The organism is Psychrobacter nivimaris, assembly GCF_904846365.1.
In the GTDB taxonomy this organism is placed as follows: Bacteria; Pseudomonadota; Gammaproteobacteria; order Pseudomonadales; family Moraxellaceae; genus Psychrobacter; species Psychrobacter nivimaris_B.
The window spans coordinates 115,343-222,814 of the sequence record NZ_CAJHAL010000002.1 but is presented as its reverse complement, the minus strand read 5'-3'; the positions used below and the strand labels follow the sequence as shown (position 1 = coordinate 222,814).

Below are 107,472 nucleotides of genomic sequence, written 5' to 3'. Positions count from 1 at the left end.
TTAATACTCAAGTACGTATTTAATAAACTTAATTAGGTAGTCCGTTATGAGCATACAAATAGACTGGCAAGCATTTACGCCGACCTCCTTAGTTGGGGGTCTAATGCTAGGCGTAGCGACGGTTATCTTACTGCTAGGTATCGGTCGTATAGCAGGTATCAGTGGTATTTTTTCAAGCCTACTAAAACCCAAGCGTGTAGAGATGTGGCAGGTGCTGTTTATACTGGGTTTGGTCATCTCACCACTGCTATATCAGTTGGCAAGACCACTACCTGAGGTAGCTATCAGTACTTCCGTGCCATTATTGATTGGTGCAGGGTTATTGGTCGGCTTCGGCACGCGTTTAGGTTCAGGATGCACCAGTGGGCATGGTATCTGCGGTAATGCACGGCTGTCTCCACGGTCATTGGCAGCGACCGTTACCTTTATGCTGTTTGGAATTGTGACCGTCTATATCGGTCGTCACGTACTAGGCCTGCTATAGCGAACTCATGGCAGATTGCCAGATGAAGGTTGATAGCTGGGCTAACGCGCGAACGATATATGATGGTTAATAAAAGATAATAATAGCGAGATATGACGATGCTAAAAAATATAATCGGATTGTTAGCAGGACTGCTGTTTGGACTCGGACTACTGGTTTCAGGTATGACCGATCCTGTAAAGGTACAAGGGTTTTTGGACGTATTTGGTGCATGGGATATATCCCTTGCACTGGTGATGGGCGGTGGCTTGATCGTCGCTTTCTTCGGTGTGCGATTAGCAAAGCGTCAACAGAGCAGCTGGATTGGCACACCAATTGATATGCCAAGCAAAACTATCATTAATAAAAAATTGCTTATCGGTGCGATGTTGTTCGGTATCGGCTGGGGGCTAGTTGGTATTTGCCCAGGACCAGGAATTGTGTTGCTCGGTACTGGTCAATGGCAAGCCTATGTTTTTATTCCTGCGATGATTATAGGGATGTTGGCTTATCAATGGCTTGAGCCTAAGCTTGGGTAATATCGTTAATTTTCCATAAATATGGTCAGAGAACTACTAAGCGGCTACGGCGTTATCCTCCCTAGACGTACTATTTGTACAATCTGCAGTCGGCTGCCCTTGTATCCGTTTTAGCCTTCTTTGACTATAGGCGAGCGCTCAAAAAAGGTCAGTTATATGTAGCTGACCTTTTTGATGGATGTTAATTGATGATATGACTTAATAGATTGCCGTTTTATTTCGCACTGGCAGTTACTTTTGGCGTTTCGTGTGCCAATGATTTTGCCGCTTGGCGTAGCTCAAATTTTTGTACTTTACCGGTACTGGTCTTCGGTATTTCTGCAAAGACTATGTATTTTGGCACTTTAAAACCTGCTAGGTGCTGACTACAATGCTCCATCACCGTATCACGTTGCAGCGTGCTACCGGCGTGAATCTCGATAAAGGCGACAGGTACTTCGCCCCATTTATCATGTGGCGCGGCGACGACAGCACAGCTTTCAATAGCAGGTAGTTTATACAAGACGTTTTCTATCTCGATACTAGAGATATTCTCACCGCCTGAGATGATGATATCTTTCAGTCTGTCCATGATTTTGATATAGCCATCAGGGTATTTAACACCCAGATCACCCGTGCGGAACCAGCCATCAGTGAATGCTTCTTCGGTAGCCTTGCGGCTTTTTAGATAGCCTTTCATCACCATATTGCCACGTAGCGCCAGCTCGCCCATCTCTTCGCCATCAGCGGCGACTGGCTCGGTAGTACCTTGCTTAAATACTTCAAACCCTGCCATCAAGTGAGAAGTCATACCTTGGCGTGATTTTTTTTGGGCACGGGTGGCCACATCAAGCTCATTCCATTCTTCCTGCTCCGCACAAACCGTCACTGGCCCATATACTTCAGTGAGACCGTAGACGTGCGAGATATGAAAGCCCATTGCTTCCATCGCGGCCAGCATGGTTTCAGACGGCGGTGCACCAGCGACCCAGCCTTTGACCGTATGGGTGATAGCGTCTTTATACTCAGGTTTGCCGCCAGCAATCATATTGTGCACGACTGGCGCAGAGCAGTAGTGGCTAACTTGATACTTGGCAATCAGCTTCAATATCAAATCAGCATCAATTTTTCGCAAGCATACATTGACCCCAGCACGCTCGGCGATGGTCCACGGAAAGCACCAACCGTTGCAGTGAAACAGCGGCAGCGTCCACAGATACATCGGGTGTTTGGGCATGTCCCAATCTAAAATATTAGAGATAGCATTGAGAGTTGCGCCGCGATGATGATAAACCACGCCTTTGGGCTTGCCTGTCGTCCCAGAGGTATAGTTCAGCGCAATGGCATCCCATTCATCTTTCGGCATCTCCCAATTATCCAAGCTGTCTGAACTGGCTACTAATGCTTCATAGCTCATGTGCCCAAAGCGCTCGACATCGACAGCCTTGTCCGTTGAGTGAATGACGATTAAGTCTGGAAAAGTCTCATCGATAATCTCAGCATGCTCAGCAAATTCGCTATCTAAAATTAAAACCTTCGCTTCGGAATGCTGCAAACAAAAGGTAAGCGCATTGATATCGAGTCGGGTGTTCAAAGTACAGAGGACACCGCCTGACATCGGGACACCAAAGGCGCATTCGACCATCGCAGGCGTGTTCGGCAGCATTACGGCTACGGTGTCGTTTTTATCGATACCTAATTTGCGCAGGCCGTCAGCCAGTTGACGACAGCGAGTATAGGTCTGTTGCCACGTCTGAGTAAGGTTGTTGTGTTCTAGGTCGTCATAAATGATGGCAGTCTTATTAGGATAAACTTGAGCGCTGCGAATGATAAAATCAATAGGGGTAAGTGGTTGATGGTTGGCGGCATTTTTGCCAAGGCCTGTATGGAAATCTGTCATGATGATAGTCCTTTATCGTATTTCTATAATGCGTCAGTACATTAACGTCAGTATATTATTTAGTACAGTAATCTAGCATAGAAACTATAGGTATAAGTCGATATTTATCGATTTATATCTTAGTCTAATCTCTCAATGATATTAAGCTAACGGTATATAATCTACCTCAAAAGTTGGCTGGGTTTTGTGGTGTTTGCTTAACCATATGCCACAGTACCGCCTGATACACCGTCCCGCTCGTTATAGCAATTAATATAGTGCTCACTCATCAGTCGCTTGTCTGCATAGCTGACAATAATAGCGGTGTGTTACGATATCGATGATGCTAAACCCCTTAGCTCCACTAATTCTAAAAAGCCGTTTTTAAAAAGTAGCCTCATAAACTATTCATAAGGAAAATGATATGTCTGCCAGCCATAGTGCCAATACGATCCAAACCGCTAGCACCAATGAACACTATCCGCATTTATTTGAGCCGCTAGATTTGGGCTTTACTACGCTAAAAAACCGTATGGTTATGGGCTCAATGCATACTGGGCTTGAAGACCGTTTTTATAATTATGGCAAGCTGGCGGCGTATTTTGCAGAACGTGCCAAGGGCGGCGTGGCAATGATGATCACTGGCGGTATCTCGCCCAATCGCGAAGGCTGGTTGTTGCCTGCTGGCGGAACGATGAATACCAAAGCTGACGTTATCAATCACCAGCGCGTAACCCGTGCTGTGCATAAGCACGACAGCAAAATCATCATGCAAATATTGCACAGTGGCCGCTATGGCTATCATCCTTTTGCCGTATCCTCTAGCCCCATCAAGTCACCAATTTCACCATTTAAACCGCGTAAGATGAGCATCAAAAACATCGAGCAAACGGTAAAAGACTATGCTCGTTCAGCCAAACTTGCCAAGCAAGCAGGCTATGATGGTGTCGAAATCATGGGTTCTGAGGGTTATCTGCTCAACCAGTTTTTATCAAGCCATGTGAATAAGCGTAAAGACATTTATGGTGGTGATATTCATGATCGTATGAAGTTCGCTGTCGACGTGGTCAAAGCGGTACGTGAGGCGACTGGCGAAGACTTTATTATTCTATTCCGTTTATCGGTGATTGACTTGGTCAAAGACGGTAACGTCATGGATGAAGTCATTACCGTGGCCAAAGCGCTAGAAGAAGCGGGCGTGACCATCATGAACACGGGTATCGGCTGGCATGAAGCGCGTGTCCCGACTATCGTCACTAGCGTACCACGAGCCGCTTTCGTTGATTTCACTGCTGAAATCAAAAAGCACATTAGCATCCCGATGATGGCGGCCAACCGTATCAATATGCCAGACACAGCAGAAGAAATCATCGCTGCGGGTCAGGCCGATATGATTCAAATGGCACGCCCATTCTTAGCGGATGCACACTGGGTCAATAAAGCCAAAAACGGTCAGACAGATCGCATCAATACCTGTATCGCCTGTAACCAAGCGTGCCTCGACCATACCTTTGAAAATAAACGCTCGACTTGTCTCGTCAATCCGCAGGCGTGCTATGAGACTGAACTGGTCTATAAGAAAACCAAAAAACCGAAAAAAGTCGCCGTCATCGGTGGCGGTGTTGCTGGTATGTCAGCCGCTCATGTGGCAGCCTTACGTGGTCATGACGTAACTCTGTTTGAAGCAAAAGACGTGCTTGGCGGACAGTTTAACTACGCCAAAGTCATCCCTGGTAAAGAAGAGTTCTTTGAGACTATTCGCTACTATATTAATGAGCTTGAGCACCTGGGTGTTGAGATTAAACTGAACACCAAAGTCGATAAAGACATGCTTGAAAAAGCCAAGTTCCATCATGTCATCGTGGCAACGGGTGTCGTACCGAGAAGTCTAGAAGGTAAGCTCGAAGGTGCTGAGTTGCCACAAGTCATGAGCTATGCTGAGCTGCTGTCTGGCGAAAAAGCAGTGGGCAATACCGTAGCGGTCATCGGTGCTGGTGGTATTGGCTTTGATGTAAGTGAATATCTGACAGCCAATCATGGTAAGTCACTGGATGAGATCGGCCCTGAGGGACTAAAAGATCCAAGCTATCGTCCTGAACCGCAGTCTATCAGCGAATGGCGCGAAGAGTGGGGTGTGACCAATGATACCGACTATCAAAGTGATGGTGGTCTGGTCAGACCACATGCGATCAAACCGATTCGCCAAGTGTATTTGATGCAGCGTAGCAAAGGCCGTCTGGGTAGTGGTCTGAACAAAACCTCAGGCTGGGTACATCGTGCGCATATCAAGTCTCACGGCGTGATCCAAGTCGCTGGTGTGCAATATGACAAAATCACCAACGAAGGTATCTGGGTGACTAACCCACAAGGTCAAAGCCAGCTACTCCGTGTCGATAGTGTCGTTGTCTGTGCCGGTCAAGAATCAGTCGTTGAGCTGATGCCAAACGTGGGTGATGCACCAGACGCACAATATCACCTAATTGGCGGTGCTAAGCTAGCAGCTGAACTAGATGCTAAACGTGCGATTCGTGATGGGGCTGAAGTCGCCGCTCAGATCTAAACTCTTTAGCATGAATGTTAAATAATGGACGGCGAGGGATATCTCTTGCCGTCTTTTTTTATTTAGAATGAAAGTTTGACTTATTAAATTGGATATTCAGTTCAGCTTATGTTTATTTTGAGAGAATAGAGTGATTTTGTTCACTTATTCACGCTCTAATATAATACCGTCAAAATATCCTCGCATACCACAATGCAGTCTTCTATATTGATCATCCATATCTCTTAATAATAATTGAGTTTGGCCTTTATAAGTTGCTGGATATAAACGCAGCTCAACAGTTTTATTTGGCTGATCATCGTTGATGACCCAATGATTCTGTGACCATACGGCCTTACTCTCTCCTAAATCACAAGTATGAGCATTGGTAAAAATCAAAACGCCCTCGATAATAGAAAGGTAAGGTTTATTAGCGACACTATGAATCGATACCGTGTTTTTCGCCTCTCCTGTATCCTCCCAGCGTTGAGTACCTGAATTGTATATTGAGATTTGAGAGGTTTGAGAAAACTTACCAAAGGCACTTTTTCTCGGTAAATCAGAAGGACTTAACTCATCTGAAAAATTCCAAGCCACACCGTAACTGCTTTGCTCTTCGATATATTCTTTATATTCACGTATCAGACATTCTTCACTTTTACAGGTATTACGCTGAAACGTAAGCCATGTGCGTTGATTAGCAATGAACCTATCTTTAAAAGCTTTGCTGTCTTCATAGTCAGGAGCAGCGCCAAGATTGATTTTATATTTCTTCGCCATTGCGTCATCAAGCTTAGAAAGCTCAGGACTATCACAGACGGTTTTTTCTACCCAGCTAGCAGCTTTGTTGCAGTCAAAACTTGCTGCATTTGCATAAATGGAGAGTAGGCAAGTGCCTAAAATACCGATTGTAGTGATGCATAACTTTTTCATATTACCCTCATTTTTTAGAGCTTGATTGTATTTTAAGAAAGCTACCACTGTGATATATGTGTCATCATCACTTTCTACAAAAAACGAATCAGTCCATCCATCCTAGCCCAACTAGCCAGCCTCATTCATCTACCAACTGCCAATATTCTCCATCGAAATCCAAGGCTCAATAGGCTCTAGGTCTTCGCCACTTTGTAGCAGCTCAATTGAGATATTATTAGGGTCTTTAATAAAAGCCATATGGCCATCTCTAGGCGGTCTTAATATCTTGACCCCTGCCTGTATAAAGGTGTCGCACTGTGCGTATATGTTGTCGACTCTAAAGGCAAAGTGCCCAAAATTATCGCCATTGGTATACTCTTTTTCATCCCAGTTGTGTGTCACCTCAATCTCTGGCGCACCCTCATGCGTTGCTAAAAAATATAAGCTGAATCTGCCTGATTCAGAGTCTCTCTTTCTTAGCAGTTGTAAGCCCATAAGGTCACAATAGAAAAATAACGTTTCTTCTAGTTTGTTGGTTCTAATCATTGCATGTAAGTACTTCATGAAAATACCTTAATATTGATTATTCATAAAAAATGGAGTAATGGCAGGGTGCTTTTTATGCATCATTAATATACAAAATCTAAGATGGCGTACGTGTGATATCAATACCATTAACTATATACAGCGCATTTGTGTCAGTAATTTTTTATCAAGCAGTGTAAGCGGCGCACTCTGCAATACTTGTTATATTAAATCTGACGTCGCAAAATCTAACCTTCCATCTCGCCAACTAACCACTGCTCAAAATCATCCATCTGTGCTGCCAATTCAGGTTGCGCTTTTGCTAGGTCATCGAGTTTATTTTTAATCTCAGGCTTATTATATTTAACGCCAGTCAATGTATTCTTAAGCAGGTCGATAAGCTCAACATTTAGCGCATCAGAGAAGATGACAACTTCGGTAATCATTGCCTGCTTCACATCCATATGCACATCCATCATACCCCAATCAAAGCGTGTCTCGATATGATGAGTAAACTCAGGCGTTTTACCAAAGCGCCAATCCCAGTCTGCCATCTGCTGATAGTAAGCGTTTAGCGTGGGCTGCTTAGCAAGGCTGGCCTCATCTAATTGCTCAACCTGTGCAGTCTCTCCATGATATTCACAGAACGCTTCGATAATCGCATCAGACAAGGTTTCGTGATTGATAGTCTCATTAAAATCTACCAAGTTTGCCACGCGAGCACGCACAGATTTGATGCCTTTTGCTTTCAGCTTTAGCGGATGCGGGTTCAGATAGTCGCCAAGCTTTTGCATATTGGCATTGACCAGCAATGTGCCATGATGAAAGCTGCGATCTGCGGCATGTCTAAATGCGCTGCCCGATATTTTGCGGTCGCCGACCTGCATATCGTTGCGACCAGACAGCGTGGCATCTATACCGAGTTTCTGAAGCGCATTGATGATGACGGTGAAGTTTGCTTCTTGATCGTAAGCATCACTGGGCGATAAAAAAGTAAAATTGGTATTACCCAAATCGTGAAACACGGCGCCGCCGCCGCTCTGACGCCGTGCTAAAAATACATCGTCTGCTTCCATCTTATCGGTTTTGCACTCTACCCATGGATTTTGTGAACGTCCAATAACCACGGTCTCAGAGTTGCGCCATAAGAAAAGCGTGTGCGAGTCGGGATTGAGCGTATTAAATATCCAATCCTCGGTGGCAAGATTAAACCACGGATTGGTCACCGCAGACTTTAAGATGCGCAGTTTCATGTATTTGACTCTTTAATAAACGGGGTTATTGAGCAGGTTTTATAAATAGGTAGCATCATTCTTACCGATGCAGGGTTGTAATTCAATGGCTGTCTAACAGGGAGGTTGATTTTATCAGTGGCTTTGACAGTGGTGAAGACGTTGAGTATATAGAAAAACGGTGAAAAAATTTCATAGAAGAGAGTGCTAAGGTTGATGCTTCAGTTTTAGCGGGCGGTAATAAAAGCCAAGCAAAACGCTCAGCTTTATTACAGTTTAAAACAATAAATTTTGAGAATACTTTGTTCTATTTAGCACAAATCTCCCACTGCGATTTTGTACTAAGATAACATTGCATAACTGCTTTACCAGACTGCGCATAGGCATCACTGACGATACGCTGATTGGTTGGCAGACGATATCTGATGATCGCGGGCTCGTCATTGACGGTCGTCGTCCATCCAGTCACTTCATTACGGTCATTATAGTTTGCACTGGTAGAGGTTGCCATTTTGCCAAATCCTGGCAGGTTGTAGGAGACCTGTCTAAAACTATAACTCATCGCTGCACCCTCAGCGCCCTCATACTGACAGTTTAACTTCTTTTGCAGTTTATCTTGTTTATAAATATAGCAAGTGGTCTCATCTGAGAACTGACCAACCCCGCAAAAACCTGCCGTTGCAACTGACATCATACCGATAAATAACGCTATCCTTTTCATAATCATTCCTCAATAACTTATAAGTCCTACTAATGACGTTTGTCCTCTATTTTTTGTATTGCCAAATACTAACCAATACCTTGTAGATAGTAGGAAATTAGTAAACAAATATCAACTAAAATATTTTAAGTAAAACTTGAATTGATTTATCAGAGCTACTTTTATCATTAGTATTATTAAGAGTAGCTGTTATAGGGTAGTGCTATAAGAAGGGTTTACTATGACCGTGAATCTGTTTTTATAGATATTGAACTGATCGTTTATTTAAGGATGACTTTGGAGTTCTTTAGTATATGAATAGAAAGGCGCTGGGATAGGCTAAAGTATAAAAAATATAGGATCAGCGCTGCTTGCTATATGCTGCTTAATGAAAAGGATTTGTCCAGATTTATAAATTATCAAAAGGTGAAAACCTTAAAACTGTGCTAGGAAAATTAATAAGTGGATAAAAACTCACTATAAATTTTATAAAAAATTACCCATCAAACAATTAAAAAGTTATCATCATGAGTTTTTAATCACATGATAATTTTTACAACGCATCAGATGCTTATGACCGACACGAGTTGGCAAACGCAGTCTAAGCGCTTAATAGGATTACCCAATGACCAACCGTGACCTCATCATCTTTGTGACGCTCTCTTTTATGTGGTCACTATCTTTCGTCTTTTATCGTATTGGTGTCCCTGAGTTTGGCTCATTGGCATTCGCCAGTTTGCGTGTGATATTCGCCGGATTGGTCATGTTGGTCTTTGTATTGCTCAACAAGAAAAACAGAGTAGGCATCAAGGAGCATTGGAAAATGCTGGCGCTCGTTGGCTTGTTTTCGGCAGCGCTACCTTTTGTGTTGTTCTCATTTTCCGCGCAGTCAGTGAACGCAGGCGTGCTAGCCGTGCTAAATGCTTCTGTACCGATGATGAGTGGTTTTATCGCTAGAGTCTTCTTTAAGGATAGGCTATCGAAAAAACAAGCACTTGGTTTGGTGATCGGGGTGATTGGGGTAATCATACTGATGAGCGAAAGCTTATTTGGTGGCGGTGAGCCAGGCAAAGGATTGGTCGAAGGTCTATTGCCGATGGGCTACGCGCTATTAGCTTGTGTAGGTTATGCGCTTGGGGCCAACATCACTAAAAACTATCTGTACGAAGTATCGCCAGTCGCTATCACCGCAGGCTCGCTCATTATCGGTAGTATCATTATGCTGCCTGTAGCCTTTAATGAGTTCCCTTATGGTAAAGATATCAGCATAAAGGCATGGGTTTCGGTGATCTGTATTGGTGTGTTTTCAACCGCCATTGCCCTTATTTTTATGAATCAGTTGATTAAAAATATTGGGCCAACGCGTGCCACGAGTATCACGTTAGTCATTCCAATTTTTGCGATTATTTTGGGCTATCTATTGCTTGGCGAGGCGCTAAATATACAAGCCATCATTGGTTCGATTGTGATATTGATCGGCACGTATTTGTCACTAGAGCTGTCAATTAAGAAAATGCTAAAGCCGAAAGACAAGACTCAGACGAACAGTATTTAAGGCTTAGTAAACAGTCTTCGTAGTAAACGAGTACGAAGATTTGTATAGGTGAATATTGTTGTATCTGTTTGTAAATATTGCTTGGAATAATGAAATCTGTTCCCTATAAAGGTAGGCGCTAAACGTAGATTTACTAATGATATTATAAGTTTTTCTAAACAGCATGCGATAATAATTAGTATGATTGATGGTTGCTATAACTAAAGATCATAGATAGCAACAATAACCAATAGGACAGATTATGGCACACGATATTTTATTTGAGCCTGTAAAAATGGGTACACAAACGCTAAAAAACCGCATTATGATGGCCCCACTGACACGTCTGCGTGCCGTTGAGCCAGGCGATGTCCCTATCACATGGGCAGCAGAGTACTACTCGCAGCGTGCAGGGGCGGGCCTTGTCATCACTGAAGCGACGCAAGTATCGTTTCAAGCAAAAGGCTATGCAGGCGCACCAGGGCTACATACTCAAGATCAAGTCACTGCATGGAAAGCCATCGTTGACAATGTCCACGCCAAAGGTGGCAAGATCGTCGTCCAGCTATGGCACACAGGACTTGTCTCACATGAAAGCGTACAACCTGAACGCCGTGCGCCAATTTCAGCCTCAGATGTCGATGTAGGTATCCGTACCTCATTGCGTGATAGTGACAACCAAGCCATTCGCGCGGATGCCACGCCGCCGCGCCCAGCCAGTCTTGATGAGATTCAGCAAGTGGTTACTGACTTTGCGCATGCAACCAAGTGCGCGCAGGAAGCGGGGTTTGATGGTATTGAGATTCATGGCGCGCATGGTTATTTGCTGCATCAGTTTTGGGCCGAGCATACCAATCAGCGTGACGATGAATACGGTGGCAGCCGCGAAAACCGCGCGCGTCTGACCTTGGACGTGATTGATGCATGTGTGGATGCTTGGGATGCAGATCATATTGGTATTCGTATCTCGCCACTGGGCACATTCAACAATGTTGAGGGAGGCTACGAAGAAGACGATAACATTTGGCTGATTGAGCAAATCAATAAGCGTGGTCTAATGTATTTGCATCTGTCAGAGCCAGACTGGGCAGGTGGTACGCCGTATAGCGATGAGTTCCGTCAGCGTGTCCGTGATGCGTTCGATCAGACCATCATCGCGGCGGGTGGCTACGATGCGGACAAAGCTGAGAAGAACATCAAAGCAGGCTATATCGATGCGGTAGCATTCGGTCGTGATTATATTGCCAACCCTGATCTCGCTGAACGTATTCAAGAGGGCGCACCGCTCAACGAGCAGCATCCAGAGAGCTTCTATGGTGGCAGCACGGTTGGCTACACTGATTATCCGTTTATGAATGAAGTGTAAGCAATTATCCATCCGTCAGTATCACTGAATAGGCAGACAAACGCGTTATAAAAAAGCCCTTTGACTATCGATAGTTAGAGGGCTTTTTTTTACGCATTTATTTTGATTAATATCCAAAATTGCCTGTTTGATAATCACGGAAGGTTTGACGCAGTTCTTCTTGGGTGTTCATGACAAAAGGACCATGACCTGCGATAGGTTCACCGATTGGCTCACCGCTTAGCAGTAGCAATTTGATAGGTGTGTCTTCATCGGTAGTTGCAGGGTAGGTCAATTCGATAGTATCAGTAGCAGGTAATGATGAATGTTCAGATTGAGTGCCTACATGATTTCGAATAGGCGCTGAAAATTCAATTAGGCTGCCTGCGCTGACGGCTGTACCGTTGACCAATATTTGACCTTCTTGTACCAGGAGTAGGGTATTGTGCGTTTTCGGTACTTGTAGCGAGGTTGTACCTGCTGTATGTAGCTCAATATCCCAGAGATTGATCTGGGTAAATGTCGTTGCTGCTCCCGCTATCCCATGCCAGTCACCGGCAATAATGGCAGCTTGGCCAATGACAGTTTGCTCGTCGCCATTGTCTATCAGATCAACGATAGGCATATCAGCACGTTTGATAGATTGGTATTTTGGGTCGGTCAGTTTATGGGCGCTTGGCAAGTTGACCCATAACTGCACCATACTAAATATACCACCACGCTGACCGAATGCTTCAGAGTGGAACTCTTCGTGCAGAATGCCGCGACCAGCAGTCATCCACTGTACATCACCTTCTAAAATATCACCGCGCCCACCTGTTGAGTCTGCATGGCTAATCTCACCTGAATAAGCGATGGTTACGGTCTCAAAACCTTTGTGTGGGTGCAGTCCAACACCATGTGGTTGCAGCTTATAATCAGGATTGGGTGAAAAAGTCGTAGGCTTACCGTAGTCAAATAATAAAAAAGGATCAGTATGGCTATAATTAAGGTCTGGATTATCATCTAGATGACTGATCAGAGTTTTTACAAAAAAGCCGTCACCTACCCAGTGCGACTCTTTTTCACCGTGAATGTGTTTAATTGAACGCATGGGTCACCTCATTAGTCTAATTAGAATTACTATCAATAGAAAAGATATTGTTAAGTAATACTACTATGAATATAAGAGTAGATTGTATGAGTTTTTATTACTATTTCATTCCTATTGCTGTCGGCAGCGATTAAGCAAACGTTAAAAACTTATAAGTGTCCATGATTAGACGATCTCACCACTCACAAAACCACTGGCCCATGCCCACTGAAAATTATAACCACCAAGCCAGCCGGTCACATCAAGCACTTCACCGATAAAGTACAAGCCATTTTGCAAGTTGCTTTGCATCGTTTTGGAGGATACTTCATCGGTTGTGACGCCGCCGCGTGTGACCTCAGCGGTACGATAGCCTTCTGTACCAGAGGGCTTGAGCTGCCAGCCATTGAGCGTAGCCCCAAGTTCTGTAAGGCGTTCGTCTTTGATATTGGCAAGTTCTGTATCTTTGATGTCTTCCCACAGATGCGTCTGTAACGCCGCCAATAACTTCTTGGGTAGCGCATTGTCCGTGTTTTCTGCCAATACGGTACGAATAAGCTGGCGCGGGTGTGATTTTTTGCGAGCAAGTAAAAGCTCAGTGACGTCTATTTCAGGCAACAAATTGATACTGATGGTTTCCCCAGTCTGCCAATAGTTGGAGAGCTGTAACATGGCAGGGCCCGAAAGACCGCGATGGGTAAATAGGACGGGCAATTTAAAAGAGATACGCTCATTACTGGCAATAACTGGCAAACTGATACCAGCCAAAGCACGGATAAGCTCGCCTGTTTTGTCAGTGAAGGTAAAGGGTACAAGGCTAGCGTCAGTTGGCACAAGAGTATGCCCGAACTGCTGCGCCAACTCATAGCCGATACCACTTGCTCCCATGGTCGGGATAGATAGTCCACCAGTGGCGATGACTAAAGACTCACAGCTATAGCCTGTTTGCGAAGATTGAGTGCCGTTCGCAATGTCTTTTTTACCAAGCTTTTTACTCGTCGTTAGATAAAAGCGCTCACCGTTATCATGAGCAGCAGTTTTAACGTGATCAATCTGAGCATTAAGCTTTACTTGTACGCCTACAGCCGTGCATTCATCTAGGAGCATAGACAAGATATCTTGTGCCGAGTCGTCACAGAACAGCTGACCGTGTTCGCGTTCATGGTAGGCAATCTTATGCGACTCTACCATGCCGATAAACTCCCAACTTGGGTAACGACTTAGCGCTGATTTGCAGAAGTGGGGATTGGCACCAATAAAGTGCTCAGGCTCTACAAAGTAATTGGTGAAGTTGCAGCGACCACCACCTGACATCAAAATCTTTTTACCAGCTTTATTGGCATGATCCAAAACCAATACGCGGCGACCGCGCCGTCCGGCAGTCAGTGCACAGTACAACCCTGAAGCGCCAGCACCAATAATAACGACATCATAGTGAGTATGGTTTTGTGCATTGCGTTGATTAGTCATTGCGGTCTCGTAAAACGATGGGGTGAAAAAAGTATAACCAGGCCAAGCATTGTTTTTATTAAAAACGCGGCTGACATTTTGTTAAATGAAGCAGTATGTTTAGTGTAGCTATTGTCCATATTTCACTAAAGGTTACAAGGATTAAATGCCCTAAGCCATACGCTGTTACCGTGTGATCACAACCAGCTGTCATTTTAGTACTATCGTTATGATAGCTGCCCCTATAAATAGCATTATACGTACCAGTATAAGTACTAATATAATTATCTAAACATACAGATGTACAGTGAAATTGTTATGTTTGGCTTTTGATGTCTTGCAACCGTCACGCTTATTTGTCAAACTAACGATGAGTGTCACACATTATGGAAGATGACTCTTATCGCTTACATGGGGCGCGTCATAGACGTTTATCCGTGTAGGTCATAATAATTAAAAGGGACCCAACACTATGACTCAGAAATCATTTCCTATCTCAGCCGAGTTTATGGCTGCTGCTAATACCACACCTGATAAGTACCTTACAGATTACCAGCAATCTATCGAATCAGCCGAAGCAATTGATGCTTTTTGGGCGAAGCGTGCTGAGCTAATCGACTGGATAAAAAAACCGACTAAGGTCAGTAACGTCAATTATGACTTAGATGATTTTCACATCAAATGGTTTGAAGATGGTGAGCTAAATATCTCAGTCAACTGTCTCGATCGTCACCTCGAAGAAAACCCATATAAGCCCGCTATTATCTGGGAAGGTGATCACCCTTCATTGCACAAAATTATTTCTTTTAAAGAATTGCACGAAGCTGTCTGCCGCTTAGGTAATTCATTGCGCAAGCTTGGCGTTGTAAAAGGTGACCGCGTAACGCTATATATGCCGATGATACCGGAAGCCATGGTAGCGATGCTGGCATGTACGCGTATCGGTGCGGTACATTCAGTGGTGTTTGGTGGTTTTTCTGCCGAGAGTTTGGGTAATCGCTTGATAGACAGTCGCTCAAAAGTTGTTATTACCGCTGACGAAGGTTTACGCGGCGGTAAGCACACACCGCTTAAAGCCAATGTCGATCACGCACTCGACATGGATGGCACTGAGAGTGTCGAAAAAGTCATCGTCGTTCATCGTACGGGTAACTCTATACCGATGAGTGGCCGCCGTGATGTGTGGTATCACAACTTGGTCGATGGTCAATCAGAGATCTGCGAGCCTGAAGTCATGAACGCCGAAGACCCGCTGTTCTTATTATATACCTCTGGTTCGACAGGTAAGCCAAAAGGTGTAGTGCACACTACAGGTGGCTATATCACCTATGCTATCTCAACGTTCCGTGATGTGTTTGATATTAAAGAAGATGACGTCTACTGGTGTACAGCAGATGTGGGCTGGATTACTGGCCACACGTATTCAACCTATGCACCACTGGCCAATGGCACGACGACGGTAATGTTCGAAGGTGTGCCAGAGCATCCAACATGGGCACGTATCGGTCATATTATCGATAAGCATGACGTGACTATTTTATATACTGCACCGACAGCCATTCGCGCGATGATGAAAGAGGGCGATGCCTTTGTTCGAGAGTCGGATCGTTCTAGTTTGCGTCTGCTAGGGTCAGTCGGTGAGCCGATCAACCCAGAAGCATGGGACTGGTACTACAATGTCGTCGGTGATGGTAAATGTCCTATCGTCGATACATGGTGGCAGACCGAGACTGGTGGTATCTTAATGGCGCCAATACCAGGCACGGTCGATCTCAAACCGGGCGCGGCCATGACACCGCTATATGGGGTAAAACCAGAAGTCGTCGATAGTGATGGTGCGATTTTAGAAGGCCCTGCAGAAGGCAATTTGGTGATTAGTAGCGGCTGGCCAGGGCAGATGCGTACTATCTACAATGACCATCCACGTTTCTTAAAGACCTACTTTAGCGATTATCCGGGTCATTATTTCACGGGTGATGGCGCTCAACGTGATGAAGATGGGCATTACTGGATTACTGGTCGTGTCGACGATGTACTCAACGTGGCAGGGCATCGCTTGGGCACAGCAGAGATTGAAAGCGCTGTGGTTGCGCACCCTGCAACTGCTGAAGCTGCGATTGTCGGTATGCCGCATGAGATACGCGGTACAGGTATTTGTGCATTTATCATTCTAAAGTCAGGTGAAGAAAAAACCGACGATCTAAAAGCAGAATTAAAACGCCATGTGCGTGCCGAGATTGGACCAATTGCGACGTTAGATGCCATCTATATGGTTGATGCACTACCAAAAACGCGCTCAGGAAAAATCATGCGCCGTATCTTGCGTAACCTTGCAGCAGGGCAATATGTGGGACTGGGCGATCTATCTACGCTTGCCGATAGCTCGGTAATTAATGACTTGGTTGAAGAAGTAAAAGCGGGTCGTGGAGAGTAAGTCAGTCTGCTAACGACCCTGTATTGTTAAGGATAGTTATTCAGTACTAGCCATTAATATTCATATATCGAAGTTAAATAAAAGCCATGTTATCGAGAATAGCATGGCTTTTTTACGTAGACGATATTGATATTGGCTCATTTTGAAGGTTCAATAATGCTAACAAGACAACATCGTTACCATTTTAATTGAGGATTAATTGACGAGCCACTCGGTACTTACTAGGCTAGCTAATTAATATAGTAGCGACTCATAAATACTTTATAAGGTCTACTGTCATCATGACTGATCATGCTTCGTGCTCAACTATCCTATCTGCCCCAAAAATCGCCATCATCGGTGGTGGCCTAACGGGTTTGCTCACAGCAACACTATTAGAGCGCGCGTCAAACCAATCAAGCTCGTCATCTAACACCCCGCAAATCACTATCTTTGAAAAATCACGTAGTGTGGGCCGTTTGGCGACTCGCTATCGTAGCGACAGTGAAGCTGGTAAGAACTGGCAATGGTCGTTTGGTGCACAGTTCTTCACCGCCAAAACTGCTGACTTTCAACAGTTTATCGCGCCTTGGTTGGATACTGGATTGCTACAGCCATGGTGTGCCGAAGTGGTCGAGTTAACGCCAGCCAATGATCGTGCCAAGCTGACCGATATCCACAGCAAAGAGCAATGGGATGCGGTGCATGCACGCTATATCAGTACACCGAAAATGACCGGTTGGGGCCGTGAATTAGCCGCCGCGCTTAAGTACACGACCATAGTATTTAAGACCCGTGTCGCACCGCTCGCTCAGTATTTACAGTATCAAAATCAGCAGCAGTCTCAGAACCAAACTTTTAATCAAAACAGCAAGCAAACTGAGCTATTCGACGAAACTGGAGCCAGTCTCGGTTGGTTTGATTGGGTGATCTGCACAGCGCCAAATGGTCAGGCGGTAGAGCTGATGGCAGATAGCGGCTTTAGTCAACACGACAAAATTACTAAACCGCAAATGCAAGCCTGCTATACGCTGATGCTTGGTTGGGATGATGTACAAAAGTTACCTGAAACATTAAAGGGTCAGCTAACACCGCAATGGGATGTCGCTTATTTAAATAGCGCTATTCTCGATAGGGTATTTATTGAACATCAAAAACCGGCTCATGATGAGCTACTACCAAGTGTCACCATTCATGCACGTAATGACTGGTCAGAAGCCCACGTCGATGATGGTATGGAGTCAGTCGAAAAACAATTATTACAGGCGGCAAAACAAGCGTTAAATTGGAATGAAGACAGCGCACCTAGCCAAACAGATTGTCATCGTTGGCGCTATGCCGCTACTATTGTAAATAAGGATGCTGAAGAGCTAGGCATATTAATCGATGCAACCAAGCAATGGATCGTCAGTGGTGACTGGTGTGCAAAAGGTAATATTGAGAGCTGCTATCGAATAGCGCAGCAAACTGTTAAGGCCATCGTGCAAACACAGTAAGGGTAATATCCATGCTCATTATTTTGCATCGTTTAACGATATCTGGATTTAGAAAAACGTAAGCAAAAAAAGGCCCACAGAGGAGGTACTGTGGGCTGAGGAAAACGGGTCATGTATTAGCTACACAGGCCGTGGTCAAGAGTTGTTGTAATTATTGGTGCTCTCTACTGTTATTTATAAGAGTAATAATTATCAATACAATAGGTGGAGATATTTACTTAGCTATTTACATCTACTGATTTAAGTGTACAAGTGTTCTGGTACAGTCGCTATGATAGCGCAATTGAGTGCTGTCTGGCGGTTTTGGTTACAGTATATTACGTTGTAAAAATCCAAAAGACGCAAAGACTGGTATGAAGCACTGATATTTAGAGCAAGTAGCGGAGCTTTATGGTGAAATCATTCATAAAGGCTTCCAATAATTTCAATACCTTATGTCGATAGAAGGTCATCTAGTCAGCCTTGATACCTTTCTTGATATCTTTGATAACTTAATCGCTGCAGAGATGGCATGACGCCTTGTCCGAAAAATGCTAAGCTATCTGCCATTATTATGTTCATATTAAACTGGGTTTGCCATGACTGACAGCACGCATTTGCATACGCAGGAAGAACCGCCAAGTTCGCAAAATACCAAGAGTATTTTTAACTTGCCTAACAACCTTACGATTGCGCGTATCTTGATGATTCCGCTATTCGTCGCGATTGCCTATTGGCCGCCAGCCATGGGTATTGGTATGCCTGCGATTTCAGACAATGTTATTGCGCGCGTTGGTATGAGCGAGTTTAGCGATAGTTTGTTGCGCCATTTATTATTGACTGGCGTCTTTATTATTGCCGCGATTACCGATTGGCTCGATGGCTATTTTGCTCGTAAACTAAATGTCATGTCAGCCTTTGGTCGCTTTTTGGACCCTGTCGCTGATAAATTAATGGTAGCTGTAGCGCTCATCGTCCTTGTACAGTGGCATCCCAATATCATTATGGCGATAGCGGCTATCGTCATTATTTCGCGCGAGATCGCTGTATCAGCGTTACGTGAATGGATGGCGGAACTAGGTAAAAGCACTAGCGTCGCGGTATCTTATGTTGGCAAATTAAAGACCACGTTTCAGATGGTAGCGATTACCGTACTACTGCTTAACTGGCAGTCGCTTGAAACCATCGGTTATGTATTGATGGTCGCCGCTGTAATACTTACCCTATGGTCGATGATGATTTATCTAAAAGCTGCTTGGCCTTATTTAAAGCAAAGCGGATAATTCCATAAAACGAAAATAATCAGCTCAAAACTTAGACAATAAAAAACGCCAGTCGCATTAGCCACTGGCGTTTTTTTTCTACTATTTATGGATTAGATAACTTATAACGTCACAGAGTTATTTTCACCTAAATTGGTTGCTTTCTTGCCGTCCATTACTGCAGCAGTAGTCATCTTAAACATATTAATTACTGAGCTACCGCTTAACCAGTACTCGGTACCATGTGGGACGACTTTGATTAATTGCACATTTGGATCTTCTTTACCTTGCTCATAAAACGCATTGTAAATTGGCGACCATAGTTCATCTAACTTTTCTTGGTCTTCTACCAATTCTGCTTTACCGTTAATTGAGACATAATCTTTTGAGTCTTGACTGACATAGGCCAAGTTTACTTGTGGGTCTTTTTCGATATCTTTGATGGTTTCGGTAGTCTTATCGCCAATGAACCAAATTTCTTTTGCGCCAATGCTTGTCTCGCTAGTCGTCATTGGGCAGGCATGTAAATGGCCTTCGTGAGTACGAGTGGTCATCATGGCAAATTTCACTTCTTTTACCAGCTCTTGTACTTTATCGATATGGTCTTGTCTACTCATAATAAATTTCCTTTTTTATAGTGTTTTAATTGAGCTTATATAGCATTGTTTTAATTAGCCGAATTGAACAGTTGATTATTTATAGTAATTTTTCTTTAGGCTAGATATGTCTAACCATTAAATAAATCTAAAAGTTAAACGTCATCGTCGCCTTAACAACTGAGACTAGAATACCGAGTTGTCACCCTACATTTATATAGGTTCCCAGTAATGCGATGTGAGTGTTTGTAAGGAATATGAAGGTTAGGTAAAAATTGTGACAGCGTAGGTTTGAGTGTTCTATTTTTCAATAGGTTAGTCAAAAATGGCTAGAAAATTCACTTTTGTAGTTTGTCGATTCGCAAATAACAAGTCGCGATAGAACGCAACTTATCGGCAATTTATCTTGGTTTAGACCTGCTTATTACAGGTCTTCTTGTTATAATACCCAGACCATTTACTTAGCATGGCAGAGATGCCTTGATCTTACGGATTATGCCTTTATGATGACCATCGCCGGACAACCGTTTCTTACCGATTTTCAGACGCAGCAACTCATCAGTCAGTTTCAGCAAAAAACCGAGCTAAATGTCAGTCAAATAAGTACACAGCAAGTGTATGTGCTATCACGAGAGCTATCTGGTGATGAACATAAAAAAGCGCTAGATTTACTAGCGGTTGACCAGTCAGCAACGCTAAATTCGCCGCAAGACAACCAACTACAAGTCATCGTTGGGCCACGTTTTGGTACGATATCGCCATGGGCAAGTAAAGCGACAGATATCTTTAATAACTGTGAAATCGAGATCAACCGCGTTGAGCGTGTCGTTGTTTATACGTTAACCCTCGATGAAAAAATAGACGGTGACGCAGGCGAAAAACTACCAGTAGACGCTGAGCAATTGTTGTTTGACCGTATGACGCAGAGCTTGGTTTATGACTTGAGCGATGTCAGCAAATTGTTTGACGATCAAGCGCCAGCATCATTGAATCATATCGACGTGATCGGACAAGGTCAGGCAGCGCTAGAGTCTGCCAATACAGAGTTCGGCTTTGCGTTATCAAGTGAAGACATTGATTATTTAATGAATGCCTATGTCAATGAGCTAAAGCGTAATCCAACGGACGTTGAGCTGATGATGTTTGCACAGGCCAACTCAGAGCATTGCCGTCATAAGATCTTCAATGCCCAATGGACAGTCGATGGTGAAGTGCAGCCAAAGTCACTGTTCCAAATGATTAAAAACACGTACCAGTCGAACCCACAAGGTATCTTGTCAGCGTATAAAGACAACGCTGCTGTGATGGCAGGGTCTGATGGCATGCGTTTTTATCCTATCCCAACCGACGCGATGGATGCCAACTCAATCCATCCTTACGACTTTCATCAAGAGAACATCGATATCTTAATGAAAGTTGAGACGCATAACCATCCAACGGCAATTGCCCCGTATTCGGGTGCGGCAACAGGTGCTGGCGGTGAGATTCGTGACGAAGGCGCAACTGGTCGCGGCGGCAAGCCAAAAGCGGGTCTAACAGGGTTCCATGTGTCACATTTGCATATCCCAGAGCTTAGCGAAAAGTGGGAGCAGTCAGGTCAATTGAGCACACAGGATTATGGCACGCCAGATCGTATGGCAACCAGCCTTGAGATCATGACCGAAGCGCCACTAGGCAGTGCCAATTTTTCAAACGAATTTGGTCGTCCAAATCTGTGCGGTTACTTCCGTAGTTTTCAGCTAGATACCTCTGTGGCAAAAGACGGTAGCGAGATGCGCGGCTATCACAAGCCAATCATGTTGGCAGGTGGTTACGGCAATATCAAACGCAACCTGATTGAAAAAAATGCAATCAAAAAAGGTGATTTGCTCATCGTCCTTGGTGGCCCTGCGATGCAAATCGGTCTGGGCGGCGGTGCCGCATCGTCGGTCGATAGTGGTGACCTTGATGAAGGTTTGGATTTTGCCTCAGTTCAGCGCGATAACGCTGAGATGGAGCGTCGTTGCCAAGAAGTCCTTGATCGCTGTTGGGCACTAGCGGGTGATGATGTCGATGTAAGCAATAACAGTAAAGACGGCAACCCAATTGTCTCACTACATGATGTTGGGGCAGGTGGTCTGTCTAACGCGATGCCAGAACTGGTCAATGACCATGAAATGGGCGCGCATCTAAACTTGCGTAAGATTCCATCATTAGAAGCTGGCATGTCGCCAATGGCCATCTGGTCAAACGAAGCGCAAGAGCGTTATGTCCTCGCGATTCGCCCAGAGAGCAAAGATCAGTTCGATGCCATCTGTGCCCGTGAGCGCTGCCCGTATGCCATCTTGGGCGAGGCGATGGATATCCGTCAGCTAATCGTTGATGATGAGCTATTAACTGAGCAACCAGTCGATATGCCGATGCAAGTACTGCTCGGCGGTACACCGAAAATGCAACGCAGCTTTGAGCGTACCGAGAGCACGTTACCAGCATTAGAGCTTGGTGATGTGAATCTAGCTGAGTCAATCACCGATGTATTGCGTCACCCAACTGTCGCTAGCAAATCATTCTTGATTAGCATTGGTGATCGTTCTATCACTGGTATGGTCGTGCGTGATCAGTATGTGGGTCGCTATCAAGTGCCTGTATCAGATTGTGCGGTGACCGCTTCTGGCTTGGTGGCGCTAGATGGTCAGCCAATGACTGGCGAAGCCATGAGTGTCGGCGAGCGTACGCCTGTTGCGCTTATCAGTCCAAAAGCTTCTGCGCGTCTAGCAGTCGGTGAAGCAATTACTAACATCGCTGGTGTGAGTATCGCTCAATTGTCTGATATCACCATGTCGGCGAACTGGATGGCTGCGTGTGGTGATGACGTAGAAGATGCTGCATTGTTCGACGCGGTACATGCCGTTGGCGAAGAGCTATGCCCAGCACTCGGTATCGCTATCCCAGTTGGTAAAGACTCGCTATCGATGCGTGCTAACTGGACTGATAACGAGAGTGGTGAAAATCAAGATAAGTCCGTTGTGTCGCCAATGAGCTTGGTCGTGACGGCATTTGCCCCTGTCGTTGACGTCGCAAAAACGCTAACCCCTGAGCTGATCAATGGCGACAGCGCGTTCTACCGTATTGACTTGTCTAAAGGCAAGCTACGTCTAGGCGGTTCAATTCTTGCGCAAACGCTGAGCCAATTGGGTAATGAGTGCCCAGATTTAGCGCAGCCAAGCGATTTGGTCGACTTCTTTAACTTTATCCAAGCAGGCAATGAGCAAGGCGTCATCAGCGCCTATCACGATATCGGTGATGGTGGTCTACTAGCGACCATCGCTGAGATGCAGTTCACCAGCCGTCAAGGTATCAAGCTGTCATTGACCGATGATAACTTACTCGGTCAGCTGTTCAGTGAAGAGCTGGGTGCCGTCATCCAAGTATTACCAGAAAACGTCGCTGCTCTCATGCAATTGGCAGAAGAGTTTAACGTTGCTGATATGCTCAGCCTCGTGGGTCAAAGCTCGGAAGAAGATAGCCTACTTATCCAAACGCCAACGCTCATGGGTGCCGACACTTTACGCTTTAGCCGTACCGAATTACAGCAAGCGTGGACTCAGGTCAGCTATCAAATCGCGCGCCGCCGTGACAATCCAGCGTGCGTACAGCAAGAGTATGACTTGATTGCTGATGCGAGCCATAAAGGTCTGATCGCTGCGCCAAACTTTGATCTCAATCAAAAGGTTGAAGAGCCGTATGTAAACAGTCGCGCTGATTCTGATAACAGCAGACCAAGAGTCGCTATCTTGCGTGAGCAAGGCGTCAATGGTCAGACAGAGATGGCAGCAGGCTTTACCCAAGCTGGCTTTGAAGCTGTCGATGTACACATGAGTGATCTACTCAGTGGCCGTATCAATCTACGTGATTTTGACGGACTGGTCGCTTGTGGTGGCTTTAGTTATGGTGATGTACTGGGCGCAGGCTCTGGCTGGGCGAACTCCATCTTGTTCCATGACGAGCTACGCATGCAGTTTGTCCGCTTCTTCGCCCGTCCAGATACCTTCTCACTAGGTGTTTGTAACGGTTGTCAGATGATGGCTCAGTTAAAAGACCTTATCCCAGGTGCAGAAAACTTCCCACGTTTCGTCGCGAACAAATCAGCTCGATTTGAAGCGCGTACGGTCAACGTAAAAGTCGAGCGTACCAAGTCGATCCTGTTCAAAGGCATGCAAGACAGTATCTTGCCAATCGCTGTGGCGCATGGTGAAGGTTATGCCACGCTAGACAACAACGAAATCGACGGTATGGCAAAACACGGTCAGCTGGCGATGCGTTATGTCGACAGCCAAGGTCATCCAACTGAGACGTATCCGCTCAATCCAAATGGTTCGCTCGGCGGTGTCACGGGTCTATGTAGCACTGATGGTCGCGTCACTATCATGATGCCGCATCCTGAGCGTAACCTAAAAGCTTATAACCACAGCTGGAAACCAGAAGAGTGGGACGAAGACGGCGCGTGGATGCGTATGTTCCGCAACGCTCGTGCTTGGTTGCGCTAGTCGCTACTCAGACCTCTAGTAATTGCTTATAGTTTGAGATAGCTGTTGTTTAAAATAAAAGGTGGGCTTAGGCTCACCTTTTTTGTGTTTAAGATTTGAGTGTTTGGAAATAAAGGCTAGCGTTTATATCGTGTTTTCACGGGTACAAGTAATGACACCCATGCTAAAATTCCAGTCAATAAAGATTAGCATTAAGCAAAATAAGGAAGAATAAAATGTCAGGAATTACAGATATCAATGAGCTATTGAGTTCGATGCAGCCAGCACTGGTTGATGAATTATTCGTGTTTTGTACCGTAAAAGGTCAATTGGCTGAATACGTAAACCTAGCGCCAATAGCGACGTTTATAGAGTCAGAAGGGCTGACTCTGGTGTTAACAAAAGACAAAGCTGACGAAGCAGGTTTACAGTATGAAGGCGTGTTTCAGCAAATCACTCTGACGGTGCATTCAAGCCTAGAAGCGGTAGGTCTAACCGCAGCAATAGCAACCAAACTGACCTCAAAAGGTATCAGTGCCAATGTGATCGCTGCCTATTATCATGACCATATATTTGTGTCGGATGATAAGGCGGAGCAGGCGATATCTGCGTTAAAAGAGCTGAGTAAGATATAACGTTTTTAAAAATGATCAGGTAAATAGTAAAAGAGAAGGTATGAGACAATACATAGCTTTCGTAACTGAAATAGTTAAGAAATCCCTCTAAAAATGAAAGCTAATATGTTTTTACCGAACTATGTATATTTCAAAATTTTTTAGCCTCAGCAATCAACTCATGAATCTTATCACTTTCTAATACCCAAAAAAAACGGCACTGAAATCAGCGCCGTTTTATAAGTCGTGATAATTTAAAGGCTAACCACAACTCCTTAAATGCTGAATCACAAACATCAATCCCAGCTTAAAATTACCTTACCGCATTGCCCGCTTTCCATGATATCAAAGCCTTCTTGAAAATCATCAATATGCATGCGATGGGTAATGATAGGTGACAAATCAATACCGCTGATCAGCATTTGCTCCATCTGATACCACGTCTCCCACATCTCACGCCCATAAATGCCTTTTAGGGTTAACGCCTTAAAGATAATCTTGCTCCAATCCACCGTGGTGGTGTTAGGTAAAATACCCAAGAGCGCAATTTTAGAGCCGTTATACATATTGCTAATCATCGAATCAAAGGCCTGAGGCGAGCCTGACATCTCAAGCCCAATATCAAAGCCGTGCATTTTTAACTCAGCAATGGCACCTTTGATGGTTTCACCTTTGGCTGGGTTGATGGTCATCGTCGCGCCCATTTTTTTGGCAAGCTCTAGGCGATAATCACTGATATCACTGACCACGATATTACGTGCTCCGGCAAATCGGCAAATCGCTGTTGCCATAGAACCAATCAGTCCTGCACCCGTGATTAGCACATCCTCACCAAGCACAGGAAATGAAAGGGCAGTATGAGTGGCGTTGCCAAAGGGATCCATAATGGCGGCCATCTCATCGCTGATACGCTCATCGAGTTTGATGACATTATCGGCAGGTATCACCAAATATTCGGCAAACGCGCCATCGCGATTTACGCCCACGCCTATAGTATTCTCGCACACATGGAGCTTGCCACGGCGGCAGTTGCGACAATGCCCACAAGCGATATGTCCTTCGCCAGTGACTCGGTCGCCCACTTCAAAGTGCTTTACACCATCGCCCATTTCGCTAATGATACCGACGTATTCGTGCCCGATGATCATCGGCGTCTTGATGGTTCTTTCTGACCACTCATCCCACTTATAAATGTGCAAGTCTGTACCACAAATGGCGGTTTTTTTAATTTTTATTTTAACGTCATTGATGCCAACCGTAGGTTCTGGCATGTCTTGCATCCAAATGCCTTTTTTGGCATGGGTTTTAACCAGTGCTTTCATACTTTTCTCTTATTTAACGGTGTTGTACTTAATGGTTGAATCTAGCGAGTGAATACCGAACAAATACCGAATGACGCTTAATCAATCACTTTCATTTGCTTGGCGACTTTGATAAAGGCGGCGATACACTGGTCGAGCTGCTCGCGAGTATGGGCGGCAGAGAGCTGGACACGAATGCGAGCCTCGTCTTTGGGTACGACAGGGTAAAAGAAGCCAATCACATAAATGCCCTCGCTAAGCAGTTCATCTGCCATTTGCTGGGAGACATTGGCGTCATAGAGCATCACAGCACAAATGGCCGATTCGGTAGGTTTGATATCGAAGCCTGCATCTTGCATTTGCTTCACAAAATAGGCGGTATTTTCATGCAATTTATCTTGTAGAGTATTATCTTGCGAGAGCATTTCAAACGCTTTTACCCCAGCGGCAGCCACCATAGGAGGAATAGAATTTGAAAACAGATATGGGCGTGAGCGTTGACGCAGCATCTCAACGATTTCTTTTTTACCTGTGGTAAAGCCGCCAATAGCACCACCAAATGCCTTGCCCAAAGTGCCAGTGATCAGCTCAATATCACCACGCAGATTAAACAATTCAGTCACGCCGCCACCAGTGCGACCGACCACGCCTGCTGAATGCGACTCGTCAATCATGACCATGGCATCGTATTTTTGTGCCAACGCATAAATCTCATCCATTGGCGCCACGTTACCATCCATCGAAAACACACCATCGGTGACAATCAAACGAAAACGTTGTGCTTGCGCCGCTTGCAATTGCGTCTCTAAATCTTGCATATCTGCATTGGCATAGCGATAACGTGCGGCTTTACACAGGCGTACACCATCGATGATTGAAGCATGATTTAACGAATCAGAAATAATGGCATCCTCAGCAGTTAGCAGTGGTTCAAAGGCACCGCCATTGGCATCGAAACAGGCCGCATAAAGAATCGTATCTTCGGTATTAAAAAACTTAGAGATCGCTGCTTCTAATTGCTTATGCAGATCTTGCGTACCACAGATAAAACGCACCGATGACATGCCATAACCTGAGTTTTCAATGGCCCCAATAGCCGCCTTTTTAATCTCAGGATGGTCAGACAGTCCAAGGTAATTATTGGCACAGAAGTTAAGCATCTCACGGCCATCGGCGATCTTGATGAGCGCATCTTGCGGAGAGGTAATAACGCGCTCGTTTTTATACAGCCCTGCCTCGCGTATATCGCTGACTTCTTGCTGTAGGTGTTTTTGAAAGACTTGATACATAAATATTCCTTTTTTAGTATTATTGGTGTTTGTTTGATAATAAAGATATTGGTAATAGAGCTAGGATATCGAATCTGCGCAGCATCTTAGCCATCATTAAAATCAACGATAAAACCAAAGATGCGGGAAGCCAATGAGATGGTGCGAGCAGTGATACTATCTATAACCTTGTGAGCGGTGATTTTATCATTAGCCTATCGCAATAAATAGCCTAAATAGTCGGTAGATAGGCCTTCTTTTATAAAGTGATATAGTGCTGTTTAGTTGTAGTGTTGATCTCATAGCGGCTTAGCTATGTCTCAAAACATAAGACATCAACTTGCGCATTTTTATAATATTGATCTTTAACTATCGTCTATCCAGTTAGTCATCTTTGGGACGCTTCTGAGCCTCAGCGATCAACTCATGAATCTTGGCACTTTCCTTTAGCACACAAGCATCATAGGCAGAGAGCGGCTCAGGTTCTTGTTCCTCTTTCTTTTCCTGCTCTTGCTTGGCTTTTTCTTCTAGATACTGTTGCAGATCGTCTTGCTCATCTTTTTGAGAATTATTCATGACTTATGTCTCCTGATAGTCTGTATTCTTCAATAAAAATCATCCCGACCAGCATACTTTTTATTTAGTGCCTGCAATATCGCATAGGTCTCGCTATCCATATTCCCCGTTGGTTGCTGCGCTCTAAAGTGCAGCTGAAACGCATAGACGACATCGCGACTGGCCTTGTCCCACGTATCGGTATCGTTGATTTGATAGCCATATTTGCGAAACGCTTGCTTGATCTCAGGTATCGTGGCCGATGCAAATCCATCTTGGTTCATAAAGAACTGCTTATCAAACTCATCATACCAAGCGCCGATACCGTAATCGAAATATAGCCGCTCCCACGGGAACTTTGCACCGGGGTCTATCTTGCGCGAGGGTGCCATATCGGAGTGACCGATGATATTCTTTGGTGAGATGTCATAGCGCGTGGCGATATCCTGCACCAGTTGTGCGACTTTTTTAATCTGCAATTCATCAAATGCCACATAATGCTCATAAGGATGATAATCAAGCGTGCCATTTTTTAGTGCGTCTCGATATTCAGGCTTGATGCCACTATTGACGATCTCGATACCGATAGAGGTATCGTTTAATATCGTCCGTCCTGCAAAGCCGCCATCACCTGCATGCCATGCGCGCTCGCTCTCTGGCACTAAGTTATAGATTTTATTGTCGTCGTTGTCTAATACTAGATAGTGCGCGCTCACATTGCCCGTGGTCAATGTCTTTATCGAGCGCTCATTATCAGAGACCGTATAGTGCAGGACGATGGTTTTAATGCGCTCGCTTTTGCCAGTCGCTTGGTAGCTATCGCTGTCGATGACATAACGCGGCGCTGACGTTGTTACGCAGCCAACGAGCAATAGCATGGAGCATGATACTAGTACTGATGCCAATGCCATCGAGGAAATATTTTTTGCCATGAAATGCTCTATATAGGAAGAGTTGCGGTTATAGCTTCGTTTGCGTTTGATGTTTATTGTGCACAACTAGCAAATGCTATTTATGTTCAATTAACATTAGGATTGACTGCGATTTTTTTATAACCAATTGCCCCAAGCAGAATAAAGAATCCCAGCAAGACATAAGCATTGAATGACAGCGCCGCTGGTGAAAATGGTAGTAGCAATAGCGATATAAAGACCACACTGATTAATACAGAGAGATAATTTAGCAAGCCTGCCTGTTTCTTTTTTCGCTCATTGATGAGGTCGGCGGTCGTGACATAAGCAAAGCCAACGGTGATGCCCAAGGACGCCATTGTCACGATATCGAGTAGATAATTTCTACCTAGCCAAGGAGAGAGTAGGCACACCAAACATATCAATATAACGGTCTTTTGCTTACTAAATTGGTTGTGTTTATCCGTAAATACACTGGGCAATAATGACGTATCGCCCATAGACTCTAAGAGCTTAACCGATGACAATATAAAGCCATTGATACCGCTCATTATCGAGCCAATCATAGCGATCGATAGCAGCCAAATGCCGATGCTACCAATCCGATTGTCTATGCCTTCACCTGTCGCCCAATGGCTGTCTTTAATCGCTTGATAGTCAAAGCTCATGTTTAGCGCGGTAAAGTAGTTGATTAAAAAGTAAAACAACACACCAGCGATGAGTGAAACTAGGATAATACTTTTGGTCTTGGTTTTTGAATCACTAATCGCTTTTGAAATCTGCGGTGTGGTCTCAAAACCAACATACGCCCACGGCATAACGGCCAAGATAGGTAACCATGCCAGACTGGTAATAGAGCCGCTAGACATATCAGTTGGCAAAAATGCTTGGTTCGTTGGTGTCATCCAAAGTGAGGCAAAAAACAGCGCGGTGACTGATAGAATCATAAAGAGGGCGATATAGAGTTGGATTTTTGCGCCGACTCGTACACCTTTTAGATTGATATAACTGAATAAAATAATAGCCGCGCTGCATAAGAACACTTCACTGGCGTAGACTTCCCAACCAGCAATCGTATACAGATAGCCTAATTGTAAGCCGCTAGGTAACAGATAGCGCAGTAGCAAAGCGACGGCTGATATATTGAGCGCGATAATAGAGATATAGCCTATCGTGACGCCCCAACCATAGATATAGGCATGCTTGCGATTGATGTATTTTTCAATCCAATAGATACCGCCTGACTCGTTTTCTGGCGTTTGAGTCAGCAAATTAATATAGGCACGCGCAACCATATAGATGGCTAAAGTACCGATAATAATAGCAACAGAAGAGCCTAATAGCTGTGACTGTGGCAAAAACAAATCGCCTGGCATGACATAAGCGCCCCAGCCGATGATCGCACCAACGCTAATCGCTATCGCTTGTAGGTAGCTGATACTTCCTGTCTGTTCACTCATGGAGTGCTCCTTCACGATCAAAGATGTAGAAGGAGAGAGTGTTTATTATGGAACTGACATAGAACATGAAAAACCTTGTGACGCCATTACGCAGGGTAGTGGCTATCTTTTATAAATAGAAAAGTCATATTAAAGGTTTTTGTTGAGTGTTACCTTTTCAATCCTGTTGGATTTTTTTAGCCAGAACCTTTTTCCAACTGTCCTCTAAACAGTCAATCGCGAGCCACGGTTCAATAGTATCTGCATCATATTTCTCTTTAGAATTGGCCAATTGCCATAACGTCTTTAATGTCGCAAACGGATAAGGGCGCTCAATCAAATATACGGGTAAATCAGCTTCTATAATGCCATCACGGACGACTTGGAAATACCAGCCAGAGATACCTTGCTTGCTGACCCATGCCGCGATATTTGGTACTTTGGTAAATTGGCCAATTTGGTCGTTGATTTTGTAGCAGGGGCGTCGCGGTTGGACGATACGTAACTGAACGCTAGCATCATCATTACTAATGTCTTGACCGTTTCCAGAATGCCCACCATATTGAAAAACATCGCCAATACAAACCATAGATTCGGTCATTTCAGGCAGACCATTGATAGCTTCAGTCGTAAGGTTTTCTCCTAGCGTACCGACGCGAACCTTTAAACTGAATTCTGCATTGATTCTTTCATATGTTGCAGGCGCTAGCTGATGCACGGCTTTGAGTGGGCCACCATGATGCTTGCGGTCAGCCTGTTCATCAGTGGTTAAGCCCATAAAGTTGACGGCGACAGGAGATTTGATAGGTGCTTTATCAATGGCGCTCATTTCTTCACGGGCGAATGGCATAGATTTGCCAGCGCGGACACAAGTGAGGGTAGCGATATGTAGGGGCAAGTCTTGGTTAAAGTCTGTTGAAGTTTGCCCAGGTGATAACGTGTTCGATTCTGCGCTCATAAAGTTTCCTAATAAGTAGAATGAATAGGCGAAGGCGGCTTAATTTTAGTGGTCAATAAATACTAATATGAAATGAGCTTATCTGTACTCAATGATGTATCTGATTATACTGGTTCATCACCATAAAATTTACATAAAAAAAGACCAGAATAAGTATTCTGGTCTTTTTGATGGAGCGTTTCTTAATCTTGAACGAATATCGTCACTGACAAGCTTATTTGTTTTTGTTACGACGACCCGCAGTTTTCTTTTCGCGAGGGGTAGCAACTAGCTCAGCCAACTGCTCAGGTGATGACCATAGGCCTTCTAAGTCATAAAACTCACGTGCTTGCGGCGTCATCATGTGGACGACAACTGCGCCCAAATCAATCAACGTCCAGTCAGAGTCGATGCCACCTTCACGGCCAAGTGGCATAAAACCAGCTTGCTTAGCTTCAGCGCCGACGCTATCAGCCATCGCACGTACATGACGCTTTGAGGTACCATCAGCGATGATGATGCGCTCTGTTACGTCAGTCAACTCTTCTACATTCATTACAGTGATGTTCTTTGCTTTCATATCATCTAGAGCGCTTTGTACTAGGGTCAAGCATTCTGTTAGGCGTTCTGCAGTCATGGTGTTGGTCATAAATTTTAATCTCTTGAATCGTAAATATGTAAAATAAAGGGGTAAAACGTCAATTTGTCTTATCCGACTGATCATATGTTGTCAGTCACGCATAGAGACAGGATAGGCAAAATGACATAGATAAGGCGATTTTAACGGAATTGAGCAGCAGAATATAGCTGATGGGCGATAATATATTGATAAACAGCAGGATTTAGCCATTTAGCTAATGGATTAGATTCAGTATTGCTAATGATATCATTTATTGATGCTATAGATGCGATTTGCCGTTGAGCGACTGGCATTTTATTTGTTAGATCGTCTAGTTTCTGTAGTTGTTCACGTATTTGTGTGCTTGATACCGCAGTAATAGGTCGCGCATCTATATAAATGCGTCCTTGATTCGCGTTTTTCAAGTCAGAGCTGTTTAAGTCAGTGCTAGTCGGATCAGTGTTATTTGGATTAGTACTATTTGAGTTTAAGCTATCTGACGAGCGCTGAATGGTTGGAGTTAACAGCTCGATAGGTGAGTCTGTTATATGAGGTTGCAACGACAACGGCAATTGCGATTGTAGAGTAGCAATATCTTCCGTAGTCGCTGTATTATTTTTAGAAGAGATAGTGCGGTCAGTAAATTTTTCGCTAATACCATCACTCACATCGGTACTGCTCTGACGATTAAACACCCATAAATTGACATGGTCAGTGAGACGCAAGCCATCTTTCCATTTATCTAAACTATGGGCGCTGTCCATACCCATGATAAATATCAAACTGTCATTAGGATATTGTTGTCTTAATGTGCGTACACTGTCGATCGTATAGACAGGCGGCGCTTGCCACAGCTCCAGCTCATTAATCTGTATCGGTGTATTCTCTGTCGCCAGCTTTAACATCGCCAAGCGATGATTAGGGTCTGTACTTTGGGTCTTAAATGGCGAGCGCGCATTGGGTAATAAAGACACATGCAGCGTGCGCTGTAGCTGCGTTGCAATTGGTAGTAGGTGTTGATAGACCGACATCGCTACTTCTAGATGTCCATTATGTACGGGATCGAACGAGCCACCAAGGTAGGCACGAATGGCAGGTGGAGGTGTTTTTTCTTGTGGGCTGTTGCTCGTATTTGGCATAAATAAATGTGTAAAAGTAGATAGGGCGCACGTAAACTTTCATGCACCTTGCTCTTTTACTGTCTGGCCTTTTTAGGTTAAATGATTTGATGATAGCGCTATTGTAGAGGGCAGACGAGCATCTGTCACCATTGTCTGTCACCAAAGCACCAATAAAAAGCCGACCATCATAATGATAGTCGGCTTTGTATAGAACTTTAATTAGCGAGCCTTACAGCGATTAAATCAAATCGCTATACGCTTGGATAGCAGTTAACGCGATGGTATAGACGATATCGTCGACCAAGGCACCGCGTGATAAATCATTCACGGGTTTATTCAAGCCCTGTAGCATAGGGCCAACACTGACGACGTTGGCACTACGCTGTACCGCTTTATACGTCGTGTTACCAGTATTGAGGTCAGGGAAGATAAAGACGTTGGCTTGTCCAGCGACGGGTGAGTCAGGCGCTTTTTGCTTACCGACGCTCATGACAGACGCCGCATCATACTGTAGTGGGCCGTCGACCTTGAGGTCTGGTGCGCGCTCGCGAACGATTTGTGTGGCACGGGCGACTTTTTCGACATCTGCGCCTGCGCCTGATGAGCCAGTAGAATAGCTGATCATTGCAACTTTTGGATCGATACCAAAGGCAGCAGCAGACTGTGCTGATTGAATGGCAATCTCTGCAAGCTCTTCAGCGTTAGGATCTGGGTTGATCGCACAGTCACCATAGACGACCACTTGCTCAGGTAGCAGCATAAAGAATACTGACGACACGAGTGAGTACTGCGGCGCGGTCTTGATCAACTGGAATGCTGGGCGTACCGTATTGGCAGTGGTATGAATCGCACCTGAGACCAGACCATCTACTTCGTCTAGTTGGAGCATAATAGTACCTAAATAGACCGTATCTTTTAGGTATTCAGCAGCGACTTCTGCAGTGGTTTTGCCTTTACGGCGCTCTACGACAGCGGCGATATATTTGCTCATATCGAGGTTATCAGGATCGATAATTTCCAACCCTTCAGGTAGTGTTAGATCACGGTTTTTGGCCACTTGCTCAACGTCACTACGCTTAGCAAGTAGTACGCAGTTGGCGATACCGCGACTCTGACAGATACAGGCCGCTTCGACCGTACGTGGTTCTGCGCCTTCTGGCAATACAATACGTTTCTTAGCGTGTTGTGATTTTTTGACCAATTGATGGCGAAATGCTGATGGCGACAGACGCGGTTCATGATTGCGGCTGAAGTATTCTTTAATCCAGCTCAGATCCAAATGCGCCGCCACATAACGAGCCACTTCATCAGCACGTTCTGTATCATCACTTGGAATCTCAGAACTCATATGCATGAGACTCTGTACCGTCTCGTAGCTGTCGCTTTCGACACTCATGACTGGTATGCCAGTTTTGAGTGCTGATTGCCAAAGCTCAGCAACTGTATCGCTTGGGGTGATGCCACCTGTTAACACTAGACCTGCCAATGGAATCCCATTGATACAGGCCAATCCAGCAGCCAACAGCAAGTCATCACGGTCGCCGGGCACGACCATTAACGTACCACGCTTAAAGACTTCGTTGACGCGCGCCACTGAACGAGCAGTTAGACTAATACGATTGATACGACGTGTCTTTGCTTCGCCAACATTTAGCCAAGTCGCATCAAGCTCCGTTGCGATATCCCACGTGCGTGGCACAGATAGGGAATCACTAAAAGGCACTACCCCGATAAGACGGAATACTTCGGTATTAAACGAAGGCGATAGACGCTGAACCTCTTGCAGGAAGTTCGGATCTAAGCTGACAACGGCCTCACCCGGCGCGACAGGTTGATTATCAAAGGTGTTCGGTACGTCTTGTACTCGCATCAATATCACGCCTAGCGTCCGTGAATCAATGACCCCGCCAAACTCACGGGCATGGACATCCAGTTTGTCTGCTAAATAGGCAGGCTTACTGATATCAGCGGTACTGACAAATATAATCTTGGCGTCTAGCGCGTGAGCAAGTGCACGGTTAATTTGTGAAGCATAAGAGGTCTCAGTAGTTGGCACCAGACCTTCACAGATAATCACGTCATGACCATCATCGATCGTATGGAAATTGGCAATCACTTCTTCCATCAAGTCATCGAGATTGTCATCGCCTAGCATACGCTCAACGTGTTGACGGCTGATAGAGTCAGGCGGATTTAGGCCAAATGCGTGCATGGTCAATGCGCTTGAGCTGTCTAAACTGTGTTGTTTGTCTAGCGTATCATCTTGCAAAAACGGCTTCATAAAGCCCGCTTTGATACCGTTGTAATCAAAGGCACGGATTAGCCCTAGCGCGGCTGATGTCACACCGATACCGCGACTAATGGGAACAAGTAAAATGGTTTGCATAATGTGTCCTACAATTTATTTTATTTTAGACGTCGAGTCATTTTGAGCAGCATGAGAAACGCAGTATAAAAATGCCAAGCGCTTTATCTTGTTCGTTCTCAGCTTTTTATAAGCGTCTCGCAAGATAAGCGCTAGGCATTATAATCAATCGTCTTATACTAATTTCAATGCTTGACGAGTCTCTTGAGCGATACGGTATTCTTCATCTGTAGGAATGACCCACAGCTCGACACTGCTACCTTCTGCTTGGAAGCTGCCTTCTTGGCCACCATACAATCCAGCGTTCTTTTCAGCGTCCATTTTGATACCGAAATGACGCATGACGGCTAAAATGCTTGCGCGCGTGGTGACAGAGTTTTCGCCGATACCACCTGTGAATACAATACCGGTGAATTCAGGCAGTGCACAGCTTAAGCTGGCGAGGTATTTACCAGCACGGTAGCAGAACATCTCGATGGCGAGCTGCGCATCTTTATGACCTTCGCTCGCAGCTTGCTCAATAGTACGCAAATCATTTGATAGACCAGAGATACCAAGCAGACCACTTTCACTATTTAGCATCTTATCCGTCTCTTCTAGACTAATACCGAGCTGACGTTTCAGATGCATATGTAAGCTTGGATCGACATCGCCGCTACGTGTGCCCATCATCAGTCCCTCAAGCGGGGTCAGACCCATGCTGGTATCGAGACTTTTTCCATCATATACGGCAGTTGCTGAGCAACCATTGCCTAGATGCGCGGTAATCCAACCATGAGGACCTTTCGCTTCAGTGATTTTGCTAGAACGTTCTGAGACATAAGCATGAGACGTACCATGGAAGCCATAACGACGGATTTTGTGCTCTTCGTATAGATATTTTGGCAACGCATAGCGAAAGGCAACGGGTGGCATGGTTTGGTGAAAGGCGGTATCAAATACCACAACTTGTGGAATGTCAGGGTAAATAGCTTGAACCGCTTCAATACCCAAAGCATTGGCAGGGTTATGTAGTGGAGCCAATATCTTTAGACGTTTCACTTCCTCTAACGCATGCTGATCAACGCGAACGGCTTGAGAGTATTCACGGCCGCCATGTACCACACGGTGCCCGACTGCGATGAAATGATATTGCTCTAATAGCTCTAGGATTTTTTGCAGGGCAAGTTTGTGACTACCACCAGGGATAGAAATCTCTAACTTATCGCCATTTAGCGTGGTGTGTTTGATACGGGCTGTATCGAGACCTAAGTTTTCAGCAAGACCGGTGATACGAGTAGAATTGTCATCGCTAATCAACGCGTATTTGATAGAAGACGAACCGCAGTTGAGGACTAAAGTGGGGCTGGTTAGGGTTGATGTTTCACTGTTCTTATCATCAAAAGTGGTACTTAGGTTGGCGCTCATACTCTATCCTTAGATTGGTTTTTATAAAGGGCAAATTAATTATATCGTTCGTTCGATACAAAAAAGACGTCTATTGCCACGTCCTGTTTTATTATCATCAAATGCTACATCGCTGATATCTCAGTGCTGTAGTAAAGGTCACTGAGATGTGATGTCATTATTATATGGAATTGATGAAGTCGATAACCGCCGAGTAAATAAAAATCAGCCATATCTATGCTGATAATATCAAGCAAATATATTGGCGATTTTGTTTATACTTGGGCTACTGTTTCTGACAGTGCTATGCATCCATGCTCATGAGGTAATGCGTATGCATCTCAGGCTAGCATCCTATTGCCGCCGCAAACTGGGAATATAATGTAACACATTTTTGTTTCTACACCACGACAGGGGCAAGGTTTAAAATGTGTGATTAATAAATGGCTAAATGTAAAATAAATCAATTATATTCAATGAGTTGTAGAATTATAAATGGATAACTTGTATGGGCGGCATAACAGGGCTATTGCTCACGAAATTGTAAGAAATATTGTCGAGATACCTATATGTCATACATTCATATCTAAGCTCGCAGACGATATTACTATAAAAATTCGACTAATGTTTTAGAAAATATCCAACATCACGCAAATTTATTCACCAATCATATTCAGTATCCGTACAGCTTTATGTAATAATGTTATGATGAAAATGGTCATAACGGCAGTGCTTTCGCTGTCGGTTTGGTTGTCCATTTAGTTTTTATTTATCACGATTTACTATCGCCCTTATGCCGTCGTAAGCTCACAGGTTATCTATTATATGTCTACTATACACAGCCCCTCAGCAGTCAAGCATGCTAGCTCGTTCGCTCGTACCAGTCGTCAGGCTGTCGCCACTTTATTTATTGGCAGTGCGGTTATGCTAGGATTGTCAGGCTGCGGGCAAAAAGGCGATCTATATCTGGCAGACTCTAGTAGTCAAACGATAGAGGGCAGTGTGTCTGTACTGGATAGTACTAGCCATCCACAAGATGCAGCCTTTGCAGGCATCGACGATGATAACTATCAAAAAAACCGCTACCTAGAAGAGCAAATGGTGCTACCTGAGCCTAGTACTGATCCCAACGACTATTAATTGCTAAGCTATTAATTACTAGGCTAATAATCGTTAAGCTGAGCCAATGGATAGCGGTTAGGTGCTTGTTAATTAACAGTTTCACTAACTGTCGATTCTTTACTGCCTGATTGACTAAATAGCTTTGCTACCTAAATTTAATTTTCACCCTTGATAATCTGATTATATTAGAGATGTTTATATGAGTCATTCTGAACTACCTGCTGACTTGACCGATTCTGCTACTGGCGAATCCGTTACTATCCAAACTGAGCAAGGGTTGTATGTTGACCCGAAAGCGTTGAGTGCTCACTTGCCAGCGCTAAGCTATCGCGGCGATGCATTGAATATGGAGCAGGTCAGTATTGATGAGCTAGCAAAACAATATGGCACACCATGCTACGTGTATTCACAGCAAGCAATATTGGACGTTTATCAAGCTTATACCGATAGCTTTGCCAGTCTGAATCATCAAGTATGCTATGCCGTAAAAGCAAACTCTAACCTTGCCGTGCTTGGTGTCTTGGCACAGGCAGGTGCTGGGTTTGATATTGTCTCTCGCGGTGAGCTAATGCGCGTGTTGGCGGCAGATGGCGCAGCATCACGTGTAGTATTCTCAGGCGTTGGCAAAACGTATAGTGATATCGAATATGCGCTGACTCAAGGTATTGGCTGCTTCAATGTCGAGTCTATCAGCGAGCTGACTTTAATCAATGAAGTGGCAAAGTCACTCGATAAGCCTGCGCCAATCTCGTTACGCGTTAACCCTAACGTCGATGCCAAAACCCATCCATATATCTCAACAGGTCTCAAAGACAACAAGTTCGGTATCACTCACGAAGACGCATTAGCGGTTTATCAGCAAGCGGCTGATTTATCACATATAGACATCGTTGGTATTGATTGTCATATCGGCTCGCAGTTGACTGAGGTAGAGCCATTTGTTGCAGCATTAGATAAAGTGATTGAGCTGATACATAGCCTGCGTGACGCTGGTATTGAGTTACAGCATATCGATTTGGGCGGTGGTTTGGGTGTGCGCTATATTGATGAGACGCCTGTGTCTATCGATGAGTTTGCCCAAGCATTATTGCCAAAACTTAGCGAGCTTGGTTTGACCGTGTTCTTTGAGCCAGGTCGTAGTATCGTTGCCAATGCTGGCGTGCTATTGACTCAAGTTGACGTACTCAAGCCGACTGAGCATAAGAACTTTGCTATTGTTGATGCCGCTATGAATGACTTGATTCGTCCTGCTTTATATCAAGCTGAGATGGCGGTGATTCCAAGTGTATTGCCTAGCGATGGTATCGATACGGATGGCACGCAGCCATGGGACATCGTTGGCGCTATTTGTGAAACGGGTGACTTCTTGGCAAAAGACCGCCTACTGTCATTGGCCACAGGCGATGTATTGGCCATCACGGGTGCAGGTGCTTACGGCTTTACCATGAGTAGTAATTACAACTCACGCCCACGTGCTAGCGAAGTGATGGTGTCTGGTGATAGTCATCAGCTAATCCGCAAGCGCGAAACGATTGAATCATTATATGAAAATGAAACATTGTGGCAGGCGCAGTAAGGTTATTAAAGACGAGCCAAAACTATCGCCGTATTTGATGATTGAAGAGAACCCATTGTGATAATGACAATGGGTTTTTTTATGACTGGATTTTGAGGGAAGTGCTTTTTAATTAAAGCTGATTCTTAATTGAAGGCATGCCTTTAGTTGAAGGCAACACCATTCACAAAAATTAGAGTAGCAAGGAAAACGAGTGCAAGTACTACTCACTGTAGACTAAACAAGTTTGACACCGCTAATCGTATTTTTGGGGATTGGTATTATTATGATTGTATCTGACAGCGTGCTAATATAAGGCATACATAAAAATAGGATAGGACATCAAAGATATGCTAATAGAGTTTACTAAAATGCATGGGTTGGGTAATGATTTCATGGTCATTGATTTAGTGACCCAGCGCTTAGATTTGACCAAGGGTTTGGTGCAGTTATTGGGCGACCGTCACCTAGGCATTGGTTTTGATCAGCTGCTCGTAGTCGAGCCACCGATGCGTCCTGATGTCGATTTCAGTTATCGTATTTTTAATACTGATGGTACCGAAGTCGAACAGTGCGGCAATGGCGCGCGTTGTTTTGCGCGTTTTGTGCAGGCACGTAAACTGTCATTTAAGCAGCGTCTACGCGTTGAGACGGCTAGCGGTATTATTTCTCTGACCACTGATCGCTACGGTTGGGTAGATGTCGATATGGGCAAGCCTAAATTTGAGCCAGATGAGATTCCGTTTAGCCCAAGAGCGACGACCAAAATCCAAAACACCTATCATCTTGATGTAAATGGTACACCGGTACAGCTGTACGTTGCCAATATGGGTAACCCGCACGCTGTGATAAAAGTCGATGACGTACTTGATGCTGAGGTTGAGACTTTAGGCAAAGCAATTGAATCGCATCCTGCCTTCCCAGACCGCGTCAATGTGGGCTTTATGCAAGTGATGAATCAGCGACACATTCGTCTACGTGTGTACGAGCGCGGTGTGGGTGAGACCCAAGCTTGTGGTACCGGCGCGTGTGCAGCAGTAGCCGTTGGTATACGTGAAGGCTGGCTTGATGAGGGTGAGGAAGTTCGCGCACAGCTATATGGTGGCAGTATGATTATCAAGTGGCAGCCAGGCTATTCAGTTACGATGACGGGTCCGACCGCTTTTGTCTATGAAGGCGTATTTAGTCCAGATGGCCTGATGGCACAAGCAGGTCTTAAACCCAATGCTGAAGGCTGATAACTGTTGTTAGGCCAATCGTATAAATGCCAAGGATGGTTCTAATATGTTTATGTCTACCAATAAAAACATTCAGGCAGCGAGCTCAGCACCTTGGCTATCTACTGAGCTGGCTGCCACTATAGAGTCGGACGCTGCATTACGAGAGTTGCTCGCACCTGTGCATCGTTGGCTCAATACATTGTCTGTGCGCAACCATTCGCCGCATACTCTGACCGCTTATTTCGCTGGTTTGAATCAACTGGCGTTATTTTTGCGTGGTAAGCGTCTAACGTGGACACGCTGTGATAAACGGCAACTTGCCCAGCACATCAGTCAACGTCTTGATGAAGATAAGTTGGCGCTTGCCAGTGTCCAGCAAGAGTTGTCTGCGATTCGGCATTTTTATGGTTGGATGATTGAAGAAAAGCTAGCACGTATCAACCCAACCACTGGCTATCAGCTGAAGCGTAGCCCTAGACCGCTGCCTTCTATCGCTGATGTCGATTTGCTGACTCAGCTACTCGATCAAGAGATCCCTGATACACCAGAGCAAGCGCGCTTATGGTTACGTGATAAAGCTATGTTCGAATTGCTCTATAGTAGTGGCTTGCGAGTTGGCGAGTTGGTTGCACTCGATATGGCAGATGTAGATTTGTCTGACTTACGGGTACGAGTCACAGGTAAAGGAAATAAAACACGGCTAGTACCATTAGGGATAAAGGCCGCAGAAGCGATTAGTCGCTACCTACCGCATCGTAACCTTTGGGTAGAGCAGATGGATTGCGCATTGTTCATCAGTGAAAAACTCGGCACCAGATTATCAACACGGGCAGTGCAACAGCGCTTAAAAGTCGCTGCTACCCGCGCAGGTATCGCCCAAAACATGTATCCTCATCTACTGCGTCATTGTTTTGCATCACATATGCTGTCAGGCAGTGGTGACTTGCGCGCTGTACAAGAGATGCTCGGGCATAGTGATATTAGCACCACGCAAATTTATACCCACGTCGATTTTGCAAAATTAACGCAGGTTTATGATCGCGCCCATCCACGAGCAACTCATGCTCAAAATGAAGAATTGTCCTAGCAATTAGGCACGAAATCCACTGTATTTCACAATCTACGCCAAACGATGGCAATCAAAGATAGGCAGTTTTTGGCGGCCTTGCTCTTGCGCTTGCTTGTCTAATGACGCCATGACGATGGCATATTGTTTATCCAACTTGCTATCGTCATAGCTTGCGATAACAGTACTATCAAACGCTGTAATGGCTGCATGTCCCCATGTCTGACGGGTACTACCATCTTTATAGAGATGATCGCCACCTTGTGCTGCGCCAATGACCATACATTGACTGTCTAGAGCACGAGCACGTAACAACAACGACCAGTGCGCTTGCCCAGTCAAGTACGTAAAGGCAGAAGGTGCACTCAACAGTTCAGCACCGGCTTGTCGTAGACGCTGCGCCAATGCTGGGAAGCGCAAATCAAAACATACCATCATGCCGAGTTGATAGACTGTATTGCCTACTGCTAATGGTGCAATTACGGTCTGCGTACCCGGCTCAAAGGTCGCCGCTTCGTTATAGCTGCCATGCTTATCGGCCACAGTTGCGGTAAACAGATGAATCTTGTCGTAACGTGCGACGCGAGTGCCATCTGGTGCAAACAGCTGGCTCACTTGGCGCAATCTACCATCAGGAACGACAGTACCATCAGGACGATAATGGCAGGGTAACGAGCCTGCTAGTACATGGATACCAGCAATGCGGGCGTAATCTGCTATCGTCGCTGATAAGTCATCAAAACGCTCGGCAGTAGCAGATTGCTGTCCCATACTACAACAGTTCTCAGGCAATACAACAAGCTCAACACCTTGAGCTTGTGCATCTGTGATGGCTGCTTTGATATCTGCTAAATTATCCTCAACATTCTGCTGACTGTTCATTTGAATAGCAGCGACGTTAAGTTGATGGTTACTTGAATTCATGACAATATTCCTATTGGGTGTGAGCTGTATTGGTCATTCACCGTAATTTATTATAATATTTTCGCGGTAATGAGCAGACTGCTCGTATTTATGGGTTGCTCATCCTTGCCAAGATGTTAGTTTACTAGCGATAGCAAACCAAACGTATCCGGACAAAACATAAATTATCATAGCAAAATTGTGGCAAAAAATGCTATCGTCATGTCCTGATAAGATTTATGTCGTTACCTTTACTGACAGAATAAACACAATATCACTAAGATCGGAGTGCAATAAGCCGCCCATGAGTATGTCGTTCGGATTGGCGACCACGCTGAGCAACTCACAAAAGCTAACCCCGCAAATGCAGCAAGCCATAAAATTGCTGCAGCTCTCTAGTCTTGAGCTCGCACAAGAGGTTCAGGCAAAGCTAGATAGTAATCCATTACTTGAACGTATCGAAAACGATGACGAATACGACAGTGGTGACGATGAAATAGAGGAGTGGAGCGAGCCGTTGACGCTTGATAGCTGGAATCAAAGTAGCAGTGACTCATTTGACTCAGTACCTACTACCAGTACAGAGTACAGTGGCGATAGCTTCAGTGATAGTTTGGATAAATTACAACAGCCTAATATCGATGATAGTGCAATAGATGTAGATAGCTACGGCAGTTCTGATGCCGATAGCTTTGATATAAGTAGCTTTGAAACGGATAACTATGCCTCCACCGCCACGGGCTCTGGCAATAGTAGGGGTGATGAAGATTTCGATAGTTACCAAGGCGGTACATCGTCTACCATTCAAGATCATGTGCGCTGGCAGCTGAACTTTAAGCGTTTATCAGAGGCCGATACGCTGATTGCAGAATATTTAATAGACTCCATGGATGATATGGGCTTTATTCGAATTGATATAGATGAGCTACTGCAGAGCTTTGATACGATGGCAAGTTTCTATCAATGGGATGAGCGCGTTGAAAAAGAAGAAGTCTTAACTGTATTACGTATTATCCAGTCCTGTGATCCAGTTGGTGTGGGGGCGCGTCATTTAAGCGAGTGCTTATCGATTCAGCTATCTAAGTTAGATGCCCGCACCGAATACCTACAAGAAGCCCAAGCGCTGCTATCAGCGAGCGAGCATTTAGTCAGTAATAATATTAAAGCACTGACTGAACGCACAGGGCTTGCACCAGAATACATCACACCTGCACTTACGCTACTACGTACCTTGAACGCTTCGCCAGGGCTGCTGTTTCAGTCTAGCCAGCCTGACTATGCCCAGTCGCCTGAGAGCTACGATATTCCAGATGTGTTGGTCACACCTGTTAGGAATAATAAGGCGACAAGTAACTCTGAAGCTGAAGAGGATGGTTGGTATGTACGCCTCAATCCAGACACCTTACCAAAACTACGCGTAAACCAAGAATATGCCAATTTGGTCAAGCGTGGCGATGACAGCCCTGACAATCAATATCTGCGCGAAAACCTCACCGATGCTCGATTGTTTATTCGTAGTATCGAAGAGCGCAATCAAAACCTACTCAAAGTAGCGACTAGCATTGTACGCTATCAACAAGAGTTCCTGCAGCATGGTGCAACCGCCATGCAACCCCTAATATTAAAGGCAATTGCTGAAGAAGTTGACTTGCATGAGTCGACAGTCTCACGCCTTACCACCAGTAAAACCATCTTGACGCCGCAAGGATTGTTTTCTTTGAAACACTTCTTCTCATCTCACGTAAGTAGTGCTGATGGAGATATCTCATCGACCGCTATCAGTGCCATGATTAAAAAGCTCATCGCTGACGAAGATCCCAAAAAACCATTGTCAGATAGTCGTATCAAAGATGAGCTGTTAGCAGATGGTATCGATATAGCCAGAAGAACCGTCGCTAAATATCGTGAAGCAATGAATATTGGCTCGTCTACTCAGCGCAAACAGAAATACTAATTGTCTAAGCTCATCTTTCTATAAGGTTAATGGCTACCTGTCTGTATAGTATAAAACAGATATAAAAAATAAAATTTTTTGATTATATAGAAACCAAGTAGAAATAATAGGTATTGTTACACTTAATTACAATTTAATGGCTTGCTACTGGGCGATTTTCATGACAAATTAGAGTCATACCAACAACGAAAACCAAGTGCCGATTTATAGTATTTATTTACAACTAATAAAGGAGACGATAAAAGGATACGTCGACACATTACTAGAGGCATTGGGATAGTTAGTGGTAAGGCAGGATGATAAGAGCAAGAATGCTACCTCATCTGTTGATTGTAAGTTACAAATAAAAGGACAACAATATGAATGTTTCTATCAGTGGTCATCATATCAGCGTTACCGAAGCTATGGACACGGCAGTACGCGAGAAGCTTGAAAAAGTAGAGCGTCACTTCGATCAGATACAAAGTATTCAAGTGATTTTATCGTTAGACAATAGCGGTGCTAGCGCTGGCGGTAAAAAGAGCCATAAAGCTGAAGCAATTATGCGTGTCTCGGGTCAAGAAATGTTTGTCCAAGCGTATGAAGATGATATGTATAAAGCCATTAACGAGATGGCAGACAAGCTAGATAGACAAGTACGTAAGTACAAAACCCGTCAAGAGCGCAAAAAGACTCAGGGTGCAGGACGCGATGGTCGCTATCAGGATCTAACCCCTGCAGAAGCAGTACCAGCAGCATAGTTCGGGTTTAAAACTTTGAACACTATCGTTATAAGCTAGTGAAAGTAGACTAAGAGAATAAAAAATTTATAAGTAGCTACTGCATTAGTTTGTAATTGACGTAAAAAAAGACCTCTAACATGTAATACGTTGAGGTCTTTTTTAGCATTAGTAAACTTAGAATGAAAATGAACTAGCTATCAGCTCAAGCTTATCTATCTAAACATTATTAACCACCGCCGACGGCTTGTACTACTTCGATATTCATACCTTCTACGATACGCAGTTGAGCAAGCTCGCTCTTTGGCGTCAGCTCGCCGTCGACTTCCACAGCGTAACGACCCTGACTAAGGCCAAGCTCATTGATAACCAGTTGCACAGTCTGATGAGTGGTTTGCAAGCTTTTACCATTGACACTAATGGTGCTCATATTAAATACTCCCTACTAAATTAAAATTCCTGTGTATCCGCTATTCACTACGTATCTTTTGTTTTGTTACTGATAATTCATTGCGGCTAATGTAAAGAGCTAAAAATCACAATTACTATCGAGTAGCTCAGCTAACTGAGTCTTTCAATCGAAAGGCGGAAACGGCCAGCCATAGCCAACCTACAATCATAAGAACACCGCCAATAGGCGTAATCGCACCGAACCAACGCGGTGCACCAAGCGTCATTGCATACAAACTACAAGCAAAAATGATAATGCCAATTTGTAGTAACCAAGCGGTCGTCTGAGTAATATATTTCAAACGAATCAGTAAGCCCACAAGCAATAATCCAAGCGCATGTACAAAAAGATATAGCGTTGCCGTATGCCACCACTCGAGTTGTTGAGTGCTGACACGACCTTCTAGACCATGAGCACCAAACGCGCCCAGAGCAACAGCAATTGCCATATTAATTGCTGCAATACCGATCCAATTTAACATTGAACAACTCGTATCATCTTAAGGCTACTGAATATCATCTGGCAAAATCACACTATCAATGGTCATCGCATCACGAATCTTGTCCATGGCATTTTTCTCAATCTGACGGACTCGCTCAGCTGAGATAGAGTAAACCGCAGCTAACTCATGCAAAGTGGATTTTTGCTCAGATAACCAACGCTGTTCGACAATATCACGCGAACGATCATCTAAGGTACCCATAGCAGCGATAAGTGCTGACGAGTTGTTTTCTTCCCAATCTGCTTCCTCTAACTGCTCAGCTGGGTCGATACCGTCTTCCAAAAATAGCTGAGGGGCATAGCGACCATCATCATCGTCGCTTGACTGCGCCTCGAACGAAGCGTCATAAGAAGTTAGACGTGATTCCATCTCTAACACTTGCTTGCGTGTGACATTCAAGTCATTAGCGATAGCGTCCGCTTCTTCTAGTGTCAGCTGATTATTGGTCTTCTTAAGGCTACGGAGGTTAAAGAACAGTTTACGATGAGCCTTGGTAGTCGCAACTTTCACAATACGCCAGTTGCGAATCACAAACTCATGAATTTCAGCTTTAATCCAATGTACGGCAAAGGATACCAAACGTACGCCTTTATTCGGGTCAAAACGTTTAACTGCTTTCATTAATCCTAAGTTACCTTCTTGGATTAAATCTGCTTGCGGCAATCCATAGCCCGAGTAACTACGCGCGATATGAATCACAAAACGTAGATGCGACATCACCAGTAGACGAGCGGCTTCGACATCACCTTCATCATAATAGCGATGCGCCAGCTCTTGCTCTTGTACTGGTGTCAAAATAGGGATCTGATGGACAGTATTGATATACGCACCCAAATTTACCCCTGGCGCTGACAGGTGAGTTGGCATAGCTGGTACTAAGTCGCGCGTACTGGTATTGCCCAATGTACTCGCATCATAAGGTGGTCGCTGAGCCGCGGCCTTTAATGCAGCATCGCGTGCATCATTTTTTATAGGAGCTGAGCCATCTTTTTTATTTGTATTTACAGCATCAGTAGAAGTATTAGCCATATTCTTGACCTTGGTTAAATAGTTAAGCAAATAGTCAGATAAAAATCTTTATGATTTAATTGTAAAGGATAGCAGCGCTTAGTTGCTATCAGTTTTGGTAATGATGAAGTGATATATTGTAGCGAAACGCTGTAATGATGTGCCATCAACTGACGAGTGGTCAGTAACTTCATTGACCACTAGCTTTAAATAATCTGCCGACTGTGATTGCTGACTTTGTCTACAAAACGCTGTGATATCAGCTTGCGAGTTAGGGTCGGTTGCAACCACATACAGTGATTCGCCAACTGTTACGTCACGTAATGCGACCTTAGTTTTTAACAATGGCATCGGGCATGCAAGACCGCGTCCATCAACGAAACCTTTTATATTTAGTTCAGATTGCGCTGTAGCTACATTATCTGAGTTATGACTTTCAATCGGTAGCAGCTCTAGTAAACCCGCAATATCGTTCTGCTGTGCAGCAGTTAAATTCGCTGATAACTGTATAGAATGCGATACACGTTCGATGACTAATTCACTAGCAGCGGGCATAACTTAAACCTTGTAGATATCTATATTTTAATTTGTTCTATTAGCAATAGGCTTTGATATTGAGTACGAACATAATCCATCAATCATAGATTATGAGGTCGGCATCACAGTCATCTAAACCTACTATCATTGTTGCTTATTATACCAAATAGACAATGTATAGTTGCAGTTGAATATAATCAACGCTGCGTTCGGTTCACTAGAATCATATAACCAAGAGTTGCCCGATTAGCAAATGCCCGATTAATAGTTATACGCTTGAGATTTACTGCACAAATAATAGCCCAATGAATAATTACACAGCCATGTTGCGCAATCGTGACGGGTGGCTAAGTTATTGGTAGTTAAGTGCATTGTAGAATTGACCTTGGATAAACAAGCTCGTATAGTCGAAAAGACGTCGTCAATTATGTTATAGGATATGCACTTGTACCATGCTAATAGAACGAAGCGACCTGACAGCAATAACTCTTTAGTAGCCACAAATTCTGCAGGCTTGCCACTTATATTGTCTAAGCAAAAAGGTAAACGTCATTTTATGAGTGTAGCTTTGCCAAATAGTATCAAGGTAGGGTTGTCAATGATGCTACTAGCCATGGCTAGTGGTGCGCATAGTCGTGAGAGTCAAACGCTGCCATTGGCTGATAGCTCGTGGCAAGTCACAGATCCGCAAACACTAGAGCTACCAAATCTGCGCGGGCAAGGCTTGAGCTTTGCTGAGCAATATCAGAATAAAATGCTTGGCGAGTGGTCATTACAGAATATCAATGGCCGTGTCAGAATGGAACATGATCCTTGGGTACAAGAAACGATAAAAGACATGACGTGGCGTCTCAATGCCCAAGCTCGTCAGCAAGCACCACTTGGCGTCGTTATCATTGATAACCCCAGTATCAATGCCTTTGCAGCGCCTGGCGGCGTAATCGGTATCAATACTGGAACGATACTGTCAGCTAGTAGCATGGATGAGCTGGCGAGCGTCGTCGCGCATGAAGTCGCACATATCAGTCAACGGCACTACGAAAGCGGCGCTGACGAACGTAAAAAAGCCTTGCTGATGCAGCTAGGCGGTATGCTAGCTGCGATTGCTGCCTCAGCTGTCGATGGTGATGCAGCTGCGGCTGTGATGATGGGCAGTCAGACAGCTTCTATGAATAGCAGTATGGCCTTTAGCCGTAGTAATGAACGCGAGGCTGACCGAGTTGGGATGCAGATTATGACCCAAGCGGGTTATGATCCTCGGGCGATGCCACGGTTCTTTGCCACGATGAATCAACAGAGTCAGTTGAACCAAGTTGAGAATCAATTTTTACCGAGCTTTGTACGCTCACATCCTCTGAGTAACGAGCGGTTGAGCGAGTCACAAAGTCGCGCTCAGCAGTATCCATCGCTCTCATTGAGCCAGCAGCAGCGCCATCAAGCATTGTTTGATTTACTGTATTGGCGTGTGCAAGTGACTGGTAAACATGCATCCGAAGTCACACTGACAACGGCCGCTAAGAACAGTCTTGGAGCCAAACTTGCGCTAATGCATTGGTATGGAGAGCAGCAGCGTTTTACAGATGCTAATAAGGTATTGGCTGAGATAAATGCGTTATCAAATACGCAGCGTCAAAATTTAGAGCCTCTATTGTCGATTACCCACAGTCAGCTACTAAGTGAACAAGGTAAGTGGCAACAAACCGTAGATGTCTTAGAGAGCCAACAGCGCCTATATCCTGAGCGCCGCGATTTACGTCTTTATCTAGCCGAAGCGCTGACTAATAGTAATCAACCGATAAAAGCCCAAGCGCTGTTGAAGCCACTAACAGAACAGCAGCCAAGCGACCGTTATGCATGGCAAAGCTTGCAACTCGCCAATGAAAAACTTGCTAAGACCACCACCTCATCACAGTTAGCCAATATCGCGACGATTAATGCGTTGCGCTATCGCAGTTATGATCAGCTATGGAATGGGCGTTATGAGAGTGCGCTGACCTCTTTGACGCAAGCCAAACAGTTGACGGAAAACCTGCAAACCACGGAACAAGCCAATAGTGCGCGTCCGTTATTGGCCAATATTAATGCAGAACTCAAAGCAATAAAAACCGCCAAAGACTTTAAGCCTTAGGCGGTTATTTGTACAGAGTAGCCTGCCAATCAATAGCAAGTGCTAGCCTTGTAGCGCGTCTTTGACCATTTTAGAAATCAAAGCAGGATCAGCACGGCCAGCTGTTTTATTCTTCAAAACACCCATGACGCTACCCATATCACGCATAGACGTCGCACCTTGCTCAGCGATTTCAGCATTTACCAATGCCATGATCTCGTCTTGATTCATTTGCTGCGGCATAAACTCGTTGATGATATCAATCTCAAACTGCTCTTTGGTGGCCAAGTCATCACGGCCATTTTCTGTAAAGATAGTTAGTGACTCTTGACGCTGTTTTAGCTGTTTTTGCAAAACTTCTAATACTTGGGCATCATCAAGTTCTGTCTGACGGTCAATCTCGATTTGTTTCACTACTGACTGTACGTTGCGCAGTACTTTGACGCGCTCAAGTTCACGAGCTTTCATTGAAACTTTGATATTGTCTGATAACGTCTGTTTAAGTTGGCTCACTGCTATTATCCTTATCGATCTGTTAAATGCTATTCGCTAGATGTCGTTTGTTAAATTTTAGAACAAAACCTGCTGATAGTGGTTTTAATAAAAAATTATGTCAGCAGTAATAACAAAAATTGTAGCATAAAAAACGCCACTGATATCGATTGATAACAGTGGCGTTAGTGTAGCGCTTGTACTTAGCTAATCAGATTACTGATTAGTACATACGAGTGGTACGAATAGTTTCGCGTTGTAACTTCTTCTTATAACGCTTTACGGCAGCAGCTTTTTTACGCTTACGTACTTGCGTTGGCTTTTCATAAAACTCACGCTTACGTACGTCTGATAATACACCAGCTTTTTCACAAGCACGTTTGAAACGACGGATAGCGATATCAACTGGTTCGTTTTCTTTAACCTTAACTGCAGGCATGAAGACTCCTCGATTAGGATGAGATATAAGGGCATTAGTTTGGCTGTGTATTAGTATTTAGCCGTAATATCTCAAGATTACAGGCATCAGCTCAAACTAGGACAATTCTCACGCATTAGCGTAAGGGCAGGTATTTTAATAAAAAATACCAACAAAGTCAATGATTTTAAGCATTTATTGCTGATAAGGTATTCAATTAGATAGCTATTTGAATTTGGCTCTCAAACTATGAATTCGACATATATACAACGCTTTATCAATAAAAAACCCCTACCGTCTATAACGGTTTGATTGGAGTTTATGCTATGATAATTCCCATATTATAGGGTCTATTGAACATTCAAATATTAGGGCTGCTGATGGCTAAAGTTACACCAAACTAGGCGAAAACCGACGATAATGTCGAGACCTTAGCTAGGTTTTCAACAACGGTTGGGGTAATTTTAGCATCAGCCTTTCAGGGCAGTACTCTTTTTTGTCAATATATGGCGAAATAATTTAACCTAGAATGACTAGGCTTCAACAATTTCACTGCATATTGTCTAAAAAATAGTGACTGCCAGCACCACATTTGAAAGTTCAATAGACCCTAGTAAGCCTATGAACCGTTTTGTGTGTATTTTATTGAGGATGTTGGAATGAAAAAGACAGTATTTAACACGGCATTAAGCACCGCACTTATCGTAACTTTAGGTGTGAGCGTGAGCGCTTGTAGTGGCGGCGAAGAGCATGAAGAAGTAATGGCAATCGATCGCGTTGACGAAGCTGCTGAACTTGCCATCAAAAATGCGCCACCAGCTGAAGAAATGGAATTCCCAGAGACAGCACCAATGCCAGCGGCTGATGCTGCGGGTACAGAAGCTGATGGTACAGCTACTGCCGAAGCAGGAACGGCTGACGCTGATACTGCAGAAGCAACAGCTACCGATAGTGCGGATACAGCCGCTGCTCCTACTGACAGTGCTGATATGGCGGCTACTGAAGATACAGCTGAAGCCACTGCCGAGTAAACTAGAATCTAGTGCTGAATTGACTATTAGCTCAATGGGCTATTAAACAGTCGTTGGTCGTATACGTAAGTAATTTAAGCTGATATAACGCATCTCTAATTGATTGCAGACTGACTAAGTAAGGGTAAAACCATGATTGATATACAACCGTATATGAACAAGCTGAAATTGTCTGTGATCGGCATGAGCGTGGCATTTGCTGTGAGTGCTTGTAGCGGTGATAACACAGCTACGGAAGAGTCTGCAGTAGCCGATGAACCTGCTACCGCTATAGAAGAAACAGCTGTAGCCGAGGGTACGACGCCTGAGTCTGTGGTTGAGCCAGATACAGAACCAAAAGCAGCAACAGAGTCTGCCGACATAGTAGATGACGCAGTGGTAACACCTGAAACTGATTCTGAGCCTGAAGTGTTGGCAGCAGATGCAGGTGCCAAACTGTATGAATCAAACTGTCAGGTTTGTCATGCTGCAGGTTTGCTCGATGCGCCAAAGTATGGTGATACAGCGGCTTGGACGGCTCGTTTGACCAAAGACAAAGAGACGCTATATATGCACTCGGCTAAAGGCTTTAATAAAATGCCAGCGCAGGCGGTAAACGGTGTCAGCGAAGCACAAGTTAAAGCAGCGGTTGATTATATGCTAGCGTCGGTAAGCTGATACGGTATATATAGAGTATGTAAGCTATTGAAATTTGCTAAACTTGCCGTCATTGTGACTGACAATGACGGTTTTTTTTATGCACGTTTTTTGTCATGCCAGTCTGAGAATATACAGCTGTATCAAGCGAATTCGAGATAGCGTGTGGCTGATTGTATTATAGTCGGTGAACTACTAAACCGCTACGGCGTTACCCTCCTTAGATGTACTACTTGTACAATCTGCAGTCGGCTGCCTTGTACTCATTTTAGAGTTCTTTGACTATAGTTATCCAATTTCTCAAAATGATGTAAGATAAAAGTGCGACAAAAATAGCACGAAAACGAAAGTATAAAGGCAAAAGTATGAAAGTATTGGGCTTAGAGACATCTTGTGATGAGACGGGGCTAGCGATTTTTGATAGTGAGCAAATAAATAGCGACAACCAAGGTTTGGTCGGGCAAGTACTGTACTCTCAGATTGAGCTGCACGCACTTTATGGTGGCGTTGTGCCTGAGCTTGCTAGCCGCGATCATATTCGCAAGCTTGTGCCGTTACTTAATGAGCTGCTAGAACAGTGCGATATGAAAAAAAGCGACATCGATGCGATTGCCTATACTAAAGGGCCTGGTCTTATTGGTGCATTGATGACAGGCGCACTATTTGGTCGTAGCTTGGCATATGGTTTGGATATTCCAGCGATTGGTATTCATCATATGGAAGGCCATCTTTTGGCACCGCTTATGGGTGCAAACCCTCCGGCATTTCCTTTTGTCTCTCTACTAGTATCTGGTGGGCATACGTTACTCATTGCTGCTCACGGTGTTGGGCAGTATGAGATATTGGGTGAGTCGATAGATGATGCGGCGGGTGAGTGTTTTGATAAAGCCGCTAAAATGTTGGGTCTGCCTTATCCTGGCGGCCCTAATATTGCCAAACTAGCAGAAACTGGTAATCCTGACGCTTACGCACTTCCAAGACCGATGCTACATCGGGGTCTAGACTTTTCGTTTAGTGGTATGAAAACAGCCGTGCATAATCTTATTAAAGATACGCCACATTCAGGAGGGTCGGGTAATGGTGCTGACAGCGATCCAAAAATTCGTGCTGATATTGCCGCTAGCTTTCAGCATGCAGTGGTCGATACACTGGTGAAAAAATGCGTCAAAGCACTCAAGCAAGCAGATATGAGCCGCTTAGTAATTGCGGGCGGGGTCAGTGCCAATACTCATCTGCGTGAGATGTTAGAGGCTGAACTGGCTAAGATCAATGCAACGGTTCATTATGCACCGCCTGCGCTATGTACGGATAATGGCGCGATGATTGCTTATGCAGGTTTTGAGCGCTTGCAAGCAGGACAGTCTGATGATTTGGCCGTTAGCTGTATTCCGCGTTGGCCGATGACAGAATTGCCAGCTGTGTAATTGAGCCTTTTGTTCAATACGTTTATATGAATTAAGGACAGTCTATGCAGTGGCTTGCTATTGGTTTGGGCGCAGCATTCGGTGCTTGTTTGCGAGCTTGGCTATCGCGTTTTAATGCTTTGCACGGTTGGGTGCCACTCGGTACCCTGAGCGCCAATATCTTAGGCGGACTGCTGATAGGGCTTGCGCTAGTATGGTTTGAGCGCATGGGAAGCAATTTATCTGATCATGTACGCGTGTTTGTGATTACCGGATTTTTGGGCGGGCTAACGACCTTTAGTACGTTTAGTGCAGAGGTATTTGGCTTTATCCATGACGGGCGGCTGCTGGCAGGATTAGCGCTCATCGGCCTGCACGTTGGACTGACATTATTAGCAACCGCGCTTGGCTTTTATTTCTTTAAGTGCGTACTTTGAGCTTGTATCGATATCACCTGCTTAATGAGTGGTCTGATTTAAGTGGTTACCGAAATACAGTCTGTTTTAAATGGTCTGTTAATGAGTCTAGAGGGCATAATGACTGGTTCCGCTGGGGTATACCCATATAATATCCATTATATTCTTAGCATTTTTCTTTGGTTTAAAAGCTATTAACGATCAAAAATTTTATCTAAACATCAAGAATGATGCAGGTTGTGGTGGCATGGGCATATAATTTGCCATCAGGCCCTACAATTTTGCCTTCAGCAGTCGCTGTTCTCCGACCAGCATGAATGACTTTGCCTTCAGCCCGTACTAAAGGTGTTGCCACTGTCAAAGCTCGCACCATATTTACTTTTATCTCTAAAGTTGTGTAGGTTTTTCCTGCTGGCAAAAGGGTATGGACAGCGCAGCCAACAGCGGAATCTAAAAGCGTGCAGAACCAGCCGCCGTGGACTGTACCCAATGGGTTGTAATGATGACGCTTTGGCCGCCCTTGAAAAACGGCAATACCTTTTTCCATATGGATAGGAGTGTAGTCAAGTGTCAGACCAATAGGAGGATGAGGCAGCTCTCCTGCAAACATAGCATTAAAAATATCCATACCACTGCGAGTGGTTAAGTCTGATAATGGAATAACATCAGCGTTACCTAGCTTTTCTCTAATACGTGCTTCTTCTGCTTCCCATGTTGCTATTGTTTCTTCGACATTCATTTTCAATTCCTTAAAACGATAAATAAGAGGTTAGGCTATTTTTATAAAGGCTAAAGTTTCACCAATTAGTACTCTTAATGCCCACTTTTATTTTTAAAGTACATCGTTACATAGGCGATTAACCAAAAGGCACAAATTGCTTGAAACCAGATAAGACTGTGCATGGTAACAGTCATGATATTATCAGTCTCTATGTTGTAGTGCAGTAACGACAACAACCCCATTAAGGCGTACAAATAAAGCCACCAACGTCCTTTGGTCATCTGGCTTTTGACAGCCACAATCAGGCCATAGATACCAATTGGTGTCATGACGAACCAGAAGGCATCTACAAGCTGAGGAGATAACCAATCAGGCTCAGGATAGTGATCGAAATGAATCACATTATGAACATAGTGTAAAATGCTCGAAAACACATTAAGTAATACAATGAAAATCAGGGTTTTATAGTGTTTGTAACGGTTTATCATGATGTACCTTGTTGATCGTCTCTAAAATATCTTGCCAAATATGAGTGTTTTTACTTCTAAAGTAGCCAAAATGTCCAACTGATTGGTCTGAGCCCCTGCCAATGCTATAGCGTTTAAAAGTGATAGGTCGATCGCTGGTCACATTTTTCCAAAAATTATGCAGGTTGCGTTCAGTACAGATTTCATCATCATCGGCAGTGAAGACGAAAGTTGGCACATTAAAATTTTTGTAAGTACCAAGGGGAATGGTTTTCCCATAGAATTTATCTGAGAAAAACAGCTCTTTTTCTCGGCACCAAGCACCCCATTCCTCTGTAAAACCAGCTGGCAAATCTTCCATGAGTTTGAAGCTTTTAGCCGGCACATAATTAAAGACTTTATTACTAAGCGGTGCTAAAAAACGGAAAAAGAAATTGGCTTTAAGACGATAGCGAAGCGGCATATAGCTAAAATATCCTGCCGATACAGCCACTGCAATTAGAGCATCTAATTGATCGGCGTTATGAGCAAGGCCAACTTGTTGACCTCCAGCGCTATGCCCTACGCAATACAAGGGTAAGTCATTGAACAGGCGCTTAGCTGTATCGATGGCAGCTGGAATGTCGTACCGTCCGATATCAGAATACTGATAATGACACTCCTTTAGATGACTTGTTTTAGAATCGCAAAAACCTCTATAGTTCCAAAGAATGACATGAAAACCATGCTCTCTTAAGTATTTAGCAAACGGCAAATAATAAGAAGTTTTAGTAGCGGTTCCTGGATTTATTAGAACAACGGCCTTAGGGTTATTCGCTTTATAGAGGGTTGCACGCAGCTCGACGTTGTCGTCCGTCAGAATATTTATATCCATAAAAGAACCTACTTGTTGTTAATTAACGCCTACTATAAACTATGGACATTACTCCACAGTCAAGCGTTAATTGAGGGTGCTCGATAATGAATATAAAAGAATTAACTGAAACAGTCGGACTAAGCAGAGATACGATCCGTTTTTACGAAAGGGAAGGATTAATTTCGTCACCATCTAGAAAATCTAATGGTTATAGAGATTACGATAACAGGATTGTGGAACAGCTCAATATGATTATTATGGCGAAGGAGTTAGGTTTCACCTTAAAAGAGATTAGAGAGCTAACAGAGCTATTGTATTCAAACAACCTGACGCAATCACAAATGGGTGAAAAGCTTCTAGAAAAAAACAAACAGCTAGAAATTAAAATTTCAGAACTGTCTAAGATGAAAACGTTAATCGATAATGCATTAAAAGGTATGTGTGAATATAAGGATAAGTTGGCGCTTTGAGACCTTCCTAAATTTTGTGTAAGTATTTAATCTAAACGTCAGTTACACAGAATCTGGGATGGTCTCTTCAAGTCCTCACTAGCGCACCGATCATAGATAGAATATCTATGGTAAGTACATCATGAAGTACACTGTGGCTATCTCAGCAAGTTGAAACCTTAATACCATTAGCTCACAGCCAAAGATTCAAGTCCTCACTAGGGAACCGTATTCTTAGCTTGAGCTAAACATATATTTTTGGGTGTACCGGATTTTTGTCTTACCACCTCACTCTATAAAAAATTCAAATTTCATACTGTATGTCGATCGAATATTAGTTCGATTAGATTAAAAACTTCCTTCTCGTCTAAAATTGATCCATTGTAGAGCATAGGTTTCAATGGTTGTCTTATAGAGCTACCTGCTTTTAGATAGATAGTCAATATCCAGTGATTAGTATGACCGCGAGTTAAAAGGTGTAAATCTAACCTTTCGATACCTCGCCATAATATTAAGTGTTGCTGGTTTGACTTAAACACATGAAAAAAAGAAATTCCAGCTTGTTCAATCGTTACTATTTGCTTTTTACCTAACCAAATATAAGATAAAAGTAAAAGACCAAAGCTACCACCTCCTATGAGCAACCATCCAATACTAATTATAATCCACTCTCCTTCTTGCTTAGCGATCGGAGCAACAAAGCAACCCAGAATAAATATAAATATCGAGCCAATTATATTCATGAAGTGCTGTTTGAGGGTATAAGTCAGTTTGATTGGATAAGGAACTAAATTGTTACTAATTTTTATCCCCTTTTTTGAAATGATTCATAATTTGTTTTAGTATCAACTCTACGTTCAAGTCCCTTTACTAAATCTATCATTAAATCCTTATCTGTCTGCTCAAAAAATCCAACAAATTATCAGCTGTGTATTTCTTTAAATGTATACATGTTCTAAGCCTTTAGTAAAAATCATACTATGAAAGACGTAATATTTAGTTAGAGTATGGACTAGTCTGCAACTCGCAAGTATCTTCAAAAACTAAATATTGTTCTCATAACGAGTGTTATGACAAATAAAGCTTTAAACCGGCTTCACAATCCCTTCTAACAAACTCGCAAAACCCTGCATATAAGCAATGTCTTGACTAGAAGTACGCGTCGCCGCATACAACTGACAATGTACGCCATCACCTAACGGACGGGAGACCACCCAGCCTTTTCTCTCGTATTCAGCAACCACCCAATCAGGCAATGCTGCTACGCCGCGTTCACTAGCAACCAACTGAATTAGCATCGCGGTCAGCTCTGTCGTACGAACACTCTCAAAGCTTACTTGTGCTGGCGTCATAAAGTTAGCAATGATATCGAGGCGTTTGGCTTCTACGGGATAGGCAATCAATGTCTCATTAATCAAATCATCTGGTTCAATAAATTTTTGAGCCGCTAAATCATGCGTTGGTGAAAGTACCAAACGACTCTCATATTCAAACAATGGCTGATAGCTGATACCGTCGAGCGGTAAATCACTGGTAGTGATAAGCAGATCAATATCACCTTCCATGAGTAGATGATGCGGCTCAGGCTCAAACCCTGTGGCAAAGTCTAGCTCGACATCCGACCATTCACGGCGATAGTGGTTCAGTATTGGCATGAGCCAATCAAAGCAGCTGTGGCACTCTGATGCTAGGCGTAATCTACCTGCTTGACCGTGTGCTAAGCGTTTAAGATTTGATTTAGTGCGAGTAACTTGCGGTAGGATATTGTCTGCCAATGCCAATACTGCTTTACCAGCTGGCGTAAAACTAAGCGGGCGCGTCCGACGATTGACTAAGCTGATGTCGTAATAGTTCTCAAGCTCTTTTAATTGATGCGAAACGGCCGAGGCAGTAACGTGTAGCTCATCTGCCGCTGCTGCAAGTGAACCATGCGCTCGTAGCGCGGTTAATGTATTAAGATGACGTAGCTCAAGCATAATATGACCTAACCGCTAAGGTGAGAAAAATTCATTATAGTCAATATAGCGCTGACTTTCACTCATAGTCCATTATTAATGAGTAGTTAATAAGCAATTAGTCAGCAATCAATATCTAGCGCTTGCGTAACAATAACTGTGAGATAACGACCAACACTAGCGAAGCAACCAGCAATAACGTACCAATGGCGTTGACTTCTGGCTTGAGTCCTACGCGCACCATAGAATAAATGCGCAGCGGTAAAATCTCATAACTAGGCCCTGTGACAAAGGTCGATACTACTACATCATCTAGCGATAGGGTAAAAGCCAGCAACCAACCCGCCATAACCGCAGGCAAGATAACGGGAATCAATACGGTGCGCACCATGGTTGATTCGTTAGCACCTAAGTCGCGTGCCGCTTCCATCAAGCGCTCATCTAAACTACTCAACCGCGCAAAGACGGTAATCACAACAAAAGGTAGGCAAAAAGTAATGTGCGCCAATAGCAGCGAGACAAAGCCCAATTGCAAGCCAATTAATAAAAACAGTGCTAGCAATGAAATAGCGAGTACAATCTCAGGCGACATCATCAGGACAAATAGCAGCCCGTTTAGTAAGCCTTTACCGCGAAAGTTATAACGGTGTAATGCCAACGCTGTAAGCGTGCCTATCAAAGTTGAGACGGTGGCTGCCACCAATCCTAATACAATCGAGTGCCAAAACGCATCGAGCATCGCTTGGTTATTAAACAGTGACTCGTACCACTTTAAGCTAAAGCCGCCCCAGTTGTAGCCGATTTTTGACTTGTTAAATGACATCACCACCAAAACAATGATGGGCAGGTACAACAAGGCATAAATCAGTCCGAGATAGCCTTTGGCAGCGATACTGCCAATCTTAAGCGTACGAGCTTTTTTATTCGGTGAGCTATAAGACATTAGGCCACCTCGTTAAAATCAGTTTTGCCAATACGGCGACTACTGGCATGGTAGGCCAGTAACAATACGGCCATTGCCAATGTCAGTAATACGCTAGCTGCCGCGCCAAAGGGCCAATCACGCGCATCTAGAAATTGGTTTTTGATGATATTTCCGACCAATAAGTTACGAGAACCACCCAAGATATCAGCCACATAAAACATGCCCATTGCAGGCAATAGCACGAGTAGCACACCAGAAATAATACCAGGTGTTGTTAATGGCAATACCACATGCCAAAAGGTCTGTGTTTTAGTTGCACCCAAATCCTGCGAAGCCAGTAGCATGTCATTACGCAAGTCGGTAAATACTGCATATAGTGGCAGTACCATAAAAGGGAACAGCAAGTAGGTTAGTCCTGCGATCACTGCGCCTTGTGTATATAAAATATCGATTGGCGTATCGATTACGCCGATGGCTAATAGCGATTTGTTAATCAAACCATTGTTAGCAAAGAGCAGCTTTAATGCATACGTTCGTACCAAAGAATTGGTCCAAAATGGCAGTATCAGTAGTAGTAGCAGTAATGGCTGCCAACGTACTTTTGCTTTGGATATTAGCCATGCAAAAGGGTAGCCCAGCAGCAAGCAGATAACCGTTGTGATACCTGCCATCCATAATGAGTGGACAAATACCTCAAAATACAACGGGTCAATCATCCGTACATAGCTGTCGATGCTAACAGGTAAGCTAATAAAGGCACTGCTATCACGAGTTAAAAAACTGACAGCGATGACTAGGATATTTGGTAATAGTGCAAATATCAGTAGCCAACCCCAGATTAGCCAAAGCGTGGCAGTACGAAATGGACTTTTGCTGCCTAAGTGGTTGCGAGCCATCAGCTACCATCCCTTTGTACAGTCGTGTCTGGCATAGCTTCAGAGTCTTCTGGTAATACCCATTCCCAGCCATCTACCCATGAGACTTTGACGCCCTCGTTTAGTTTGTAATCAAAGCTCGGGTCGTCTTCATCAAAGAACTCAGAGGCCTTAATGATATGACCATTTGCCAGTTCGATAATCGAGTCTAAGGTGCTACCTTTATAGTTACTCTCGATGACACGGCCTAACAGTCCGCTATGCTCGTTGTCTTTTGGATCATATATTCGTAAGTCTTCGGGGCGCAGTAGTAAATTGACGATATCGCCCACTTGTACATCATTGGCAAAATTGGGACGACGTAAGTTGCGTAAGGTGGTCGGCCCTTCTTGCGCCTGTGCTTCACAGACTTCGACCTCGATACGTCCATTGGTCACTTTACCATCGCGATCTGGCTGGTCTGGATGGACACCTTTAACCTCAGCTCTAAACAAATTGGTCTCGCCGATGAATTTGGCAGTAAACAAATTGGCAGGGGTTTCATAAATCTCGATAGGCGTACCGATTTGCTGGAACGTGCCATCTTTCATTACGGCAATACGGTCTGACATCGACAGCGCTTCTTCTTGGTCATGGGTCACGAAGACAAAGGTAATGCCTAGCTCACGTTGCAGACGCTTAAGCTCGGACTGCATTTGCAGGCGCAGTTTATGATCGAGTGCGGATAACGGTTCATCAAGCAATAGCAGTTTAGGGCGGTTAATCACCGCGCGTGCAATGGCAACTCGCTGCTGCTGACCACCAGACAAATCTTGTGGCTTGCGGTTGGCCAAATGCTCTAGCTGTACCATCGCTAGCATCTCGCTAACACGTCTTTGGATTTCATCTTTTGGGACTTTTTTTAGCTTTAGGCCATATGCCACATTTTGGGCGACGCTCATGTGAGGGAACAGCGCATACTGCTGAAATACGGTATTGACCGGACGTTTATCAGCGGACAAGCCTGCCATCTGTACGCCATCCAAATATATCGCTCCAGCGTTCGGCTGCTCAAAGCCTGCAATCAAGCGTAGTAATGTCGTCTTACCACAGCCTGATGGGCCAAGCAGCGTCAAAAACTCACCATGCTTGATATCAAGGTTGATGTCTTTTAGGACTTCGGTTTGATCATAGGTTTTTTTTAGACCAGTCAGTTGCAGCAGCACCTGATCATCATGAGGTAACGCAGAGGTGTTATGCGTATTTTGAGATAAATCGGTCATAATATCTGTTCCTGAGCGTCCAATATCTGTATACAGCTAGCTGTCATTATAGGGATTGGCATGAGCGTAAGCACGATTTGATTACTGTCTAAATGCTGCCTGAGTGCTGCGTATTATAACAAACCCTTGATATAAGTCAGTGCAAGTTCGTTATAAGTTACGCGAGTAATACTGTCGTAGCAGCGATATATACAGCTGTATTTTTAGATGTGACTACATTCACCTAGCGATATTTAGACAAATTTTTTTACCGTTTTTTGGTTTTTATTCCTATACAATCACGTTATGGCTGACAAACATGATTAGCCTGATAGTTTGGCGATAATTAGCCAGTCTGTGCTTGAATACATATATGCAAAACAGCTTATAACTCTAATATTATTGATGATAAAGGATCTCTCATGCCTACCGATATACGTCCAACCACAGGTCAAGAAGCGCTTGAGCTTTTAAAAGCAGGTAATGCACGCTACGTTGATAGCCTCACCAGTACCGATGAATATATGCAGCGCCGTCCAGAGTTGGTCAAGGATCAAAACCCATTGGCTATTATTTTGGGTTGCTCGGATGCACGAGTACCCGTTGAGATTGTCTTTGATCAGGGTTTGGGAGATTTGTTCGTTATACGAGTCGCAGGTAATGTGGTTGCACCATCGCAGATTGGTTCAATCGAGTTTGCAGCCGAAGCCTTTGGTACGCAACTGGTGGTGGTACTTGGACACTCGAAATGCGGTGCTGTTACTGCTTGCGTTGAGACGTTGATTAACCCTGAGCAGAACTATTCACCTAACTTGCAATCTATCGTTGATCGTATTCGCCCAAGCGTTTATAACTTACACGAATTGGCAACTGCCAATGGTCAAGACGTCGATGCAGACGAGCTGGTCGACCGCTCTATCCGCGCTAACGTACGTATGTCAGTCAGTCAGCTAAAGCATGGCTCACGTGCATTAGAGGACTTAACCAATAGTGGTCAGCTATTGGTAGTCGGTGCTGAGTATGATCTTGAGACAGGAAAAGTGCGTTTTTTAGATAGCTAGTTAGTCTTAGATAACTAGCTAGTTAGGGTATACAGACGAACACACCTTGTTCATATTCTTACAAAACCCTATCAGTTATTTCGCCATTTTTTATTATGATAAGAGAACGACGCAAATTACGACAATCGTGATTTGCGTGTTTTTGCCTTTATTTTCTGAATTATATTAGGATAATTATGTCTACTTCATCTAACAACAATAACGACGCAATAGACCAACCTGCTAGCAGCGTCAGTACTGATGGTGTTCAGCCAATCTCATCACAGACGACCGGTTTTACTTTTAACCACACCATGCTGCGTGTCAAAGACCCTGTTAAATCGCTAGCGTTTTACACTGGCGTCTTGGGTATGACCTTGCTTGCCGTTAAGAAGTTCCCTGACATGGGATTCGATTTATATTTCTTGGCTAAGTTGACCGAAAGCGAGCGCGAAAACTTGCCAACTGGCGATGATCTAGAAATTTTTGCTTTCCGCCAGCGTGGCATCTTGGAGTTGACGCACAACTACGGCACCGAAACCAAGGCTGACTTTAGCTATCATGATGGCAATCAAGATCCACAAGGTTTTGGTCATATTTGTTTTAGCGTTCCAAGCTTGGATGAAGCGGTTGCTTGGTTTGATAAAAACAACGTCGAATTCAAAAAACGTCCAGAAGATGGCAGTATGAAAAACATTGCTTTTATCAAAGATGTAGACGGCTATTGGATCGAAATCGTTCAGGCCGATTTGATGGGCTAATTGTCATAACGACAGCACCTATTAAGATAAGTGCGCTGATAAAAATAAATAGAATAAAGGAGTATCACCCAGATGCCTACCTCTGAGGCAGACACGACACTGAGTGCTGAGACAGCTGCGCAGTCTACGACGACAGATGGGTTGACCTATCAAAGCATTCTTGGTTCGGCAAATGAGATATGGGTTGGCTTTGTTGAGCGCATCCCATATTTTGTCGCATCAATTATCGTTATCCTAATTTTTTGGTTTTTATCGATTGTCTTCAAGAAAATCGTTCACAAATTATTAGGTAGCCGTAGTCGGCATCAGAACTTGGTAAAAGTGTTTCAGCGGGTAGGCGGGGCGCTTATTTTCTTTATTGGTTTTATGATAGCGATGGTTATTGCGGTACCGGGGTTCACTCCTGCTAAGTTGATTGGCGCGCTCGGTATTGGTTCCGTTGCTATCGGTTTTGCTTTTAAGGATATCTTCCAAAACTTGCTCTCTGGTATCTTACTGCTGATTTCAGAGCCGTTTCGTATCGGTGATCAAATCGTTTCAGGCGACTATGAAGGAACAGTCGAAGATATCAAAATCCGCGCAACTACCATCAGGACTTATGATGGCCGTCAAGTGGTGATTCCAAATTCAGATCTCTATACCTCAGCATTGACCGTCAATACCGCTTATAAGCAGCGCCGTCTGCAAGTCGCAGTTGGTATCGGTTATGAAGATGATATTGAAGCGGCTAAAGCTGAGATTATAAAAGCATTAGATAAGATAGAGAGCGTCTCAAAGAAAGCAACGCCAAGCGTAATTGCTACTGGCTTCGGCGGTTCGTCCATTGATCTCATGGTACGCTGGTTTATCGAAGATGGTACGCAAGCCAATAAGGTTGCCTCGATTCATCAAGTAATTGTAGGTATCAAAAACTCGTTGGATGCAGCGGGCGTAAATATTCCATTCCCAATACGTACAATCGATTTGAGTGATCCTTCAGTAAGTGCAATCGTTAATAAAATGAACGAGCAGCAAGACGTTGTGGACGTGAATAAAACAGTGGCCGAGTAGTGCGCTCGGTGAAATATTTAATTAGTGTTAAAACTTTAATTTCCACAATATTTAGAAAATCGAAAAACCGCCACATCAATTGATATGGCGGTTTTTTTTACGTGTCGACTTGCTATAAATATAAAGGCTTATTCGTCTTTTGCTCTAAAGTCGGTATGGCATGATTTACAGCTTGCACCAACTTGTCCAAAGGCAGGTTTAACATCGTCCATGCTAGTGGCGTTTTGGGCGGCGGCGTTTAGCTCAGCAGTGACTTTTTGAAAGTTTTCAGCTTCAGCACTGAAACCATCAGCATTAGACCAAACCGCTTCAGTAGCATTGCCTACCGCTTCTGGGTCTTCAAAATGACTCCAAGGCTTGGCGGCATCTTCTGCTAAGAATGCAGCTTGCTCTTTAAATACATCGGCATCAAATGTATCAGGTGCTTTTGCCATATCACCCATGACGCCCATTGCATCGCCCCAGTTTTTCATGGTGTCTTGACGCGCTTGCACATCAGGATTAGATCCTGTTGAAGTGCTACAGGCCGTTAGACCTAGTGCAGCTGCCATCAAGGTAACGCTAAACAGAGATTTGAAAGATTTGTTGGTATGAACCTGTGCCATATGACTTACTCCTTTAAACTTGGCTAATAGTAAGCGCGATTACAAACGCTCGCTTTGACTTAAAATATAGTTATACAAAATACTGCCTAAAATTCTTTTGAGCACAGTTGCTAATAAAGAACGTCTTCTATTGTAACGGTTATCTGGGCGATGGGAATTATATAGTTGTTATATCCTCGTAATATTTTAAATAAGCATACCTTAACTTGGTTGTTACTGCTTATAGTTGATTGCGATGATTGTATTGGTAAATACACGACATGTTTTTTACAATAATAACGTGAGAGTTGCTCGTTTGAATGGTACCGACAATAAAAAAGGCCAGCAAATAGAGGCTGACCTTTTTAATATTTTCCAAAAATATAAATGCCGTGATATTCACGAAACTTATAGTGCCAACCAATCACGCGGCTTTAGATAATAATCGGTCAACTCAAATTCAGGCGTTCCTTCAGCAGGCTCAAAACGATAATGCCAGCTGGCAAGCGGTGGCATGCTGACTAGGATGGATTCGATACGTCCATTACTCTGTAGCCCAAATAGCGTTCCACGATCGTAGACCAGATTGTATTCGACGTAGCGGCCACGGCGATAGAGCTGAAACTCGCGCTGCGTTTCAGTATAAGGCGTATTTTTACGTTGTTCAAAAATCGGCATGATACCGTCAAGATAACCGTTGCCCACGGCTTTCATAAAGTTAAAGCAGGTCTCAAAATCCCAGCCGCGACTTTCGGTACTGACGTCATCGTAAAACAGACCACCAATACCGCGCTGCTCATCACGATGGCGTAGATGGAAATACTCATCACACCACTGTTTAAAATCAGTGTAAATATTGTCCCCAAAAGGCGCACACAAGTCGTGACAAACTTGATGCCAGTGTACACAATCAGCGAGTACTGGATAGAATGGCGTTAAGTCAAAACCACCGCCAAACCACCAGATAGGAGCTTCGCCTTCGGCTTCTGCTACGAATAAACGCACATTGGCATGGCTCGTAGGCACGTTTGGATTTCTGGGATGGACAACCAGTGACACGCCCATTGCTTGGGCTTTACGCCCAGCGATATCAGGGTGACGCGCGGTCGCAGAGGCGGGGAGGTTATGTACATGAATATGGCTAAACATGACGCCCGCTTTTTCGATGACCTCGCCATCTGCCAATACGCATGACCGCCCGCCGCCACCTTCAGGACGTTCCCAGTCATCAGGAACAAAGGTCGCATACTCGTTGTCGTTAGTGCTGCCATCACGCTCTTGTGCTTCTAGCGATTCACAGATACGTGCCTGTAAATCAACCAAAAATTCACGCACTCGCATGATGTCGTTATTGGTTGGCGTCGTAACGGACGCTACCGTTGATAAGTCTGTTTCGTTATTTGTATTTGTAATACTCATAAGATATCTATTTATTCAGGTGTATGGCGGTATTAAGGTCTGTATCGAGAGAAGCGTCTATATCAAGATTGATATTTTTATCAAACAAGTGGCCCATGCGATCACGTTTGGTTGCTAGATATTCCGCGTTCATATCATTGACACCGACCAACAATGGCACCCGTTCGACAACATCAATACCATGCTCAGTCAGATAAGCGACTTTGTTTGGATTGTTGGTGATAAGCCTTACAGCGTCAACACCGACATGGGCAAGCATCGGACCACACATATCATAGATACGCGCATCGGCAGGCAAGCCTAACATGAGATTAGCATCCAGCGTATCATGCCCTTGATCTTGGAGGGCGTACGCACGAATCTTATTAGTCAAACCAATACCGCGACCTTCTTGACGCAAATACAAAATCGCACCGCAACCTGACTCTTGGATGGCTTGCATGGCAGTATTGAGCTGTGGACCACAGTCACATTTCAATGAGCTAAACGCATCGCCTGTCAGACATTCAGAATGAATGCGAATGAGCGGTACTTGCTTCGCTATCGATTCGTTCTTTTGGTTCAATGCCGTGTCGTTTGAGGGTTGAATAGCCACATCATCTGTCTGTTGATCGACCACAGCTAGACCAACGGTCAGCATGACATGCTCTTGACCTTCGCTATTTTCAAAGATATGAATATCAAACTCGCCGTGACGAGTGGGTAATTTGGCACTAGTGATAAATTGATATGACATTGCTGTCCTACATAAGCCTAAAGTTGTGGCGGTGAAAAGTATGTTATTGCTGTTTGAAACGAGCGCTGTTTGAAACGGTACTGTTCGAGATAACCACTGTTTCCGATATAAATGTTAGTTGAGATGAGCATGTCACCTAAACTTTACTGCTAAAATTAAGATGATACCAGTATAACCTGTTCATAAAGACAGTGTGCTCATTGTATTTTTTATAAAAACACACAAAGTTCACAGACGACGCACGATGATTAAAGCGACAATTAAAAAAAAATGCTATTATGCCATACTATTTTGACGGATACAGTGACAAGTCTTTACCCTTACATTACTATGTCGTCACTAACATCCGCTATTGATGCAAAATAATAGGGCATAATGTCACCCCTCAGTTGTCAATAGTATAAAAGCATCAATAGTTTGATATCAAAACGTTGGTATTGACGCGCAGCCTATTGTGCTAGCGTGTCTACTGTCGTAAGTAGCGCAGCTATACAAATACGAAAGTTGCATGAATAATTATATGGTCGATTACATCAATAATGATGTAGGTATTATTGACGTCTTTTGATTATAGTCACCGCTATATTTTAAAGACACGTCTTGTCAGCAGATTGGTAGGTATCGTACGGTTTATGCAGCAGTCACCTCATTCTCCAAAGTCTCAGTCCCTATCTACATCAGTGCTGGATTCTGCTGCTCAGTTATCGAGCTTACAGCAGACCTATACTGTGATACCACGTGTGCGTCCTCATACGCCATTGCTTGATGCAATTGATACACCCACTGACCTCAGCACACTTTCGGCTGCCAAGCTTATTACGCTGGCTGATGAATTGCGCCTTTTTCTATTGTATTCAGCTGGTCAGAGTGGTGGGCATTTTGGTGCCAATTTGGGCGTGGTTGAGCTGACCATCGTATTGCATTATTTGTTAGAGACGCCGCAAGACCAAATCGTCTGGGACGTGGGTCATCAAGCTTATGCTCATAAAGTACTGACAGGTCGCCGTGAGCAGCTAGGTACTATCAGGTCTAAAGATGGTCTGACAGCATTTCCTGAGCGCGCAGAATCTGTCTACGATACATTTGGCGTTGGGCATTCATCGACCTCTATTTCAGCTGGTCTGGGTATGAGTCTCGCCCTGCGTTATCAAGGCCGCGAGCAAACGGTTGCTTGCATCATTGGTGATGGTGCGATGACAGGTGGTATGGCATTTGAAGCGATGAATGACGCAGTACAGCAAGATGCTGATTTACTGGTCATTCTAAACGATAATGATATGTCGATATCTTGCTCTATTGGCGGGTTTTCACGACATTTAGCGATGCTTTGGGAATCAGGTTATCAAGTTGATATCTCTGAGTCAGGTGAGCCAGTACTCTGCCACCGTCCTGATATGCAAGCGTTCGATCGCCGCAAACGTCATAAAGAGATGCGCGATGTTCCACAGCTAGAAGACAACTTATTCAAAGCGATTGGTTTTACCTATTTTGGTCCATTTGATGGGCATAATATTCCTGAGCTACTGCGCGTATTGTCACTGGCGAAGCAAGTAAAAGGTCCAGTAGTGGTACATATCTATACCACTAAGGGTAAAGGGTTTGCACCAGCAGAATTAGACCCAGTGGGCTATCACGCAATCAGTAAATTGCCAGTCGAAAATCATGAAGCGTCTAAAGCTGACTCTGTAGAGCAGCTAAAAAAACAACCAAGTACAAAGCAAGCGTTAAAATATTCGCAAGTGTTTGGCCAGTTTTTGTGTGACAAAGCAGCCGCAGACGATAAGCTGTTAGCTGTCACCCCTGCCATGGAAGAAGGTTCAGGGATGACGGACTTTGCTCGTCATTTTCCAGAGCGTTTCTTTGATGTGGCCATTGCTGAGCAACATGCTGTCACGCTAGCAGCTGGGATGGCAACTCAAGGCGTCAAACCTATTGTCGCGATTTATTCAACGTTCTTGCAGCGTGGGTATGATCAGCTGATTCATGACGTGGCTCTACAAAATCTCGATGTTATGTTTGCTATTGATCGAGCGGGCCTAGTCGGTGAAGATGGTGCCACGCATGCTGGCGTGTTTGATTTTGCATTTTTACGTTGTGTGCCTAATATGGTGATTGCAGCGCCAAAAGATGAGAACGAATGCTACCACTTGCTCAATACTTGCTATGAGTATCCAGGCTGTACGGCGGTACGTTATCCGCGTGGTACAGGCACAGGTGCTGATATTAAGCAGCCAGCCCAAACTTATAAAGTTGGTGAAGCAGTGGTTGAGTCAGTATTAGGTAAAGCTGATGCGCCTTACAAATTGGCACTATTGGCCTTTGGTACGATGGTCGCGACTGCTCAGCAAGCCGCAGAAAGCCTAACAAATAACGATGCAGCGTTAGATTGCCAGATACAGGTGGTCAATATGCGCTGGGTAAAACCGCTAGACACAGCAATGCTTGAGACGTTATTAGCACAAGGGGTCACTCATATAGCAACCCTAGAAGAGCACATGATTATGGGCGGCGCAGGTAGTGCAGTGAATGAGTATTTACTCAATGAGTCGGCAACCTTTAAGCAAAGTCGTCCAGCTATTGCTAATATCGGTATTCCTGATCGCTTTATTGCTCATGGCTCTCAAGCAGAGCAATTAGCTGATTGTGGTCTAGATGTCGAGGGCGTGGTTAAACAGCTTAAAACGCTCTTATCGTAAGCGTTACAATATTATTTTAAAAAATTAATGCGCTAAAAAGGCATGAATTAAAACCGATATAAGCTCTTTAAACAGAGCAAACGCCTGCTAGCCGTAGGTGCTAACTTTTTTACAACTTGCGCAGTTTAGATGATCGCCAAAGTACTGGCTTGGTCAGCGTAACGGTTTTTTCATTTTTATCGAACAATTTTAGTATAATGCGAGTGTCTTTTATAAGTTTTCGTTTATAAGAGACACGTTTTTAATCGCATAGATGTGGTGTGATGCGGCGGCTGTTTGGCATGTTGTGGGCACAAAGTTAGTCTTATTTTTTTATATTCATTCATCAAGCAAATAGGTTATTTATGGAACCCATGGTCGTCATCGCAGCGCGTACTGCTGAAAAAGTTGGTAAAGAGATTTTATATGCGCATCAAAACCGCCACAAAATCGAGTTAGATATCGAGTCTAAAGGACTTGATGGTTTGGTTACCCGCATTGATCGCTTTAGCGAAGAGCTCACTATCGAGACGCTAAAAGCCAGCTATCCTAATCATTCATTTTTGGGTGAAGAGTTTGGTATGCAAGAAGGTCGCGGCGAAGATGCTGACTGGTGTTGGATTATCGATCCACTAGACGGTACTAAGAACTTTGTCCACGGTGTACCGCAGTTCTGCGTATCTATCGCAGTCCAGCATAAAGGCGTTACCCAACACGGTGTGGTCTATGATCCAGTACGTGATGAGATGTTCTCAGCGAGCCGCGGTAAAGGCGCGCGCTTGAACAATCGCCGCATGCAAGTGAGCGAGCGCAAAACCATTGATGGTGGTTTCTTTACGACTGGTCATCCGCTTGAGCGTAAGCGTAACGGCGAAGTTATCTCTTATGCCAAACAGCACTTTGAGAGCTTACAGAAGATATCTGAGGCAGGTGGTCAGGTACGTCGTATGGGTTCAGCTGCGCTTGACTTGTGCTATGTTGCCGCTGGTCGTTTTGACGGTTATTTTGAGATGTCTATCAAGCCTTGGGACATCGCTGCGGGCGAGCTTATCGTGACTGAAGCACGCGGTGTGGTGGTTGATCATACTGGCGCGCACAACTCTATGACATCAGGCTCTATCTTCGCTTGTAATGTGAAATTGCTGAAGCCATTGATGCAAACAGTTGTACCAATCTGGGGTGACGCAATCTAAACGTTAACCTTAATGGTATTAACGTTTAGCGCTTGCAAGATTTAAATTCAAGTAATATCTAGATTGAGTATGAATGAAAAAAGCTGGTTCCATTATGGAGCCAGCTTTTTTGTTTTATCATTACCCTTATTGCCATTTTTATCTTCGACAGTAATGCCTTTGAATGCTAATTCCTTACTGGTAGTTTCTAGCAACTGCAACTCTTCTTCTATGAGCATCAGCATATCTTGTACGCGAGGTAATGCCTTGCTACAAGCGGTAATGCCAAACTCAATCTTATCTAAATAACTGGCTAAAGTGATATTCATCGCTTGACCATTAAAGACGATAGAAGCGGGATATAACGATTGCAGACGTGCGCCATTCCAGTACAGTGGTTTTTCAGAGCCAGGTACGTTGGAAATAATTAGGTTAAATGCCTGCTTTCTAGGAAACAGTCCTGTCGCTAAATTAATGCCTTGCCACGCGTATGAGACGATACTGTAGTTAATGACCTGCGCTTGGTTCATGCGGCGAAAGCGACGTTTGCCGTTATTCATACTACGATGGATAAGCTCTATCCTGCGCAGTGGATTGTCCAAATGCGTACCCAAGTTTGCCAATACAAATGACAGCTGGTTGCCCGAGATACTATTATCTGTACGCAGTGACATCGGTACAAAAGCAATCAATGGTTTGCTCGGTAGCGCATCCATTGAGATTAGATAACGGCGAATAGCACCTGCACAGACCGCCAGTACCACATCGTTTCTACTAATTTTGAGCCTTTCAGCAATATCGTTAAACCGTTTTATATCATAAGACTGTGCGGCTATACGCCGTGAGGCTGATATACTTTTATTCAAGATACTCATTGGGGCGTCAAAAGTACCGACATACCCTTCATCACCGTAGTTTTTTACATTATCTAGCAGTTCTGTGAATACAGGTTTGATGGTAGATATCTGCTCTTTTATGATGCCTCTGATAGATCGTTCGGCAGGTAATATAGCGTTTACTTGGTTACGATGGCGTGCCATCAACGACCAGACAGGGAGAGTAACTGGCTCGGTTGGCGATTGTGATAAGGATTTTTGAACCAAACGCATCGCCGCGATACCATCAACCAAAGAGTGATGAATCTTAAAATACCATGCAAAACGTTCAGGTCCACCTTCGACTTCTGGCTGGATACCTTCGATGACATGGCATTCCCACAAAGGCATGGCACGATCTAATAAACGCCCATGTTCTCTTGAGACGTACATCAATAGTTCACGTACGCGTCCAGGACTTGGTAGCGCGACATGATGCAAATGATGCTCAACATCAAAGTCTTTGTCTTTTTTCCAAAAGGCTAAATGTTCAAGTACCTGATTAAAAGGAAAGCTAGGCGGTACATCAGACTCTTGCATTTGTTTTACCAATTGATAGACAAAGTCGCTATCCGCATTGTCTGGTAATTCAAATACAAACAGCCCACCAACGTGCATGGGCTGTTTACGCGACTCAAGAAGTAGAAACAACTGGTCGACTGCTGTGAGAAGTCGCATAATAAATCCTTTTATGACGATAAGTGTTATGTGAAAATTATAATAAGTAGATATTCAATCAAATAACATTTTTTATTATTTTATAGAGCGTGTTAAGCACTCAACCATAGCACTGACAGCACTATACGTAAATACTCAACACGCTCTATTATGACATGTCATCTATAATTCAATTTATTGAAAGAAATACCCAGTTTGTGGTGAGCTGGCAGTAGCCATCTTACGCATTGGCATACGACCTGCCAAAAACGCAGCGCGACCTGCCCACATAGCATGTTTCATTGCGTGTGCCATCATTACCGGGTTTTGTGCATTGGCAATGGCTGAGTTCATCAGTACGCCATCACAGCCAAGCTCCATTGCAAGTGCAGCATCAGAGGCAGTGCCGACACCAGCGTCAACCAATACGGGTACTTTAGCGTTTTCGATTATCAAGCTAAGCGTATGTCGATTGAGTAGACCAAGTCCTGAACCAATCAAACTGCCAAGCGGCATAATGGCGACACAGCCCATACTTTCTAATTCTTGTGCGACGATAGGGTCATCTGACGTATAAACCATCACTTCAAAGCCATCATCGATCAATACTTTGGCGGCTTTTAACGTTTCCATAACGTTTGGATATAAGGTTTTTTCGTCCCCCAATACCTCAAGCTTAACCAAATTATGCCCACCCAATAACTCGCGAGCAAGCTTACAAGTGCGAATGGCTGTTTCGGCGTCAAAGCAGCCAGCAGTATTCGGTAATATCGTATATTTATCAGGTGAAATCACATCTAATAAGTTAGGCTCATCACTGTTTTGTCCAATATTGACACGGCGAATGGCGACGGTCACGATTTCGGCTGCTGAAGCGGCAATGGCTTCTCCAGTCTCTGTCATGTCTTTATACTTGCCAGTACCAACCAGCAGACGCGAAGAAAAGGTACGGCTACCGACAGTAAAGGTATCTTGTAAAAGTGGTGTTGGACGAGTAGTGCTAACGTTCTCTGACATAACGGAAAATCCTAATATCGAGCGGGAGAAGGGATAGACAAAATATGATGGGCAATCTAAGTAATCTAAAAGGTGTAATAGACAATGGCAAGCGGTCTGCAAAAAATCGCATGATATGCTAACTCTGATAGTAATGATATGTGCTGGGCGAGAGATATAAAGCGCCAGTCACATAAAATAATACCCGTCTAAAACAAAATGCTATTATAACAAACTCATGCAACCTTACTGGCAGTCTTTTTTGATTCGAACTGTTAAGGACAAGGCATCCATCATGTCTTGGCGTGCATACTTCTTATCCTCTCCTCACTTATTGGGCCGTCTTTATGATGCAGTTGCCATACAGCTTTGCGAAACGCCATCAGATTTTGGCCATACTTGCGATAGATCCGGAATTGCCGCCAACATTGGTACTTACCAAAGCGACTCCGTTGTCAGCGATCAACGAAGCGGTACGGTTTTTACAGCAGCAAGGCATTCGCGGTGTACCCACTTACGAAAGTGTTAGCGCGGATGATTTTGAAAAACGTATGAACGCGGCTTACGCTGGTAATACCGGAGAGTCGCAGCATATCGCTGCTGGGCTTGAGGATCATCCTGATCTTGATAGCTTAGCAGATAGCGTCCCTGAGACTGAAGACTTGATGGATCAGCAAGATGATGCGCCCATTATTCGTCTGATCAATGCGCTGTTGTCAGAAGCCATTCGCCTAAATGCCTCAGACATTCATATCGAAACTTTTGAAAAACGCTTGGTGGTTCGCTTTCGTGTCGATGGTGAGCTTAAAGAAATTATCACACCAAAACGCCAGCTCGCGCCATTATTAGTCTCGCGTATCAAAGTCATGGCCAAGCTAGATATCGCTGAAAAGCGTGTACCGCAAGATGGGCGTATTAGCTTACGACTGGCAGGGCGAGAAGTTGATGTGCGTGTATCGACACTGCCGTCGAGCTTTGGCGAGCGCGTGGTGATGCGTCTACTAGACAAGCAGGCGGGACGTCTTAACATGACGTATTTGGGGCTATCTGATAATGACTATACTGAGCTAAAGCGCTTAATCCATCGTCCGCACGGCATTATTTTGGTGACAGGGCCGACTGGCTCGGGTAAAACCACGACGCTATATTCTGCATTGACCGATTTAAATGATCAAACTCGCAATATCTTGACTGCTGAAGATCCGATTGAGTTTCAGCTTGATGGTATCGGGCAGACGCAGGTCAACAATAAAGTAGATATGACATTTGCTAAAAGTTTGCGTGCAATGCTCCGTCAAGATCCCGATGTGGTGATGGTTGGTGAAATTCGTGATTTAGAGACAGCCGAGATTGCCGTACAGGCGTCTTTGACAGGACATTTGGTCTTATCAACGCTGCATACCAACACCGCGATTGGCGCAGTCACTCGATTGCAAGATATGGGTGTTGAGCCATTTTTATTATCGTCGTCACTGATCGGCGTGGTAGCACAGCGCTTAGTGCGTACTTTATGCTCACATTGTCATGGCTGGCAGGCAGCGGATACCGAACAAGCCAAGCTTTTTACCGAAATTGGGATTGGGACAACACTGAAAAGTGATGCCAAAGATATAGCAAGTGAGTCGATTCGCCTGCCCAAGCCAGTTGGCTGCGATAAATGTAATCAGTCAGGGTTTAAGGGGCGTACTGCTATATATGAAGTCGTGCCAATCGACGATACATTGCGCCGTATGATTCATAGCAATACGGCTGAATATGAGCTGGAAGAGTATGCACGCCAGCAAACACCATCTATTCGTGCAGATGGTTTGCGTAAGGTCATAGAAGGGCGTACGACATTGGAAGAAGTGCTACGAGTGACGAAAGAGAGCGCATTAACGGACGAGACAATACTGGTATAAATTTGCGGACTGGATCTCGCGGACTGGACATTGGGATAGCAAATAAAAAACAACTGGCGTAAATAGCCAGTTGTTTTAATATTTTTCTAATTGTGGAGCTTTAGAGTTTTTAGCCGCTATTATTTTGCAGCCATACACTCAACCTCAACGCTTGCTCCAGCAGCCAGTTCCGATACGCCAAAGGCTGAGCGTACAGGATAAGGCTTTATCATCTCAGCTTTATAGACTTTGTTAAAGTCATCAAAGTCATCCATATCAGTCAGCATGACCATACATTTAACGATATCAGACTTACGGTAGCCATATTTTAATAGCGTGCTATGGATGTTATCGAGCACTTGCTTGGTTTCAGCTTTGATACCGCCTTTGACCAGTTTGCCATCTTTAAAGCCAATTTGTCCCGACATATATAATGTATTGCCCACGCGTACAGCCTCTGAAAAAGGATAAGTACCGCCATCGCCCAAGAAAGTAGGGCTAGATTTAGCAATGCTGACAGCCGTCGTTGTATTGGCATTAGCGCTATGAAAAAAACCCAATGAGCACATAGTGGCTAGCGCTAGCGTAGACAAGCAAGTACTAAGTTTGGACATACTGTTTCCTCATTGGGTTTGTTATCAATTTTTACTAGCTACTTATCAGCACTATTATTTTGAGTAGATGAGGCATCGCTTTCTTCGATTATTGCCTCGGTTTTAGAGTCATCTTCTGAGAATTTTTCAGACGCTTTACCTTGGCGGCGTGCCTCTAGCTCCGCTTTTGGTATCCATGCCCACGTCATCTCAACCACAATTGGATCGCGGTCACTATCAGACTCACGATCTTTGATGACACAAGGAATAATCATCTCACCTTTTGGTGTGTTTAGGATATCCAAACGCTGTTCATCAGACAAGCTTGCCACAGCAGCAATTTGACCTTTTTTGATCGGGCGATGGAAATTTACCGAGTAAGATTTAATCAGTAGGATACGATCAGAGGGCAAGTTTAAACCCAAAATAAAACCCGTAGCCGTCTCAGCCAGTAATGTGATGGCGACTGCATGAATAGAGCCGATATGGTTTTGGACGGCTTTATTGTTATTTAAACTAACAACGACTTGGTTTGGTTCTACCGTCTCATAATAAATGCCAGTTGTGCCGACATAGGGAACGACCTTGCCAAAGGCTTTAGATAAAATACTTGAGCGTGCACCAGCAGGCAGATATTTGGTGACGGATAACAGTTTGGTAAATTGATTGCTAATTGGTTTTAGCGTACTACTAGGTTTCTCAACTGAAGGTTTTGTGCTGTCAGATACTTTGGCTGGCAGTTTATTGGTCAACTTGGCGGGTAGTTTTTTTAATAATCCTGACATACAAAATTCCTTAACGTAAATGAGTTGAATGACATTCTTAGCATGGCTTTTTATGATAGAGACACAAATATAGGTTATAAAAATCGCTATAAACACTATGGTACATCAACCATTGCCTTCCTACTATTATTAGCATGAACTGCTGCGCTTACAAAACAATAGTAGCGTGGCTATGTTGCTAGGTTATGTCATCAATTTAGATCGCCACTTAAAGCAGCCTAGCTATCTTATATATCACTCTTATATATCACTCTTATATATCACTCTTATATATCACTATCATTTGGGCATTGGTATTATTAAGTGATTGGTATAGTCAGTTCAATATAACTTAGACACAAGGAAGCCGAGGGACAGTACTACAAATAGTAGATTAAGTGAGACTGATACCGTATCTAATTTATAGAGGGTTGACTATAGTTACCATGCCAATAGACAGTCACTTTATAATGACAAAATGTTAGCATGTCTATTTCAAACCTGTTTTCAATGCCGCTGGATAACGTTATGCCTGATATGTCTGCTCATGAACCGACTAATATTATTTATACGGGCGTTGCTGGTACAGGTAAAACCTATAGATTGCTGCAAATCGCGAAGCAATACACCGACTATCTACCCAAGACTGAAAATGAAGATTTATTAGCACAGCTGCTGCAAGGTCTAAGCTGGCGCGAAGTATTATGTTTGGTATTTTTAGATTTACGTGCTGAACAACAGGACTTGTTAAAGGTACGAGAAATTATTGATCATCCTTTTTTTATGACCAAAGCTGCTCAGAACTCACGTGATAAAAATCTAGATAGTACAGCTTGGTTAGAGTTACGCAGACATAGTCCTACGAACTCTCAAACAGTCAGTTTTGATAACCGTGCTAGCCAAGCTTATTTTGATAAAGACAATAGTGGATCATGGTATTTATTGCCAGAGAGTATGGTGCTACTAGAAGATTTATCGCAGCAATTAGCAGAGTTTCAGCAAGCACAGCGTGACAACCAAGCCCATCAAAATCAAAACATCGGTCAGCAACGTTTTAGTATGGTGAGCTTCCATCAAGCCTACGGTTATGAAGAGTTTGTAGAAGGTATACGGCCTGTCATGAGTGGTGCTGCACAAGCAAATAGCAACCCTTTTAATCAAACTCAAATGAGTTACGCGGTGCAAGATGGAGCATTCCTGAAGCTATGCCAACGCGCCGCCCGTGACCCTCAGCAGCGTTATGCCATGCTGATTGATGAGATTAACCGTGCTAACGTGTCACGAGTGTTTGGTGAGCTTCTCAGTTTGATAGAGCCTGATAAACGAGCGGGCAAGCCAAATGCGATGACAGTAAGTTTGGCGTATTCTAGGCGTGCTTTTAGTGTGCCTGCCAATGTCGATATTTATGCCACTATGAATACCCAAGATCATTCTTTAGCGCCACTTGATATGGCGTTACGTCGACGTTTTCGTTTTATTGACTGTCCACCGCAGCCTAATTTACTATCGACAATTCGAGCTAGCAATGACACCGACACTGGACTGTCTGAAGACTTAGAAGCAGGTGCGATAGATTTGAGTAAATTACTAACAGGTTTGAATAGACGTATTGTGCAGACACTGGGAGTAGAAGCACAGTTGGGGCATGCGTTTTTATTCGCAATCACTCAGTTAGAGCAATTACAAACGGCGCTCGTTGAACAAATTATTCCTCAATTGGCTCAAGCAGCTGGTGGTCAAATTACGGTGCTGCAGTATATCTTTAGAGATGAGCAGCAACCGACGAGTAAGCAGTTCGTACAGGATAGTCAAGCATTGATGAATGACGACTTGTATAATCCGCTGGGCAACCAAAACAATGCTTTCGCTGAACACCAAATGTTTGCAGGGCAGGGTTCTTTTCTTGGTCAGTCTATGAGTATGAATAGCTATACTATCAATGCCGATCTGATCGCTAGGGATGGTGAGTTTAATCATGCTGCTATCTATCAGCGTTTGTACTAGCAGGGTGACTGTTCAGTGATAACGAATAATCCATATTCCGCCAAGCAACACGCTATTATGGTAAGCAGTCGCCAGACTTGTATCCCTAACAGTAGTGTCGCTACCATGAATGTTATCACCGTGTTTGAGCATCAACGTTTGACCGTGCATGATTTTTTGCACACGTCTGATTTCGATTGGCTAATAGCGCAAGAATTTGCAGCATTTACTATCAGGCGTAAGCGAGGGCAATGGCAGCTTAAGGTTGGGCACTACATTGGGATTATTCTACTGCCCAGTGGCATGACGCTTGAGATATTGCCAAAGCTCAATCAGTCTACTCAGTCTAGCGATACCGTCCAGACTCGTCATTGGGTACAGGGTATGCTATCGGATTTGATACATCTAGATGCGCATAACAATCGTAAGCTACCCAATACGAAAAACTTCGGTCAGTTTAGTTCCCAGTCCACTCCTTTACCGTTAAAAGTATTGCCCATATCAGACTGGCTGATTGAGCAGTTTTTGCAGCGTTTAATTGACTATCAACCAACCAAGCATTATCAGGCTCAGATTGAAAATCAGGCATCCCTGCAAGGTCGACTGCTTATCAAAGAGCAACTGCGTCATAATAGTATGCAACCGCATAAGTTCATCTGTGAAAGTAGCGTATTAAGTCACAACATGTTGGCCAATCGATTGATTAAGAGTGCATTGGTTTACTTGATGCCTTTATTGCCCCAGTTTATTTCTTCAAAACTGTTGCAGCCATGGCAGCAAGTGCCTACGCTAAACAACCGCGAAATGCAGCAGATAGCGGTAATATATGCTCAAGCAAAGCGTCAGCTAGACGTTCAGCCACTCCAAAAGCAAAAATTGCATGCCGCGCAGCAGTTAGTAGACTTGGCATACTGGTTATTGAAACAGACGACAGCTGCGACAGGTAACGGTATTGATCCAAATAGACAAAACTGCTCTCAGCTAAGATTGTGTTTGTTAATTGATATGAATCAAGCTTTTGAGCAATGGGCAAGTCAGCGTATCGCATCGATGTTTCAACAGATTAGTAGTAGTTACCGTCCTTTTTATCAGACCCAAAGTGTCTGGCTAAACGATGCTGAGGGACTAGCATGCTTATCTATACGGCCTGATTTGCTAATATTTAAAACTGCCTCTGATGATTGTCAAAACCAGAACGATATAGCAGCTAATCAAACTAAAGCCAAAAACAAAACCAAAGGTCGCTACAGTCATGTCATCGACATTAAGTGGAAGTACTTACCGCATGCTGCTGCAATTAGTGCGAGCGACGCTTATCAATTGACTAGCTATGCACAAGCTTACTTGGCGGGGCAGGTCTGGTTGGTTTATCCGGTGCTAGGTCGTGATAGGCAGCCAGTAGCGCTCAAGCAGCAAACTCATTATGGTAGTAATGATAGCGTTAGTAGCGATAATATTAAAAACAATGAATCAGCCGATGCCCATTTATGGTTGATGCCGTTTGATGTTTTGACAGGTACACTCAACGGTGAAGTACTGCCACATTTGGACAAAGCTTAATATCATTATCAATGACAGCGTGAATGACTGACTAATTGATAGGTAAATAATAAAAGGGTCTTGCTATCACTATTTTGGTGAAATTGACGTAATTTTAAAAAAATTAGCGATTATTTGAAATTAATCGAAAATAGGTGTTGACACAATCGCCTTTACCCCTTAATATGTGCACCTCGATAGCGAGGAACATTAACAAGTTAGCGGCATTGCCAACAACGAGTTGATTAACAAACTATCGTGATAATAGAGAATTTCGGAGTGTGGCGCAGTTTGGTAGCGCATCTGGTTTGGGACCAGAGGGTCGTAGGTTCGAATCCTATCACTCCGACCATCTATTTTAAGAGCCTTACAGGCTTTTTTTTATGTATAACGGTTTAGTTTCTGATATAGTAAAATATATCGTAAAGTAAGCTTAGTATATAAAAGTCCTCTAAGAGCGCCTGTAGCTCAGCTGGATAGAGCATCTCCCTTCTAAGGAGGTGGCCGCAGGTTCGAATCCTGCCAGGCGCACCATTTAGCCTGCAAATCTTGCCTATTCTTTGGCAATAGTTATGGCGGTTGTAGCTCAGTTGGTAGAGCCCCGGGTTGTGATCTCGGTTGTCGTGGGTTCGAGTCCCATCAGTCGCCCCATATTTTATTCTGTATGTATCTACATACAAATCATATCTTAATCTAAAAATATATCAGTAATAGCACTCGCCCTTGATGGCGATTTTTTTATGCCTATTCGATTTTATCTCTATATTATCTTTATAAGATTAAACAGATAGAGTTTGATAGCATCTTCAATACTAGATAATCCCCCAAATTTTTTATCAACATTGCTTGTAGGTTTTCCTTGAGGCCTAGCGTGAATGTGTCTACTCTATTATTGTTTAGTAATTCTAATAAGTAAATAGACATGACGTTTTAAATGATGCATTATGCTTAAGTGTTATCACATCCATACTATTCAATAAAAATTATTTATTGGAGCAAGCATTGGCATAGAGCAAACCGACAGAAATTGGCATAGAGCAAACCGACAGAAATTGGCATAGAGCAAACCGACAGAAATTGTTATTAAGAATACTATTATTTTTTTAAGATGAATCGTTATTAATCTGCATTATTGAGGAATTGATTGATGGACGCACTGAGTGTATTGCTGCAAAACGTGCATTTATTTGAGACTAAGTATTATCGTCTAAATGGCACTGGCAATTGGTCTTATTCTATTACTAGAAAAGACACCATTTTATTTTACTTGGTAATGTCTGGCGGTTTTTGCATCGATGTTGGTAATGGTCTACGAGAAGCTCGCGCTGGCGACATGATCATGATTCCGAATGCGCACAAGCATGTGAGTTATGCACTTAATCACCATGGCGATGTTGCTGAGTCGCTTGATGAACTATTGAGCAATTGCCCTGAGCGTACACTTGATATCGATGGCGATGGCGACCCCAATTCATCTTTGATACTGATCGAATGTAAGTATGATAAAGAGATGATTAATCCTCTGTTGTCAGTACTGCCACCGATATTACCTGAGCTCAATGATGCTGCTGACGGTCGGTTTGAAGTGATCGATGTAGAGATAAAGCTGCTAACACTAGAAGCGGAGCGTGAGCGTATGGGCAAAACGGCCGTAATCAATCATTGGGCAAGCATCATGATGATTGAGTGTTTGCGCGTCTATATTGAAAGCTTGCCTGAAGCCACAGAAAACTGGCTCAAAGCCATGAAGGATCCATTTTTGACCAAGGCACTAGCCGCGATGCATGGAGCACCGAGTGAAAGCTGGACCATTCATCAGCTTGCCGAAGTAGCAGGGATGTCGCGTTCTAGCTTTGCACAGCGTTTTAAAGACACTGTTGGCATGCCACCACTGACTTATCTGATCGATTACCGCTTACGATTGGCGGCTCGCTATTTACGCTTACAGCAAAACAGTATTAGCCGTATCAGCGAGATGGTGGGTTATGCTTCAGATTCAACTTTTAGTCAAGCATTTAAACGTGTGTATGGTGTCTCGCCAAAAGCGTACCGTCAGCAGTATCGACAGAACAATCTTGCATAGTTAAAATTCTAATTCTAACTCTAGTTTCTGTTTATTTAAATAGAATCTCGACGATAAGCGCTAAGGTCATTTACATGTCCTTGGCGCTTTTTTTAATTTGTGAATATATATTGTTTATAAACGTTGAGTCACTCATATCTATAAGACCTTTGGTAACTTGCTATGGCTATTTTAGTTAAGGGCAGCTGACATTGAGTCTGTGTTCAGGTACTATGGGTTGATGAGTCGTCGAGACAAAAGCGTTGATGTTGTAGCGCGTTATATGTCCTTGTAAGATAGGCATATAAAAGAATCGAGACGATGTTTATTTTCGCTGCTGATGGTATGTTATGACTGAACCGACCGCAAAGCTAAATGCAGGAAGCAATGGCCAACAAGAGACCATTACAACTGCTAAAACAGAAAGTAATGTTGATAAAAACACTGCTATAGAGAACCCGCATGTCAGCAAAAATGCGCCGAAAAATGAGCCGGTAGAGACACCTGATAAGGCGGCATTATTGACGATGTTTACTTTGTCAGATATTGAGGCGGTAGCAACTGAAGCAGTAATATCTGAGTCATCCAATAGTCTTACAGTAGCTGCAAAACCTGTGGCTCAAGAAACTAATATTGCTACGCAGCGTGTTGCGCTTTATCGTGCTCAGCATGAGCGTACTCGACTGTTATATATGGCATCTGCTAATACGCGTCCTACTTACTTAGTACAAACCCTAAAGCCGCAATTCGTAGAATATCAGCAATATTTACTTGCACAGCAGCTTGATAAACGTGGGTTGATGGATACGGATACGCTCGAAAGACTCTGGCAGCAGCTGCATGTAGTCGATGACATTATTGCAGATATCGTACGCCATATGCCTGCACAGCAACCCGCCGGTTGGCAGCTAACGACTCAAGATGGTCGCAATCCATTGTGCTTTGCTACGGTCGGTAAGTTAAAGCACGGCAAGCCAATTCGCGACCAAGGTAGCCTCAACAGTTATGTACTTGGGCACTTTGGCGTGAGTAGCTTTACCTACGATCGAGGCTATTATATCGGTCATGTGGTTGGTTATTTATTCAGCTGTTATTATTGTGCTCACTTGTCGATTACTTATGGCGTCACAGCCCTTGGCCAGCAAGTCGTGGCTGACTATGATTACGCCAGTCTTGAAACCCCGCATATGGTTAGGCTATTACAAGGTCTTGACGGTTATTGCAAAAAACGTATTTATCAGTTGGCTGTCATCTGTGCGCGCTTGAGTGTTTTTGCGAGTGATAAACGTATTGAAAGAATGCTAATCGCTGAGGTCAATGACTTTGATAAAAAGCTACAGCAGCAGCATCTAGATGTCTTATTATTACAAGGTTTAATGCCTGATAGTAATGACTCAACGCCACTGCTCTAAGCGTTGAATGTCAAATTAATAAATTTCTATTAAGTCATAAATTATAACTGTCTACCTGTAAGTCTCTTAGGATATCTGTTGCCATGCCTGCCTATCATTTCAAAGCGCTTGACGACCATGGCGTTGTCCAAAAAGGCTTGCTAGAAGGGGACTCTGCGCGGCAAATTCGCCAGCAGCTGCGTGATAAGCAATGGACACCCGTTGAAGTCAACCCGGTCAATGACAGACAGAGTCAGAGCAAAAACCGCTACAAAAAACCGTCTGCATACGAGTTGGCATTGCTGACACGTCAGCTATCTGTATTATTGGCAGCGGGTATCCCACTTGAGGAAACCTTGGCATCGGTTGCTAAGCAATCCCCAAAGACTCATATCAAATCTCTGATGCTTGCGGTACGCTCACATGTCTTGGAAGGGCTCAGCTTAGCACGTGCCCTGCAACAAGCCGCTAGCTTTCCGCCGTTATATATCGCTACGATTGCCGCAGGCGAAAAATCTGGTCATCTTGATCTTATCCTCAATCAGCTAGCAGACTATACCGAAAATCGTTTTGCCCTCCAAAAGAAAATCCAAGGGGCCATGGTCTATCCGATTGTCCTGATGGTAATGGCAATTGCGGTAATTATGGGACTGATGAGTTTTGTGGTGCCCAAAATTGTCAAAGTCTTTGAACAGTCTGAGCAAGCGCTGCCTCTAATTACTCAAATTGTTCTCACGCTATCGAATATCATTACTCAGTGGTGGTGGCTAATACTACTGGTATTGGCAAGTACCACATTTTTATTCTACCGTTTCGCCCAAACGCAAGCAGGTAAATTAACAATTGATAGCGTGGTGCTTAGATTGCCGATACTAGCTAGATTGTCCAAAGGTCTGAATGCCGCGCGTTTTGCCAGTACCCTTGCTATACTAGTACGATCAGGGGTGCCACTGATTGAGGCATTACATATTGGGGCTGCGGTCACGACCAATTTACATATCCAAAAAACCATTATTACTGCGGCTGATAGGGTCACAGAAGGCTCTAGCTTGTCTAGTCAACTAGAGAAATCTACTTACTTTCCACCGATGATGGTACAGATGATAAAAAGCGGAGAAAACTCAGGCGAGCTTGAAAATATGCTGAGCCGTGCCGCCAATATGCAGGAGGCAGAAGCAACCAATTTTATTAGCACCTTATTATCATTACTTGAACCTCTAATGCTGGTGCTAATGGGCTTAGTAGTCATGATTATTGTGATGGCGGTTATGCTACCTATCGTTAATATGAACGATTTAGCAGGCTAGGTTCAGTCGCTAGCCTATGATTCATTATGCTATTCACATAAAGACAGCTTCTTATCTCCAAAACCTCTATTTAGTTCTCTTTTACTCTATTCATATCACCTAACTTCCTTGCTAAACCTTGGACTAGCTTTCTTAAGGTTTGCTTACTGTTGTATATTATTGAACGAACGCTATTTTTGCTATGGCAAACACCAGCGCCGCGCTATAGTAAGCGCGAATCAATAGTCATACAGTTGGTGTCATTCAATATTTAGCTTCGGCTGAAATAGCAAACTCAAACTAGGCGCAGCGCTGGATAAAAATAAAACCATGGTTTATAGTGACAGTAGTTTCAGAGCTCATTGATATGTTATTAATGAGAGCTATGATAGAACGCCACTTTTACTATTTACATAACTGTGATGACCAAAGCGATGACTATGACTGACAAATTCCAAGTAAATATGACGCCAAAAAGTGCTATTCAGAATACGCAATCCCATCCGAATGTTGTAAATGACCAAAAGACTGTTTCTTCAGCTATGCAGCGCAGTGCGACAAAAAAGTCTGGTCAAGCAGGATTCACTCTTATCGAGATTATGGTCGTTATTGTGATCCTAGCCATTCTTGCTGGATTAGTGGTACCAAAAGTAGTTGGTCAAAGTGATAAGGCCCGTGTGAAAACAACTGAAACGGCGCTTGCCACTGTCTCAAATGCGTTAGATATGTATAAGGTTGATAACTCCCGCTATCCGACGACCGCTCAAGGGTTAGAGGCGCTTACGACACCGCCAGCTGATGCAAAAAACTATCCTGAAGGTGGGTATATTAAAGGTGGCTATCCGACCGATGGCTGGGAAAATGAGATGCAGTATGTTGCACCAGGTAGTGAAGGGCGACCTTACGATTTATTTTCATTAGGTGCTGATGGTCAACAAGGTGGTGAAGGTCAAGATGCGGATCTTTATGCTCAGTTATAAAGCTTAGTAACAGACGTATAGTGAACAAATTCTGATACTGATATAGCTTTGTAGAATGAAACATTCGTTCATCCATGCACTTTCAACAATTTATAAATATCAACCAATATTCTCTTATTGGTTGATATTTTTTATCAGTAGATAAATCGCCTGCTGTTCATTACAAGTTTGATAGCCAGTGCTATAAATATATCTAGGCGCTCAGCAAAATAGTCATCGCAAACTGCAATTAAAGGTAATCATCTATGTCGATTCAACAGTCTAATAAATATTTTTCTAAAAACCTTTATAAATTGGTTCTAACTGTTGCAAGCACTTCATTAGTAACGGTTCTGTCAATGACATCGATCAGTGTACAAGCAGCAGGGTTAAATGACTTATTTAAAAATAGCTCCTCGGCAAAATCAAAGTTCTTACCAGTGGATGAAGCCTTTCAGGTGGTCAGTAATACCAAAGCGACTTCCAAAGGCACCCGGTTGTCGATCAGTTTTGAAATTACGCCAGGGCATTATGTTTATAAGGATAAGCTTACGTTGAGCTTCCCTAAAGGAATAAGTGCCACGCCGTTCACTTTTAATCAATCACCAGTATCAATCAATGATCCGACCTTTGGTCAGGTTCCTGTATTTACGCAAAGAAGTGTCATTGCAACCACGACGCTGACGACGAGTAATGGTAAGGGCGCCAAAAATGCACCTATTATTATTGGTTGGCAAGGGTGTGCAACGGCTGGGCTATGCTATCCACCAGAAAAAGTTAAAACCAAGATAGATATTGCTGCGACACACAGATAAATAGCGAGCAGATTGATTAAAATATCGGTAATAATAGGTAGCCATTCATGTCCATCAAGACATCACCAAAGTCTTCATCATTTAGCGTATCTACCCATTCGAAAAAATCCCATATCTTAGCGCTTGCCATCGCTAGTGGCTCATTGTTGATAGGCTTGTCAACGACATCGACGGTACAAGCGGCAGGGTTAGGCGACCTTTTCGGTAGTAGTGAAAGCTCATCGAAGTCAAAGTTTTTGCCAGTAGATCAAGCGTTTCAGGTAAGTACAGATAGTACCCCTGTCAAAGCCGGTACGCGGTTATCTGTTAATTTTGATATCACTCCTGAACATTACGTCTATAAAAAGCAAATTAAGCTTACGCTACCCGCTGGCGTGACGGCGGCACCTTTTACCTTTAGCCAGACACCATATTCGATAGATGATCCGACTTTTGGCAAAGTACTGGTATTTGACCAAGCAAATATGGTCGCTACCACCACACTGACGAACAATAGTGGCAAGAATATAGATAGTGCCGCTATCGTCGTTGGCTGGCAGGGCTGTGCAAAAGCAGGGCTGTGCTATCCACCTGAAAAGATTAATACGACTGTCGATATTGCAGCTGCATCGACGCAGGTATCAGCAGATAGTGCGAGTAGTGCGAGCTCGACCGATTCAGAGAATAGTGCTACGACGACACCAGAGGAAGCAAGCTCAACAGCTCTTGATAATACTTTGCCTGATGAGGCGCAAGCACTGACAGACGATGGGGCTATTGATTATGATCTCATTGATAACAGCGCTGTAGAGTATGATTCTTTAGATAGTAGTGTAGCGACGAATACGATTTCTGCAGCAAATAGCAGCGTAACAGGCGAGACGGCCAATAGCGAAAACGCATCAAACAATAGTTTTGTTGATAGCGATCCTTTTGGTTTGGCCTCTCACCCTTGGCTGGCATTAGTACTATTATTTTTAGCAGGCTTAGGCTTGGCCTTGACGCCATGTGTGTTACCGATGTTACCTATCGTGGCCAACATTGTAGCTCGCGAACAAAATCCAACGGTCAAACGCGGTATCATCTTGACCACCAGTTACGCGATTGGGGTAGCCACTGCTTATGGTATTTTGGGCGCTGTTATCGCAGTATTCGGTGAGTCTTTAGGTATTATTGGTTGGCTGCAGAATCCAATTATTCTCATTAGTTTTGCTATTGTTTTTATACTGCTGGCACTATATATGCTAGGCCTTTTCAGTATACGTTTGCCAAAAGCGATCAGTCGTAAGATGCAAGGCTTAAGCCAAGCAGGTGACAGTAAGCTTGGTAGTACAGGCGGCAGTTTAATCGCTGGGTTTTTATCAGCGCTAGTCGTGTCACCTTGTGTTTCTGCACCATTATTTGGGGCATTATTGGCGGTTTCTACCATTGGTAGTCCGTTGCTCGGCTTTGCCGCTTTATTTATGCTAGGTTTTGGTTTGTCCGCGCCGCTTATTCTAATCGGTGCTACCCAAGGCAAGATTATGCCAAAGGCAGGCGAGTGGATGAATTGGGTTAAGCAAGGCTTTGCTTTATTGCTATTTGCCGTGGCACTGCTATTGATTGAGCGCGTGTTTATATCGCCAATCATGCTGATGGTATGGGCGTTATGGTTTATGGTCGTGGCAACATGGGCATGGAGTTGGCTAGGTAAAGGTCGTATGCTGACCCAAGCATTAAGCCTTATCACTGGTATTTGGGCAGCGTGTTTAATAGTCGGCGCTGCACTGGGTAATGACGATAGCTTACATCCATTAGCGTCATTGGGTGCAGCACCGATGATGGTACAGTCAACGTCTGGTCAACCAGTGAATAGTGATAGCACCACTGATAAGACGATCACGACGCTTGCAGAGCTAGATGCCATTGTCGCAGCCAATCCGAATGTCATTGTCGATCTGACAGCAGAGTGGTGTATTGAGTGCCGCATTATGGACAAGAACCTGTTTCATAATCGTCCAGCGCAGATGCAAGATTGGCAACTAGTGAAGCTCGATATCACTGAGACGACAGCAGACTCAAAAGCCGTGTTGTCTCGTTACCAACTCTTTGGTCCACCAGCGCTACTGTATTATATTGATGGTCAGCTAGTAAATCAGCAAGTTGGTGAGATTGGTCGTTCAGAATTTGAGCAAACATTATCGGCATTGAACAACTAATATCTAACAATCAACACTTAAGAAACCAGTGTGATATTTCGAAAACTCTTAAGAATGTTAAGAAGGCCAGTATACTAAGAAAGTATGCTGGCTTTTTTGATGCCATTAAATTCATACTATGGAATGTTTATTAAGTATTTGTTATATAAGTAATTATATTGATATACGCTTATTTTAACTATCGATAAAGCTAGTATCGTGCTTATATTTTCATTACAATAAGGAAACAATGCAGCAGGGGTACTAATTGTCATTTTTTGCGCTCCTAATATCTGCGATTAGCTGACATACTCAGTCAATTCTATTTTAGCGACAACGCTAATGGCCATATTAACTACCTCATATACTCTGCTAGCGCTAATACTAGTTAGATAAAGGACACTTATGTTTGCCCATACCATTACTCAGCGTCACCAGCAGCCGTCTTACCAGAAAGCACATATGCCTCTTCGTATTGCAGTTGCGCTTGCGTTGGGTTTTACCGCGATACAAGTACAAGCTGCTGATGATTCTCAAACCTATAACGAACTGCCAGCACCTGAAGCTGCGTTTGAATATGAGGATCTTGACCTATCACAGAGTCTCGATAACAGTGCGATATCTTCTGACGTGGGTACACAAAGTAGCAAAATAATTAGCAAAGAATTTATTGCCCAGCAAGCCAAGCTGTTTTCTGAATGTACTCAAGTCCAGTCTAGTGCTGCTCGTCTCGCTTGTTTTGATAAGGTAGCTGAACAAGGTAAGACACCAAGCTATACCTCAACCAAACAACCAATTGATTTGGCAAAGACCTTTCAAAGTACGGTCTCAGGTAATCCAAAAGTGATATTGGCTGAGTCTCAAACGGCGATGAGTGGGACGACAGTTGAAGATGCAGACACCATCTTAATGACCAACCAGCAAACAGCAGCCAGCAAATTGAAGGCAAACGGTAACGTAGAAGTAGATGCTGAAACGAATAGTGAGGCACAGATTTTAGAAAATGTAGGTGTCACTCAAACAGACATCGAAAAATTCTCGCCACTCAGTCTATCTTATGATCTAGACAAAAATAGTGAGCGTGGTACTTGGACGGTCAGACCATATCGACCGACATATCTGTTGCCATTATTTTATACTTTCGATCCCAATTTAAATCCAAGCACACCATCACAAGAAACAGATCCTTTTGATTCTAATGACATACGCGAAACTGAGCTAAAATTCCAATTATCCCTAAAAACAAAAGTCGCAGAAGACTTGTTTGATACCAGTGCTGACCTATGGTTTGGCTATACTCAAGAATCACATTGGCAAGTTTATAACGAAGACAACTCGCGTCCATTCCGTGCTACCGATTATCAACCTGAAATATTCTTAACCCAACCTGTGACAGCAGATCTGCCTTTTGGTGGACGTCTGCGTATGTTGGGCGCAGGTGCTGTCCATCACTCGAATGGACAAGATGATCCATTATCACGTTCATGGAATCGTGCTTACCTCATGGCGGGCGCAGAGTGGGGCAGACTCTCAGTCATACCGCGCCTATGGGCTCGAGTAAATAACGAAAGTAGTAGCGATGACGATAATCCAGATATCGAAGACTACATGGGCTACGGTGATATCAAATTCTTGTATGATTTACCGGCTGATCAGAGCATTAGCGGTACCTTGCGCTACAATCCAGGTACCAATAAAGGTGCTGCGCAAATCGACTATATCTATCCTATATCAGAGAACGTTAATGGTATGGTTCAGCTATTCCAAGGCTATGGTGAGTCGATCATTGATTATAATCATGAAAATACCTCTATCGGCTTCGGTATCGTACTGAACGATTGGAAAGGGCTTTAATTCGGAAAGGACATTAATTTGAGAAAGGCTCTAATATAGGTGGAATTTATGATAAGTTATGACAAATAATAGTTTATGCGCCGCTTAGCGCCTTATCAAACTGGACTGTGGTTGGCAGAGTATATGGATATGCGCTGCCAACTATGCCGTATTTATCGTAGTACACCACAATCTCAACTACTGCAGTATCAAGCGCAATCTAGTATACATAATATAACGGACACGCCGCCTACACGGACAGCCTTAAAGAAACACTCTTTTCTTACTAATATCGTTCATCAAGCAAACAGCCATTTAAGCAGTGGTTTACTTTGTGATCACTGTCACAACGATATCACTTGGTTACCAAGACCTTTTGAAGTTGATATCGTTCCTAGTATATCTCTATCTATCCAAGCCTCTACTTACTACGAGTATCCAATACGTCAAGCTATCCGAGCATTTAAGCATCAAGAGGATATGACGAAATTGCCGTTACTATTACATGCCATACGTCAATTACCGCGTCCACACGGTTGTCATCGCAATAACAGCGTGATTGTCGCTATGCCAACGACAAGTCAACGATTGGTCAAACGTGGGTTCGATCCTGTCAGTATTCTATCTGCTCAATTGTCTAAACATTGGCAAATTCCTTTATGGCAAGGCGTTAAGCGTATTGACGATACAGTTAGCCAGCAGGGACTGTCTCGTGCCGAACGTCTTAGTAACTTAGATAACGCCTTTGCTCTAATCGAAAGCCCTCCTAAAAAACGCTTAATACTATTCGATGACGTATCTACCACAGGTGCAAGCTTACAAGCATTAGCGCGAGCGTTCATTCCACCTGCATCAATAAAATCAGCAACGGATAGCAGCAATAATAGTTATCAAATTTCTGCTTACGTATTATCACATGGCAACAAATTCTAAACCCAGTATATCTTTGTCAGTAATATCTAATTATTGCTAATATATTTCCTTAAAGCTATATTGTTATATTTATGTATACTAATTTGTTGTTCTGATCTAAATGTATAAACGATCTTTTGGTGAAATAATATATGAGACAAGAACACAGGAAAGTGCCTATAGTCATTTTTAGATGGTATTTATTAGATATCGTGGAATGAAAATTGCATGCTATTAAATAGATATATGTAGAAAATCATGGTAGTAAGGCAACAATATAAGATACTCATAATCAATATGCCATAAGTAAAAGACAGATAATCGCAGTTTTAAATAGGAACACGATGTGAATGCATCTTTGAACACTCCACTACCTAAGCTAAAGAACGTAAGCTCAGGTTTTACCTTAATTGAATTAATGGTAACGATTGCTGTTCTTGCCATTATTGCAGGTATTGCGGCGCCTAATATTAGTACTCAGCTTGCAGACCAGCGCGTGAAGTCGACAACAGCTACTTTAGTTAATGCACTGAAAGAAGCCAAAGCTGAAAGTATTATTCGTCGTCAAAACATTACTTTAAGCTATGATAATGATAGTAATCCTAAAGTCATTACCATTTCTGGATCAGAAGCAAATCCTATTGCTAACTATAGCTATAATGATGAAAGTGAAATTGTATCAGCACTAGAAACCATAACCTTTGAACCTAGTAAACGAGTCACTGCTACAGTCACTTACACTGTCTGTGATAGCAATACTTCAGTGCAACCAAGAGTAATTTCAGTGAGTAGAGTTGCTAATATTACTGACCAAGTAGGAGGTAGCTGTCAATGAATGGGTCAAGTTTTCAACGAGGTGTTGGTTTAGTAGAGGTATTAGTGGCTGTTTTACTACTATCTATTGCGATATTGGGCTTTAGTGCGCTACAAATGCGTGCAATTACAGCCACTGACGAGAGTTTAGTTAGAACCAAATCTTTAACAGTGATTCGCAATTTAGCTGAAGTGATGCGTGGCTATCCAGAGGCGTATATTAAAGATAGTAGCGCACCTCCTTTTGAAAGCATACTCTCGACAGAGTTTTCTGAGTTATCCTTAGCTGAACGAGCAAAAGTAACTCCAACTATACAGGCTGTAATAAATAGTTCGGCTACTGATACAGTGGTTATCTCATATGTTAAAACTAATAATGATGGTACTAAGACCACCGTCAGTAAAACAGTAAGTATTTTAGCTAGTGGTGAAAATTGCTTATCTACTACTACTAGCAATATAGGTGGCAAAATTGTACCAAAACAATCTTGTACTATTAATGAGCTTGCTGCTCGTGATGGGCTTATGATCAAAAAGATGGCAGCTGATGAAAATATTGCTGTCAGTATTGCTACCTGTCCTGGAAGTTCTGCGAATGCTATACAACAACAAATGTGTATTATTACCGCATGGAATGGTACTAAGCCAATATTAGACGATACAGAGGTAGATGCTTGTGGAAAGGTAAATGGTACCTATCATATCGGCAGTCAATGCCTTATCTCGGAGGCATACTAATGAATAATAACCAGGTAAGCCATTTCAATAATAGCTCTTCAGGTTTTACTCTGATTGAGCTGATTATTTCCTTAGTATTAGGCCTACTAGTTTCAGCGGCTGTAATACAAGTTTATATTATTAGTGCTCGTACGAGTGTAGTGCAGCAAAGCGCCTCTGAGGTACAAGATACTACAATATTTGCACTGCAAGCAGTTGATGACCATATTCGCTTAGCGAACTTAGGGAACCCAATAAGTAATATTACGAGTACAACTCCTCATAGTGGTATTGTGCTAACTACAAATAATTTAGGTAATAGCAATGCTACTGATGAAAAATACTTAACTGTAAGTGCTGATAGTGACGGTTGGACAGGCTTATCAAATATAGTTGGTATTGAAAGTGACCAATTAACTATTCAATATAAAAACATAACTTCAGCATCGTTATATGATTGTGAAGGAACAGAGATTGCATCAGGTAGCAGTGATTGGGTGGTTGAACGCTATTTTATACGTCAGGCTACAGGTGGTGGTGCTACTGATTTAGTATTGGCTTGCTCTGCTGGTCGAGTTGATGAAGAAGGGGTAATAGTCACAGCATTTACTGGTAATGGTGAAATTATTATACCTGCAATAGAGCAGTTTAAAGTATTGTTAGGAACCATTACTGATGTAAATCAGCTTAGCTATTTACCAGCTAGTACTTATTTAACGCTCACAGAAAAACCTGCAATCACCACTATCAAACTTGGAGTAATTGTTCGTAGTACTACTCCGTTAATAGAAGATCCTGAAAGTGAATTAGCAACTGAGGATAAAGGAAAGTTTGTGGTGCTAGGAACGGAACAGAAGCTAAATACTGTTAGTATGAATGAAAATTATTATCGTCGTAGTTATGAATCTACTATTACGTTGCGAAGTGCTCGTGTCATGTCTGTTACTGGTCTAAAATCTAATGTCACGTCATAAAAAAGAGGCGATATGTCAAATTATCAGCGATATCAGCGCTCCATAGTGCCACCATCTAGTCAACAAGGTGCAGTACTTATCGTAGTTCTATTGTTCTTGGTTTTGATTATATTGGGGGGGGTTATTGCGGTAAAGCAAAGTAGCACGGACCTGAAGCTCGCCACTAGTGACCAAATTAATGCACTACTACTACAGTCAGCAGATAATGCTAACCAAAATATAGAGCAAAGTATTAATGGCAGCAGTGATGCAGATGCTTACGATGCTATGATATCGCGTGGTGGCCCTTTTGGTCATTTTATCTTGTCTGATTATAGTGTCGAGAATGAATATGTCTTTTGCTTCCGTCCACGTGATCAGTTATTCAATGTCAATAAAACTTCAATCATAACGCCAGATGGTTCGTTAACAAGTACGGGCTATTGCGATTCTACTGAATCAAGTGATTATATTAGCAGTCGTAATACTAGTATGACGCAGGTGAACGTATCGCTAACACCACCAAATGCAGAGAACGAAGCATTCGGTAGTTACAGTATAGGGCAAGGAAGTAGTTTGATATCAAGTAAGGCATTTATGTTCGATATCAATAGTACAGCTGTATTACCCGCTTACGGAAACACTAAGCTAGGTAATATAGACTGCTTCAAGCAGACCAGTAGATTGCATACAGCGTCTGCTGCTGACTATACAGATACGATTGGCGGTTGTATGGCAGAAGCTGGTGTACCCAATAAGATCATTTATGAAATGGCCGATGTTGAGAACCAGTCGTTACGTACCAAATGTGTCGATTTTGGTGAAGGCGCAGGATTACTGTGTACCTTGCCATCTAGCTAACAAATACTATATTTTGTTATTTGCCATATTGAATAGCGTCATCGCTACTCTGCTATCATTTATATTAAGGAATAGGTCATGAAACAGTTAATGAGTCAAAGGTCTAAACGACAAACATGGCCTATTAAAGCGCTAACGGCAGCGGTGACAATCGCCATAACAAGTCTAGTGCCTGCCAATAGTGCTACAGTGACGAGTGACAGAAAACCTATCGGTGATCTTGAGATATATAAGGCGGCTAAGCCAGGTACGGCCTCTATTTTTATGATGCTGGATACTTCAGGGAGTATGGGTGGTAATAGTGGTTGCCGTAATTACTATAGTAATACTGGTGACATTCGTTTGGTAGTGTATCAGCGAAAGCTTGATGCCAGTAAGCCTGACGGACTATTTAGGAACGATGAAGGTAATACAGTAATAGATAAAAATGCGCCACTCCTTAAGAACGTAAATATTACCTTTCCTACTTGTAAAGATGGTAGTGGCAATACAATTGCTAGTACCCTCATGGCGCGTTTGCAAGTAGCACTTATAGAACTATTGTCGGATGAAGTTCTTGAAAGCGGTAGTGTAAAAGATACCGGCTCGCTTCCGGATGATTATGCCGTAGGTATGGGTAACTATAGTTATGATGGCGACGGTAGGTCAGGGGTGGTTTTGGTGCCTACGGCTGAACTAACTGCTGGACAACGAGTAAAGCTAATTGAGAAGATTATAGATTTAAGGGCAGAAGGTAATACCCCTACTGCCCACGCTTTCGCTGAGGCGGGTGCCTACATGATGGGTACAAATACTTATAGTTATACTTATAGAAACTATAGTGGGTTTGATGACTCTGTCAGCACCTCTAAGAAAGATAATAGTTATATATCTCCTTTAAGTGATAAAGAGTGTAGCGGTAATGGTATTTATCTATTAACGGACGGTCAGCCAAATGGTAGTAGCACTAGTAGAGCTACAAGTTTAATGAATACTTCTTTATCTGGCTCAAGTCCAGCATTGTCAATCAACAGTTGCACTAATTTGCAAGGGGATTCCAGCGGTAGGTCATGGGGCTGTATGGCAAGCTATGCTGCCCTATTGCGAAATAATGCTAGCAACTCAAAAGGATTGCCGATTAAAACGGCGACAGTTGGCTTTGGTAGTGCTTTTGCTGGGTTGACAGGGACACGCTCCATCACAGTAAATGGTGAAGTAAAGGCAGTCGTTGATTGCGATAGTGGTAATGTTAATGATGATACTCGTAATCTATGTAAATTAGGTGAGCAAAAAGGTGATGGTGAAGTCAAAACTTATGGCGATGGAGGCTTCTATTATACTGAGAACTCTGAGGAAATTGCTGCCAGCATAGTTGACTTCTCAGCTAGCCTTGTACAGATTATTAATACAGCACCTTCAGGTACAATTACTATTCCAGAGGACCCTTACCGAGCGGCAAATCAACTTCCTTATGCCTATTTACCTATGCTAGATCCTGATATTGTTTCCACAGCAAGTATATGGAAAGGTAATCTTAAAAAATATAATTTGGATCAAGGGACATTGTTTGGAAGAGGCAGCAATAAACTTTATAAAGATATCGCTGGCAATCTAGATGAAAATACACAAGATGAATGGCAAACTGCTAATTTTGTAGTAGAGGGCAAAGCGGCCAATAATAATATTGCGGCTGGCGGTGTATATGCTCAATTACAAGCACCAAGTGCAGGTTTGGGTAGTGTGCGTACTCTCTATGTCGAGGATTACACGACGGCTACCGATAAAACACCAATATTGCGTAAAGTTGGTGTTGATAGTAGCGGCAAACCATTTGGGTTCGATAATCTCAAAGATACTGTTGCTTATAGTCAGTTAAATCAACGTCGTTTGCTGAGTTTTTTAGGTTTTGGTGGTGTGCTGACTAATGATGGACAACCAACGACCCCGCTTACGACTGAGACTAATAACTTAAGCTTAACCAAGCCGACCAATGAAGTAAAATTGTTAGGTGGTGTTGTGCATTCCAAGCCTGAAGCTGTTTCTTATGGTTCAAAATTAGATGATAAAGGCAGTATTGTCGATCCTCGAGAGGATTATGTGCTCTTTGGTTCTATGGATGGAGCTTTGCATTTAGTCGATGCAAAAGCAGGTAAAGAAGAGTTTGCTATCATTCCTAGAGAAATGTTAATAAATCAACCAGAAGCTCTAGTAGAGAACTCTAAAAAGGAAATATCTAAAATTGGTCAACCTTATTTTGGTGTGGATGCTCCCTGGTTAGTCAAAACTGATTACGCTTATGATTTACCAGGAGGAAAGGTAACAGTTGATCAAGCATCAGGTAAGGGTATGTTTGCTTATGGTGGTCTGCGTATGGGAGGTGATTCATTCTACGGAATGAATATAACCAAAAGATCTGACCCTAAAATATTATTTACGATTACACCACAAGGTATTAGCTCGACTATTCCAGGTGTGTCCTCAACAGAGGGTTTTACTCGTTTAGGACAGATTTGGAGCAAACCAGTTGCTGCAAAAATACGCCTAACCAAAGGCTCTGATCCTAAGAAGAATGCTGCGCCAACAGACGTGCTTATATTCGGTGGTGGTTACGACATGCAGTATGAAACTGATGGCTATGTAGCCACTACTAGCGCCCCTGCCAAAGGCAATGCTATCTATATGATTAATGCCAAAACAGGTAAGCTGATATGGTCAACTAGTAGCGAAGGCGCTTCAGGTGTCAATGTCAAAACAGATACGATGATTAATAGTATCACTGGTGGAATTACTGTGCTTGATAGAGATAATGATGGTCTGATGGATCACCTCTATGCTGCCGACTTGGGTGGACAAGTATTCCGTGCAGACTTTGAGAATGCACGCATTGCTCAGTTCGGCTTTGCAGCTGTAAATAGCTTCACTAATAAAGGCGTGACACGCATATTAGATGCAGCTCCTACAGATAAGAAACTCGCATACCGTTTCTATGAAAGCCCAGTCGTAAGTTTCTATCGTAGAGAGAAAGGGCCAGATACTGGTAAGCTCTTTGCTATGGTCAACGTTATCTCAGGTAATCGCAGCGCGCCTCTATCGACATTGCGTAATAACAATGGTTATGCCAACCGTGTTTATGGCATCATCGACAATGATGTGACTAATAAAGACCTGTATAACAGTGGATTTACTAAGACTATTGCAAACTTGACAGAAGCTAAGCTGGTAAATTTAGGCTCTGCGATACCTACTATAGGATCTGCGACCACTGATATAGCTCGTGAAAGCAAAAAAAATGATGCTATAAAATCGATGATAGGTGTAGCTAAAAGTGGTACTACTCCAGCGGCTCCAGCAACCAAGAATGGATGGTATTACCCATTAACTCGTTTTGACGGTTACAGTAACGTTAGATATAACAAAGGTGTGGGCGAAAGTACAGTCATTAATAATTTGCTTTATACCACTGTATATAACCCTGACAAAGTATACGGAAATACAGCAAGCTGTTCAGCGAAAATAATGGGCGGCTCTGAACGTCAATTATACTGTTTACCTTATGGCGTATGTATGGATGAAACCTCAATAACTGGTACAGGCGGCTTTACACCTGCAGGTCAAGGTATTCAGGAGTTGGCTATTGGTGCCTATAACGCAGATAATACAGATATAAAAGTACTGATTGGTACGACAACAATCGCCGACCGAATAGATGCGGCTAAACGTGCAAAATATGGTACAGACGGATTTAAAGATAATAGTAATATCAAAGATCTTTATCCTGGTGAAAACAACAGCGCCACACAAAATAATGGTGATGGATCCGCTGTTGAGTTTTTATTCAATGAACGCTATACCTTGCAGCCAAAAGCTTGGTATGAACGAAAAAAACAGTAACTGTGATGTTCTAACTGTTTAATATCAGTATTTAATAATGAAAAATAACTTTGCCTACATTGATAATGAGACAGTAAACATGACTAAGTTGCATATAAAGAAAGCAGAAAATGCGACAGTGCGTAACGATATGCATGGTTTTACGCTCATAGAAATGTTAGTTGTACTCATTATTCTATCTATATTGGCCGCAATCGCCATACCAAGCTATCGTCAGTACGCTGTACGCAATGCTGAAAATGAGGTACAAGCGAAAATGCTACAGTTAGAGGTAGAACTAGAGCGCTGGCGAGCTAAGTCATTAACTTATCAAGGGTTCCAACCACGAATCATAAATAGCTCTAATAATACAGTGACTTATGGTTATGCAGATAGCCCTGCAACAAACAAGACTATCTATGTGCCAGATGGTAGTGATGCCAGTAATTATCGATACAAGATTACGCTCGTCGATGGCGATACTCCCGCTAATTCATTAGTAAATACAGCAGTAAATGCTACAGGGCGCACATGGAAAATGATTGCCGAACCCGAAGATTCAGGTATAACTACTTACGCCAGTAGAATGATGATGAATAGTGCAGGTCTACGTTGTAAAAACACTAGCAAGAGTACTTTCGATGAGACCAATGCTGACTGCGATACAGGTCAAGAGGAATGGTAATGAATAAATATCGTAAAAAATCACTATTAGCTCCTACCAGTCAGTCAGGCTTTACCCTCATCGAGATGATGATAGTAGTAGCTATCATTGCTATTCTCGCAGCCATCGCCTTTCCTAACTATCAGCAATATGTCATCAAGACGAAACGCACGGACGCTATGAGCGAAATGCAGAATATAGCATCGCAGCTCGAAAGTCGCAAGCTAGCACAAGGTACTTATAGTAATGCATTGATTACAGGATTAGGCGGTAACTTTCCTAGGCAGGGACCGACACTCTATGTTATTACCTTTAGCCCCAACCCACTGACATCTGAGTGGGTCATTACAGCAACACCTCAAGCCAATACTCAGGTCATTAACGATGGTACATTGACGTTGAGTTATCAGAATGTGAAGTGTCGAGATAGTATTTGCGGTACAGGCGATGAGTGGAATCAGTAACATTTTTTGTGACTACTAAAACCGTCACTATTATGAAGTAGTGACAAAAAACGTCAGTAAAAGTTACTGTATACTTACCAATATAGTGCCAACTGACAATTTTTAGTAGGTTAGTAGCAACATTGATAACATAGTTTAGGATGATTTAGACAATAACTGTCCTATTGATGCCAATTTTAAGAATAATAGCCATGTTTTAGTTATTAAAATATTAATATCATAACTTTGGCATGCTACCTGCAATAATTATAGTAAGAAAGAAATTTATTATATCCCTAAAGATAAAATGCGACTGTATTAACAACAGCCACTTATCTTTATATACCCCTAAAGGAGTTCTTATGAACACTAATACTCAAAAAGGTTTTACCTTAATCGAACTCATGATCGTGGTTGCGATCATCGGTATCTTGGCTGCGATCGCTATTCCACAGTATCAGAACTATATCTCACGTTCACAAGCTGCACGTGTATTGGGTGAAACGACTTCTGTGAAGAATGCGCTTGAAGATTGCATCAACAATGGCAGAACTGCTACTATTCTACATAGTGGTACGCCAACTGCTGGGGCAGAGGCAACGACTTGTGTACTAGGTACTAACCCATCTAATCTTTTGGGTGCTGACACTGGTACTCCACAAGTTGTAGCTACCGCTGATACCAACGTAGGCTATCCTACAGTTAGTGGTGTTGCTGATGGTGCAGCTATCATTACCGCGACCTTTGGTCGTAATGCTTCATCTGCTTTATCAGGTGAAACTTTGGTATATACCCGTGCTGCTACTGGTACATGGGCATGTCACGCGACTATCCCTGCTGAGTATCGTCCAACGGGCTGTACCGCTGGTACTGCTGCAGCTGCGATCACTGCTCTAACTGCTAGCTCTACTGGTGGTTAATATCACCGTTATAGAGGTGGTTAGTGATTAATAATAATTAGTGATTAATAATAAAAAGAGACATAATACTATTATGTCTCTTTTTTTGATATGTCCTATTGTATAAGTGCTCTTTATGATGGTTTCTGTGCACCGGCATCCCAGACAGGCTTCTATTATCTTAATCATGAGCTTCTTTATTGGGTATCTGATATCCAAGATATTGCTTATTGATTACTTGTCATTGGATGTTTTGATCAGAGTATGGTTATTGGCCTGCCTGCTACCGCTGTTCATTGTCGCTTATATTCAAAACCCACATAGAAAAAAACACCCACTCAATCCTATCAACAGCGAGCGAGTTAAAAGCAAATCTATCGTTTTTTTATCGCAGCTGGTTGGTATCTATCTTTATGCCTTTATAGTGACTGAAAGTGGTGTATCCATTTATGCGACCTTTGTCAATGATCTGTTTTTGTTTTTCCCTTTGGTCATGGTAGTTTCTGTAGGCTATATTTATTTCGTGGATAGGAGATTACTAGATCCTGAAGATGAGTATGCAAAGATAGGCGCGATGTTGAATAAAAACGTGCCTGTGGATAGGGCGTTACTCAAAACATTTATCTTGAAAACAGTGGTAAAGTTCGTGTTCATTCCCTTTATGTATAGTGGCTTTTTAGGGAACCTGGCAGCTATTTTTGATACTGCATGGCAATTCAATGCTACTGCGATTACTCTTTTGATATTTAATATCGTTATCAGTTTAGATATGCTCATTGCTATATTTGGCTATCTGTTTAGCTCAGGAATTATCAATAATCGAATCGTAGATACCGATAGCAACATACTCGGTTGGATATTTGCATTGTTATGTTATCCGCCGTTAGTTTGGATAATGCGTCAAGTTAATGACCAACAGGACAATCTGATATGGCAGGATATCATCCCTCAGGACAGCGTTTTTTATTGGCTGTTTTTATTGGCGATAAATGTATCTTGGATTGTTTATTGGTTGGCGACGTTTGAGTTTGGCATGACCTTTTCGAATCTAAGCTGGCGCAGACTGATTGATACGGGGGTGTATCGCTATACTAAGCACCCAGCTTATATCGCCAAAAATATATATTGGTGGTTATATACTTTACCCTTTATGGGCGTTGCCTTCGCTAGTGTCCAGTGGTGGCAAAATATATTGGGTCTCACCTTTGTGAGCCTCATATACTATGGGCGCGCAAAAAGTGAAGAGCGTCATCTACGGAAGTTTGTAGAATATAGACAATATTGCGATCAGATAGATCAGACAGGAATATTCCGTTGGCTAAAAAAAACGCAACCTACCTATTAGTAGCATTAGTCTTGCTGTTTGTATCTTTGATAAACCTACCCTTTATCATGCATGTAAAACAAACGATAAAAGAAGCCGTTATTTTAGATAGTTTATCTTGTCATGGCGACCAAAAAGAGTGGTTAGCAGAGATAGCTGGCTATAGTATAAAGAACTTAAACAACGCAAACCTACAGTTGTCGTACATTAGCTCGGCAGGCGAGCTATCAACGTGTACGGCGGGATGGCAAGGAGTGCCTTATCTCAGCAATAAAATCCGCCGTGATACGATATTTAGTTATGCCAGTCTAACGAAAGTTTTTACTTCTGAGCTGATATTGAACTTAGTGAGGAGAGATCAGTTAACGCTGGATGATAAACTCGTGAGTCTTTTACCCGAACTACACGACAAAGTACCAAAAGATAATAGAGTCAGCAATATGACGATATCCGATTTATTATCACATCGAGCAGGCTTTGATAGAGCTGTCTCTGGTGATCCTATGTTTAGGAGTCGTCCTTGGTGCCCTTATCAGATTGATACACTTGCAGATACCCTATTGGATTATGCGCCGAGTAGTAAATATGTATATTCAAATGTAGGGTACTGCTTGTTGGGGCAAGTCATTGAGAATTATTATGTAGATGATTATATTAAGGTAAGCCAAGATTATTTCAGTTTTGACTCCAGTCACACTTACTTCTTACAACCAAAGATTCAATATGACTCCGTTACCGATAGTGGCAACGATGATGAAGGTTTAAGTGAGATTGATTCTTTTGCTTTAGCGCCTGTAGGGGGGCTGGTAGGCAATAGTATCGACTTATCTAAGTATATATGGGCGATGGACAAGCAGACCTATCCTAATATTACCAGTCGTCCAAATAACATAACATGTGATACAAAAAAGGTTAGAGGTTGTCATGGTTTCTCTAGTTATGAATACAGAATCGATGATGAGTTAACATTTTATTGGAGAGATGGCAGGCTACCTAATAGTAGTGCCTTAGCGATCATGAACAGTGATGGTGGTGTTTTGACTTTTTTATCCAACTCTGAGGATGCGACCTCTTGGTTAGTGACTCATAACCAACTGGTCAAAGCTATTTATAATATTTATCTAAAAGAAAAAAATAATGTTTAAAAAAATTCAAAAAAAAGACATCTTACAAGTCATCGCGCTGATCGTAGTCACTGTAGTGGTCGGCTATTTCTATGCCAATAATCAAGCGCGTAATCGGGTTTGGCAGGGCCTATATCCAGTACGAGCGCAGCTAGCCTTACAGCACGTTAGTTGTAGTGAGAGTAGTCCAAGCTGGATGATAGACATACTGATAGAAAAAACCAAATATCAGAATGCCCCTGCTAATCAGATTGCCTATATTGATCCACAAGGTCAGCTGTATCACTGTGAGAGTGGTTATGTAGACGGCTTGCCGCTGCTATCTGATCCTATCAGTGCAGATACCCGCTTTCGCTATGCGAGTGTGACTAAGCTGTGGACGGCTGATGCTATTTTGGATTTGATTAAGGAAGAAAGGCTCACGCTAGAGATGCCGCTAGCAGAGCTTTTACCACAGATAGACCAGCCCAAAGATGCTAGAGTCAACGACATTACTATTAAGCAATTATTAGAACATCAAAGTGGCTTTAATCGTTTAGATATCCAAGGCAATGATATGTTTGGCATTGGGGAGCCTATTTGTCCCAATAGCATTGAGAAGATGAATAGTATTAAATTGAGCTTTACGCCGGGGACGCAGACTAGTTACTCAAACTTAGGTTATTGCTTACTGGGCGCAGTAGTTGAGCAAGTATCAGGGCAGTCTTATCAGGAGTATCTACAGACTCATTATGATATACAGAATACTGATATACAGTTTATCTCGAGCCAGCGCTTAGACGATGAGATCAGCTATAACTATACCGAGACAGGACTGACAGGAATATCTGATATCTATACTGCTTTCAATTATGAGGACCTATACTCTGTGGCTGGGCTGTCAGGTAATGCGGTAGCACTAGCGCAACAATCTAAGGCAATGAGCGCTAAGCGGCAACCCAATATCTTATCGGTAGATGCAGATATGGACTGCGATATCAGCAAGCTAGGAGCATGTTACGGCTACGCGATGATGCCTTATCAGGACGATATTCAGTCTGCGACGGTACATTTTCGTGATGGTACTTTATTAGGATTGTCGTCATTAGTAGCGATAGATGAAGCAGGCGGCGTGGTCGCCTTACTGAGTAATGGTACGCCAACGGATATCGAACATAGCAAGGATACTATCAAGACGATGATTTATGAACATCTTTCTAAGAACTAGCAATGACAAAAATCGGTCATGGCATAGTTAATGCTTAATACAAGCATTACTTGCTATAGGTGCTTGAATTATGAGAGTCCATCGTATCCAGTCAGGCTTCACTTTAATTGAGTTAATGATTGTCGTTGCCATCATTGCGATACTGGCCGCCATTGCTATTCCACAGTATCAGCTGTATACGGGTAGGACTCAGACAATGAGAGTTATCAGTGAGTTGAGCCAATTGCGTACGACAGTAGAAGAGTGTCTGGCGTCCGGCAGGACAGTCATTGGTCTGGGTCTGAATGAATGTGATCCACGCGCAACAGGATCTACTCTCATATTAGGAGGTTCGCAAGTGGGAGTGCCATTACCAAGCAATACTGGCGTCGCGCAGATTACCAATCCTTTGACAGCGACGAGTAATATTATAGCGACAGTCTCAACACAAGTCGGTCCAAAATTGGCAGGTAAAAAAATTCAATGGTTACGTAATGCACAAGGTTCGTGGCGCTGTAGTAGCAATATTACAGCAGACTATTTGCCGACTTATTGTACCTTTGATGCTAGCTTATAAATAGAATAGAAAACCACTTAATTGGCGATGCCATAAAGTGGTTTTCTTTAAGTGGATTTAGGAATGGCTATGAAATATATTATCGGTGCGGCGCTGATTAGCTCTCTTGTCTTTTTTCTAGGTGCTTTATTCGTGAATGGAATCGGCGTCATACCCTCTCAGAGTATATTAAGATACGGTTGGATTGCTTGGATCATAATAATGATTTTATGCTACCCTTTTGCTAAAAAAATTATGGCTTAGATTGAAATGTGCTATGTATAGTGCATAACCTCGTTCTGTATAATGACAGAGGGTTAAGAATAAGCTAGTATCATCTATCATCCGATACGCTTATTATGAGTCTCTATATGCAAAGAAAAGTACTAGCTATCTGTTTAATCGTCGCCCTGCTCGAGGGCTTCGCTGGTCTTGGTATCGAGATTTATGCCATTCGGATATCAGCCACTTATATCGGCTCGTCCATCTCAATCACTGGCGTCATTTTAGCGATGGTGCTGATAGCGATAGCTGTGGGCTACTGGTATGGAGGACGCCTATCTCAGGATATCAAAACCCCTGAACAAGCACTACTAAAGGCCGGGCGCGTCCTGTCATTGTCTGCCGTCTCGCATGCTCTCGCCTGTATTATCCAACTGCCGCTACTGTCTTTTATGAGTTCAAGTACGGACAATCCGATTATAGCAGCCATGGGCGTGGGGCTACTGTTCGGCGTAGGGCTGGCGTTTGGCTCAACGTCGATTCCTCTCATCACGCAGTTTTTATCATTGAAGTATAAAAACCACGACGGCGTAGATGCTGGTAAAAACGCCGGTATGATGGTCGCCATCACCACTATAGGTAGTGTGCTTGGCTCGACTGTGACGCCGATACTCTTGTTACCTTATATTGGTCTGATGAGTAGTTTGGCGTTACTTATAGCGTCGCTTGCGATCAGCGCTTGGCTATGCACCAAGCTTGCTATACGAGTACATAGCGACGATGACGTAACCCAGTCAACTCATGCTACTAATTATGTACTGGCGCTGTCTGCAGTTATAGTGACTATGTTTTTTATCTTTACCAGCAAAGTCGATACTGGCTTGCAGACCGCGACAGGCGCTTGGTTCATAGAATACATTGACTTTGAAGGGCAGTCTGCTGTCACGATCTCTGATAATCCTACTCAATCAACGAGTAGCTGCTGGGTATATGCCAGCCAAAAAAACTGTACATCTTATGGTAAGACTGCCATACAGGGTATTGAAAAAACCCAGCCTAAAACTCTAGTATTCCTTGGCGGCGCAGGTATGGGAACACCTAGCGAAGTAGCGTATCATAACCCTGAGATGGCGCTGACGGTGATCGATATTGACACAGGCTTACCTGATATTATCGAGAACCATTTTCTTAGAGCGCCGATAGCCCCTAATATAGAATTCGTCGGAGATGATGCTAGAGGTTATTTGAATCGCCATAGCGAAGCCTATTATGACTTTATGCTTATTGATGCTTTTCAAGGTAGGTATGTGGCGAGTAATCTATATACCATTGAGGCGCTTACCAAGTTTAAGGCTACTAGCCCATATATTATGGCGAATATTATTGGCAAGCCAAATATAGATCATGGATATACTCAAACGCTATTAAGGAATTGGTACGAAGTATTTGGTGAGGCCGCTTACATATTGGCCACTAATGAGAACTATAGTTTAAATTTACAAAATATCATGCTATGCAATTTTGCTTGTCCCGGTAGTCAGAGCCTTGTGCAAGCGAGCTTCTTTAATAAAGCGCAACCTTTGCATACCGATGATTTACCAAGATTAGATAGATACTTTTACCGTTCTATTGAGAAATTATAAATGTTATAGTTTTCAAGACTAAAACATTCAATTTAACTCATACAAAAACCACCTAACAGCATATGTTATTAGGTGATTTTTTATTGCTTCAATACATTGAGCTTTTTTTAAGG

Annotated in this window: 91 protein-coding genes, 3 tRNA genes and 1 pseudogene; 55 read left to right on the top strand and 40 right to left on the bottom strand. The window is 43.3% G+C overall.

The features are described 5' to 3' along the window. The first annotated feature begins 46 nt into the window (after window positions 1–46). Window positions 47–484, top strand: a complete 438-nt coding sequence (locus JMX63_RS01960) for a YeeE/YedE family protein (protein ID WP_101205134.1) — start codon at window positions 47–49, stop codon at window positions 482–484. Between the two features lie 98 nt (window positions 485–582). Beyond that, complete coding sequence (locus tag JMX63_RS01955; RefSeq protein ID WP_101205161.1) at window positions 583–1,002, top strand: DUF6691 family protein; 420 nt, start codon at window positions 583–585, stop codon at window positions 1,000–1,002. Between the two features lie 214 nt (window positions 1,003–1,216). On the opposite strand, the gene JMX63_RS01950 is transcribed toward JMX63_RS01955, so the two are convergent. Next, complete coding sequence (locus JMX63_RS01950; protein ID WP_101205133.1) at window positions 1,217–2,881, bottom strand: AMP-binding protein; 1,665 nt, start codon at window positions 2,879–2,881, stop codon at window positions 1,217–1,219. Window positions 2,882–3,284: 403 nt separating this feature from the next. Between JMX63_RS01950 and JMX63_RS01945 the strand changes: the two genes are divergently transcribed. Then, entirely contained in the window at window positions 3,285–5,420 is a 2,136-nt protein-coding gene (locus JMX63_RS01945; RefSeq protein ID WP_201570499.1) for an NADPH-dependent 2,4-dienoyl-CoA reductase, read from the top strand. 144 nt (window positions 5,421–5,564) lie between these two features. Here the strand turns inward: JMX63_RS01945 and JMX63_RS01940 are convergent, their stop codons facing one another. The 4 genes from JMX63_RS01940 to JMX63_RS01925 all read right to left on the bottom strand — a co-directional run bounded on the left by JMX63_RS01940 (window position 5,565) and on the right by JMX63_RS01925 (window position 8,792). Further along, the gene (locus JMX63_RS01940) at window positions 5,565–6,332 is read right to left on the bottom strand and encodes a lysozyme inhibitor LprI family protein (RefSeq protein ID WP_165597770.1); all 768 of its coding nucleotides are present in this window, start codon (window positions 6,330–6,332) and stop codon (window positions 5,565–5,567) included. 129 nt (window positions 6,333–6,461) lie between these two features. After that, window positions 6,462–6,878, bottom strand: coding sequence for a VOC family protein (locus JMX63_RS01935; RefSeq protein WP_193834201.1), 417 nt, complete (start codon window positions 6,876–6,878; stop codon window positions 6,462–6,464). A 209-nt stretch (window positions 6,879–7,087) separates the two neighbouring features. Beyond that, on the bottom strand, window positions 7,088–8,092 hold the full coding sequence (locus JMX63_RS01930; protein WP_134292327.1) for a lipoate--protein ligase: 1,005 nt from the start codon (window positions 8,090–8,092) through the stop codon (window positions 7,088–7,090). 286 nt (window positions 8,093–8,378) lie between these two features. Next, window positions 8,379–8,792: a hypothetical protein gene (locus JMX63_RS01925; RefSeq protein ID WP_102090860.1), complete on the bottom strand. Its 414-nt coding sequence runs from the start codon at window positions 8,790–8,792 to the stop codon at window positions 8,379–8,381. A 604-nt stretch (window positions 8,793–9,396) separates the two neighbouring features. Here JMX63_RS01925 and JMX63_RS01920 point away from each other — a divergent pair. Both JMX63_RS01920 and nemA read left to right on the top strand, forming a co-directional pair. After that, window positions 9,397–10,326 (top strand): DMT family transporter, encoded by a 930-nt coding sequence (locus JMX63_RS01920; protein ID WP_101205127.1) that lies wholly within the window; start codon window positions 9,397–9,399, stop codon window positions 10,324–10,326. Between the two features lie 241 nt (window positions 10,327–10,567). Next, window positions 10,568–11,671, top strand: a complete 1,104-nt coding sequence (gene nemA / locus JMX63_RS01915; RefSeq protein WP_058024390.1) for an alkene reductase — start codon at window positions 10,568–10,570, stop codon at window positions 11,669–11,671. 106 nt (window positions 11,672–11,777) lie between these two features. Here the strand turns inward: nemA and JMX63_RS01910 are convergent, their stop codons facing one another. Further along, the gene (locus tag JMX63_RS01910; protein ID WP_101205126.1) at window positions 11,778–12,743 is read right to left on the bottom strand and encodes a pirin family protein; all 966 of its coding nucleotides are present in this window, start codon (window positions 12,741–12,743) and stop codon (window positions 11,778–11,780) included. Between the two features lie 165 nt (window positions 12,744–12,908). Beyond that, the gene (locus JMX63_RS01905) at window positions 12,909–14,192 is read right to left on the bottom strand and encodes a BaiN/RdsA family NAD(P)/FAD-dependent oxidoreductase (RefSeq protein ID WP_101205125.1); all 1,284 of its coding nucleotides are present in this window, start codon (window positions 14,190–14,192) and stop codon (window positions 12,909–12,911) included. 451 nt (window positions 14,193–14,643) lie between these two features. Here JMX63_RS01905 and acs point away from each other — a divergent pair, with 451 nt between their 5' ends. The 3 genes from acs (at window position 14,644) to pgsA (ending at window position 19,342) form a co-directional block, all read left to right on the top strand. Next, window positions 14,644–16,605, top strand: a complete 1,962-nt coding sequence (gene acs, locus JMX63_RS01900) for an acetate--CoA ligase (protein WP_101205124.1) — start codon at window positions 14,644–14,646, stop codon at window positions 16,603–16,605. A 281-nt stretch (window positions 16,606–16,886) separates the two neighbouring features. Next, complete coding sequence (locus JMX63_RS01895; protein WP_101205123.1) at window positions 16,887–18,080, top strand: NAD(P)/FAD-dependent oxidoreductase; 1,194 nt, start codon at window positions 16,887–16,889, stop codon at window positions 18,078–18,080. 578 nt (window positions 18,081–18,658) lie between these two features. Continuing rightward, a complete protein-coding gene (pgsA, locus tag JMX63_RS01890) occupies window positions 18,659–19,342 on the top strand; it encodes a CDP-diacylglycerol--glycerol-3-phosphate 3-phosphatidyltransferase (protein ID WP_057758088.1) in 684 nt (227 codons plus the stop codon). 101 nt (window positions 19,343–19,443) lie between these two features. Here the strand turns inward: pgsA and JMX63_RS01885 are convergent, their stop codons facing one another. Beyond that, complete coding sequence (locus tag JMX63_RS01885) at window positions 19,444–19,938, bottom strand: pyridoxamine 5'-phosphate oxidase family protein (RefSeq protein WP_101205122.1); 495 nt, start codon at window positions 19,936–19,938, stop codon at window positions 19,444–19,446. A 482-nt stretch (window positions 19,939–20,420) separates the two neighbouring features. On the opposite strand from JMX63_RS01885, the gene purL reads away from it, so the two are divergent. Together purL and JMX63_RS01875 are read left to right on the top strand one after the other, a co-directional pair. Then, window positions 20,421–24,443 carry a phosphoribosylformylglycinamidine synthase gene (gene purL / locus JMX63_RS01880; protein ID WP_201570497.1) on the top strand — a complete coding sequence of 1,341 codons (4,023 nt, stop codon included), beginning with the start codon at window positions 20,421–20,423 and terminating at the stop codon, window positions 24,441–24,443. Between the two features lie 215 nt (window positions 24,444–24,658). Continuing rightward, window positions 24,659–25,057, top strand: coding sequence for an ACT domain-containing protein (locus JMX63_RS01875; RefSeq protein WP_101205120.1), 399 nt, complete (start codon window positions 24,659–24,661; stop codon window positions 25,055–25,057). A 275-nt stretch (window positions 25,058–25,332) separates the two neighbouring features. On the opposite strand, the gene tdh is transcribed toward JMX63_RS01875, so the two are convergent. The 10 genes from tdh to JMX63_RS01825 form a co-directional block, all read right to left on the bottom strand. Beyond that, window positions 25,333–26,358, bottom strand: coding sequence for an L-threonine 3-dehydrogenase (gene tdh, locus JMX63_RS01870; RefSeq protein ID WP_201570488.1), 1,026 nt, complete (start codon window positions 26,356–26,358; stop codon window positions 25,333–25,335). A 77-nt stretch (window positions 26,359–26,435) separates the two neighbouring features. Then, window positions 26,436–27,626, bottom strand: coding sequence for a glycine C-acetyltransferase (kbl, locus tag JMX63_RS01865; RefSeq protein WP_201570486.1), 1,191 nt, complete (start codon window positions 27,624–27,626; stop codon window positions 26,436–26,438). 363 nt (window positions 27,627–27,989) lie between these two features. Next, complete coding sequence (locus JMX63_RS01860; protein ID WP_134292352.1) at window positions 27,990–28,181, bottom strand: hypothetical protein; 192 nt, start codon at window positions 28,179–28,181, stop codon at window positions 27,990–27,992. Window positions 28,182–28,210: 29 nt separating this feature from the next. Continuing rightward, window positions 28,211–29,092, bottom strand: coding sequence for an N-acetylmuramoyl-L-alanine amidase (locus tag JMX63_RS01855; RefSeq protein ID WP_101205116.1), 882 nt, complete (start codon window positions 29,090–29,092; stop codon window positions 28,211–28,213). Between the two features lie 86 nt (window positions 29,093–29,178). Beyond that, window positions 29,179–30,531: an APC family permease gene (locus JMX63_RS01850; protein WP_101205115.1), complete on the bottom strand. Its 1,353-nt coding sequence runs from the start codon at window positions 30,529–30,531 to the stop codon at window positions 29,179–29,181. Between the two features lie 157 nt (window positions 30,532–30,688). Continuing rightward, window positions 30,689–31,468 carry an MOSC domain-containing protein gene (locus tag JMX63_RS01845; RefSeq protein ID WP_101205114.1) on the bottom strand — a complete coding sequence of 260 codons (780 nt, stop codon included), beginning with the start codon at window positions 31,466–31,468 and terminating at the stop codon, window positions 30,689–30,691. A 214-nt stretch (window positions 31,469–31,682) separates the two neighbouring features. Continuing rightward, window positions 31,683–32,096 carry a ribosome silencing factor gene (gene rsfS, locus JMX63_RS01840; RefSeq protein WP_057758112.1) on the bottom strand — a complete coding sequence of 138 codons (414 nt, stop codon included), beginning with the start codon at window positions 32,094–32,096 and terminating at the stop codon, window positions 31,683–31,685. Between the two features lie 131 nt (window positions 32,097–32,227). Next, a complete protein-coding gene (locus JMX63_RS01835; protein ID WP_101205112.1) occupies window positions 32,228–33,205 on the bottom strand; it encodes a nicotinate-nicotinamide nucleotide adenylyltransferase in 978 nt (325 codons plus the stop codon). A 220-nt stretch (window positions 33,206–33,425) separates the two neighbouring features. Next, window positions 33,426–35,573: a phosphate acetyltransferase gene (pta, locus tag JMX63_RS01830; RefSeq protein WP_101205111.1), complete on the bottom strand. Its 2,148-nt coding sequence runs from the start codon at window positions 35,571–35,573 to the stop codon at window positions 33,426–33,428. Between the two features lie 153 nt (window positions 35,574–35,726). After that, window positions 35,727–36,959, bottom strand: coding sequence for an acetate/propionate family kinase (locus JMX63_RS01825; RefSeq protein ID WP_101205110.1), 1,233 nt, complete (start codon window positions 36,957–36,959; stop codon window positions 35,727–35,729). Window positions 36,960–37,763: 804 nt separating this feature from the next. On the opposite strand from JMX63_RS01825, the gene lptM reads away from it, so the two are divergent. From lptM to JMX63_RS01805, 4 genes are all read left to right on the top strand, one after another. Then, complete coding sequence (gene lptM / locus JMX63_RS01820; RefSeq protein WP_101205109.1) at window positions 37,764–38,078, top strand: LPS translocon maturation chaperone LptM; 315 nt, start codon at window positions 37,764–37,766, stop codon at window positions 38,076–38,078. A 328-nt stretch (window positions 38,079–38,406) separates the two neighbouring features. Beyond that, on the top strand, window positions 38,407–39,636 hold the full coding sequence (gene lysA / locus JMX63_RS01815; protein ID WP_198551530.1) for a diaminopimelate decarboxylase: 1,230 nt from the start codon (window positions 38,407–38,409) through the stop codon (window positions 39,634–39,636). Between the two features lie 329 nt (window positions 39,637–39,965). Then, window positions 39,966–40,853, top strand: a complete 888-nt coding sequence (gene dapF / locus JMX63_RS01810; protein WP_101205107.1) for a diaminopimelate epimerase — start codon at window positions 39,966–39,968, stop codon at window positions 40,851–40,853. Between the two features lie 46 nt (window positions 40,854–40,899). Further along, window positions 40,900–41,922: a tyrosine recombinase XerC gene (locus JMX63_RS01805; protein ID WP_101205106.1), complete on the top strand. Its 1,023-nt coding sequence runs from the start codon at window positions 40,900–40,902 to the stop codon at window positions 41,920–41,922. Window positions 41,923–41,955: 33 nt separating this feature from the next. Here JMX63_RS01805 and JMX63_RS01800 read toward each other — a convergent pair whose 3' ends face one another. Next, window positions 41,956–42,825 (bottom strand): nitrilase-related carbon-nitrogen hydrolase, encoded by an 870-nt coding sequence (locus JMX63_RS01800; RefSeq protein ID WP_201570484.1) that lies wholly within the window; start codon window positions 42,823–42,825, stop codon window positions 41,956–41,958. A gap of 283 nt (window positions 42,826–43,108) precedes the next feature. On the opposite strand from JMX63_RS01800, the gene rpoN reads away from it, so the two are divergent. Both rpoN and hpf read left to right on the top strand, forming a co-directional pair. Beyond that, on the top strand, window positions 43,109–44,758 hold the full coding sequence (rpoN, locus tag JMX63_RS01795; protein ID WP_101205104.1) for an RNA polymerase factor sigma-54: 1,650 nt from the start codon (window positions 43,109–43,111) through the stop codon (window positions 44,756–44,758). 359 nt (window positions 44,759–45,117) lie between these two features. Next, the gene (gene hpf, locus JMX63_RS01790) at window positions 45,118–45,498 is read left to right on the top strand and encodes a ribosome hibernation-promoting factor, HPF/YfiA family (protein WP_101205103.1); all 381 of its coding nucleotides are present in this window, start codon (window positions 45,118–45,120) and stop codon (window positions 45,496–45,498) included. 208 nt (window positions 45,499–45,706) lie between these two features. On the opposite strand, the gene thiS is transcribed toward hpf, so the two are convergent. From thiS to JMX63_RS01770, 4 genes are all read right to left on the bottom strand, one after another. Next, the gene (gene thiS / locus JMX63_RS01785) at window positions 45,707–45,907 is read right to left on the bottom strand and encodes a sulfur carrier protein ThiS (RefSeq protein ID WP_101205102.1); all 201 of its coding nucleotides are present in this window, start codon (window positions 45,905–45,907) and stop codon (window positions 45,707–45,709) included. Between the two features lie 127 nt (window positions 45,908–46,034). Next, the gene (locus tag JMX63_RS01780) at window positions 46,035–46,409 is read right to left on the bottom strand and encodes a DUF423 domain-containing protein (RefSeq protein WP_101205101.1); all 375 of its coding nucleotides are present in this window, start codon (window positions 46,407–46,409) and stop codon (window positions 46,035–46,037) included. Between the two features lie 24 nt (window positions 46,410–46,433). Beyond that, a complete protein-coding gene (gene rpoH / locus JMX63_RS01775; protein ID WP_197099889.1) occupies window positions 46,434–47,297 on the bottom strand; it encodes an RNA polymerase sigma factor RpoH in 864 nt (287 codons plus the stop codon). 240 nt (window positions 47,298–47,537) lie between these two features. Next, the gene (locus tag JMX63_RS01770; protein WP_201570482.1) at window positions 47,538–47,993 is read right to left on the bottom strand and encodes a sulfurtransferase TusA family protein; all 456 of its coding nucleotides are present in this window, start codon (window positions 47,991–47,993) and stop codon (window positions 47,538–47,540) included. 538 nt (window positions 47,994–48,531) lie between these two features. On the opposite strand from JMX63_RS01770, the gene JMX63_RS01765 reads away from it, so the two are divergent. Continuing rightward, window positions 48,532–50,103 (top strand): M48 family metalloprotease, encoded by a 1,572-nt coding sequence (locus tag JMX63_RS01765; protein ID WP_227673207.1) that lies wholly within the window; start codon window positions 48,532–48,534, stop codon window positions 50,101–50,103. A gap of 42 nt (window positions 50,104–50,145) precedes the next feature. Here JMX63_RS01765 and JMX63_RS01760 read toward each other — a convergent pair whose 3' ends face one another. Together JMX63_RS01760 and rpsU are read right to left on the bottom strand one after the other, a co-directional pair. After that, on the bottom strand, window positions 50,146–50,595 hold the full coding sequence (locus tag JMX63_RS01760; protein WP_057758141.1) for a GatB/YqeY domain-containing protein: 450 nt from the start codon (window positions 50,593–50,595) through the stop codon (window positions 50,146–50,148). Window positions 50,596–50,797: 202 nt separating this feature from the next. Then, window positions 50,798–51,013 carry a 30S ribosomal protein S21 gene (gene rpsU / locus JMX63_RS01755; protein ID WP_010195908.1) on the bottom strand — a complete coding sequence of 72 codons (216 nt, stop codon included), beginning with the start codon at window positions 51,011–51,013 and terminating at the stop codon, window positions 50,798–50,800. 638 nt (window positions 51,014–51,651) lie between these two features. Here rpsU and JMX63_RS01750 point away from each other — a divergent pair. The 4 genes from JMX63_RS01750 to crcB all read left to right on the top strand — a co-directional run bounded on the left by JMX63_RS01750 (window position 51,652) and on the right by crcB (window position 54,499). Continuing rightward, window positions 51,652–52,023, top strand: coding sequence for a hypothetical protein (locus JMX63_RS01750; protein WP_102090829.1), 372 nt, complete (start codon window positions 51,652–51,654; stop codon window positions 52,021–52,023). Between the two features lie 132 nt (window positions 52,024–52,155). Next, window positions 52,156–52,680: a c-type cytochrome gene (locus JMX63_RS01745; RefSeq protein ID WP_102090828.1), complete on the top strand. Its 525-nt coding sequence runs from the start codon at window positions 52,156–52,158 to the stop codon at window positions 52,678–52,680. Window positions 52,681–53,024: 344 nt separating this feature from the next. After that, complete coding sequence (gene tsaD, locus JMX63_RS01740; RefSeq protein ID WP_201570472.1) at window positions 53,025–54,083, top strand: tRNA (adenosine(37)-N6)-threonylcarbamoyltransferase complex transferase subunit TsaD; 1,059 nt, start codon at window positions 53,025–53,027, stop codon at window positions 54,081–54,083. Window positions 54,084–54,127: 44 nt separating this feature from the next. After that, a complete protein-coding gene (gene crcB / locus JMX63_RS01735) occupies window positions 54,128–54,499 on the top strand; it encodes a fluoride efflux transporter CrcB (protein ID WP_101205094.1) in 372 nt (123 codons plus the stop codon). A gap of 193 nt (window positions 54,500–54,692) precedes the next feature. Here the strand turns inward: crcB and JMX63_RS01730 are convergent, their stop codons facing one another. The 3 genes from JMX63_RS01730 to JMX63_RS01720 all read right to left on the bottom strand — a co-directional run bounded on the left by JMX63_RS01730 (window position 54,693) and on the right by JMX63_RS01720 (window position 56,540). Next, window positions 54,693–55,217, bottom strand: coding sequence for a PaaI family thioesterase (locus tag JMX63_RS01730; protein WP_031944047.1), 525 nt, complete (start codon window positions 55,215–55,217; stop codon window positions 54,693–54,695). 74 nt (window positions 55,218–55,291) lie between these two features. Further along, window positions 55,292–55,600, bottom strand: coding sequence for a hypothetical protein (locus JMX63_RS01725; protein ID WP_225211549.1), 309 nt, complete (start codon window positions 55,598–55,600; stop codon window positions 55,292–55,294). A gap of 61 nt (window positions 55,601–55,661) precedes the next feature. After that, window positions 55,662–56,540, bottom strand: coding sequence for an alpha/beta hydrolase family protein (locus JMX63_RS01720; RefSeq protein WP_201570463.1), 879 nt, complete (start codon window positions 56,538–56,540; stop codon window positions 55,662–55,664). Window positions 56,541–56,626: 86 nt separating this feature from the next. Here JMX63_RS01720 and JMX63_RS01715 point away from each other — a divergent pair, with 86 nt between their 5' ends. Next, window positions 56,627–56,992 carry a MerR family transcriptional regulator gene (locus tag JMX63_RS01715; protein WP_095570545.1) on the top strand — a complete coding sequence of 122 codons (366 nt, stop codon included), beginning with the start codon at window positions 56,627–56,629 and terminating at the stop codon, window positions 56,990–56,992. Between the two features lie 290 nt (window positions 56,993–57,282). Here the strand turns inward: JMX63_RS01715 and JMX63_RS01710 are convergent, their stop codons facing one another. The 5 genes from JMX63_RS01710 to potA all read right to left on the bottom strand — a co-directional run bounded on the left by JMX63_RS01710 (window position 57,283) and on the right by potA (window position 61,988). Further along, entirely contained in the window at window positions 57,283–57,714 is a 432-nt protein-coding gene (locus JMX63_RS01710; protein ID WP_101205485.1) for a hypothetical protein, read from the bottom strand. Between the two features lie 342 nt (window positions 57,715–58,056). Then, complete coding sequence (locus JMX63_RS01705) at window positions 58,057–58,947, bottom strand: LysR family transcriptional regulator (protein WP_101205486.1); 891 nt, start codon at window positions 58,945–58,947, stop codon at window positions 58,057–58,059. A gap of 115 nt (window positions 58,948–59,062) precedes the next feature. Next, window positions 59,063–59,869, bottom strand: a complete 807-nt coding sequence (gene potC, locus JMX63_RS01700; RefSeq protein WP_101205487.1) for a spermidine/putrescine ABC transporter permease PotC — start codon at window positions 59,867–59,869, stop codon at window positions 59,063–59,065. Beyond that, window positions 59,869–60,747 carry a spermidine/putrescine ABC transporter permease PotB gene (gene potB / locus JMX63_RS01695; protein WP_201570455.1) on the bottom strand — a complete coding sequence of 293 codons (879 nt, stop codon included), beginning with the start codon at window positions 60,745–60,747 and terminating at the stop codon, window positions 59,869–59,871. The genes potC and potB overlap by 1 nt, the downstream gene beginning before the upstream one ends. After that, window positions 60,747–61,988 (bottom strand): spermidine/putrescine ABC transporter ATP-binding protein PotA, encoded by a 1,242-nt coding sequence (gene potA / locus JMX63_RS01690; RefSeq protein ID WP_101205489.1) that lies wholly within the window; start codon window positions 61,986–61,988, stop codon window positions 60,747–60,749. The genes potB and potA overlap by 1 nt, the downstream gene beginning before the upstream one ends. Window positions 61,989–62,389: 401 nt before the next feature. Here potA and JMX63_RS01685 point away from each other — a divergent pair, with 401 nt between their 5' ends. From JMX63_RS01685 to JMX63_RS01675, 3 genes are all read left to right on the top strand, one after another. After that, a complete protein-coding gene (locus tag JMX63_RS01685; protein ID WP_057758161.1) occupies window positions 62,390–63,028 on the top strand; it encodes a carbonic anhydrase in 639 nt (212 codons plus the stop codon). A 176-nt stretch (window positions 63,029–63,204) separates the two neighbouring features. After that, window positions 63,205–63,768, top strand: coding sequence for a lactoylglutathione lyase (gloA, locus tag JMX63_RS01680; protein WP_201570448.1), 564 nt, complete (start codon window positions 63,205–63,207; stop codon window positions 63,766–63,768). Window positions 63,769–63,840: 72 nt separating this feature from the next. Then, on the top strand, window positions 63,841–64,818 hold the full coding sequence (locus JMX63_RS01675; RefSeq protein ID WP_101205491.1) for a mechanosensitive ion channel family protein: 978 nt from the start codon (window positions 63,841–63,843) through the stop codon (window positions 64,816–64,818). 128 nt (window positions 64,819–64,946) lie between these two features. On the opposite strand, the gene JMX63_RS01670 is transcribed toward JMX63_RS01675, so the two are convergent. The 3 genes from JMX63_RS01670 to ribA all read right to left on the bottom strand — a co-directional run bounded on the left by JMX63_RS01670 (window position 64,947) and on the right by ribA (window position 67,557). After that, window positions 64,947–65,423, bottom strand: coding sequence for a c-type cytochrome (locus JMX63_RS01670; protein WP_057758167.1), 477 nt, complete (start codon window positions 65,421–65,423; stop codon window positions 64,947–64,949). Window positions 65,424–65,810: 387 nt separating this feature from the next. Further along, on the bottom strand, window positions 65,811–66,821 hold the full coding sequence (gene hemF / locus JMX63_RS01665) for an oxygen-dependent coproporphyrinogen oxidase (RefSeq protein ID WP_201570446.1): 1,011 nt from the start codon (window positions 66,819–66,821) through the stop codon (window positions 65,811–65,813). 7 nt (window positions 66,822–66,828) lie between these two features. After that, window positions 66,829–67,557 carry a GTP cyclohydrolase II gene (gene ribA / locus JMX63_RS01660; RefSeq protein ID WP_101205493.1) on the bottom strand — a complete coding sequence of 243 codons (729 nt, stop codon included), beginning with the start codon at window positions 67,555–67,557 and terminating at the stop codon, window positions 66,829–66,831. 632 nt (window positions 67,558–68,189) lie between these two features. Here ribA and dxs point away from each other — a divergent pair. Together dxs and JMX63_RS01650 are read left to right on the top strand one after the other, a co-directional pair. Beyond that, window positions 68,190–70,253 (top strand): 1-deoxy-D-xylulose-5-phosphate synthase, encoded by a 2,064-nt coding sequence (dxs, locus tag JMX63_RS01655; protein WP_101205494.1) that lies wholly within the window; start codon window positions 68,190–68,192, stop codon window positions 70,251–70,253. Window positions 70,254–70,597: 344 nt separating this feature from the next. Next, window positions 70,598–71,425 (top strand): inositol monophosphatase family protein, encoded by an 828-nt coding sequence (locus JMX63_RS01650; RefSeq protein WP_057758174.1) that lies wholly within the window; start codon window positions 70,598–70,600, stop codon window positions 71,423–71,425. A 92-nt stretch (window positions 71,426–71,517) separates the two neighbouring features. Here JMX63_RS01650 and JMX63_RS01645 read toward each other — a convergent pair whose 3' ends face one another. Further along, a complete protein-coding gene (locus JMX63_RS01645; RefSeq protein ID WP_201570444.1) occupies window positions 71,518–72,957 on the bottom strand; it encodes a WS/DGAT/MGAT family O-acyltransferase in 1,440 nt (479 codons plus the stop codon). Between the two features lie 174 nt (window positions 72,958–73,131). Continuing rightward, window positions 73,132–73,953 (bottom strand): thiazole synthase, encoded by an 822-nt coding sequence (locus tag JMX63_RS01640; protein ID WP_201548488.1) that lies wholly within the window; start codon window positions 73,951–73,953, stop codon window positions 73,132–73,134. A 326-nt stretch (window positions 73,954–74,279) separates the two neighbouring features. Here JMX63_RS01640 and gspE point away from each other — a divergent pair, with 326 nt between their 5' ends. Then, the gene (gspE, locus tag JMX63_RS01635) at window positions 74,280–75,833 is read left to right on the top strand and encodes a type II secretion system ATPase GspE (RefSeq protein WP_201570443.1); all 1,554 of its coding nucleotides are present in this window, start codon (window positions 74,280–74,282) and stop codon (window positions 75,831–75,833) included. 119 nt (window positions 75,834–75,952) lie between these two features. On the opposite strand, the gene JMX63_RS01630 is transcribed toward gspE, so the two are convergent. After that, the gene (locus JMX63_RS01630; protein ID WP_201570441.1) at window positions 75,953–76,426 is read right to left on the bottom strand and encodes a RidA family protein; all 474 of its coding nucleotides are present in this window, start codon (window positions 76,424–76,426) and stop codon (window positions 75,953–75,955) included. A 38-nt stretch (window positions 76,427–76,464) separates the two neighbouring features. Beyond that, window positions 76,465–77,190 (bottom strand): DUF4442 domain-containing protein, encoded by a 726-nt coding sequence (locus tag JMX63_RS01625; RefSeq protein ID WP_201570439.1) that lies wholly within the window; start codon window positions 77,188–77,190, stop codon window positions 76,465–76,467. 465 nt (window positions 77,191–77,655) lie between these two features. Here JMX63_RS01625 and JMX63_RS01620 point away from each other — a divergent pair, with 465 nt between their 5' ends. The 27 genes and pseudogenes from JMX63_RS01620 to JMX63_RS01495 all read left to right on the top strand — a co-directional run bounded on the left by JMX63_RS01620 (window position 77,656) and on the right by JMX63_RS01495 (window position 107,359). Continuing rightward, complete coding sequence (locus JMX63_RS01620) at window positions 77,656–79,173, top strand: McrB family protein (protein WP_227673206.1); 1,518 nt, start codon at window positions 77,656–77,658, stop codon at window positions 79,171–79,173. Window positions 79,174–79,188: 15 nt separating this feature from the next. Then, window positions 79,189–80,712, top strand: coding sequence for an McrC family protein (locus JMX63_RS01615; RefSeq protein WP_227673205.1), 1,524 nt, complete (start codon window positions 79,189–79,191; stop codon window positions 80,710–80,712). Between the two features lie 254 nt (window positions 80,713–80,966). After that, window positions 80,967–81,043, top strand: a tRNA-Pro gene (locus tag JMX63_RS01610). A gap of 105 nt (window positions 81,044–81,148) precedes the next feature. Next, window positions 81,149–81,225 (top strand) — tRNA-Arg (locus JMX63_RS01605). Between the two features lie 41 nt (window positions 81,226–81,266). Next, a tRNA-His gene (locus JMX63_RS01600) sits at window positions 81,267–81,342 on the top strand. Window positions 81,343–81,838: 496 nt separating this feature from the next. Beyond that, window positions 81,839–82,774 carry an AraC family transcriptional regulator gene (locus JMX63_RS01595; RefSeq protein ID WP_101205501.1) on the top strand — a complete coding sequence of 312 codons (936 nt, stop codon included), beginning with the start codon at window positions 81,839–81,841 and terminating at the stop codon, window positions 82,772–82,774. 329 nt (window positions 82,775–83,103) lie between these two features. Then, window positions 83,104–84,165, top strand: a complete 1,062-nt coding sequence (locus JMX63_RS01590) for a hypothetical protein (RefSeq protein WP_201570437.1) — start codon at window positions 83,104–83,106, stop codon at window positions 84,163–84,165. Window positions 84,166–84,248: 83 nt separating this feature from the next. Further along, window positions 84,249–85,451, top strand: a complete 1,203-nt coding sequence (gspF, locus tag JMX63_RS01585; RefSeq protein WP_201570435.1) for a type II secretion system inner membrane protein GspF — start codon at window positions 84,249–84,251, stop codon at window positions 85,449–85,451. Window positions 85,452–85,972: 521 nt separating this feature from the next. Continuing rightward, entirely contained in the window at window positions 85,973–86,410 is a 438-nt protein-coding gene (gene gspG, locus JMX63_RS01580) for a type II secretion system major pseudopilin GspG (RefSeq protein WP_102094728.1), read from the top strand. 338 nt (window positions 86,411–86,748) lie between these two features. After that, window positions 86,749–87,204 carry a protein-disulfide reductase DsbD domain-containing protein gene (locus JMX63_RS01575; RefSeq protein ID WP_227673204.1) on the top strand — a complete coding sequence of 152 codons (456 nt, stop codon included), beginning with the start codon at window positions 86,749–86,751 and terminating at the stop codon, window positions 87,202–87,204. 47 nt (window positions 87,205–87,251) lie between these two features. After that, window positions 87,252–89,381: a protein-disulfide reductase DsbD gene (dsbD, locus tag JMX63_RS01570; protein ID WP_201570424.1), complete on the top strand. Its 2,130-nt coding sequence runs from the start codon at window positions 87,252–87,254 to the stop codon at window positions 89,379–89,381. Window positions 89,382–89,765: 384 nt separating this feature from the next. Further along, complete coding sequence (locus JMX63_RS01565; protein WP_201570415.1) at window positions 89,766–91,214, top strand: phospholipase A; 1,449 nt, start codon at window positions 89,766–89,768, stop codon at window positions 91,212–91,214. Window positions 91,215–91,289: 75 nt separating this feature from the next. Beyond that, on the top strand, window positions 91,290–92,126 hold the full coding sequence (locus JMX63_RS14475; RefSeq protein WP_227673203.1) for a ComF family protein: 837 nt from the start codon (window positions 91,290–91,292) through the stop codon (window positions 92,124–92,126). Window positions 92,127–92,451: 325 nt separating this feature from the next. Next, the gene (locus tag JMX63_RS01555) at window positions 92,452–92,940 is read left to right on the top strand and encodes a GspH/FimT family pseudopilin (protein WP_227673202.1); all 489 of its coding nucleotides are present in this window, start codon (window positions 92,452–92,454) and stop codon (window positions 92,938–92,940) included. Beyond that, window positions 92,937–93,656, top strand: coding sequence for a PilV family protein (locus JMX63_RS01550; protein WP_102094700.1), 720 nt, complete (start codon window positions 92,937–92,939; stop codon window positions 93,654–93,656). Before JMX63_RS01555 ends, JMX63_RS01550 begins: the two co-directional genes overlap by 4 nt. After that, on the top strand, window positions 93,656–94,609 hold the full coding sequence (locus tag JMX63_RS01545; protein ID WP_227673201.1) for a PilW family protein: 954 nt from the start codon (window positions 93,656–93,658) through the stop codon (window positions 94,607–94,609). The genes JMX63_RS01550 and JMX63_RS01545 overlap by 1 nt, the downstream gene beginning before the upstream one ends. Window positions 94,610–94,621: 12 nt before the next feature. After that, the gene (locus tag JMX63_RS01540; RefSeq protein WP_201570411.1) at window positions 94,622–95,449 is read left to right on the top strand and encodes a pilus assembly protein PilX; all 828 of its coding nucleotides are present in this window, start codon (window positions 94,622–94,624) and stop codon (window positions 95,447–95,449) included. A gap of 78 nt (window positions 95,450–95,527) precedes the next feature. Then, window positions 95,528–99,319: a pilus assembly protein gene (locus JMX63_RS01535; RefSeq protein ID WP_201570409.1), complete on the top strand. Its 3,792-nt coding sequence runs from the start codon at window positions 95,528–95,530 to the stop codon at window positions 99,317–99,319. A 79-nt stretch (window positions 99,320–99,398) separates the two neighbouring features. Then, the gene (locus tag JMX63_RS01530) at window positions 99,399–99,983 is read left to right on the top strand and encodes a type IV pilin protein (RefSeq protein ID WP_201570407.1); all 585 of its coding nucleotides are present in this window, start codon (window positions 99,399–99,401) and stop codon (window positions 99,981–99,983) included. Next, window positions 99,983–100,426: a type IV pilin protein gene (locus JMX63_RS01525; RefSeq protein WP_101205512.1), complete on the top strand. Its 444-nt coding sequence runs from the start codon at window positions 99,983–99,985 to the stop codon at window positions 100,424–100,426. The genes JMX63_RS01530 and JMX63_RS01525 overlap by 1 nt, the downstream gene beginning before the upstream one ends. 341 nt (window positions 100,427–100,767) lie before the next feature. After that, the gene (locus JMX63_RS01520) at window positions 100,768–101,325 is read left to right on the top strand and encodes a pilin (protein ID WP_201570405.1); all 558 of its coding nucleotides are present in this window, start codon (window positions 100,768–100,770) and stop codon (window positions 101,323–101,325) included. Between the two features lie 115 nt (window positions 101,326–101,440). Beyond that, window positions 101,441–102,649, top strand: coding sequence for a methyltransferase family protein (locus JMX63_RS01515; protein ID WP_201570402.1), 1,209 nt, complete (start codon window positions 101,441–101,443; stop codon window positions 102,647–102,649). Continuing rightward, complete coding sequence (locus JMX63_RS01510; protein ID WP_201570400.1) at window positions 102,619–103,773, top strand: serine hydrolase domain-containing protein; 1,155 nt, start codon at window positions 102,619–102,621, stop codon at window positions 103,771–103,773. The genes JMX63_RS01515 and JMX63_RS01510 overlap by 31 nt, the downstream gene beginning before the upstream one ends. After that, on the top strand, window positions 103,766–104,959 hold the full coding sequence (locus tag JMX63_RS01505) for a serine hydrolase domain-containing protein (RefSeq protein WP_201570398.1): 1,194 nt from the start codon (window positions 103,766–103,768) through the stop codon (window positions 104,957–104,959). The genes JMX63_RS01510 and JMX63_RS01505 overlap by 8 nt, the downstream gene beginning before the upstream one ends. 70 nt (window positions 104,960–105,029) lie before the next feature. After that, window positions 105,030–105,141 (top strand): annotated as a pseudogene (locus tag JMX63_RS14660) (prepilin-type N-terminal cleavage/methylation domain-containing protein); the annotation flags it as partial. A gap of 14 nt (window positions 105,142–105,155) precedes the next feature. Then, window positions 105,156–105,515, top strand: a complete 360-nt coding sequence (locus JMX63_RS01500) for a pilin (RefSeq protein WP_227673209.1) — start codon at window positions 105,156–105,158, stop codon at window positions 105,513–105,515. Window positions 105,516–105,865: 350 nt separating this feature from the next. After that, the gene (locus JMX63_RS01495) at window positions 105,866–107,359 is read left to right on the top strand and encodes a fused MFS/spermidine synthase (protein ID WP_201570394.1); all 1,494 of its coding nucleotides are present in this window, start codon (window positions 105,866–105,868) and stop codon (window positions 107,357–107,359) included. Window positions 107,360–107,472 lie beyond the last annotated feature (113 nt).

Excerpts from the sequence above, each read along its gene's own strand:
- dxs (WP_101205494.1), top strand. The coding sequence starts at position 68,190 with ATGCAGCAGTCACCTCATTCTCCAAAGTCTCAGTCCCTATCTACATCA.
- gloA (WP_201570448.1), top strand. The coding sequence starts at position 63,205 with ATGTCTACTTCATCTAACAACAATAACGACGCAATAGACCAACCTGCT.
- purL (WP_201570497.1), top strand. The coding sequence starts at position 20,421 with ATGATGACCATCGCCGGACAACCGTTTCTTACCGATTTTCAGACGCAG.
- JMX63_RS01530 (WP_201570407.1), top strand. The coding sequence starts at position 99,399 with ATGACTAAGTTGCATATAAAGAAAGCAGAAAATGCGACAGTGCGTAAC.
- JMX63_RS01950 (WP_101205133.1), bottom strand. The coding sequence starts at position 2,881 with ATGACAGATTTCCATACAGGCCTTGGCAAAAATGCCGCCAACCATCAA.
- JMX63_RS01875 (WP_101205120.1), top strand. The coding sequence starts at position 24,659 with ATGTCAGGAATTACAGATATCAATGAGCTATTGAGTTCGATGCAGCCA.
- JMX63_RS01575 (WP_227673204.1), top strand. The coding sequence starts at position 86,749 with ATGACATCGATCAGTGTACAAGCAGCAGGGTTAAATGACTTATTTAAA.
- JMX63_RS01545 (WP_227673201.1), top strand. The coding sequence starts at position 93,656 with ATGAATAATAACCAGGTAAGCCATTTCAATAATAGCTCTTCAGGTTTT.
- JMX63_RS01940 (WP_165597770.1), bottom strand. The coding sequence starts at position 6,332 with ATGAAAAAGTTATGCATCACTACAATCGGTATTTTAGGCACTTGCCTA.
- JMX63_RS01685 (WP_057758161.1), top strand. The coding sequence starts at position 62,390 with ATGCCTACCGATATACGTCCAACCACAGGTCAAGAAGCGCTTGAGCTT.
- JMX63_RS01730 (WP_031944047.1), bottom strand. The coding sequence starts at position 55,217 with ATGAATGTCGAAGAAACAATAGCAACATGGGAAGCAGAAGAAGCACGT.
- JMX63_RS01850 (WP_101205115.1), bottom strand. The coding sequence starts at position 30,531 with ATGAGTGAACAGACAGGAAGTATCAGCTACCTACAAGCGATAGCGATT.
- nemA (WP_058024390.1), top strand. The coding sequence starts at position 10,568 with ATGGCACACGATATTTTATTTGAGCCTGTAAAAATGGGTACACAAACG.
- potC (WP_101205487.1), bottom strand. The coding sequence starts at position 59,869 with ATGTCTTATAGCTCACCGAATAAAAAAGCTCGTACGCTTAAGATTGGC.
- gspF (WP_201570435.1), top strand. The coding sequence starts at position 84,249 with ATGCCTGCCTATCATTTCAAAGCGCTTGACGACCATGGCGTTGTCCAA.
- JMX63_RS01805 (WP_101205106.1), top strand. The coding sequence starts at position 40,900 with ATGTTTATGTCTACCAATAAAAACATTCAGGCAGCGAGCTCAGCACCT.
- ribA (WP_101205493.1), bottom strand. The coding sequence starts at position 67,557 with ATGTCATATCAATTTATCACTAGTGCCAAATTACCCACTCGTCACGGC.
- JMX63_RS01955 (WP_101205161.1), top strand. The coding sequence starts at position 583 with ATGCTAAAAAATATAATCGGATTGTTAGCAGGACTGCTGTTTGGACTC.
- JMX63_RS01770 (WP_201570482.1), bottom strand. The coding sequence starts at position 47,993 with ATGCCCGCTGCTAGTGAATTAGTCATCGAACGTGTATCGCATTCTATA.
- JMX63_RS01675 (WP_101205491.1), top strand. The coding sequence starts at position 63,841 with ATGCCTACCTCTGAGGCAGACACGACACTGAGTGCTGAGACAGCTGCG.
- JMX63_RS01540 (WP_201570411.1), top strand. The coding sequence starts at position 94,622 with ATGTCAAATTATCAGCGATATCAGCGCTCCATAGTGCCACCATCTAGT.
- JMX63_RS01750 (WP_102090829.1), top strand. The coding sequence starts at position 51,652 with ATGAAAAAGACAGTATTTAACACGGCATTAAGCACCGCACTTATCGTA.
- pgsA (WP_057758088.1), top strand. The coding sequence starts at position 18,659 with ATGACTGACAGCACGCATTTGCATACGCAGGAAGAACCGCCAAGTTCG.
- rsfS (WP_057758112.1), bottom strand. The coding sequence starts at position 32,096 with ATGACCAACACCATGACTGCAGAACGCCTAACAGAATGCTTGACCCTA.
- JMX63_RS01720 (WP_201570463.1), bottom strand. The coding sequence starts at position 56,540 with ATGGATATAAATATTCTGACGGACGACAACGTCGAGCTGCGTGCAACC.
- gspE (WP_201570443.1), top strand. The coding sequence starts at position 74,280 with ATGATGCAGTTGCCATACAGCTTTGCGAAACGCCATCAGATTTTGGCC.
- JMX63_RS01520 (WP_201570405.1), top strand. The coding sequence starts at position 100,768 with ATGAACACTAATACTCAAAAAGGTTTTACCTTAATCGAACTCATGATC.
- JMX63_RS01855 (WP_101205116.1), bottom strand. The coding sequence starts at position 29,092 with ATGGCAAAAAATATTTCCTCGATGGCATTGGCATCAGTACTAGTATCA.
- JMX63_RS01705 (WP_101205486.1), bottom strand. The coding sequence starts at position 58,947 with ATGCTTGAGCTACGTCATCTTAATACATTAACCGCGCTACGAGCGCAT.
- JMX63_RS01500 (WP_227673209.1), top strand. The coding sequence starts at position 105,156 with ATGAGAGTTATCAGTGAGTTGAGCCAATTGCGTACGACAGTAGAAGAG.
- JMX63_RS01895 (WP_101205123.1), top strand. The coding sequence starts at position 16,887 with ATGACTGATCATGCTTCGTGCTCAACTATCCTATCTGCCCCAAAAATC.
- JMX63_RS01595 (WP_101205501.1), top strand. The coding sequence starts at position 81,839 with ATGGACGCACTGAGTGTATTGCTGCAAAACGTGCATTTATTTGAGACT.
- dsbD (WP_201570424.1), top strand. The coding sequence starts at position 87,252 with ATGTCCATCAAGACATCACCAAAGTCTTCATCATTTAGCGTATCTACC.
- tsaD (WP_201570472.1), top strand. The coding sequence starts at position 53,025 with ATGAAAGTATTGGGCTTAGAGACATCTTGTGATGAGACGGGGCTAGCG.
- lysA (WP_198551530.1), top strand. The coding sequence starts at position 38,407 with ATGGAGCAGGTCAGTATTGATGAGCTAGCAAAACAATATGGCACACCA.
- JMX63_RS01920 (WP_101205127.1), top strand. The coding sequence starts at position 9,397 with ATGACCAACCGTGACCTCATCATCTTTGTGACGCTCTCTTTTATGTGG.
- JMX63_RS01505 (WP_201570398.1), top strand. The coding sequence starts at position 103,766 with ATGTTTAAAAAAATTCAAAAAAAAGACATCTTACAAGTCATCGCGCTG.
- JMX63_RS01620 (WP_227673206.1), top strand. The coding sequence starts at position 77,656 with ATGTCTATTTCAAACCTGTTTTCAATGCCGCTGGATAACGTTATGCCT.
- pta (WP_101205111.1), bottom strand. The coding sequence starts at position 35,573 with ATGCAAACCATTTTACTTGTTCCCATTAGTCGCGGTATCGGTGTGACA.
- JMX63_RS01650 (WP_057758174.1), top strand. The coding sequence starts at position 70,598 with ATGGAACCCATGGTCGTCATCGCAGCGCGTACTGCTGAAAAAGTTGGT.
- JMX63_RS01885 (WP_101205122.1), bottom strand. The coding sequence starts at position 19,938 with ATGAGTAGACAAGACCATATCGATAAAGTACAAGAGCTGGTAAAAGAA.
- JMX63_RS01495 (WP_201570394.1), top strand. The coding sequence starts at position 105,866 with ATGCAAAGAAAAGTACTAGCTATCTGTTTAATCGTCGCCCTGCTCGAG.
- dapF (WP_101205107.1), top strand. The coding sequence starts at position 39,966 with ATGCTAATAGAGTTTACTAAAATGCATGGGTTGGGTAATGATTTCATG.
- JMX63_RS01535 (WP_201570409.1), top strand. The coding sequence starts at position 95,528 with ATGAAACAGTTAATGAGTCAAAGGTCTAAACGACAAACATGGCCTATT.
- JMX63_RS01515 (WP_201570402.1), top strand. The coding sequence starts at position 101,441 with ATGATGGTTTCTGTGCACCGGCATCCCAGACAGGCTTCTATTATCTTA.
- JMX63_RS14475 (WP_227673203.1), top strand. The coding sequence starts at position 91,290 with ATGCGCCGCTTAGCGCCTTATCAAACTGGACTGTGGTTGGCAGAGTAT.
- JMX63_RS01640 (WP_201548488.1), bottom strand. The coding sequence starts at position 73,953 with ATGTCAGAGAACGTTAGCACTACTCGTCCAACACCACTTTTACAAGAT.
- JMX63_RS01925 (WP_102090860.1), bottom strand. The coding sequence starts at position 8,792 with ATGAAAAGGATAGCGTTATTTATCGGTATGATGTCAGTTGCAACGGCA.
- gspG (WP_102094728.1), top strand. The coding sequence starts at position 85,973 with ATGCAGCGCAGTGCGACAAAAAAGTCTGGTCAAGCAGGATTCACTCTT.
- JMX63_RS01630 (WP_201570441.1), bottom strand. The coding sequence starts at position 76,426 with ATGTCCAAACTTAGTACTTGCTTGTCTACGCTAGCGCTAGCCACTATG.
- JMX63_RS01930 (WP_134292327.1), bottom strand. The coding sequence starts at position 8,092 with ATGAAACTGCGCATCTTAAAGTCTGCGGTGACCAATCCGTGGTTTAAT.
- JMX63_RS01905 (WP_101205125.1), bottom strand. The coding sequence starts at position 14,192 with ATGACTAATCAACGCAATGCACAAAACCATACTCACTATGATGTCGTT.
- JMX63_RS01845 (WP_101205114.1), bottom strand. The coding sequence starts at position 31,468 with ATGAGCGCAGAATCGAACACGTTATCACCTGGGCAAACTTCAACAGAC.
- JMX63_RS01625 (WP_201570439.1), bottom strand. The coding sequence starts at position 77,190 with ATGTCAGGATTATTAAAAAAACTACCCGCCAAGTTGACCAATAAACTG.
- JMX63_RS01550 (WP_102094700.1), top strand. The coding sequence starts at position 92,937 with ATGAATGGGTCAAGTTTTCAACGAGGTGTTGGTTTAGTAGAGGTATTA.
- JMX63_RS01935 (WP_193834201.1), bottom strand. The coding sequence starts at position 6,878 with ATGAAGTACTTACATGCAATGATTAGAACCAACAAACTAGAAGAAACG.
- JMX63_RS01825 (WP_101205110.1), bottom strand. The coding sequence starts at position 36,959 with ATGAGCGCCAACCTAAGTACCACTTTTGATGATAAGAACAGTGAAACA.
- kbl (WP_201570486.1), bottom strand. The coding sequence starts at position 27,626 with ATGTATCAAGTCTTTCAAAAACACCTACAGCAAGAAGTCAGCGATATA.
- tdh (WP_201570488.1), bottom strand. The coding sequence starts at position 26,358 with ATGAAAGCACTGGTTAAAACCCATGCCAAAAAAGGCATTTGGATGCAA.
- thiS (WP_101205102.1), bottom strand. The coding sequence starts at position 45,907 with ATGAGCACCATTAGTGTCAATGGTAAAAGCTTGCAAACCACTCATCAG.
- hemF (WP_201570446.1), bottom strand. The coding sequence starts at position 66,821 with ATGAGTATTACAAATACAAATAACGAAACAGACTTATCAACGGTAGCG.
- rpoH (WP_197099889.1), bottom strand. The coding sequence starts at position 47,297 with ATGCCAACTCACCTGTCAGCGCCAGGGGTAAATTTGGGTGCGTATATC.
- rpoN (WP_101205104.1), top strand. The coding sequence starts at position 43,109 with ATGAGTATGTCGTTCGGATTGGCGACCACGCTGAGCAACTCACAAAAG.
- JMX63_RS01715 (WP_095570545.1), top strand. The coding sequence starts at position 56,627 with ATGAATATAAAAGAATTAACTGAAACAGTCGGACTAAGCAGAGATACG.
- JMX63_RS01710 (WP_101205485.1), bottom strand. The coding sequence starts at position 57,714 with ATGAATATAATTGGCTCGATATTTATATTTATTCTGGGTTGCTTTGTT.
- JMX63_RS01945 (WP_201570499.1), top strand. The coding sequence starts at position 3,285 with ATGTCTGCCAGCCATAGTGCCAATACGATCCAAACCGCTAGCACCAAT.
- hpf (WP_101205103.1), top strand. The coding sequence starts at position 45,118 with ATGAATGTTTCTATCAGTGGTCATCATATCAGCGTTACCGAAGCTATG.
- crcB (WP_101205094.1), top strand. The coding sequence starts at position 54,128 with ATGCAGTGGCTTGCTATTGGTTTGGGCGCAGCATTCGGTGCTTGTTTG.
- JMX63_RS01835 (WP_101205112.1), bottom strand. The coding sequence starts at position 33,205 with ATGCCAAATACGAGCAACAGCCCACAAGAAAAAACACCTCCACCTGCC.
- JMX63_RS01525 (WP_101205512.1), top strand. The coding sequence starts at position 99,983 with ATGAATAAATATCGTAAAAAATCACTATTAGCTCCTACCAGTCAGTCA.
- JMX63_RS01670 (WP_057758167.1), bottom strand. The coding sequence starts at position 65,423 with ATGGCACAGGTTCATACCAACAAATCTTTCAAATCTCTGTTTAGCGTT.
- JMX63_RS01645 (WP_201570444.1), bottom strand. The coding sequence starts at position 72,957 with ATGCGACTTCTCACAGCAGTCGACCAGTTGTTTCTACTTCTTGAGTCG.
- JMX63_RS01745 (WP_102090828.1), top strand. The coding sequence starts at position 52,156 with ATGATTGATATACAACCGTATATGAACAAGCTGAAATTGTCTGTGATC.
- JMX63_RS01800 (WP_201570484.1), bottom strand. The coding sequence starts at position 42,825 with ATGAATTCAAGTAACCATCAACTTAACGTCGCTGCTATTCAAATGAAC.
- rpsU (WP_010195908.1), bottom strand. The coding sequence starts at position 51,013 with ATGCCTGCAGTTAAGGTTAAAGAAAACGAACCAGTTGATATCGCTATC.
- JMX63_RS01960 (WP_101205134.1), top strand. The coding sequence starts at position 47 with ATGAGCATACAAATAGACTGGCAAGCATTTACGCCGACCTCCTTAGTT.
- JMX63_RS01765 (WP_227673207.1), top strand. The coding sequence starts at position 48,532 with ATGAGTGTAGCTTTGCCAAATAGTATCAAGGTAGGGTTGTCAATGATG.
- acs (WP_101205124.1), top strand. The coding sequence starts at position 14,644 with ATGACTCAGAAATCATTTCCTATCTCAGCCGAGTTTATGGCTGCTGCT.
- JMX63_RS01860 (WP_134292352.1), bottom strand. The coding sequence starts at position 28,181 with ATGAATAATTCTCAAAAAGATGAGCAAGACGATCTGCAACAGTATCTA.
- potA (WP_101205489.1), bottom strand. The coding sequence starts at position 61,988 with ATGACCGATTTATCTCAAAATACGCATAACACCTCTGCGTTACCTCAT.
- JMX63_RS01910 (WP_101205126.1), bottom strand. The coding sequence starts at position 12,743 with ATGCGTTCAATTAAACACATTCACGGTGAAAAAGAGTCGCACTGGGTA.
- lptM (WP_101205109.1), top strand. The coding sequence starts at position 37,764 with ATGTCTACTATACACAGCCCCTCAGCAGTCAAGCATGCTAGCTCGTTC.
- JMX63_RS01590 (WP_201570437.1), top strand. The coding sequence starts at position 83,104 with ATGACTGAACCGACCGCAAAGCTAAATGCAGGAAGCAATGGCCAACAA.
- JMX63_RS01565 (WP_201570415.1), top strand. The coding sequence starts at position 89,766 with ATGTTTGCCCATACCATTACTCAGCGTCACCAGCAGCCGTCTTACCAG.
- potB (WP_201570455.1), bottom strand. The coding sequence starts at position 60,747 with ATGGCTCGCAACCACTTAGGCAGCAAAAGTCCATTTCGTACTGCCACG.
- JMX63_RS01780 (WP_101205101.1), bottom strand. The coding sequence starts at position 46,409 with ATGTTAAATTGGATCGGTATTGCAGCAATTAATATGGCAATTGCTGTT.